Source organism: Micromonospora sp. NPDC000668 (genome assembly GCF_042897975.1).
Lineage (GTDB): Bacteria > Actinomycetota > Actinomycetes > Mycobacteriales > Micromonosporaceae > Micromonospora.
The window spans coordinates 340,870-453,582 of sequence record NZ_JBIAYP010000003.1; the positions used below are offsets into that span (position 1 = coordinate 340,870).

105 protein-coding genes, 2 tRNA genes and 1 pseudogene (1 of these 108 only partly in view) are annotated in these 112,713 nt (G+C 72.1%); 47 read left to right on the plus strand and 61 right to left on the minus strand.

Annotated elements, in window-relative coordinates; translation table 11 throughout:
• Positions 1 to 4 precede the first annotated feature (4 nt).
• On the minus strand, positions 5 to 943 hold the full coding sequence (locus ACFY29_RS17780; RefSeq protein ID WP_328420072.1) for a ribose-phosphate pyrophosphokinase: 939 nt from the start codon (positions 941 to 943) through the stop codon (positions 5 to 7).
• Between the two features lie 103 nt (positions 944 to 1,046).
• Here ACFY29_RS17780 and glpK point away from each other — a divergent pair, with 103 nt between their 5' ends.
• The gene (gene glpK / locus ACFY29_RS17785) at positions 1,047 to 2,531 is read left to right on the plus strand and encodes a glycerol kinase GlpK (RefSeq protein ID WP_386987394.1); all 1,485 of its coding nucleotides are present in this window, start codon (positions 1,047 to 1,049) and stop codon (positions 2,529 to 2,531) included.
• A gap of 16 nt (positions 2,532 to 2,547) precedes the next feature.
• On the opposite strand, the gene ACFY29_RS17790 is transcribed toward glpK, so the two are convergent.
• Positions 2,548 to 3,381, minus strand: coding sequence for a phosphoribosylaminoimidazolesuccinocarboxamide synthase (locus ACFY29_RS17790; RefSeq protein ID WP_328420076.1), 834 nt, complete (start codon positions 3,379 to 3,381; stop codon positions 2,548 to 2,550).
• A gap of 148 nt (positions 3,382 to 3,529) precedes the next feature.
• Here ACFY29_RS17790 and ACFY29_RS17795 point away from each other — a divergent pair, with 148 nt between their 5' ends.
• Positions 3,530 to 4,861, plus strand: a complete 1,332-nt coding sequence (locus ACFY29_RS17795; RefSeq protein ID WP_386987397.1) for an ABC transporter substrate-binding protein — start codon at positions 3,530 to 3,532, stop codon at positions 4,859 to 4,861.
• A gap of 70 nt (positions 4,862 to 4,931) precedes the next feature.
• Here the strand turns inward: ACFY29_RS17795 and ACFY29_RS17800 are convergent, their stop codons facing one another.
• The 7 genes from ACFY29_RS17800 to ACFY29_RS17830 all read right to left on the minus strand — a co-directional run bounded on the left by ACFY29_RS17800 (position 4,932) and on the right by ACFY29_RS17830 (position 11,478).
• Complete coding sequence (locus ACFY29_RS17800; protein ID WP_328420078.1) at positions 4,932 to 5,183, minus strand: hypothetical protein; 252 nt, start codon at positions 5,181 to 5,183, stop codon at positions 4,932 to 4,934.
• A 136-nt stretch (positions 5,184 to 5,319) separates the two neighbouring features.
• Positions 5,320 to 5,396 (minus strand) — tRNA-Met (locus tag ACFY29_RS17805).
• A 179-nt stretch (positions 5,397 to 5,575) separates the two neighbouring features.
• A tRNA-Met gene (locus ACFY29_RS17810) sits at positions 5,576 to 5,652 on the minus strand.
• Positions 5,653 to 5,740: 88 nt separating this feature from the next.
• Positions 5,741 to 6,679 (minus strand): hypothetical protein, encoded by a 939-nt coding sequence (locus tag ACFY29_RS17815; protein ID WP_386987401.1) that lies wholly within the window; start codon positions 6,677 to 6,679, stop codon positions 5,741 to 5,743.
• Entirely contained in the window at positions 6,669 to 7,178 is a 510-nt protein-coding gene (locus tag ACFY29_RS17820; RefSeq protein WP_386987404.1) for a SigE family RNA polymerase sigma factor, read from the minus strand. The genes ACFY29_RS17815 and ACFY29_RS17820 overlap by 11 nt, the downstream gene beginning before the upstream one ends.
• A gap of 186 nt (positions 7,179 to 7,364) precedes the next feature.
• Complete coding sequence (locus ACFY29_RS17825; protein WP_386987407.1) at positions 7,365 to 10,367, minus strand: UPF0182 family protein; 3,003 nt, start codon at positions 10,365 to 10,367, stop codon at positions 7,365 to 7,367.
• Between the two features lie 97 nt (positions 10,368 to 10,464).
• Positions 10,465 to 11,478 carry a PDZ domain-containing protein gene (locus tag ACFY29_RS17830; RefSeq protein WP_355613671.1) on the minus strand — a complete coding sequence of 338 codons (1,014 nt, stop codon included), beginning with the start codon at positions 11,476 to 11,478 and terminating at the stop codon, positions 10,465 to 10,467.
• A gap of 114 nt (positions 11,479 to 11,592) precedes the next feature.
• On the opposite strand from ACFY29_RS17830, the gene ACFY29_RS17835 reads away from it, so the two are divergent.
• The gene (locus tag ACFY29_RS17835; protein WP_386987410.1) at positions 11,593 to 12,888 is read left to right on the plus strand and encodes a zinc-dependent metalloprotease; all 1,296 of its coding nucleotides are present in this window, start codon (positions 11,593 to 11,595) and stop codon (positions 12,886 to 12,888) included.
• Positions 12,889 to 12,983: 95 nt separating this feature from the next.
• Here the strand turns inward: ACFY29_RS17835 and ACFY29_RS17840 are convergent, their stop codons facing one another.
• Both ACFY29_RS17840 and ACFY29_RS17845 read right to left on the minus strand, forming a co-directional pair.
• Positions 12,984 to 13,595, minus strand: coding sequence for a hypothetical protein (locus tag ACFY29_RS17840; RefSeq protein ID WP_386987413.1), 612 nt, complete (start codon positions 13,593 to 13,595; stop codon positions 12,984 to 12,986).
• 287 nt (positions 13,596 to 13,882) lie between these two features.
• On the minus strand, positions 13,883 to 14,413 hold the full coding sequence (locus ACFY29_RS17845) for a M48 family metallopeptidase (RefSeq protein ID WP_328420088.1): 531 nt from the start codon (positions 14,411 to 14,413) through the stop codon (positions 13,883 to 13,885).
• A gap of 513 nt (positions 14,414 to 14,926) precedes the next feature.
• Between ACFY29_RS17845 and ACFY29_RS17850 the strand changes: the two genes are divergently transcribed.
• The 3 genes from ACFY29_RS17850 (at position 14,927) to ACFY29_RS17860 (ending at position 17,790) form a co-directional block, all read left to right on the plus strand.
• Positions 14,927 to 15,097, plus strand: a complete 171-nt coding sequence (locus ACFY29_RS17850; protein WP_167457767.1) for a DUF5679 domain-containing protein — start codon at positions 14,927 to 14,929, stop codon at positions 15,095 to 15,097.
• Positions 15,098 to 15,335: 238 nt separating this feature from the next.
• Complete coding sequence (locus ACFY29_RS17855; protein ID WP_386987416.1) at positions 15,336 to 16,433, plus strand: TOMM precursor leader peptide-binding protein; 1,098 nt, start codon at positions 15,336 to 15,338, stop codon at positions 16,431 to 16,433.
• Positions 16,434 to 16,443: 10 nt separating this feature from the next.
• A complete protein-coding gene (locus ACFY29_RS17860; RefSeq protein ID WP_328420092.1) occupies positions 16,444 to 17,790 on the plus strand; it encodes an AarF/ABC1/UbiB kinase family protein in 1,347 nt (448 codons plus the stop codon).
• A 301-nt stretch (positions 17,791 to 18,091) separates the two neighbouring features.
• On the opposite strand, the gene ACFY29_RS17865 is transcribed toward ACFY29_RS17860, so the two are convergent.
• The 3 genes from ACFY29_RS17865 to ACFY29_RS17875 form a co-directional block, all read right to left on the minus strand.
• Positions 18,092 to 18,457: a WhiB family transcriptional regulator gene (locus ACFY29_RS17865; protein ID WP_328420094.1), complete on the minus strand. Its 366-nt coding sequence runs from the start codon at positions 18,455 to 18,457 to the stop codon at positions 18,092 to 18,094.
• Positions 18,458 to 18,587: 130 nt separating this feature from the next.
• Entirely contained in the window at positions 18,588 to 18,836 is a 249-nt protein-coding gene (locus tag ACFY29_RS17870; protein WP_328420095.1) for a hypothetical protein, read from the minus strand.
• A 124-nt stretch (positions 18,837 to 18,960) separates the two neighbouring features.
• A complete protein-coding gene (locus ACFY29_RS17875) occupies positions 18,961 to 21,126 on the minus strand; it encodes an ATP-dependent DNA helicase UvrD2 (RefSeq protein ID WP_386987421.1) in 2,166 nt (721 codons plus the stop codon).
• A gap of 93 nt (positions 21,127 to 21,219) precedes the next feature.
• On the opposite strand from ACFY29_RS17875, the gene ACFY29_RS17880 reads away from it, so the two are divergent.
• The gene (locus tag ACFY29_RS17880; RefSeq protein WP_328420097.1) at positions 21,220 to 21,462 is read left to right on the plus strand and encodes a mycoredoxin; all 243 of its coding nucleotides are present in this window, start codon (positions 21,220 to 21,222) and stop codon (positions 21,460 to 21,462) included.
• A 65-nt stretch (positions 21,463 to 21,527) separates the two neighbouring features.
• On the opposite strand, the gene ACFY29_RS17885 is transcribed toward ACFY29_RS17880, so the two are convergent.
• Positions 21,528 to 22,820, minus strand: a complete 1,293-nt coding sequence (locus ACFY29_RS17885; RefSeq protein ID WP_386987424.1) for an MFS transporter — start codon at positions 22,818 to 22,820, stop codon at positions 21,528 to 21,530.
• A 216-nt stretch (positions 22,821 to 23,036) separates the two neighbouring features.
• Between ACFY29_RS17885 and ACFY29_RS17890 the strand changes: the two genes are divergently transcribed.
• The 3 genes from ACFY29_RS17890 (at position 23,037) to ACFY29_RS17900 (ending at position 24,820) form a co-directional block, all read left to right on the plus strand.
• The gene (locus ACFY29_RS17890) at positions 23,037 to 24,017 is read left to right on the plus strand and encodes a helix-turn-helix domain-containing protein (RefSeq protein WP_386987427.1); all 981 of its coding nucleotides are present in this window, start codon (positions 23,037 to 23,039) and stop codon (positions 24,015 to 24,017) included.
• 74 nt (positions 24,018 to 24,091) lie between these two features.
• Positions 24,092 to 24,331: a DUF397 domain-containing protein gene (locus tag ACFY29_RS17895; RefSeq protein ID WP_328420100.1), complete on the plus strand. Its 240-nt coding sequence runs from the start codon at positions 24,092 to 24,094 to the stop codon at positions 24,329 to 24,331.
• A gap of 213 nt (positions 24,332 to 24,544) precedes the next feature.
• Positions 24,545 to 24,820 (plus strand): hypothetical protein, encoded by a 276-nt coding sequence (locus tag ACFY29_RS17900; protein WP_386987431.1) that lies wholly within the window; start codon positions 24,545 to 24,547, stop codon positions 24,818 to 24,820.
• 126 nt (positions 24,821 to 24,946) lie between these two features.
• Here the strand turns inward: ACFY29_RS17900 and nudC are convergent, their stop codons facing one another.
• The 4 genes from nudC to ACFY29_RS17920 are packed head-to-tail and all read right to left on the minus strand — an operon-like array spanning position 24,947 to position 29,776.
• Positions 24,947 to 25,906 carry an NAD(+) diphosphatase gene (nudC, locus tag ACFY29_RS17905; RefSeq protein WP_386987434.1) on the minus strand — a complete coding sequence of 320 codons (960 nt, stop codon included), beginning with the start codon at positions 25,904 to 25,906 and terminating at the stop codon, positions 24,947 to 24,949.
• A gap of 34 nt (positions 25,907 to 25,940) precedes the next feature.
• Positions 25,941 to 27,284 carry a M16 family metallopeptidase gene (locus tag ACFY29_RS17910; RefSeq protein ID WP_386987437.1) on the minus strand — a complete coding sequence of 448 codons (1,344 nt, stop codon included), beginning with the start codon at positions 27,282 to 27,284 and terminating at the stop codon, positions 25,941 to 25,943.
• Positions 27,285 to 27,339: 55 nt separating this feature from the next.
• Complete coding sequence (locus ACFY29_RS17915; RefSeq protein WP_386987439.1) at positions 27,340 to 28,650, minus strand: M16 family metallopeptidase; 1,311 nt, start codon at positions 28,648 to 28,650, stop codon at positions 27,340 to 27,342.
• A gap of 10 nt (positions 28,651 to 28,660) precedes the next feature.
• On the minus strand, positions 28,661 to 29,776 hold the full coding sequence (locus ACFY29_RS17920; protein WP_386987442.1) for an LLM class flavin-dependent oxidoreductase: 1,116 nt from the start codon (positions 29,774 to 29,776) through the stop codon (positions 28,661 to 28,663).
• Positions 29,777 to 29,950: 174 nt separating this feature from the next.
• Here ACFY29_RS17920 and ACFY29_RS17925 point away from each other — a divergent pair, with 174 nt between their 5' ends.
• The 4 genes from ACFY29_RS17925 to ACFY29_RS17940 are packed head-to-tail and all read left to right on the plus strand — an operon-like array spanning position 29,951 to position 33,146.
• Positions 29,951 to 31,015: an ABC transporter substrate-binding protein gene (locus ACFY29_RS17925; RefSeq protein ID WP_355614584.1), complete on the plus strand. Its 1,065-nt coding sequence runs from the start codon at positions 29,951 to 29,953 to the stop codon at positions 31,013 to 31,015.
• Entirely contained in the window at positions 31,012 to 31,791 is a 780-nt protein-coding gene (locus tag ACFY29_RS17930; protein ID WP_328420111.1) for an ABC transporter ATP-binding protein, read from the plus strand. Before ACFY29_RS17925 ends, ACFY29_RS17930 begins: the two co-directional genes overlap by 4 nt.
• Entirely contained in the window at positions 31,781 to 32,665 is an 885-nt protein-coding gene (locus ACFY29_RS17935) for an ABC transporter permease (protein ID WP_328420113.1), read from the plus strand. Before ACFY29_RS17930 ends, ACFY29_RS17935 begins: the two co-directional genes overlap by 11 nt.
• Position 32,666: 1 nt before the next feature.
• Complete coding sequence (locus ACFY29_RS17940; protein ID WP_355614590.1) at positions 32,667 to 33,146, plus strand: Rrf2 family transcriptional regulator; 480 nt, start codon at positions 32,667 to 32,669, stop codon at positions 33,144 to 33,146.
• A gap of 104 nt (positions 33,147 to 33,250) precedes the next feature.
• On the opposite strand, the gene ACFY29_RS17945 is transcribed toward ACFY29_RS17940, so the two are convergent.
• The 7 genes from ACFY29_RS17945 to ACFY29_RS17975 form a co-directional block, all read right to left on the minus strand.
• Positions 33,251 to 33,451, minus strand: a complete 201-nt coding sequence (locus ACFY29_RS17945; RefSeq protein ID WP_121652693.1) for a hypothetical protein — start codon at positions 33,449 to 33,451, stop codon at positions 33,251 to 33,253.
• A 234-nt stretch (positions 33,452 to 33,685) separates the two neighbouring features.
• On the minus strand, positions 33,686 to 35,011 hold the full coding sequence (locus tag ACFY29_RS17950) for a DEAD/DEAH box helicase (RefSeq protein WP_355614593.1): 1,326 nt from the start codon (positions 35,009 to 35,011) through the stop codon (positions 33,686 to 33,688).
• A 222-nt stretch (positions 35,012 to 35,233) separates the two neighbouring features.
• The gene (locus ACFY29_RS17955; protein ID WP_101369720.1) at positions 35,234 to 35,437 is read right to left on the minus strand and encodes a cold-shock protein; all 204 of its coding nucleotides are present in this window, start codon (positions 35,435 to 35,437) and stop codon (positions 35,234 to 35,236) included.
• Positions 35,438 to 35,663: 226 nt separating this feature from the next.
• On the minus strand, positions 35,664 to 39,032 hold the full coding sequence (locus ACFY29_RS17960) for an ATP-dependent helicase (RefSeq protein ID WP_386987448.1): 3,369 nt from the start codon (positions 39,030 to 39,032) through the stop codon (positions 35,664 to 35,666).
• Between the two features lie 93 nt (positions 39,033 to 39,125).
• A complete protein-coding gene (locus ACFY29_RS17965; protein ID WP_386987450.1) occupies positions 39,126 to 42,854 on the minus strand; it encodes an ATP-dependent helicase in 3,729 nt (1,242 codons plus the stop codon).
• A 296-nt stretch (positions 42,855 to 43,150) separates the two neighbouring features.
• Positions 43,151 to 43,696 (minus strand): TIGR00730 family Rossman fold protein, encoded by a 546-nt coding sequence (locus tag ACFY29_RS17970; protein WP_328420130.1) that lies wholly within the window; start codon positions 43,694 to 43,696, stop codon positions 43,151 to 43,153.
• A complete protein-coding gene (locus tag ACFY29_RS17975) occupies positions 43,696 to 44,559 on the minus strand; it encodes a TIGR00730 family Rossman fold protein (protein WP_328420131.1) in 864 nt (287 codons plus the stop codon). Before ACFY29_RS17975 ends, ACFY29_RS17970 begins: the two co-directional genes overlap by 1 nt.
• 165 nt (positions 44,560 to 44,724) lie before the next feature.
• On the opposite strand from ACFY29_RS17975, the gene ACFY29_RS17980 reads away from it, so the two are divergent.
• On the plus strand, positions 44,725 to 44,898 hold the full coding sequence (locus ACFY29_RS17980; protein WP_328420133.1) for a hypothetical protein: 174 nt from the start codon (positions 44,725 to 44,727) through the stop codon (positions 44,896 to 44,898).
• Between the two features lie 46 nt (positions 44,899 to 44,944).
• Here the strand turns inward: ACFY29_RS17980 and dapE are convergent, their stop codons facing one another.
• Positions 44,945 to 46,018, minus strand: a complete 1,074-nt coding sequence (dapE, locus tag ACFY29_RS17985; protein WP_386987456.1) for a succinyl-diaminopimelate desuccinylase — start codon at positions 46,016 to 46,018, stop codon at positions 44,945 to 44,947.
• Positions 46,019 to 46,141: 123 nt separating this feature from the next.
• Here dapE and dapD point away from each other — a divergent pair, with 123 nt between their 5' ends.
• Complete coding sequence (dapD, locus tag ACFY29_RS17990) at positions 46,142 to 47,101, plus strand: 2,3,4,5-tetrahydropyridine-2,6-dicarboxylate N-succinyltransferase (protein ID WP_328420137.1); 960 nt, start codon at positions 46,142 to 46,144, stop codon at positions 47,099 to 47,101.
• 51 nt (positions 47,102 to 47,152) lie between these two features.
• Here dapD and ACFY29_RS17995 read toward each other — a convergent pair whose 3' ends face one another.
• On the minus strand, positions 47,153 to 50,449 hold the full coding sequence (locus tag ACFY29_RS17995) for a S8 family serine peptidase (protein ID WP_386988485.1): 3,297 nt from the start codon (positions 50,447 to 50,449) through the stop codon (positions 47,153 to 47,155).
• Between the two features lie 159 nt (positions 50,450 to 50,608).
• On the opposite strand from ACFY29_RS17995, the gene ACFY29_RS18000 reads away from it, so the two are divergent.
• Positions 50,609 to 51,166, plus strand: a complete 558-nt coding sequence (locus ACFY29_RS18000; RefSeq protein WP_328420139.1) for a sugar O-acetyltransferase — start codon at positions 50,609 to 50,611, stop codon at positions 51,164 to 51,166.
• Positions 51,167 to 51,213: 47 nt separating this feature from the next.
• Here the strand turns inward: ACFY29_RS18000 and ACFY29_RS18005 are convergent, their stop codons facing one another.
• From ACFY29_RS18005 to fdxA, 5 genes are read right to left on the minus strand one after another with little or no spacing between them, the layout of a single operon-like run.
• Positions 51,214 to 51,861 carry a nucleoside/nucleotide kinase family protein gene (locus ACFY29_RS18005; RefSeq protein ID WP_386987460.1) on the minus strand — a complete coding sequence of 216 codons (648 nt, stop codon included), beginning with the start codon at positions 51,859 to 51,861 and terminating at the stop codon, positions 51,214 to 51,216.
• The gene (locus ACFY29_RS18010; RefSeq protein WP_386987463.1) at positions 51,861 to 52,505 is read right to left on the minus strand and encodes an SIMPL domain-containing protein; all 645 of its coding nucleotides are present in this window, start codon (positions 52,503 to 52,505) and stop codon (positions 51,861 to 51,863) included. The genes ACFY29_RS18005 and ACFY29_RS18010 overlap by 1 nt, the downstream gene beginning before the upstream one ends.
• A 10-nt stretch (positions 52,506 to 52,515) precedes the next feature.
• Positions 52,516 to 53,544, minus strand: coding sequence for a prephenate dehydrogenase (locus tag ACFY29_RS18015; RefSeq protein WP_386987466.1), 1,029 nt, complete (start codon positions 53,542 to 53,544; stop codon positions 52,516 to 52,518).
• Positions 53,545 to 53,561: 17 nt separating this feature from the next.
• Positions 53,562 to 54,668: a succinyldiaminopimelate transaminase gene (gene dapC, locus ACFY29_RS18020; protein WP_386988488.1), complete on the minus strand. Its 1,107-nt coding sequence runs from the start codon at positions 54,666 to 54,668 to the stop codon at positions 53,562 to 53,564.
• Positions 54,665 to 54,991, minus strand: a complete 327-nt coding sequence (gene fdxA, locus ACFY29_RS18025; protein WP_007464872.1) for a ferredoxin — start codon at positions 54,989 to 54,991, stop codon at positions 54,665 to 54,667. Before fdxA ends, dapC begins: the two co-directional genes overlap by 4 nt.
• A gap of 79 nt (positions 54,992 to 55,070) precedes the next feature.
• Here fdxA and ACFY29_RS18030 point away from each other — a divergent pair, with 79 nt between their 5' ends.
• Complete coding sequence (locus tag ACFY29_RS18030) at positions 55,071 to 56,105, plus strand: GNAT family N-acetyltransferase (RefSeq protein ID WP_386987468.1); 1,035 nt, start codon at positions 55,071 to 55,073, stop codon at positions 56,103 to 56,105.
• A 175-nt stretch (positions 56,106 to 56,280) separates the two neighbouring features.
• Here ACFY29_RS18030 and ACFY29_RS18035 read toward each other — a convergent pair whose 3' ends face one another.
• The 3 genes from ACFY29_RS18035 to mshB form a co-directional block, all read right to left on the minus strand.
• Positions 56,281 to 56,745, minus strand: coding sequence for a hypothetical protein (locus tag ACFY29_RS18035; RefSeq protein WP_328420148.1), 465 nt, complete (start codon positions 56,743 to 56,745; stop codon positions 56,281 to 56,283).
• Positions 56,746 to 56,826: 81 nt separating this feature from the next.
• A complete protein-coding gene (locus ACFY29_RS18040) occupies positions 56,827 to 57,261 on the minus strand; it encodes a hypothetical protein (protein WP_386987471.1) in 435 nt (144 codons plus the stop codon).
• Positions 57,262 to 57,278: 17 nt separating this feature from the next.
• Entirely contained in the window at positions 57,279 to 58,205 is a 927-nt protein-coding gene (gene mshB, locus ACFY29_RS18045) for an N-acetyl-1-D-myo-inositol-2-amino-2-deoxy-alpha-D-glucopyranoside deacetylase (protein WP_355607936.1), read from the minus strand.
• Positions 58,206 to 58,291: 86 nt separating this feature from the next.
• Between mshB and ACFY29_RS18050 the strand changes: the two genes are divergently transcribed.
• A complete protein-coding gene (locus tag ACFY29_RS18050; protein ID WP_386987475.1) occupies positions 58,292 to 60,436 on the plus strand; it encodes a prolyl oligopeptidase family serine peptidase in 2,145 nt (714 codons plus the stop codon).
• Between the two features lie 62 nt (positions 60,437 to 60,498).
• On the opposite strand, the gene ACFY29_RS18055 is transcribed toward ACFY29_RS18050, so the two are convergent.
• From ACFY29_RS18055 to ACFY29_RS18075, 5 genes are all read right to left on the minus strand, one after another.
• Positions 60,499 to 62,241, minus strand: a complete 1,743-nt coding sequence (locus tag ACFY29_RS18055) for an ABC transporter substrate-binding protein (RefSeq protein ID WP_328420156.1) — start codon at positions 62,239 to 62,241, stop codon at positions 60,499 to 60,501.
• 155 nt (positions 62,242 to 62,396) lie between these two features.
• Positions 62,397 to 63,383 (minus strand): ABC transporter permease, encoded by a 987-nt coding sequence (locus tag ACFY29_RS18060; RefSeq protein WP_328420158.1) that lies wholly within the window; start codon positions 63,381 to 63,383, stop codon positions 62,397 to 62,399.
• A 9-nt stretch (positions 63,384 to 63,392) separates the two neighbouring features.
• Positions 63,393 to 64,400, minus strand: coding sequence for an ABC transporter permease (locus tag ACFY29_RS18065; RefSeq protein WP_386987480.1), 1,008 nt, complete (start codon positions 64,398 to 64,400; stop codon positions 63,393 to 63,395).
• The gene (locus tag ACFY29_RS18070) at positions 64,397 to 65,479 is read right to left on the minus strand and encodes an ABC transporter ATP-binding protein (RefSeq protein WP_386987483.1); all 1,083 of its coding nucleotides are present in this window, start codon (positions 65,477 to 65,479) and stop codon (positions 64,397 to 64,399) included. Before ACFY29_RS18070 ends, ACFY29_RS18065 begins: the two co-directional genes overlap by 4 nt.
• Positions 65,476 to 66,531 carry an ABC transporter ATP-binding protein gene (locus ACFY29_RS18075; RefSeq protein WP_386988491.1) on the minus strand — a complete coding sequence of 352 codons (1,056 nt, stop codon included), beginning with the start codon at positions 66,529 to 66,531 and terminating at the stop codon, positions 65,476 to 65,478. Before ACFY29_RS18075 ends, ACFY29_RS18070 begins: the two co-directional genes overlap by 4 nt.
• A 340-nt stretch (positions 66,532 to 66,871) precedes the next feature.
• On the opposite strand from ACFY29_RS18075, the gene ACFY29_RS18080 reads away from it, so the two are divergent.
• The 5 genes from ACFY29_RS18080 to ACFY29_RS18100 all read left to right on the plus strand — a co-directional run bounded on the left by ACFY29_RS18080 (position 66,872) and on the right by ACFY29_RS18100 (position 73,853).
• On the plus strand, positions 66,872 to 68,308 hold the full coding sequence (locus ACFY29_RS18080) for a TldD/PmbA family protein (RefSeq protein WP_386987486.1): 1,437 nt from the start codon (positions 66,872 to 66,874) through the stop codon (positions 68,306 to 68,308).
• 58 nt (positions 68,309 to 68,366) lie between these two features.
• The gene (locus ACFY29_RS18085; protein WP_386987489.1) at positions 68,367 to 69,779 is read left to right on the plus strand and encodes a TldD/PmbA family protein; all 1,413 of its coding nucleotides are present in this window, start codon (positions 68,367 to 68,369) and stop codon (positions 69,777 to 69,779) included.
• 266 nt (positions 69,780 to 70,045) lie between these two features.
• The gene (locus ACFY29_RS18090; protein WP_386987491.1) at positions 70,046 to 70,852 is read left to right on the plus strand and encodes a hypothetical protein; all 807 of its coding nucleotides are present in this window, start codon (positions 70,046 to 70,048) and stop codon (positions 70,850 to 70,852) included.
• A gap of 11 nt (positions 70,853 to 70,863) precedes the next feature.
• Positions 70,864 to 72,792, plus strand: a complete 1,929-nt coding sequence (locus tag ACFY29_RS18095) for a fumarate reductase/succinate dehydrogenase flavoprotein subunit (protein WP_328420170.1) — start codon at positions 70,864 to 70,866, stop codon at positions 72,790 to 72,792.
• The gene (locus ACFY29_RS18100; RefSeq protein WP_328420171.1) at positions 72,789 to 73,853 is read left to right on the plus strand and encodes a succinate dehydrogenase/fumarate reductase iron-sulfur subunit; all 1,065 of its coding nucleotides are present in this window, start codon (positions 72,789 to 72,791) and stop codon (positions 73,851 to 73,853) included. The genes ACFY29_RS18095 and ACFY29_RS18100 overlap by 4 nt, the downstream gene beginning before the upstream one ends.
• Positions 73,854 to 73,965: 112 nt before the next feature.
• On the opposite strand, the gene ACFY29_RS18105 is transcribed toward ACFY29_RS18100, so the two are convergent.
• Positions 73,966 to 74,421 carry a (deoxy)nucleoside triphosphate pyrophosphohydrolase gene (locus ACFY29_RS18105; RefSeq protein ID WP_328420173.1) on the minus strand — a complete coding sequence of 152 codons (456 nt, stop codon included), beginning with the start codon at positions 74,419 to 74,421 and terminating at the stop codon, positions 73,966 to 73,968.
• A 183-nt stretch (positions 74,422 to 74,604) separates the two neighbouring features.
• Between ACFY29_RS18105 and ACFY29_RS18110 the strand changes: the two genes are divergently transcribed.
• Positions 74,605 to 74,913 carry a 4a-hydroxytetrahydrobiopterin dehydratase gene (locus ACFY29_RS18110; RefSeq protein WP_328420175.1) on the plus strand — a complete coding sequence of 103 codons (309 nt, stop codon included), beginning with the start codon at positions 74,605 to 74,607 and terminating at the stop codon, positions 74,911 to 74,913.
• 7 nt (positions 74,914 to 74,920) lie between these two features.
• On the opposite strand, the gene ACFY29_RS18115 is transcribed toward ACFY29_RS18110, so the two are convergent.
• Both ACFY29_RS18115 and ACFY29_RS18120 read right to left on the minus strand, forming a co-directional pair.
• Positions 74,921 to 75,307, minus strand: a complete 387-nt coding sequence (locus ACFY29_RS18115; protein ID WP_386987497.1) for a VOC family protein — start codon at positions 75,305 to 75,307, stop codon at positions 74,921 to 74,923.
• The gene (locus ACFY29_RS18120) at positions 75,304 to 75,657 is read right to left on the minus strand and encodes a DUF1801 domain-containing protein (protein ID WP_386987499.1); all 354 of its coding nucleotides are present in this window, start codon (positions 75,655 to 75,657) and stop codon (positions 75,304 to 75,306) included. The genes ACFY29_RS18115 and ACFY29_RS18120 overlap by 4 nt, the downstream gene beginning before the upstream one ends.
• 117 nt (positions 75,658 to 75,774) lie before the next feature.
• On the opposite strand from ACFY29_RS18120, the gene ACFY29_RS18125 reads away from it, so the two are divergent.
• The 5 genes from ACFY29_RS18125 (at position 75,775) to ACFY29_RS18145 (ending at position 80,176) form a co-directional block, all read left to right on the plus strand.
• Positions 75,775 to 76,659 (plus strand): LysR family transcriptional regulator, encoded by an 885-nt coding sequence (locus ACFY29_RS18125; RefSeq protein WP_386987502.1) that lies wholly within the window; start codon positions 75,775 to 75,777, stop codon positions 76,657 to 76,659.
• The gene (locus ACFY29_RS18130; protein WP_386987504.1) at positions 76,656 to 77,411 is read left to right on the plus strand and encodes a class I SAM-dependent methyltransferase; all 756 of its coding nucleotides are present in this window, start codon (positions 76,656 to 76,658) and stop codon (positions 77,409 to 77,411) included. The genes ACFY29_RS18125 and ACFY29_RS18130 overlap by 4 nt, the downstream gene beginning before the upstream one ends.
• 10 nt (positions 77,412 to 77,421) lie before the next feature.
• Positions 77,422 to 77,784: a PH domain-containing protein gene (locus tag ACFY29_RS18135; RefSeq protein ID WP_007464929.1), complete on the plus strand. Its 363-nt coding sequence runs from the start codon at positions 77,422 to 77,424 to the stop codon at positions 77,782 to 77,784.
• Between the two features lie 231 nt (positions 77,785 to 78,015).
• Positions 78,016 to 78,747 carry a class I SAM-dependent methyltransferase gene (locus ACFY29_RS18140; protein WP_386987507.1) on the plus strand — a complete coding sequence of 244 codons (732 nt, stop codon included), beginning with the start codon at positions 78,016 to 78,018 and terminating at the stop codon, positions 78,745 to 78,747.
• 148 nt (positions 78,748 to 78,895) lie between these two features.
• Entirely contained in the window at positions 78,896 to 80,176 is a 1,281-nt protein-coding gene (locus tag ACFY29_RS18145; protein ID WP_386987510.1) for an MFS transporter, read from the plus strand.
• On the opposite strand, the gene ACFY29_RS18150 is transcribed toward ACFY29_RS18145, so the two are convergent.
• Genes ACFY29_RS18150 through ACFY29_RS18160 form a run of 3 tightly spaced genes read right to left on the minus strand, consistent with a single transcriptional unit; the run spans position 80,160 to position 81,410 of the window.
• Positions 80,160 to 80,603: an SRPBCC domain-containing protein gene (locus ACFY29_RS18150; RefSeq protein WP_328420189.1), complete on the minus strand. Its 444-nt coding sequence runs from the start codon at positions 80,601 to 80,603 to the stop codon at positions 80,160 to 80,162. The genes ACFY29_RS18145 and ACFY29_RS18150 overlap by 17 nt on opposite strands.
• Position 80,604: 1 nt before the next feature.
• A complete protein-coding gene (locus tag ACFY29_RS18155) occupies positions 80,605 to 80,955 on the minus strand; it encodes a metalloregulator ArsR/SmtB family transcription factor (protein ID WP_328420190.1) in 351 nt (116 codons plus the stop codon).
• Complete coding sequence (locus tag ACFY29_RS18160) at positions 80,952 to 81,410, minus strand: SRPBCC domain-containing protein (RefSeq protein WP_386987515.1); 459 nt, start codon at positions 81,408 to 81,410, stop codon at positions 80,952 to 80,954. The genes ACFY29_RS18155 and ACFY29_RS18160 overlap by 4 nt, the downstream gene beginning before the upstream one ends.
• A gap of 114 nt (positions 81,411 to 81,524) precedes the next feature.
• Here ACFY29_RS18160 and ACFY29_RS18165 point away from each other — a divergent pair, with 114 nt between their 5' ends.
• Positions 81,525 to 81,899 carry a VOC family protein gene (locus ACFY29_RS18165; protein ID WP_328420194.1) on the plus strand — a complete coding sequence of 125 codons (375 nt, stop codon included), beginning with the start codon at positions 81,525 to 81,527 and terminating at the stop codon, positions 81,897 to 81,899.
• A 409-nt stretch (positions 81,900 to 82,308) separates the two neighbouring features.
• Here ACFY29_RS18165 and ACFY29_RS18170 read toward each other — a convergent pair whose 3' ends face one another.
• Positions 82,309 to 83,316, minus strand: coding sequence for a hypothetical protein (locus ACFY29_RS18170; protein WP_386987518.1), 1,008 nt, complete (start codon positions 83,314 to 83,316; stop codon positions 82,309 to 82,311).
• Between the two features lie 72 nt (positions 83,317 to 83,388).
• On the opposite strand from ACFY29_RS18170, the gene ACFY29_RS18175 reads away from it, so the two are divergent.
• Positions 83,389 to 83,724, plus strand: a complete 336-nt coding sequence (locus ACFY29_RS18175) for a YnfA family protein (protein ID WP_386987521.1) — start codon at positions 83,389 to 83,391, stop codon at positions 83,722 to 83,724.
• A gap of 85 nt (positions 83,725 to 83,809) precedes the next feature.
• On the opposite strand, the gene ACFY29_RS18180 is transcribed toward ACFY29_RS18175, so the two are convergent.
• A complete protein-coding gene (locus ACFY29_RS18180) occupies positions 83,810 to 85,459 on the minus strand; it encodes an FAD-binding dehydrogenase (RefSeq protein ID WP_386987524.1) in 1,650 nt (549 codons plus the stop codon).
• Positions 85,460 to 85,648: 189 nt separating this feature from the next.
• On the opposite strand from ACFY29_RS18180, the gene ACFY29_RS18185 reads away from it, so the two are divergent.
• A complete protein-coding gene (locus tag ACFY29_RS18185) occupies positions 85,649 to 86,581 on the plus strand; it encodes an MBL fold metallo-hydrolase (RefSeq protein ID WP_386987526.1) in 933 nt (310 codons plus the stop codon).
• 34 nt (positions 86,582 to 86,615) lie between these two features.
• Here the strand turns inward: ACFY29_RS18185 and ACFY29_RS18190 are convergent, their stop codons facing one another.
• Together ACFY29_RS18190 and ACFY29_RS18195 are read right to left on the minus strand one after the other, a co-directional pair.
• Positions 86,616 to 86,828, minus strand: a complete 213-nt coding sequence (locus ACFY29_RS18190) for a hypothetical protein (protein WP_386987529.1) — start codon at positions 86,826 to 86,828, stop codon at positions 86,616 to 86,618.
• A gap of 20 nt (positions 86,829 to 86,848) precedes the next feature.
• Entirely contained in the window at positions 86,849 to 87,316 is a 468-nt protein-coding gene (locus tag ACFY29_RS18195) for a hypothetical protein (RefSeq protein ID WP_386987532.1), read from the minus strand.
• Between the two features lie 459 nt (positions 87,317 to 87,775).
• On the opposite strand from ACFY29_RS18195, the gene ACFY29_RS18200 reads away from it, so the two are divergent.
• Positions 87,776 to 88,309, plus strand: coding sequence for an AAA family ATPase (locus tag ACFY29_RS18200; RefSeq protein ID WP_386987534.1), 534 nt, complete (start codon positions 87,776 to 87,778; stop codon positions 88,307 to 88,309).
• Positions 88,310 to 88,621: 312 nt separating this feature from the next.
• Here the strand turns inward: ACFY29_RS18200 and ACFY29_RS18205 are convergent, their stop codons facing one another.
• Positions 88,622 to 89,008: a hypothetical protein gene (locus ACFY29_RS18205; protein WP_386987537.1), complete on the minus strand. Its 387-nt coding sequence runs from the start codon at positions 89,006 to 89,008 to the stop codon at positions 88,622 to 88,624.
• A gap of 95 nt (positions 89,009 to 89,103) precedes the next feature.
• Positions 89,104 to 89,451: a DoxX family protein gene (locus ACFY29_RS18210; protein WP_386987540.1), complete on the minus strand. Its 348-nt coding sequence runs from the start codon at positions 89,449 to 89,451 to the stop codon at positions 89,104 to 89,106.
• Between the two features lie 536 nt (positions 89,452 to 89,987).
• Here ACFY29_RS18210 and ACFY29_RS18215 point away from each other — a divergent pair.
• The 4 genes from ACFY29_RS18215 to ACFY29_RS18230 all read left to right on the plus strand — a co-directional run bounded on the left by ACFY29_RS18215 (position 89,988) and on the right by ACFY29_RS18230 (position 92,680).
• Positions 89,988 to 90,944, plus strand: a complete 957-nt coding sequence (locus ACFY29_RS18215; protein ID WP_386987543.1) for a LysR family transcriptional regulator — start codon at positions 89,988 to 89,990, stop codon at positions 90,942 to 90,944.
• Positions 90,945 to 91,032: 88 nt separating this feature from the next.
• Positions 91,033 to 91,230, plus strand: a complete 198-nt coding sequence (locus ACFY29_RS18220; RefSeq protein WP_386987546.1) for a hypothetical protein — start codon at positions 91,033 to 91,035, stop codon at positions 91,228 to 91,230.
• A 745-nt stretch (positions 91,231 to 91,975) separates the two neighbouring features.
• Complete coding sequence (locus tag ACFY29_RS18225) at positions 91,976 to 92,272, plus strand: GYD domain-containing protein (protein ID WP_204941453.1); 297 nt, start codon at positions 91,976 to 91,978, stop codon at positions 92,270 to 92,272.
• Positions 92,273 to 92,482: 210 nt separating this feature from the next.
• Positions 92,483 to 92,680 carry an HD domain-containing protein gene (locus ACFY29_RS18230; protein WP_386988493.1) on the plus strand — a complete coding sequence of 66 codons (198 nt, stop codon included), beginning with the start codon at positions 92,483 to 92,485 and terminating at the stop codon, positions 92,678 to 92,680.
• A 112-nt stretch (positions 92,681 to 92,792) separates the two neighbouring features.
• On the opposite strand, the gene ychF is transcribed toward ACFY29_RS18230, so the two are convergent.
• The 3 genes and pseudogenes from ychF to ACFY29_RS18245 all read right to left on the minus strand — a co-directional run.
• On the minus strand, positions 92,793 to 93,878 hold the full coding sequence (gene ychF / locus ACFY29_RS18235; RefSeq protein ID WP_328420207.1) for a redox-regulated ATPase YchF: 1,086 nt from the start codon (positions 93,876 to 93,878) through the stop codon (positions 92,793 to 92,795).
• A 93-nt stretch (positions 93,879 to 93,971) separates the two neighbouring features.
• Positions 93,972 to 94,706, minus strand: coding sequence for a peptidase E (locus ACFY29_RS18240; RefSeq protein WP_328420209.1), 735 nt, complete (start codon positions 94,704 to 94,706; stop codon positions 93,972 to 93,974).
• A gap of 282 nt (positions 94,707 to 94,988) precedes the next feature.
• Positions 94,989 to 95,420: pseudogene (locus ACFY29_RS18245) on the minus strand (hypothetical protein); the annotation flags it as partial.
• A gap of 138 nt (positions 95,421 to 95,558) precedes the next feature.
• Here ACFY29_RS18245 and ACFY29_RS18250 point away from each other — a divergent pair.
• The 8 genes from ACFY29_RS18250 to valS all read left to right on the plus strand — a co-directional run bounded on the left by ACFY29_RS18250 (position 95,559) and on the right by valS (position 106,897).
• Positions 95,559 to 96,068, plus strand: a complete 510-nt coding sequence (locus ACFY29_RS18250; protein WP_386987550.1) for a SigE family RNA polymerase sigma factor — start codon at positions 95,559 to 95,561, stop codon at positions 96,066 to 96,068.
• Positions 96,065 to 96,562: a hypothetical protein gene (locus ACFY29_RS18255; RefSeq protein ID WP_386987553.1), complete on the plus strand. Its 498-nt coding sequence runs from the start codon at positions 96,065 to 96,067 to the stop codon at positions 96,560 to 96,562. Before ACFY29_RS18250 ends, ACFY29_RS18255 begins: the two co-directional genes overlap by 4 nt.
• Before the next feature lie 263 nt (positions 96,563 to 96,825).
• Positions 96,826 to 98,232 (plus strand): FAD-binding oxidoreductase, encoded by a 1,407-nt coding sequence (locus tag ACFY29_RS18260; RefSeq protein ID WP_386987555.1) that lies wholly within the window; start codon positions 96,826 to 96,828, stop codon positions 98,230 to 98,232.
• Between the two features lie 115 nt (positions 98,233 to 98,347).
• A complete protein-coding gene (locus tag ACFY29_RS18265; RefSeq protein ID WP_386987558.1) occupies positions 98,348 to 99,859 on the plus strand; it encodes a DNA-3-methyladenine glycosylase 2 family protein in 1,512 nt (503 codons plus the stop codon).
• On the plus strand, positions 99,856 to 100,365 hold the full coding sequence (locus tag ACFY29_RS18270; RefSeq protein WP_386987561.1) for a methylated-DNA--[protein]-cysteine S-methyltransferase: 510 nt from the start codon (positions 99,856 to 99,858) through the stop codon (positions 100,363 to 100,365). The genes ACFY29_RS18265 and ACFY29_RS18270 overlap by 4 nt, the downstream gene beginning before the upstream one ends.
• A 37-nt stretch (positions 100,366 to 100,402) precedes the next feature.
• A complete protein-coding gene (locus ACFY29_RS18275; RefSeq protein ID WP_386987564.1) occupies positions 100,403 to 102,259 on the plus strand; it encodes an ABC transporter ATP-binding protein in 1,857 nt (618 codons plus the stop codon).
• Complete coding sequence (locus ACFY29_RS18280) at positions 102,256 to 104,136, plus strand: ABC transporter ATP-binding protein (RefSeq protein WP_386987567.1); 1,881 nt, start codon at positions 102,256 to 102,258, stop codon at positions 104,134 to 104,136. Before ACFY29_RS18275 ends, ACFY29_RS18280 begins: the two co-directional genes overlap by 4 nt.
• Positions 104,137 to 104,281: 145 nt before the next feature.
• Positions 104,282 to 106,897 (plus strand): valine--tRNA ligase, encoded by a 2,616-nt coding sequence (valS, locus tag ACFY29_RS18285; protein WP_386987570.1) that lies wholly within the window; start codon positions 104,282 to 104,284, stop codon positions 106,895 to 106,897.
• A 15-nt stretch (positions 106,898 to 106,912) separates the two neighbouring features.
• Here the strand turns inward: valS and ACFY29_RS18290 are convergent, their stop codons facing one another.
• From ACFY29_RS18290 to ACFY29_RS18310, 5 genes are all read right to left on the minus strand, one after another.
• A complete protein-coding gene (locus ACFY29_RS18290; protein ID WP_328420226.1) occupies positions 106,913 to 107,557 on the minus strand; it encodes a hypothetical protein in 645 nt (214 codons plus the stop codon).
• Positions 107,558 to 107,650: 93 nt separating this feature from the next.
• On the minus strand, positions 107,651 to 108,361 hold the full coding sequence (locus ACFY29_RS18295) for an ABC transporter permease subunit (RefSeq protein WP_328420228.1): 711 nt from the start codon (positions 108,359 to 108,361) through the stop codon (positions 107,651 to 107,653).
• 4 nt (positions 108,362 to 108,365) lie between these two features.
• Positions 108,366 to 109,277 carry an ABC transporter ATP-binding protein gene (locus tag ACFY29_RS18300; RefSeq protein ID WP_386987574.1) on the minus strand — a complete coding sequence of 304 codons (912 nt, stop codon included), beginning with the start codon at positions 109,275 to 109,277 and terminating at the stop codon, positions 108,366 to 108,368.
• Complete coding sequence (locus ACFY29_RS18305; protein ID WP_328420232.1) at positions 109,277 to 110,182, minus strand: ABC transporter permease subunit; 906 nt, start codon at positions 110,180 to 110,182, stop codon at positions 109,277 to 109,279. The genes ACFY29_RS18300 and ACFY29_RS18305 overlap by 1 nt, the downstream gene beginning before the upstream one ends.
• Positions 110,175 to 111,089 (minus strand): ABC transporter ATP-binding protein, encoded by a 915-nt coding sequence (locus tag ACFY29_RS18310; RefSeq protein WP_328420234.1) that lies wholly within the window; start codon positions 111,087 to 111,089, stop codon positions 110,175 to 110,177. The genes ACFY29_RS18305 and ACFY29_RS18310 overlap by 8 nt, the downstream gene beginning before the upstream one ends.
• 232 nt (positions 111,090 to 111,321) lie before the next feature.
• On the opposite strand from ACFY29_RS18310, the gene ACFY29_RS18315 reads away from it, so the two are divergent.
• A protein-coding gene (locus ACFY29_RS18315; RefSeq protein ID WP_328426095.1) for a glycosyltransferase crosses the window boundary here: on the plus strand, positions 111,322 to 112,713 show its 5' portion. It continues 123 nt past the right edge of the window; 1,392 of the gene's 1,515 nt are visible here — the first part of the coding sequence; the start codon lies at positions 111,322 to 111,324; its stop codon lies beyond the right edge, outside the window.

Consider the following 112,713-nt stretch of genomic DNA (forward strand, 5'->3'; position numbering starts at 1 on the left):
CGGGTCAGGCGAAGAGGGCGGAGACGGACTCCCCGTTGTGGATCCGCCGCATGGCTTCGGCCAGGGCCGGTGCCACCGAGAGGACCTGTAGTTTGGGGACCCGCTTGGCGGTCGGGATGGGGACCGTGTTGGTACAGACGATCTCCAGTACGCCCTCCTGGTCGCCGAGCCGCTGCAGCGCGTCGCCGGAGAAGAGGCCGTGCGTGCAGGCCAGCCGGATCGAGCGGACCTTCAGGCCACGCAGGTGCTCCATCAGCTCGACGACCGTGCTGCCCTTGGCGATCTCGTCGTCCAGCACGATGACGTCCTTGTCGGTCACCTCACCGATCACGGCGCTGATCTTGACCAGGTCGTCGTTGAACCGCTGCTTCGCCCCGGCCGCGACCGGCGTGCCGAGCAGCCGCGCGAACGCGGCCGCCTCCTTGGCGTTGCCCAGGTCGGGCGAGACCACCACGGTGTTGCTGAGGTCGTATTGCCGGAAGTGGGTGGCCAGCTCGCGCAACGCGTGCAGGTGGTCCACGGGGACGCTGAAGAAGCCGTGCACCTGCGGCGAGTGCAGGGTCAGCGCGAGCACCCGGTCCGCCCCGGCCGAGGTGAGCAGGTCGGCGACCAGCCGGGCGCCGATCGAGATCCGCGGCGCGTCCTTCTTGTCCGAGCGGGCGTACGCGTAGTGCGGCAGCACCACCGTGATCCGGCCGGCGGACGCGCCCCGGGCCGCGTCGATCATCAGCAGCAGCTCGACCAGGTGCTCCTGCACCGGCGGCACCAACGGCTGGATCAGGAAGACGTCCCGCTCCCGACAGTTGGCCTGCAACTGGACTTCCAGGCAGTCGTTGGCGAACCGGGAGACCCGCACCGGATGCAGCGGCACCCCCAGGTGGGCGCAGATCTCGGCGGCGAGGTCGGGATGGGCGGTTCCACTGAAAACGGCGATGTCGCGCACGTTCGCACATCGTAGGCGAAGCGTTTGGTGGCGGACGGCGGCGGGCGGCAACCCGGCCGTGACACCGGTCGACCGGCGCCGCAGGTCCGGGTACGGTGCTGCGGTGACCCCCCAGTACGTCGCCGCCATCGACCAGGGCACCACCTCCTCGCGGTGCATCGTCTTCGACCGGGCCGGGGAGATCGTCGCCGCGGCCCAGCGCGAGCATCGGCAGATCTTCCCCCAACCCGGTTGGGTGGAGCACGACGCCGAGGAGATCTGGGACAACGTCCAGCAGGTCGTCCGGGAGGCGCTGGAGGCCGCTGGCACCGACGCGGCGGGGCTGGCCGCGGTCGGCATCACCAACCAGCGGGAGACCACCGTGGTCTGGGACCGGGCCACCGGCCGCCCGGTGGCCAACGCCGTGGTCTGGCAGGACACCCGGACGGGACCGCTGCTGCGCGAGCTGGCGGCGGCGTACGGCGAGGAACGGTTCCGGGCCCGCACCGGCCTGCCGCTGGCCACCTACTTCGCCGGGCCGAAGCTGCGCTGGCTGCTGGACGAGGTGGACGGCCTCCGCGAGCGCGCCGAGCGCGGCGAGGTGCTCTTCGGCACCATCGACAGTTGGCTGATCTGGAAGCTGACCGGCGAGCACGTCACCGACGTGACCAACGCCAGCCGGACCATGCTGATGGACCTCGCCACCCTGGACTGGGACCCGGAACTGCTGGACGCCATGGGCGTACCGGCGGCGATGCTGCCCGAGATCCGCTGCTCCGCCGAGGTCTACGGCACGGCCACCGGAGTGCTGGCCGGGGTGCCGGTGGCCAGCGCGCTCGGCGACCAGCAGGCCGCCCTGTTCGGGCAGACCTGCTTCCAGCCGGGCGAGGCGAAGTGCACCTACGGCACCGGCAGCTTCCTGCTGCTCAACACCGGCGCCAGCCCGGTCCCCTCGACGCACGGCCTGCTCACCACGGTCGCCTACCGGATCCACGGCCAACCGGCGGCGTACGCCCTGGAGGGCGCGATCGCGGTCACCGGGTCGCTGGTGCAGTGGCTGCGCGACAACCTCGGGTTGATCTCCACGGCCGCGGAGGTGGAAGAGCTGGCCGGCACCGTGGACGACAACGGCGGCTGCTACGTGGTGCCGGCGTTCTCCGGGCTCTTCGCCCCGCACTGGCGCAGCGACGCGCGCGGCGTGATCGCCGGCCTGACGGGCTACATCACCAAGGGGCACCTGGCCCGGGCGGTGCTGGAGGCGTCGGCCTGGCAGACCCGCGAGGTCGTCGACGCGATGAACGCCGACTCCGACGTGGCGCTGCGCCGACTCCGGGTGGACGGCGGCATGACCGCCAACGGGCTGCTCATGCAGTTTCTCGCCGACGTGCTCGACGTGCCGGTGGTCCGTTCCCGGATCACCGAGACCACCTGCCTGGGCGCCGCGTACGCGGCCGGCCTGGCGGTCGGCTTCTGGCCGGACCTGGCCACGCTGCGCGCGCAGTGGCGCTCCGACGCGCAGTGGGAGCCGGCCATGGCCCCGGAGCTGCGCGACCGGGAGCTGCGCAACTGGCGCAAGGCCGTACAGCGCACCCTCGACTGGGTGGAGTGACCGCCGGTCCCGGCGATCACTCCCAACGGTTGCCGGTGAGCTTCTCGTAGACGTCGATGTAGCGGGCCCGGGTCGCCTCGACCACCTCGGCCGGCATGTCCGGCGCCGGGCCCTGCTTGTCCCAGCCGCTGCCGGTGGCCCAGTCCCGCACGTACTGCTTGTCGTAGGAGAACTGCACCCGCCCCGGCTGGTACGACTCGGCCGGCCAGAACCGCGACGAGTCGGAGGTGAGCAGCTCGTCGGCGAGGACCAGGGTGCCGTCCGGCGCCCAGCCCAGCTCGATCTTGGTGTCGGCGACCAGGATGCCCCGGTCGGCGGCCAGCTCGGCGCCGCGCCGGTAGATGTCGATGGTGATCTGCCGCAGCCGCTCGGCGGTGGCCTGGCCCACCTTGTCCACCACGTCGGCGAACGTGATCGGCTCGTCGTGCTCGCCCACCGGCGCCTTGCTGGACGGCGTGAAGATCGGCTCGGGCAGGATCGACGCCTCACCGAGCCCTCGGGGCAGCGGTACGCCGGAGACGGCGCCGGTGCGCTCGTACTCCCGCAGGCCGCCGCCGGTGAGGTAACCCCGGGCGACGCACTCGACCGGGACCATGTCCAGCCGCTGGCAGCGGATCGCCCGCCCGGCGAACTCCGCCGGCACGTCGGTGGCCGAGATGACGTGGTTCGGCACCAGGTCGGCGAGCTGCTCGAACCACCACAGCGAGAGCGCGGTGAGCAGGCGGCCCTTGTCCGGGATCGGCGTCGGCAGCGCCACGTCGTAGATCGAGATGCGGTCCGAGGCGACCAGGATCAGGTCGTCACCGTCGGCGTAGACGTCCCGGACCTTGCCCGAGTGCAGAAGTTCCACGCGCCCTAGTACACCACGTGGCACCGGGGGCCCCGTTCCGGCCACCCGAGCCGGGGCCGATCGCAGGGGTGACCGGACGGACGTTGACACCTCCCCGCGCCTCCTGCGTGAATGGTCCGACCGCCGCCCGCAGGTGCCAGGAGACCCCGTGCCCTTTGTTCGACCCCCGATCGACCGCTTCGGCGCCGACCCGGGCCGGCGCCGAGTGCTCACTGCGCTGCTCGGTGCCCCCCTGCTGGCCTCCGGCGGCCTCGCCGGATGCAGCGACGGCACCGCGACCTCGACCGAGGAGGGGCCGGTCGAGCTGTCGGTCTTCTGGTGGGGAGGGACGAAGCGGGCCGAGCTCACCGAGAAGGTGCTGCGGCTCTACTCGGAACGCAACCCCCGGGTCACCTTCCGGGTCACCTGGCAGGGCGCCGACGGCTACTACGACCGGCTGGCCACCCAGGCCGCCGGCGGCAACGTGCCGGACCTGATCCAGCTCGACGACGCCATGCTGACCGAGTACGCCCAACGCCAGATCGTCCTCGACCTGAGTGAGCGGGTGGCCGACCACCGGTTGGACCTGCGGGGCCTGCCGGAGGGCCTGATCCGCTACGGCGCCGTGGAGGGGCGGACGATGGCCGTCGCCGGTGGGCAGACCCTCGCGGCGGTGGTGTTCAACCGGGACCTGCTCCGGGAGCTCCGGGTGCCGGAGCCGCGCGCCGGGATGTCCTGGGCTGACTACATCTCCTGGGCGGAGCAGGTCACCGACGCCAGCGACGGCCGGGTGGCCGGCACCGCGGACCCGTCCGGCGACTACCGGGCACTCTGGCTCTGGCTGCGCTCTCAGGGTGGCGAGTTCTACCGGGGGCGCCAGCTCGGCTTCGGCGCGGACGAGCTGATCGCCTGGTTCGAGCTGTGGCAGCGAGCTCGCGCCGGGCGGGCCACGCCGGGCGCGGCGCTGGTCGAGCAGGCCGACAGCGGGGAGCCGGCCCGGCAACTGGTGGTCACCGGGTTGACCGCCGCGTCCTTCGCCTGGTCCCACCAGCTACCGGAGCTGCAGCGGCTCACCGAAGCCGAGCTTGGGGTGATCGGCGTCCCGGGGCCGCCTGGTGCACAGTGGGCGCGGGCCTCGATGTACTGGGCCGGGTTCCGCGGCACCCGTCACCCGGACACCGTCATCGACGTGATCGACTTCCTGACCACGAACGGCGAGGCCGGCACCGTCCTCGGCCACGAACGTGGCCTCAACGCCAGTCTCGCCGTCCGCCGGTACACCGAGGGCAGCATCACCGACCCGGCCCAGCAGCGCGCCGCCGCGTTCGGTGCCAGCATCGCCGACCAACTCGGGCCGGCGCCGGCGCCACCGCCGAAGGGGCACGCCACGGTGCGTACCCTGCTGGTCGCCGCCGCGGAGAGCATTCGCGCCGGACGGGCCGGCACCCGCGCGGCCACCTCCCGTCTCGTCGCCCAGGCCAACGCCGCCCTGGCGGCGTGACCGCTGGCCGGTGGCCCGCCGCCGATAGCCGGTAACCCCCCGACGGTCGGGCACGGCGCGAACGACCGGGTCAGCGCGGCGGCCCACCCCGACGGCTGCGCGTCAGCCGCAGCAGCAGGAACACGACGATCGCCACCACCACCAGGCAGCAGAGCAGGCCGAGGAAACCGAAGCCGCCGCCGCGGGACCGCCGCCGGGCGGCCTCGACCACCAGCTCGCCGGTACCCGTGGACGCCCAGGCCGCGACGGGCACGAAGACCGCCAGCACGACCGCACCGAGGACCGCGCTGAGCCGGCCCCACCACTTGCTGAATGAAGACATGCGCCCATCCTCGCCGAAGGACGCAACCTCGGCATGTTGGTCCACGCCGAATCGCGGGACGGAGACCGCGCGGACCGGACTGGGCCGAACATGCGGAACGGCCCCCGAGGACTTGATCCTCGAGGGCCGTTCGTCGTGGTAGCGGGGACAGGATTTGAACCTGCGACCTCTGGGTTATGAGCCCAGCGAGCTACCGAGCTGCTCCACCCCGCGTCGACTGGTTAACCTTAACCCATCCGTTCTGGCGATGATCAGCGGGGCCGGCATCCGCCCCGGAGGCCGGCGGAGCGGCCACACCAGGCGGGTCGACGGCCGGTTGGCGACGGCCGGTCGAGCCGGCTGGGAGATGCGAAACGGCCCCCGAGGATCAGATCCTCGAGGGCCGTTCGTCGTGGTAGCGGGGACAGGATTTGAACCTGCGACCTCTGGGTTATGAGCCCAGCGAGCTACCGAGCTGCTCCACCCCGCGTCGGTTCGATAACCGTAGCGCACCGACCCGGGGCACCGCAAAGCGACCCCGATACCGCCGCCGCCCACCGCGTTGACCTGGGCTTCCGTCAGTCGAGCCAGTTCTCGATCGCCGCCACCGCCCGCCTGCTGTCGGCATCGACCTGGGCACGCTCGGCCGCCGTGTCCTCCCAGCCCTGTTCCCAGAGCACCGTCACCACGTTGTCGATCCGGACCGCCCGAACCAACCGGACCTCGTCCTCGCCCGGGTCGCCTCTGCCCTCCGGGTACGGCGCCCGCATCTCGAACAGCACCGACTCGTCCCCGTACCTCCCCGCGTCCAGCAGCCGCTGCCGCCAGGTCCTGGTGTCGTCGGGCAACCTCTGCTCGGGGCATTCGCGGACGGCCTGCCGCAGCTCCCGCAGCGCATCGTCGGCGCGGCCCGCCCGGTAGATGGTGATGGTGTGCCGGTAACTGCCCGCTGGCACGTACCCCGGCGGGGTTTCCGGCCGCTTGTAGGCCAGGTACCGACCGCGGCGCTGCACCACGGCGGAGTCGCTGGGATAGCGGGCCGTGCAGAGCACCGGCAGCGCTGGCCCGTCCACCTGCGACTCCAGGCCCGTCTGGTTCGCTGCCGCCAGGACGAAGAAGGCACGGTCCGGGATCGAGGTGGGCTGCGGGGGCGTCGCCGTACCGGTTGTCGGGGCCGACGGCGTGGCGCTCGGCGTGCTGCGAGGCGGCGTCGGGGACGGCGGCATCGGGGACCGGGACGGCGGCGCGGACGGGGACGGGCGGGGAGCCGGGCCGCTCGGCAGCGGGCCGGGGGTGTCGGCGGGCGGCGGCAGCGGCGCGGGGCCGTCCGCCGGAAATGCCACCCGTCCCCCGGCGGCCACCCCGCCGAGCAGCAGAGCCACCGCGAGCGCGGTGCCGGCCATCCGGACCCGGGCCCGCCGGTCGGCGCGCCGCCGGACCAGCTCCGGGTGGATCAGCTCCTGGCCGTCGGCCACAGCGGTGAGCGACCGGTACAGGTCGGAGAGTTCAGCTGACATCGTTCGCCTCCAGCTCCACTGCGGAGAGGTCGGGCAGCAGCGCGGCCAGCCGGCACCGGCCCCGGGACAGCCAGGACTTCACGGTGCCGACCGGGGCCTCGGTCTCCCGGGCAATCTCCTCCACGGACATGTCGAAGAGGTAGTGCAAGGCCAGCGCCTGCCGCTGGGCGGCCGGCAGTTGGCGGAGCGCGTGGACCAGCAGCACCCCGTCCTCACTCGGTGGCGGGGCTGCCGGCGGGGGGCCGGTACGGCTCAGCACCGCCCGCCAGCGGTGCAGGTGGCGCCAGCGATCGGTCGCCAGCCGGGCCACCACCAGCCGCAGCCACGCCTCGGGCGCCGGATGCGCCACCAGCCGCCCCCAGTGCCGCCAGGCCCGGGCGAACGCCTCCTGCACGAGATCCTGTGCCTCGGTGTGGTCGCCGGTGACCGCGTAGCCGTACCGCAACATCCGCCGGGCGGTGCTGCGGTAGAAGTCGTCGAAGCTCTGCGCGTCCCTCACGACTGCCCCCTCGTCCGCACCCCGTTGCAGTGAGGACGGCGAACCGGTGCCGCAGGTTGCGGGCCGGTCGGACCCTGTCGGAGAGGCGACAACGGGACCGGCTGCGGGTACGGCGGAGCCCCCGGCGTCAGGACCGGATGGGTCCGACGCCGAGGGCTCCGAAAAGGGTGCTCCGGGTAGTGCGGGTCAGCCGGTCGGGCTGACGCTCGGCGCCGGACCACCGGTGGGCGTACCGGCCGGGTTGGCCGCCTGCTGCGCCTGCTGGAAGGCGGTGAGCGCCTCGTCCAGCGCCTTCAGCGCGCGACCGTACCGCTCGAAGTCACCGGAGGTCTGCGCGGCGCGGACCTCGGTGATGGCGGCCTGCACCCGATCCGCGGCGGTGGCCAGCTCGCCGGTCGGCGGCGGAGTGCCGGTGCCGGCGCTCGGCGTCGGTGCCGGCGTCTGCGTCGGTGCCGGCGTCGGTGTCGTCGGGTTGCCACCGGTGGTCGGGGGTGGCGGCGCGCCCTGTCCGGCCCGCTTGCCCTGGTCGACCAGTTGCTTGATGCCGTCGTTGATGTTGTCGGCGAGCGCCACGAACGAGCCGCCGTCGCCGTACGAGAGCAGCACCTTCTGCAACAGCGGGTACGCGTCCTGCTGGTTGCTCTTCACGTAGACCGGCTCGACGTAGAGCATGCCGTCGGCGAACGGCAGCGAGAGCAGGTTGCCGTACTGCACCTGCGCCTGGTTGCTGGAGAGCAGGTTGAGCTGCTGGCGGATGTTGGCGTTGTTCGTCATCTGCTGGTGCACCTGCACCGGGCCGGAGATCCGGGTCTGGTCCGGTAGCTCCAGCACCTCCAGCCGGGGCTTCCCGTCGACGTACGACCCGGAGATCAGCGCGGCGAGGTTCTGCCGGCCGTTCGGGGTGACCGCGGAGGTGAGCTGGAACCGCGGGCCCTCCTGCTGCCCTGGGAACTGCGTGAACAGGTAGTACGGGGGCTGCTTCTGGCCGCTGTCCGGCGCGTCCGGCACGTTCGGCACCTGCCAGAAGTCCTGCGCGGAGTAGAAGTCGCCCGGGTTGGTCACGTGGAACTTGGTGAGCAGGTTGCGCTGCACCTTGAACATGTCCGCCGGGTAGCGCAGGTGCTCGGTCAGCTCGACCGGGATCTCTTCCTTCGGCAGCACCAGGTCACCGCCGAACGCCTTGTTCCACGCCTTGAGCACCGGATCGGTGTCGTCGTACTCGTAGAGCTTCACGGTGCCGTCGTACGCGTCGACCGTGGCCTTCACCGAGTTGCGCATGTAGTTGACGTTCTCCCGGGCCAGCTGGAAGGTGCCCCGGTTGGTCAACTCGTCGGTGGTCTCGGTCTGCAGGTTGACCCGCTCGGCGTACGGGTAGGTCGCCGCCGTCGTGTAGCCGTCGACGATCCACTGCACGCGGCCGTCGACCACCGCCGGGTACGGGTCGCCGTCCAGGGTGAGGAACGGCGCGACCTTCTCCACCCGGTCCCGCGGGTTGCGCACGTAGAGCAGCTTGGAGTCCTTGTTGACCGCCTCGGAGAGCAGGAAGTTCGACTCCTGCTCCTTGATGGCGTACAGCAGTCGCCGCGGGAAGGAACCGATCTCCACGCCGCCCTCACCGGTGTAGGTGTAGGACTCGCCGCCACCCTCACCGACCGGCCGGTCGAACTCGGCCTTCTTGTTCGGGTCGGCCTGGCCGACGATCGCGTAGTCGTCGGCGGCCATCCGCTCGCCGTAGTAGATGCGCGGCTGCTTCGCCGGGATCTGCTCGGTCTGCGAGGAGCACGCCTCCTGGGCCTTCTCGCCGAGGAAGCCGGAGACGAAGAACGGCTGCCCGCCGCAGACCACCTGGTTGGCCGGGGCGGCCACCAGCCCGTACCCGTGGGTGTAGACGGTGTGCCGGTTGATCCAGGTGTTCTGCTGGTCGGTCAGCTCGCCGTAGTTGATCTCCCGGACGCCGACCACGTAGTCGGAGGTCTTGCCGTTCACCCCGTACCGGTCGATGTCCAGCTTGGGGCCGAAGTCGTAGAAGCCACGCACCTGCTGGAGCTGGGTGTACGTCTCGCTGACCAGCTGCGGGTCGAGCAGCCGCACGTTCGACACCACCGAGGTGTCGGTGGCCAGGTTGGCCGGCGGGGTGAGGTTGCTCGCCGCGTACGGGGTGGTCTCGGTGGCCGCCAGCCCGAACGCCGCCCGGGTCGCGTCGATGCTGCGCTGGATGTACGGCGCTTCCTTGTCCTTGGCGCTCGGCTTGACCTCGAAGGTCTGCACCGCCCAGGGGTAGATGCCGCCGATGGCCACCGCGGAGACGCCGAGCAGGGCCAGCGAGATGCCCGGCCAGACCAGGTTCCGCATCCAGGCGTTGGAGAACACGATGATCGCGATCGCCACGACGATGGAGATGTAGGCCAGGATCTCCTTCGCCGGCAGCAACGCGTTGACATCGGCGTAGCCCGCGCCGTACAGCTTGGCGCCCTCGTTGTACTCCAGCAGCATCGCGCGCCGGTCCAGCACGTACGCAATGGCCTTGAGCAGCACGAAGACCGCGACCAGGCTGCTCAGGTGGGCCCGGGCCGCGTTGCTCATCCGGTCCCCGACGCCCTGGAGGCGGACGCCGCCGAAGAGGTAGTGCACCGCCAGCGCGCCGATCACGGCCAGCACCACGGCGGTGAAGGCGACCCCGAGCAGGTACCGCCAGAACGGCAACTGGAAGACGTAGAAGCCGATGTCCACGCCGAACTCCGGGTCCTTGATCCCGAAGTCGCCGCCGTTGCGGAAGAGCAGCCACTGGTTCCACCGGCTCTGCGCGGAGAGACCGGCGAAGAGCCCCACCACGGCGGCGGTCAGCGCGATCCAGGTGCCGAGGCGCGGGCTGAGCGCCATCCGGTAGCGCTCCAGGGTCGCCTGCTCGACCGAGTGCGGACGCAGCCGCGGGCGCAGCCGGTGGGCCAGCCACAGGTTGCCGCCGACGATCAGCGCCATGCCGAGGCCGACGGCGAGGAAGAGCAGCAGCCGGGTGACCAGCACACCGGTGAAGACCTCGGTGTAGCGGACCTCGTCGAACCAGAGCCAGTCCGTCCACGCCTGAACACCCCACCCGAGCAGGGTGAAGAGCACGAACACCCCGACCAGCACGGCGATGGTGACGCGTCCGCGCCGGCTCATCCTCGGAAGGGGGCTGCTGCTACGCATTACCACTGTTGGCTCCGCACGCTCGAATATGATCGGCTCCGACCAGGCACCCAGAGTACGGGGTGTTCCTGAACGTGGCGGGGCACGGTCACACGAGTCAGCAGCGGGTCGGCTGGCCCCCCGCGCGCAGCGTCTCCAGCGCGGTCAATGCTTCGTCCAATGAGCCCACCCGCAGCAGCGGCAGATCGGGCTGCGGATTGCGGACCGCCTCGGCACAGTTGTCGGCCGGTACCAGGAATGCCTTGGCCCCGGCGCGCTTCGCGCCGACCAGTTTCTGGGCGATCCCGCCGATCGGGCCGACCGCGCCCTCGTCGTCTATGGTGCCCGTGCCGGCGATGACCTTGCCGCCGGTGAGGTCGGCCGGGGTCAGCTTGTCGATGATGCCCAGGGCGAACATCAGGCCGGCGCTCGGCCCGCCGATGTCCTCCAGGTCGATGTCGAGCGTGAACGGGTGCGGCTGCTGCTGGTCGATCTCGACGCCGATCCGCGGCCGGCCGTCCTGCTCGCGGCTGGTCACCGTCGCGGTGGCCGGCACACCGTCACGGGTGTAGCCGATGGCCAGGGCCGTGCCGGCCGGCTTGGCCCGGATCAGCTCGGTGAGCTTCGTGGCCACCGGCACCGGCTGGCCGTCGACCGAGGTGACCACGTCGCCGACCTTGAGCTCCCCGGCGGACGGGCCGTCCGCGGCCACCGTCTTGACCACTACCTGCACCGGGAAGCCCAGTTCGCGCAGTGCGGCGGTCTCAGCGCTGGTCTCCGACGCCTGGAAGTCCTCCGCGTTGCGCTGCTCGACCTGCTCCGTCGACTCCCCCGGCGGGTAGACCAGCTCCCGCGGCACCACCGCCTCGTCGTCGGAGAACCAGCCGGCGATCGCGGCCCGGAGCCGCACCGTGGGCTGCACCCCCACCGTGGTCAGCCGGAGCTGGCCGGCGGAGGTCGACGTCTCCCGCCCGGAGATCTGGATGATTTCCTTGCCGTCGGCCGTGCCGAGGGTGTTGACCGTCGGGCCCGGGCCGAGCACCACGTACGGGATCGGCACCCGGAGCACCCCGATGCTCAGCAGGGCGGTGAACAGGGCACCGAGCAGGACCGTCAGGCCACGACGTCTCATGCGGCAGAGAGTACCGACCGCCCAGAGCGCGGCTGCCGGATGCGCGCACGACTTCGCCCTCAGCGCAACGCCAGCGGCGGCGACCTGGGGCGCGGCGCGCGTACCGTAGACGTCGTGCCTGATATTCCGTTCGGTTTCGCGCTCCCGGGTGGGCAACCACCAGACCCCAACGATCCCGCGCAGATGCAGCAGTTCATGTCGCAGTTGCAGCACCTGCTCTCCGCGCCGGGCAGCGGGCCGGTCAACTGGGACCTGGCCCGGCAGGTGGCGGCCAGCCAACTGGCGGCTGCCGGCGACCCGGCGGTGTCGCCGTACGAGCGCAACGCGGTCGAGGAGGCCCTGCGCCTCGCTGACCTGTGGCTCGAACCCGCCTCGGCGTGGCCCTCCGGCATCCAGTCCCCGGTGGCGTGGAACCGGAACGAGTGGATCTTCAAGACGCTCGACGTCTGGCGCAAGCTCTGTGACCCGGTGGCCAGCCGGATGGTCGGCGCGATGGGCGACCTGGTGCCGCCGGAGGCGCGCGCCCAGCTCGGCCCGATGCAGTCGATGGTGGCCACCCTCGGTGGCGCGCTCTTCGGCGGCCAGTTGGGCCAGGCGCTCGGCTCGCTCGCCGCGGAGGTGCTCTCCGCCGGCGACATCGGGCTACCGCTCGGCCCGGCCGGCACGGCCGCGCTGATCCCGGCCAACATCCGGGCGTACGGCGAGGGCCTGGAGCTTCCCGAGGACGAGGTACGCCTCTACGTGGCGCTGCGCGAGGCCGCCCACCAGCGGCTGTTCCAGCACGTCCCGTGGTTGCGCGGGCACGTGCTCAGCGCGGTCGAGATGTACGCCGCGGGCATCCGGGTCAACCGGGAGGCGATCGAGGAGGCGATGGGCCGGGTCGACCCGACCGACCCGGAGTCGATGCAGGCGATCGCCCTGGAGGGCATCTTCACGCCGGAGGACAGCCCGGCCCAGAAGGCCTCGCTGGCCCGGCTGGAGACCGCGCTGGCCCTGGTCGAGGGCTGGGTGTGCCACGTGGTGGACAGCGCCGCCAGCGACCGACTGCCCAACGTCGTCCGACTGGGTGAGGCGTTCCGCCGTCGCCGGGCCGCCGGCGGTCCCGCCGAGCAGACCTTCGCCGCGCTGGTCGGCCTGGAGCTGCGCCCGCGCCGGCTGCGCGAGGCGGCGGCGCTCTGGGCCGCGCTCACCGAGCACCGCGGCATCGCCGGTCGGGACGCCGTCTGGGGCCACCCGGACCTGCTCCCGTCGGACGACGACTTCGCCGACCCGGTCGCGTTCGCAATGAACGACATGGACCTGAGCGAGTTGGACAACTTCGACTTCACCGCGCCCGGCGGGGTGGAGGAGAAGGCCCCGGGCCAGCCCGACGACACCGACGGCGAGACCGACGGCGACGCCAAGCCCTGACGACGGCGATGGGTGCCCGCAGATCACCGCGGGCACCCGGCACCAGGCTTCTGGCGGCCGGTCAGGCTGGTTGACTCGGCAGGCTGGTTGACCGGTCAGGCAGGGCGGCCCGAGCCCGAGAGCAGAGCGCGGGTGGCCTCCCAGCCCTCGAAGGCCGGGTCCAGGGTGGCCAGGTCGGCCGGGCCGCGCAGCCGGCGCCAGCCGGCGGTGACCGCCACGTCCTGCGGTCGAGGGGCACCGGCCCGCGCGTCGGCCGGGCTCGCGGTCTCCAGATCCAGCGGAGGCAGCCAACCCGGCACGGGCAGCCGTACGGCCACCCCGAGCAGGCCCGGTCCGCCGCCCTCCACCGGAGCGACCGCCACCGGCCGGGTGGTGAGCGGGCGCAGCAGCTTGCCGACGGTCAGCGCGGGCAGGTCGGGTACGTCGCTGGCGAGCACCGCCGCCTGGTCGTAGCAGCCCTCCAGCGCGGCGAACACCGCGTTCGGCGTTGGCTCGGGCACCTCGTACACGGCGGTGCCGGGCCAGACCAGCGCGTCCGCCAGAGCACGGTCGGCCGGGGTCACCGCGACCGCGACCTCCACCTCGTTGAGCGTGGCGAACAGGTCGACGACGTCCTCGGCGAGCGCCGCGCGCCAGTCCTCCCGGTCAACGCCGGGCGGCGACCAGTGCACCGGCCCCAGCAACGCCACCACCACCCGCCGCGCCATCCCCCGACCCTAGCGCCCCCGACGCGGCCCAGCCCGGCCCGGCCCGGCGTCGCCCGGGCAGGGCCTCGCCTGGCGCGGCCCGGCGCGGCCCGGCGCGGCCCGGCGCGGCCCGGCGCGGCCCGGCGCGGCCCGGCGCGGCCCGGCGCGGCGCTCCCCCCATGATCGACTCCATATCGGCGATGGTGGGGTGTCCTGGAGCGCGGACAGCGCGATATCGCGGACATGGAGTCGATCTAGGGCGCCGGAGGCCAGCCAGCCCATCAGGGCGGGGCGATCAGGGCGGGGGATCAGGTGGGGAGCGGGGCGCAGGAGGCGGCGGCGACGCCTTCGAGGTAGCCACGGGCTCGTTCCGCCTTGGGGTAGCGGCCGACCAGCGCCCAGAACCGGGCGTTGTGGCTGGGCACGATGAGATGGGCAAGCTCGTGCAGCAGCACGTAGTCGATGACCCACTCGGGCATGTCCTGCACCCGATGGGAGATCCGGATGCTGCGGTCGGCGGGGGTGCAGGAGCCCCACCGGCCGTTCTGGTTGGTGACCCACCGGACGCTCGCCGGCACCGCCTTCGCGCCGTACCCGACGAGGTAGAGATCGATCAGCCGGGTGGCCCGGGCCAACAGCTCGTCGTCGGAGCGGGCCAGCCGACCCTCCCTGGCCGCGAGCCGGGCCAGCATCCGGTCGACCCACTCGCTCTCCTCGGCCCGGGAGAACTGGTCCGGGATGAGGACGACGACCCGCTCACCGTCACGGTACGCAGACACCGTACGTCGTCGGCGCTGGCTGCGCCGCACCTCGACGACCGGCTTGCGCGTCCCCGCCATCACTGGCCCGCGCAGCCTCGGCTACGTGTCACGAAGGAAAGCTAATGCGTACTGACCAGGGGTCCGCAAGAGTCAACCGCACGACACGCGCCCAGAAAATGGCGATTGGTCGCCCGGCGTCCCGAAAATTTCTTGGTCGGGTTGCCGCCAGGCCATCTCGTCACCCTTCGTGAACACCGATGGCGGCGCTGCGCGGCTCCCCTCCACCGTAGGTGATCACCCCCGCTCGCGCCTCCGCGGGGCCACCCGCACGGGTGGCTGAGAGGGTTTGGCCGGCGTGTCCCCGCCAAACTGACTTATCAGACCTAATTCGCCATGCACACTCTCGACGTCGACTAGCTCACAGTGTCGATGCACAGCTGACATGGAACCGCCCAGACCTGGGTAGGGTCCGCGGACCAGCGGTCACGATGGTGGCTGCGGAGTGAGACCCAGCGCCGGCGCCCCCTGTGGCCCGCCGCCGGGCACCCCGCCGGGACGGTATTGACCGGCGGACGAGACGAGGAGGGCACCGTGGCCGACCAGGCCCAGACGACCTACAACGGTTACTGCGTGAAGTGCAAGGAGAAGCGGGACTTCGAGGGGCACGTCGAGGTCTCGAAGACCGGGATGAACATGGCCAAGGGCAAGTGTCCGGTTTGCGGCACAACAGTGAACCGCATCCTCGGCAAGGCCAAGGTCTGACCCGTACGGGTGGACGGGGGCGGGGTGGCCAGCGACGGCCACCCCGCCCCCGTTGCCGTATCGGACGGTGATCACCGCAGTGCGGCCACCCGGTCATCGACGGTCTGTCGGGTGACCGACACCGTTACCGGCAGGTTGTGGATAACCGGGCAAATCCTGTGGACAGCGCTGGACAGCGGCCCGGCCACCTGTGGACAACGATCGACCGAGCGCACGGACGCGGTCACGATTCGTCATCATGAGCCGTACCGCGCTGCCCCGCCCCACGCTGCTGCCCGGCCTCAGCCGGCTCTGGCGGGACCGGCACACCCTCCAGCTCGGCATCGGCCCGGGGCCCGCCGTCCTGCTGGAGCTGGCGAACCCGCGCGCTGCCCGTCTACTCGACCTGCTGGACGGCACCCGCAGCGAACGCGCCGTGCTGGCGCACCCAGTCGCCACCCAGGTCTCCACCGACGAGGCGTACAGCCTGCTCGACGCCCTGCGCGCGGCGGGCCTGCTGGTGCCCGCACACAATCTGCTCCCCCGCGACCTGGCCGGCCCGGTCCGGGCCCGGCTCGCCGCGGAGGCCGCCGCGCTGGCCCTGGCCGCGGCCCGGCTGCCCGGCACCCCCGCGCAGGTCCTCCGCCAGCGGCTGGCCGCCCGGGTGCTGCTCACCGGCGCCGGGGCGCTCGGCGGGTCGCTGGCGGTGGCGCTGGCGCAGTCCGGCATCGGGCAGGTGATCCCGCACCTCACCGGCCCGGTACGCCCCGTCGACCTGGTCGGCACCGGCATCCCCGCCAGCGAGCTGGGCCAGCCGTTGGCGCCGGCGGTACGGGCCGCGGTCAACCGAATCGCGCCGGGGACCGGCACCCACCCGGGCCGGCCGACCCGCTTCGACCTGGTGATCCAGCTCGGCACGGACCGTCCGCCCGCGCTGCTCGCCGCCGGTCTCGCCCAGCGCCGCCAGCCGCACCTGCTGGTCACCGTGCGCGAGGGCGTACCGGTCATCGGGCCGCTGGTCCGCCCGCCCGCCGGGCCCTGCCTGCACTGCGTCGAGCTGCACCGGGCCGACCGCGACCCGGCCTGGCCACGGCTCGCCGCCCAACTCGCTGCCGCCGAGCCGATGGCGGCCGGCGCGGCCGGCACGCTCCTCGCGGCCACCGGGTACGCGCTGGCCGAAGCGCTGGCGCAGCTCGACGGCGGCAGTCCGGAGACGCTGGGCGGTGCCATGGAGATCATCGGCGCCGGCCGCCTCCGCCGCCGGGGCTGGCCGCCACATCCCGCGTGCGGGTGCTCGCGGAGCGGGCGTGGGCACCAGCCCAGCCGCAGAGCAGCAACGGAGCCCTCCGGTCGGTAACAATGACCGTGTGACCGACATCCCGCGCCGGGCCGTGTCCCGGACCGCCAAGCTCGCCGCTCTGCCGCTCGGCTTCGCCGGTCGGACCGTCCTCGGCATGGGTAAGCGCGTCACCGGGCTCGCCTCCGACGTGATCTCCGCGGAGATCCAGCAGCGCACCGCCGAGCAGCTGTTCAGCGTGTTGGGCCAGCTCAAGGGCGGCGCGATGAAGTTCGGCCAGGCGCTGTCGGTCTTCGAGGCGGCCCTGCCGGAGGAGATCGCCGCCCCCTACCGCCAGGCCCTGACCAAGCTCCAGGAGGCCGCACCGCCACTCCCCGTCGCCAGCGTGCACAAGGTGCTGACCGAGCAGCTCGGCCCGGACTGGCGGGACCGGTTCGTCGAGTTCAACGACACCCCGGCCGCAGCGGCCAGCATCGGGCAGGTGCACCGGGCGCGGTGGCGCGAGCCGGGGTACGGCCCGGCGGGCGAACCGAACAGCCGCGACGTGGCAGTCAAGATCCAGTACCCGGGCGCCGGTGACGCGCTGCTCGCCGACCTCAAGCAGCTCTCCCGGCTGGGCGGGATGTTCCGGGCCATCCAGCCCGGCCTGGACGTCAAGCCGCTCCTGGCTGAGCTGCGCGAGCGGATCACCGAGGAACTGGACTACGAGCTGGAGGCCGAGTCGCAGCGCACCTTCGCCGCCGCGTACGCCGACGACCCGGAGATCTACATCCCGGCGGTGGTCTCCACGTCGCCCCGGGTGCTGGTCACCGAGTGGGTGACGGGCACGCCGCTGGCCGACATCATCCGGGAGGGCACCGAGGAGCGGCGGGACGAGGCTGGCCGGCTGATGGCCACCCTGCACCTCTCCGCGCCGCAGCGGGCCGGCCTTCTGCACGCCGACCCGCACCCGGGCAACTTCCGGCTGCTGCCCGACGGCCGGCTCGGGGTGATCGACTTCGGTGCGGTGGCTCGGATGCCTGAGGGCACACCGGAGCCGATCGGTCGCATCGCCGCGCTGGCCCTGCGCAGCGACGCCGACGGGGTCGTGGCCGGGCTGCGGTCAGAGGGGTTCATCAGCCCCACGGCGGAGATCGACGCCGAGGGGGTGCTCGACTTCCTTCGGCCGATGCTGGAGCCCATCGCCGCCGACGGGTTCCGCTTCACCCGGGCGTGGCTGCGGGCCGAGGCGGCCCGACTGGCAAGCCCCCGCTCCCCCACCTACCAGCTGAGCCGGCAGCTCAACCTGCCGCCGTCGTACCTGCTCATCCACCGGGTGACGCTCGGGTCGATCGGGGTGCTCTGCCAGTTGGAGGCGAAGGCCCCGTACCGGAGCATCCTGGAGCGCTGGCTGCCGGGCTTCGCCCCCGTCGCCTGAACACACCGTTGACGCCAGGAAGGGCGGGTGCCGGTGGCACCCGCCCTTCTGCGTGGGGTGGTACTAGAGAACGCCCAGGTCGCGCGCCGACTGGTTACGGCTGTTCATGGCGACGGTACGGGCGGATCGGGTTGCCTCAGTGCTCGTGGTGGTACGACCGGCCTGAGGCCGCCGCATTCGAGCCCTGGACAACGCTTCGTGGAGTAGTTGCATCTCAAAGGCTCCAGTCGGTACGTGCAACATCGTTTTCTCACTCGCTGCCGGTGTGACACCGGCGTAGTTGGGACGGATCGGGAACATGTCAGGCTGCCAGCCGGACCGCGCCACGCACCTCGGACAGCCCACTGGCCGCCAGGCGCGCCTCGGCCTCGACCCGGAGCTCGGCGTCACGGGCGACGTCCTCCTTGCGCGGACGGCCACGGGGCCGCTTGCGCGGGACGACCGCGCCACGCTCGAAGATCTCGCCGCCCCAGACGCCCCACGGCTCCGCTCGCTCCACCGCTCCGGCCAGGCACTCGACGCGCAGCGGGCAGTCCCCGCAGAGCGACTTGGCCAGCTCGAGCTCGGCAGGCGAGTCGGAGAACCACAGGTCGGGGTCGAACTTCCGGCAGGGCAGGTTCGCCTCCATCTCGACGCTCACGTCGAGGGGGGCCAACGCCAGACTCATCGCCCGGTCACCTCTCTCTCACTTCGATCTCGTGGATCGCATTCCGACGTACTTCGGCAGGGCAAAAAACTGAGGCCGCGGATCCCGGTATGCGGGTTCCGCGGCCTCGAAGTGAGCCGGTGTCTGATGGTCAGACCGGTCTACCTCGAGGTGGAACGCCGCGGACATCCATGCGCTTCTTGGCGCCCTGAATGCCCATGCCCGTGAAGCCACTGGTCCCCTCGACTCCGGTGGGTGCAACGGTCAGGTTCAGCTCGGCCTGAACCTGGTGCACCTGCGGAACCGACGGTCGTGCAGCCACAAGGGCCACCCGGACAGCCGACAGCGGAGCGTGGACAGCTGGCATCGCCGCCAGACGCTCATAGGTGAAGATCTTCACGGGTGCCACCTCCCTCAACGTTCCTCGGATCGACTGGACCAACCCCCCGTGAGCAGCCGGAATGGCGCCGCTCGCGTGGTGTGTTCTGAGGCTATTCCTCGCGCCGGGGCGAGGGCAAACGAATTTACGACGAGATTTCGAAAGTTTTCTCCGGGCAGACATCGTCCACCCCCGCGCCCCCCACCAGCGCCAGCACCGACTCCCCATAGAGGCCCAACTTGCGGGGGCCGATACCAGCGATGGCGATCAACTCCTCCGGCCGGCCGGGCCTCCGCTCGGCCAGCGCGGTCAGCGTGGCGTCCGTGAAGATCACGTACGCCGGCACCTTCTGCGCCCCGGCCACCCGCTGACGCCACTCGCGCAGCCGTTCGTGCAGCTCATCGTCGATATCGGACGGGCAGGTGGGGCAGCGCCCCAGCTTCCGATCCGGGCCGGCGAGCAGGGTGGCGCCGCAGATCCGGCAGGAGACGATCTGGGTGCGACGCCGCTCGGTGCGGCGGGCCGGACCGGTGCTGGCGACGGCCCGCTCGGTCCCACCGGAGCGGTCCAGTTGGGGGAGGAACCGCGACGGCCGCCGGGCCCGTCCGCCCGGCGAGCGTGCGGCGGCGTACGACAACCAGAGCCACTGCCGGGCGCGGGTGATCCCGACGTAGAGCAGCCGACGCTCCTCCTCGACCTGCTCGACGGTCTTGGCGTACGTGGTGGGCAGGGTGCCCTCAGCGAGGCCGACCAGGAAGACCGCGTCCCACTCCAGCCCCTTGGCCGAGTGCAGCGAAGCCAGCGTCACCCCGTCCACCGTCGGCACGTGCTGCTGGGTGGCCCGGCGGGCCAGCTCCTCGGTGAAGTCGGTCAGGGTGACCGCGCGCTCCACCGAGGCCGCATCGCCGATCGGCAGCACCTCGGGGGTGGCCGCGTACTCCTCGGCCAGCTGGACCAGCGCGGCCAGCGCCTCCCACCGCTCGCGGGCGGCGCCGCCGGCCGGGGGTGCGTCCGGGGCCCAGCCGACCGCGGTGAGCGCCTCGACGACGGCGGTCGGGAGCGGCGTCTCCCCCGGGATCGACCGGGTGGCGGCGCGCAACGCGACCATCGCCTGGCGTACCTCGGTCCGTTCGAAGAACCGCTCCGCGCCCTGCACCACGTACGGCACCTCGGCCTCGGTGAGCGCCTTCTCGTACGCCTCGGACTGCGCGTTGGTCCGGAACAGCACGGCGATCTCCTTCGCCGGCGTGCCCGAGTCGATCAACGTCCGGCAGCGGGTGGCCACCGCGGTCGCCTCGGCCGGCTCGTCGGTGAAGATCCGCAGGTCCGGCTCGGGACCGGCCGGGCGCTGCCCGCTCAGCTCCAGGCGCAGCCGTGCCTCGGTGCCCCGGGCTTGGGAGATCACCGCGTTGGCCAGGCCGACCACCTGCGGGGTGGAGCGGTAGTCGCGGACCAGCCGGACCACGGTGGCTCCCCGATGCCGGCGCGGGAAGTCGACCAGGTATCCGGAGGTCGCCCCGGTGAAGGAGTAGATCGTCTGGCTGGCGTCGCCGACCACGGTCAGGTCGTCCCGGCCGCCCAGCCAGGCGTCCAGCAACCGCTGCTGGAGCGGGTTGACGTCCTGGTACTCGTCGACCACGAAGTGCCGGTACTGGCTGCGGACCTGCTCGCCGACGTCCCGGTGCTCCTCGATGCCCCACACGGCGGCGCGCAGCATGTCCTCGAAGTCGATCACCCCGTTGGAGCGCTTGAGCTGCTCGTACGCGGTGAACACGTCGGCCACCTTCGTCGGCTCATGCGGGGTGTCGCGCAGCGCCCGGGCCGCCGCCACCACGTATTCCCCCGGCTCGACCAGCGACGACTTGGCCCACTCGATCTCGCCGGCCAGGTCCCGTGCGGCGGCCCGGTCGGTCCGCAGGCCGACCCGGGCGGCGGCGAGGGTGACCAGGCGCACCTTGCTGTCCAGCAGCTCAGGCATGGCCCGGCCGGCCAACAGCCGGGGGGCGAAGTAGCGCACCTGGCGCAGTGCGGCGGCGTGGAACGTGCGCGCCTGGACACCGCCCACCCCGAGCACCGTGAGACGACTCCGCAGCTCGGCGGCGGCCCGGGCGGTGAAGGTGACCGCGAGCACGTGCCGGGGGGAGATCTCGCCGGAGAGCGCCCGGTGGGCGATCCGGGAGGTGATCGCGCGGGTCTTACCGGTGCCGGCGCCGGCCAGGATGCAGACCGGCCCGGCGGGCGCGGTCACCGCGGAGCGTTGCTCAGGGTCCAGCCCGGCGAGCACGCGTTCCGACGCTGAGTGAACCACCACAACCAGGAATCATCTCAGCTACCCCGGACGTTGCAGCGAACAGCCTCGGCTTGATCCGCAAGCCGCCGGCCGAAGGAGTTGGAGGATCCGACCATGCTGACGATGTATTCCACCCCCTGGTGCGGCTACTGCCACCGGCTGAAGTCGCAGCTCGACCGGGAAGGCATCGGGTACGAGGTGGTCGACATCGAGCAGGACCCGAAGGCCGCGGACTTCGTGATGAGCGTCAACGGCGGCAACCAGACGGTGCCGACGCTGCGCTTCGCCGACGGCAGCGCCCTGACCAACCCCTCGATCAACCAGGTCAAGCAGCACCTGGCGGCCCTCACCGCCTGACCGGTCGGCTCACCCTCGACGAGCGGCCGCCCTCTGGGGCGGCCGCTCGTCGTGTCCGGTATCCGTCACCGCCCCGGCGGTCGGTGGGTGCCGGCCACCTGCCGCTCGGCGTCCTCGGCCGCGCGCCGGGGTGCCGGAAGCGTCGGACGGCTCGGCGGCGTGGGCGGGCGGGCACCGAGCGGCGCGCTCAGGTGCCGGCCCTGCCAGAGGTAGCCGCCAGCGGCCATGGTGGCGACCCCGATCAGCGCGAACAGCGCCCGGTAGTCCAGGAACCCGACCAGCAGGGCGCCCGCGCCGATGGAGAACGCCTGCGGCCCGCTGATCACCGCGTCGGTGGCCGCGGCCACCCGGCCGACCAGCCCCGGCGGGGTACGTCGCTGGATCAGCGTGTGCAGGCCCACCATGGTCAGCGGGAGCGAGACGCCGGCCAGCAGCACCGCCGCGAACCCGAGCCGGAGATCGGGGTACGCGAGCGCGAGCGCGGCCGGCCCGAACAGGGCAACGCCGGTGGCCAACGTGCCGACCTCGCCGAACCGGCGAATCAGCGCCGGCGAGCACAGCCCACCGAGCAGCCCACCCACGCCCTGCACGGTGACCAGCACGCCCACGAACGCGGCGTCCCGGTTCAGCCCTTGGTCGACGTAGGCGAAGATGAGCGACTCGCTGAAGCCCATCACGAGCGACCCGAGTCCGTAGCCGAGCAGTGCCCGGCGCAGGGCCGGCTCACCGGCCAGGTGTCGCAGCCCGGCACCCAGCTCGGCCGGCCAGCGCAGCCGCACGGTCGGCGGCGCCGGGTGCGGGGTGGGCAGCGCGGTCACCACCGCCGCCGCGGTCAGGAAGCCGACCATGCCGATTCCGGCCAGCGCCCACCCGCCGATCGCCGCGTAGAGCGCCGCGCCGGCCAGCGGGCCGATCAGCCGCAGCCCCTGTCGTACGGTCTGCAGCACGCCGTTCGCCTCGGCCAGCAACTCCACCGGCACCAACTGCCGGATCAGCCCGCTGAGTGCCGCGCTGAGCGTGATGTGGGACAGGCCGTACAGGGCCGCCACCAGGTAGACGAGCCAGACGTCGCCCGCGTCCCGGACCATGAACAACGGGGTGAGCAGCGCCGCGGTGACCAGGTTCGCGGCCACGAAGAAGGGCCGGCGCGGGTAGCGGTCGACGAACCAGCCGACCAGCGGCGCCAGCGTCATCGGTGCGATGACGGCGAAGATCGTTGCGCCGGCGAGCCCGTCGGAGCCGGTCAGGTCCTTGACCCAGATGGCCAGTGCGAGCAGCAGGATCGACTCGGCGGTCATGCTAGCCAGCAGGCCGCCAAAGAGCAGGCGGAAGTCGGGTCGGCGCAGGACGGTGCGCATGGGTCCCTCCGGCGGGATGGCGTGCTCGGGTAGGCGTGGTCGACGGGCCGCGACCACGGGTCCGCCGTGATTCGGCGTACCCGTGGTCGTCTTTTTCTGCAAGACACGCCCCCGCCGGAACCTCCGACGCCGGCCGCGCCCTCCATACTGACCGTGGGGGGCGAATCTCATACAGTTACCGTTGCGTCTGCAGCGGTCGACGGGAAAGAGGACACTGTGCCTCCTGCCGCACCCAGCCCGATCCTGCGTCGTCGCCGGTTGGGCGTAGAGCTGCGCCGCCTGCGCGAGGCCGCGGGCCTCACCGGCGATCAGGTCATCGAGCGGATCGGCTGGGCCTCCGCGTCCAAACTGTCCCGTCTGGAAAACGGCCGCAGCCGACCGGACCCACAGGATGTCGGCGACCTGCTCGACCTCTACGGCGCCGACGAGGCACTGCACGAGGAGCTGCTCGGGATCACCGGCGAGGCCGGTGACATGCGGGGCTGGTTGAAGAACTTCCCGGTGATGACGCAGCAGCAGCGCAGCTGGGCCGAGTTGGAGGCGGGCTGCGCCGAGATCTCCGAGTACAACCCGGTGCTGGTGCCGGGTCTACTGCAGACCCCCGGTTACGCCCAGGTCCGGATCGTCTCGGCCCGTCAGGTGGGTGAGGGCGCCGGCGAGCCGACGCCTGGCGAGGAGCCGGAGACCGAGGTGCAGGCGCGGCTGGCCCGCCAGTCGCTGCTGACCCGGGAGCCCGACGCGCCGCGCTACACGGCGGTGTTGGAGGAGGCGGCCCTCGGCCGGCGGGCCGGGCCGCCCGAGGTGCTGCACGAGCAACTGCTTCAACTCTGCGAGCTGGCCCTGCTACCCAACGTGACGCTGCACGTGTTGCTTCGTGACACTCAAATCGGTAATTGGTACCTTCCGCCAACCGCGTTCTCCCTCTACCGGTTCGCCGATCCGCTCGATCCGGAGACGCTGGCCATCGAAGGGGGGTTCACCGACGTCATGTCGACCGAGGCAATCGCACTAAATCGCTATAAAGTAGTGTTCGAGTGGCTATGCACGGCGGCACTGAACGCCTCGGACACCCTCTCCTGGCTGATCGAGGCGACGGGAAGGCTGGCCGAGGCGGCGCCCCCATCCACAGTGGCGTTCGGGCCGGCAACGGCGCCGACCCAACGCCGCCGGGCTTCGGGGCGGCTGACGGAACGGTGATCCACGGGGGACCCTCCGTCGGGGCGTGCGGCACCACTCGTCCCATCGGAGCGGTTCACATCAGGAGTGGAACCATGAACGACATCCGCAACACACCGTCCGTTCCCGCCTTCGACCTGGCGGATGCCCCGTGGCGTACCAGCACCCGTAGCCAGACCTCCAACTGTGTGGAGGTCGCCCCGCTGGGCACCGGCCCGTCGGCTGTCGCGCTGCGCGACAGCAAGGACCGGGGCGGCCCGGTGCTGCTGTTCAACCGGGCAGGATGGCTCGGCTTCATCTCCGGAGCGAAGAAGGGCCAGTTCGATCTGAACTGATCCGGTGATCGGACGGGGCCGTCGGCGCACTGCCGGCGGCCCTGTCGCTTTTTCCGGCTGCCGACCCCGCTGACCAGCCATCCGCCGATCAGCCGAGGCTCGAGACCAATAGGTGCGTTTCAGTTGCCGAGACGAACACGCGGCGTAACATGGCCGACGAGTACGTGGAACTTCCATTCTGGCTCATCCGTCGCGGTTCATCCGGAGACCCTTATGCGGTTCCTGATAGTTCGCACCGACATCCGCGCCGTCGCTGACGGGGACATCGCCGCCGCCTGGGCCGACGGCCACCGACTCCGCGACGAGACGACCACCCCAGAGCCGCGCCGGCAGACCGTACACGCCGACGATCTGGACGCGGCGCTGCTGCTGGCTCGAGCCCTGGCCACGGTCGGCGCGGTCCGCGCAGGCAAGCAACGGGTCAAGGTCGTGCCCCTCGGCGAGCCCCGGCCCACCTTCCGACACCGACCGGGTCGCACCGGCACCTGACCAACCAGACGTCCGTCGTGGTCGGATCGGCTCCCCCGCCGCGTTTCTCGCCCTAGCCGACCACGACGGCCCGTGTTCCCGGCCCGTGACCGCCGCGGCAACGACGGCCACGGGCCGGGACCGTGCTCACTGGTCGACGTCCACCCAGCCGTCCAGCCAACGGTGGATGAGGAACAACGCGATCGACGACGGCGGCGGCAGGATCAGCCGGGCCCCGTCACCCACGTCCACGGTCCGCCCGGCCAGCGCCGCCCCGATGTCCCGACGGGAGAACCACCGGGCGTACGCGATCTCGGACGGGTCGACCCGCACCGGGTCGGCCGGGTCGGCGGTGGCCAGGAAGCCCAGCATCAGCGAGCCGGGGAACGGCCAGGCCTGGCTACCCACGTACCGAATGCGCTCGACCCCGATGCTCACCTCCTCGCGGACTTCGCGCAGCACGGCTGCCTCCGCCGACTCCCCCGGCTCGACGTAGCCGGCCAGGCAGGAGTAGCGCCGACCGCCCGGGGTGCCCGGCCAGCCGGCGTTGTTGCCCAGCAGGCAGCGCCCGTCCGGGCCGTCGACACCGTCGTGCACCAGCACGATCATCGCCGGGTCGGTACGCGGCCAGACCCGCCCGCCGTTGCGGTCCACCCGGGACCAACCGGCCTCGTCCATCGCGGTCGGCGCTCCGGTGGCCGCCGAGTAGCCGTGCCGGGTGTGCCAGTTGACCAGCGCCAGCGCGGTGGTGAAGATGCCGGCCTCCCGGTCGGCGAGCAGATGACCCACCTCGCGCAGGTTGACTGCCCGGGTGCCCGGCAACGCCGGCAGCGGCGTGTCGACCGCGAAGACCGGCACCCCGTCCGGCTCGACACCGAGGAACATCGCCACCGACTCGGACCCGACCGGCACGTCGGCCGCCCCGAACAGCACCAGCGACGGAGGCGACCCGTTGGTACGGGCCAGCGTCCGCCCCTCGTTGGTCGAGTCGAGCAGCAGCACCCGGGCCCGTAGCCACGCCTCGGTCAGCCACAGCGAGTCGCCCCGCCGATGGGCGGCCCGGTCCAGCGTGGACCGGGCCAGCGGTGGCTCCGTCTCCCCACTCACGGCGCGCCCTCCCCCGCCGGCGCGGCCGCCCGGCTCACTGCTGCACCGGCTCGGTCCGGACCGTGGTCAGCGCGGCCAGCCCCGGGGTGACCCGCTCGGCGTCGCCGAGCACCACGACCGCAGCCCGGGCCGGCGCGAGATAGTCGGCCGCCGCCCGGGCGACGTCGTCGATGGTCACCTTCGCCAGCCGGGCCGCGTACTCGGCGAGAAAGTCCAGGCGCAGCCCGTTGCCGGCGTACGCGCTGGTCAGCGCGGCCAGCCCGGCCTGGGTGGACATGCCGAGCTGGAGGGTGCCGAGGGCGTACTGGCGCGCCTGCTCCAGCTCCTCGGGTTTCGGCGGCAGCGACGCCAGCCGGCCCAGCTCGTACGTCGTCTCCAGCAACGCCGGGCCGGTGACCTCGGTGGCCACCTCGGCGGCGGCGACCAGCACCGACCCGGCCACCGAGTGCTCGATCATCGAGTGCGGCCCGTACGTGTAGCCCTTGTCCTCACGGATGTTCTCCACCCAGCGGGAGGAGAAGTAGCCACCGAAGACCAGGTTGGCCAGTTGCAGCGGGGCGTGGTCGGGATGGGTGCGCGACACGGCCGGCAGCGCGATCCGCAGCGAGGACTGCACCGAGCCGGGCCGGTCCACCAGCAGCAGCGGCCCCGGCTCCAGCGGCGGGGTGGGCGGCAGTTCGGCGGTGCGCCCGGCGCCGGCCCAGCCGCCGAGCGCCCGCTCGGCCGCGTCCAGGGCCTTCTCCGGCTGCACGTCGCCGACCACCACCAGTTGCGCGCCGGCCGGGTGGACCCGCTCGGAGTGCAGGCTGCGCAGCGCAGCCGGCCGGACGGCGCGGATCTGACCGGGCTCCGGGGTCTGCGTGGCGTACGGGTGCCGGCCGTAGATCCGCTTCAGCAGCGCCTCCCGGGCCAGGAACGCCGGTTGGCTCTGCGCCACCTGAATCCGGTCGACCAGACGGTCCCGCTCGGTGGCCACCTCTTCGCTCGGGTAGCTGGCACCGGTCAGCACCTCGGCCAACAGCTCCAGCATCCGGTCCAGGCCGGTGACCAGGCCGGCGCCGGACAGCATCAGCCGGTCCGGATCGACGCCTGCGGAGAGCCCACCGCCCACCTTCTGCAGCTCGGCGGCGATCTGCACGCTGGTCATCGACTCGGTGCCGGAGAGCATGGTCTGCGAGAGCATCGCGCCGCGGGCCAGGTGGGCCCGACCGAACGGCACCCACAGCCGCAGCTCGACCAGGGGCACGGCGGGCCGGCGTACCGCGATCACGGTGAGGCCGTTGCTCAGCGTGCGTTCGGCCTGCTTGGGCACCTTGAGCTTGCGGGTGGGGCCGAGCGGCGGCAGCGTACGCGGCCCGGCGGGAGCGGTGGTGGTCACTGAGTCACCTTCGATCGCGACTGCGGGGCTCGCAAAACCGGCTCACTCATCGCGCTCACCGAGCACCTCCGGCGATGACCTCGACGGCTGCGCGGCGCTCCGGGCGCAGGGTGGCCGCAGCGGTCCGGACCTGCTCCTCGGTGACCTCGCCGACCAGTCGGGGCAGGTCGTTGAGCAGACCCGGTTCGCCGCGTTGCTGTTCCAGGACGGCCATCCGCAGCGCTCGGCCGAGCACCGCGTCGGTGTCCCGCAGCAGGTGGGTCGCCATCCGGGCCTGGGTCCGGGCCAGCTCGCCCTCGGTCAGCCCGTCGGTGGCCAGCCGCTCCAGCTCCTCGTCCATGGTGCGCAGCACCTTGTCCACGTCGCCGCCCGGCGGCAGGTGCGCCTGGAGCAGCAGCGCCGTCGGGTCGCGCACGTCGAACGGGTCGCCCATGAAGCCGAGGTAGCCACCGAGGCTGGTCACCGTGCGGTCGCGCTGGACCAACCGCTCGACCAGCCGCGACGCGTCGCCGTCGGTGAGCACCTCGGCCAGCACCACGTACGGCAGGTAGCCGGCGAAGTCGCTGATCGGGTCGGGCACCCGCCAGGCACCGGCCACCGCCGGCAGCGGCGCCAGCTTGTCGGTGTACGAGGTGCGCCGCTCGGTGGTCAGGTCGGGCTCGGTGAAGTCGGACCGCTGCGGAGCCGCACGGGCCGGCACGTCGCCGAAGTGCCGGGTGACCAGCTCGGTCGCCTCGGCCACGTCGATGTCGCCGCTGACCGCGAGCACCGCGTTGCCGCTGGCGTAGTAGCGGCGGAAGAAGTCCGCGGCGTCGGCGACGGTCGCCGACTCCAGGTCGACGAAGGACCCGTAGCCGTCGTGCGCGTTGGGGAAGGTGTCGAACATGACCGGAGGCAGGGTCAGCCAGGGGAAGCCACCGTACGGCCGGTTGAGCACGTTGACCCGGATCTCCTCCTTGACCACGTCGACCTGGTTGCGCAGGTTCTCCTCGGTCAGTCGGGGGCCGCGCATCCGGTCCGCCTCCAGGAACAGCGCGCGCTCCAGCGCGTTGCTCGGCAGCGTCTCGAAGTAGTCGGTGTAGTCCAGGTGGGTGGAGCCGTTGAAGGTGCCACCGGCACCCTGCACGTGCCGGAAGTGGGCCAGCTTCTCCAGGTTCTCCGAACCCTGGAACATCAGGTGCTCGAAGAGGTGGGCGAAGCCGGTGCGCCCCTCCGGTTCGGAACGGATGCCGACGTCGTAGACCACCGCCACCCCGATCACCGGGGCACTGCGATCGGGGGTCAGCACCACCCGCAGGCCGTTGTCGAGGGTGAACCGCTCGACCGGATACTTCGTCGCTGGAATTCTGGATCTCCGCGCCGCCACGGGATCGACCCTAGCGCGTCAGCACCTCCGCTACCGGCGACCTCCGCGGAGCAGCCGCCACCGGGTGGGCCACCAGGGGCAGCACCTCGGCGCCGACCCGCTCGGCCTCCTCCCGGTGCGGCCAGCCGGAGAGGACGAACTCGTCGACGCCGAGCGCGGCGTACTCATCGATCCGGGCCGCGACCTCGGCGTAGCTGCCGACCAGCGCGGTGCCGGCGCCCTCGCGGACCAGGCCGACCCCGGCCCAGAGGTTCGGTGCGACGGTGAGCCCGTCGGTGCGGCCGGCGTTCAGCGCGGCCATCCGGGCCTGACCGACGGAGTCCATCCGACGGAACCGGGCCTGGGCGGCGGCGATCCTCTCGCGGCTCATCCCGGCCAGCAGCCGATCGGCCTCCGCCCACGCTTCGGCGCTGGTCGGCCGAGCGATGACGTGCAGCCGGAGCCCGGTGCGCAGGACGCGGTCACGCTCGGCTGCCAGCGCCCGGATCCGCGTCGCCCGGGCCTCGATCGCCGCCGGTGGCTCACCCCACATCAGGTACACGTCGGCCTGGCGGGCCGCCACCGCCTCGGCGGCCGGGGACGCACCACCGAAGTAGACCGGCGGCGGGTCGGCCAGCGGGCTGGCCAGGCCGCCGCCGTCGACCCGGTAGTGCGCGCCGTCGTAGTCGAAGGGCCGGCCGGCCCAGGCGCGGCGGAGCACCTCGATGAACTCGCCGGTGCGCGCGTACCGGTCGTCGTGCCCGAGGAAGTCGCCGTACGCGCGCTGTTCGGCGGGGTCGCCGCCGGTGACGATATTGAGCGACAGCCGGCCACCCGAGACGGCCTGGAACGCCTCGGCCTGCTGGGCGATCAGCGTCGGCAGCGCGAAGCCGGCCCGGACCGCGACCAGCATGCCGAGCCGCTCGGTGTGCTGGGCGACCGCCGCGCAGACGATCCACGGGTCGGGGCAGCCGGCGCCGACCGGGGTGAGCACGGCGGTGAAGCCGTGCGCCTCGGCTGCCCGGCCGACCTCGGCCAGGTACGCCACGGTGGCGGCCCGGTCGTGCTGGGCGGCACCGGCTGTGACGGTGGCGGCGCCGACCTGATGGCCGTCGCCGGAGGTGGGCAGGAACCAGTGGAAGGTCATCGCGGAGTCGCCTCTCTACCGGTCGCCGAGGTGGCACTTACCCTAGCAAGCCAGTAGGAAATGCCGACATATCTGAGACCCGACATCCCGGCATGTGGATGGGTCTTGACGCTGACCTCGGCCTGGCCCACTCTTCCTACCAACTAAGTAGGAATACTGCGGATTGGATGGACGATGAGACGGCTCCCCCTGCGCCGGTTGGTCACCCTGGCCACCCTCGCCGTGGTCGGCGCGGCGACCCTGGGCACCACCGCCGCGTGCGGCGACGACAGCGAGGGCGCGGGCGGCAGCTCGGGCCCGGTGACGCTGCGACTCGGCTACTTCCCCAACATCACCCACGCGCCGGCCGTCGTCGGCGTCGAGAAGGGCATCTTCGCCGAGAAGCTCGGCGCCAACGTGAAGCTGGATCCGAAGACCTTCAACGCCGGCCCGGCCGCCATCGAGGCCGTCTTCTCCGGGGCGCTGGACGCCACCTACATCGGCCCGAACCCGACGGTGAACGCGTTCTCCAAGTCCAAGGGCGAGGCGGTGCGGGTCGTCTCCGGCGCCGCCTCCGGTGGCGTGGCGCTGGTGGTCAAGCCCGGCATCAACGGTCCCCAGGACCTGAAGGGCAAGAAGGTCGCCACCCCGCAGCTGGGCAACACCCAGGACGTGGCGATCCGCTACTGGCTCAAGGAGCACGGGCTCACCACCACCAAGGAGGGCGGCGGCGACGTCAAGATCGTGCCGCAGGAGAACGCCCAGACGGTGGAGACGTTCAACAGCGGCGCGATCGACGGTGCCTGGGTGCCCGAACCCTTCGTCTCCCGGCTGATCAACGCCGGCGGCAAGGTGCTGGTCGACGAGCGCGACCTGTGGCCGGACCGGAAGTTCGTCATCACCAACCTGCTGGTCAGCACCAAGTTCCTCAAGGCGCACCCGGACGTGGTGCAGAAGCTGGTCGACGGTCAGGTGGCCGCGAACGAGTTCGTCAACAGCAAGCCGGACGAGGCCCAGCAGGCCATCTCCGACGCGATCGGGAAGATCACCGGCAAGCCGCTGGACCTGAAGCTGATCAAGCAGGCGTGGCCGACGTTGGAGTTCACCAACGACCCGATCTCCTCCTCCCTGAAGACCGGGCTCGACCACGCCGTCGAGGTCAAGCTGACCGACCCGGTGGACCTCAAGGGCCTGTACGACCTCACGTACCTCAACAACGCGCTCAAGGCGCAGGGCAAGCCCGAGGTCGTCCAGCCATGACGTCGACCACGACGACGCCCGGGAGCGCGACCACCGCGGTCGCGCTCTCGGGCGTGACCAAGGTGTACGGACGTGGGGCGAACGCCGTACTGGCCCTGGACGGCGTGTCGCTGGACGTGGCGCCGGGTGAGTTCGTCTGCCTGGTCGGCGCCTCCGGCTGCGGCAAGAGCACCCTGCTCAACCTGGTCGCCGGGCTGGACCGGCCCAGCGGCGGGCAGATCGGGCTGGCCGGTGACGCCAACCCGGGGCTGATGTTCCAGGAGCCGGCGCTCTTCCCCTGGCTGACCGTCGAGGCCAACGTGGAGGTGCCGCTCAAGCTGCGTGGGCTGCCCCGGGCCGAGCGCCGTGAGCGGGTGGCCGAACTGCTGCGGACGGTGCACCTGTCCGACTTCGGTCGCAAGCGCCCGCACGAGCTGTCCGGTGGGATGCGGCAGCGGGTCGCACTGGCCCGCACGCTGGCCCTGGACACTCCGGTGCTGCTGATGGACGAGCCGTTCGGCGCGCTGGACGCGATGACCCGGGACATCCTGCACGACGAACTCGAACGGATCTGGTCCGAGCGCAAGCTCTCGGTGCTCTTCGTGACGCACAACGTCCGGGAGGCCGCCCGGCTGGCCGACCGGATCATCCTGCTCTCCAGCCGCCCCGGCCGGATCATCTACTCCACCGAAGTGGACATTCCGCGTCCACGTCGGATCGACTCCCCCGACGTCGCCGCCATCGCCGCCGAGGTCACCGAGCGGCTCCGTACGGAGGTGGGCCGCCATGGCCAGTGACACCCTCACCAACACGGCGCGCACCGACGCGCAGATATCCGGCCTCGACGCGTTGGAGATCGCCGGCCGGGACAAGGAGACGTCCCGGGCCACCCGGCTCTGGGCGGCCACCTGGCCCAAGCTGGCCGCGCTGGCCATCGTCATCGCGGCCTGGCAGTTGGTGGTCTGGTCGGGCTGGAAGCCGCCGTACTCGCTGCCGGGGCCGCTGGTCGTCGGCCGCGAGTTGCTGGCCCAGGCCCAGGGCCCACAGCTCTGGGAGGGCCTGCTCACCACGCTGCGCCGGGCCGCCGTCGGGTACCTCTTCTCGGTCGCGGTCGGTCTGCTGCTGGGCCTGGCGGTGGCCCGGTCCACGGTGCTCCGGGCCGCCATCGGCTCGATGATCACCGCGTTGCAGACCATGCCGTCGATCGCCTGGTTCCCGCTGGCCATCCTGCTGTTCGAGCTGAGTGAGAAGGCGATCTTCTTCGTGGTGGTGCTCGGTGCGGCACCGTCCATCGCCAACGGGGTGATCTCCGGTGTGGACTACGTACCGCCGCTGCTGCTGCGCGCGGGCCGCAACCTGGGCGCGCGCGGGCTCAACCTCTACCGGTACGTGATCGCACCGGCCGCGCTGCCGGCGATCGTCGCCGGGCTCAAGCAGGGCTGGGCGTTCTCCTGGCGCAGCCTGATGGCCGGCGAGCTGATCGTGGTCGGCATCTCGCAGACCTCGCTCGGCGCCCAGCTCACCTACTCCCGCGAGCTGTCCGACGCGCCCTGGCTGCTCTCCACCATGATCGTCATCCTGGTGCTCGGCCTGGTCGTGGACGCCGCGTTCGGTGCTGCGGACCGGGCGATCCGACGCCGCTGGGGCGTGCTGGACCAGGCTGGTCAGTGACGTGTACGTCTCCGCGCGCAGCGACTACGCGCTCCGGGCGATGCTCGCCGTCGCTGCCGCCAGTGTCGGCGGCGACGGAGAGGGCGGTGGCGGAGAGGGTGACGGTGGCGGTGGCGGCGAGTTGGTGAAGGCGGCCAGTCTGGCCGAGGTGCAGGGAATACCGCTCAGCTTCCTCCAGGGCATCCTGCTCGACCTGCGCCGAGCCGGCCTGCTGCTCAGCCATCGCGGCAGCGACGGTGGGTACGCGCTGACCCGCCCGGCCGATGAGATCACCGTCGGCGACGTGCTCCGAGCGGTCGGCGGCTCGCTGACCACGGTCCGCGGGCTGCCCGCCGAGCGGGCCGGATATCACGGGGTGGCCGCCGGCCTGACCGACGTCTGGCTGGCGGTGCACGGGGCGATCGCCACCGTGGTCGACAGCACCACCCTCGCCGACCTGCTCACCCATCACTCGACGGACCGCGCCCCCACAGCCTCCTGATCAGGGCGGTGTGGTCGGGCCGGTGCCCCGCCGACCCGACCACACCTCGTACCGATCCGGACCGGGCCTGCCCCTCCGCCGGCACCGGTCGGGCCGGCCGCTGCTCAGCCCACGTGTGCGACCGTCGGGCCGGAGCCCGGGTCACCGGGGCTGTGCAGCTCCACCAGACCGGCGGGAGCGTTACCCGCCGGGGTGGCATGCCAGGGTGCGAAGGCCGCAACCATGGCGAGCAACAGCCCGGCGAGCGCGACCGCGACCACCAGGATCAGTTCGCGCAGCGCCCCCGAGCCGGCTTCGCCCGCCATGGTCACCCCTCCCGCGCCGGGCCCCCCGCCCGACTTTCCCCCGCCGGTCAGCTTCGACCACCGACGCCCCCGACGCAGTCAGCCAGCCGACCCAACTGAGGCTGATTACCGACTCAGCCGAGCGGAACGGGCGGCACGGCGGACGGGCCGAAGGTGCGGCCACCCCGCCACCACGGCGCCACAAACGGACCGACCCGCCCAGCCGAAGCGGGGCGGGTCGGTCGGGCGTACGGATCAGACGGTGCGGGGGCGACGCGGGCGGCGGGACCGACCCGACGCACGGTGCGCCGAGCGGCCGGCACCGTCGGCGACCGAGCCGCCGGACCCACCGGCGGTACGTCCCCGACCAGCGGCAGCCTGCGGGGCGGCGACAATGGTCACCGGCACGCCGGAAGGCTCGCGGGCACCGGTCACCCGGGCCAGCGCCTCGTCACCCGGGCGCACCTGGACCGACTCGGGCCGGATGCCGGCGACTGCCATCAGGCGGGACACGTCCCGGCGCTGCTCCGGCAGGACCAGGGTGACCACGCTGCCGGACTCTCCGGCCCGGGCGGTCCGACCGCCCCGGTGCAGGTAGTCCTTCGCCTCGGTCGGCGGGTCCACGTTGACGACCATGTCCAGGCCGTCGACGTGGATGCCCCGGGCCGCCACGTCCGTGGCGACCAGGGCGGTCACCTGGCCGTTGCGGAACTGCTCCAGGATGCGGGTGCGCTGCGGTTGGGACTTGCCGCCGTGCAGCGCGGCCGCGCGTACCCCCTTGGAGAGCAACTGGCGGGCGAGCCGGTCGGCGCGGTGCTTCGTACCCATGAACAGGATGGTGCGGCCCTCACGGGCGGCGATCCGGGTCAGCGCGTCGGGCTTGTCCACCGCGTCGACGTGCAGCACGTGGTGGGTCATCGCGGTGACCGTGGCGGTGCCCGGGTCGACCGAGTGGGTCACCGGGCTGCTCAGGAAGCGGCGGACCAACCGGTCCACGCCGCCATCCAGGGTGGCCGAGAAGAGCATCCGCTGGCCCTGCGGCGCGACCTGCTCCAGCAGCTTGGTGACCTGCGGCAGGAAGCCCATGTCGGCCATCTGGTCGGCCTCGTCCAGCACGGTGATCTCGACCTGGTCGAGCCGGGCGTCGCCGCGATTGATCAGGTCGTGCAGCCGGCCGGGGGTCGCCACGACCACCTCGGCGCCGGCGCGCAGGGCGTCCGCCTGACGCTGCAACGACAGCCCGCCGACGACGGTGACGCAGCGCAGCCCGACGGCGCGGGCGTACGGGGCCAGCGCGGTGGTGACCTGCTGGGCCAACTCCCGGGTCGGCACCAGCACCAGGGCCAGCGGGCGGCCCGGGCGGGCCCGGTGGCCGGCGGTGCGGGAGAGCAGCGGAAGCCCGAAGGCGAGGGTCTTGCCGGAGCCGGTACGACCCCGGCCGAGCACATCCCGACCGGCGAGCGAGTCGGGCAGCGTGGCCGACTGGATCGGGAACGGCTCCGTGATGCCCTGCGCGGTCAACGCGCTGAGCAGCGCGGGTGCCAGACCGGTATGGGCGAACGAAGGAATAACAGTGGTCACGCAAAAGCCTTCCTCGACGCGGCACGTGTCGAGGGAGGGCGCCGAAGACGGCGCTGTCGCCAGCGGAAAAAGCCGCCAGGACTCACAAGCACGAACCGAAGGGGGTACGGGCCGGCCCGCCGCCGGGCCGCCGCCTGCTTACGCAGGTCGACGGCGGAGCGGGCCGGTCCCGTCACCGCCGCGCCCGGAGGGCGCGACAGGTAATGCCGACCGATCCGAAGATCAGATCGGGCGGATGTTCTCCGCCTGCGGGCCCTTCTGGCCCTGGGTCACCTCGAACTCGACCCGCTGGTTCTCGTCCAGGCTCCGGTAGCCGGAGGACTGGATCGCCGAGAAGTGGGCGAAGACGTCAGCGCCGCCGCCGTCCGGGGTGATGAAGCCGAAGCCCTTGTCAGCGTTGAACCACTTCACGGTGCCAATAGCCATGTGTTTCGTCTCCTTGACGGAACGTCGGACTCGCACTTGTTGCGAGCCCGAAGAGGAGCGCTCCGCGCGGGAATGCGCGAATCGCCTGTCGCTTCTGGTCGCCCCGCCCGGAGAACTCCGGACACAACAAAGAGCGCCTGGGGCCACAATCCCGCCAGGCGCACACAGAGTCTCTGGTAACCAAAACTGCAACCCGTTCAACCTACCACGGATTTTCCCGCCATGGTCAATGTCGGGCGGAATCTTCGGGCAACTTGGCAATCAGGGCCGTGAGCCCGGTCACGTCCAGCAGGTCGGCGGGGCGCACCGTCGCCCCGTCCCGGACGTAGTGGAACGCCGCACCCACCCGGTCGACCGGCACACCGGCCAGCTCCGCCCAGGCCAGCCGGTAGACGGCCAACTGCACCGCGGCCACCTCCGCCGCCGGACCGGAGGGCTGCGCACCGGTCTTCCAGTCGACCACGTCGAACCGGCCGCCCGGCCGAGCGAAGACAGCATCCATCCGCCCCCGGACCACCACCCCGGCGATCACCGTGGCGAACGGCACCTCCACCTCCACCGGTGCCCGGTCGGCCCACTCGCTGGCCAGGAAGCGCTCCTGAAGCTCGACGAGCGCCTCGTCCGGCGCGGCATCCGCGTCGGCCGCGCCGGGCAGCTCGTCCAGGTCGAGCAGCCGGTCGGCGCCGAAGCGCTGCTCCAGCCAGGCGTGGAAGGCCGTGCCGCGGCGGGCGTACGGGTTGGGCTCGGTGGGCACCGGGCGGCGCAGCGTCCGGGCCAGCGCCGCCGGGTCGCGGCGCAACGCGACCAGCTGGGTGACGCTCAGCTGGCCGGGCAGGGCCACCTCGACCGCGCCGGAGAGCCGGGTCAACTCGGCCCGCTCGGCCAGCAGCAGGTCCGCCTCGCGCTGCCAGCGCACCACCTCGGGATCCACCTCCGACCCGCCGGCGACCACCAACTCCGCCGGGCCATCGCTCATCAGACGGCGGACCAGACCCGCAGCCTCGGCCAGCGCCGGCCGACGGCCACCCAGCGGGTCGGCCGGCCACTCCGCGCGGAGCACCACCTCGGCGGTCGGGTTCGTCGCATCCGGGGTCGGTTCCGGCGCCCACGCGTCGACCAGGTGCCCCGGGCCGCCGTCCAGGCAGGCGTCGTACACCTCGCGCAGGAAGACCGACGGGCCACGCGGCCGCTTGGTCCCCTCCCCCCACCAGTAAGCCGAGCAGAGCAGCAGCCGGCGCGGCCGGGTCACCGCCACGTACGTCAGCCGGCGCTCCTCCCGCTCGTCGTGAGCCCGCCAGGCGTCGGTGAAGTCGGTCACCGCCCGGGCCACCGCCCGCTGGTCCGCCGCCTCGTCGAGCGCCAGCTCGGGCAACCCGTCAACGTCACCGCGCAGCGGGAACGGCAGCACGCCCAGCCCGCCCAGCCAGTGGTCGGAGTTGCGCACCGGCCCGGGCCACAGCCCACGGCTCAGCCCCGCCACCGCCACCACGTCCCACTCCAGCCCCTTGGCGGCGTGGGCGGTGACCACCTGCACCGCGCCCTCCACCACCTCGACCTCGCCGGGGGCGAGGCCGCGCTCCTCGTCCTCGGCGGCGGCCAGGTAGGACAGGAAGCCGGCGAGGGTCGCGCCGGGGGTCTCCCCGCTGAACCGGGCCGCCACGTCGCCGAGGGCGTCCAGGTGCCCCCGGGCCAGGCCGGCGTCGCCAGCGCCGTCCCGGCCGGCCCGCACCGCGACCTCCACGTCCAGGCCGATGGTCCGCTCGATGTCCGCGATCAGGTCCGGCAGTGCCTGGTCCAGGCGGTAGCGCAGCAGCGCCAGCTCCCGGCCGTACGCGCGCAACCGCGCGAAACCCTCCGCCGAGTACGCCTGCGCCGGGCCGAGGTCGGCCAGCGCCTCCACCAGGGTCGCCTCGTCCAGCAGGTCGGGACTGATCTCGGAGGTGTCGTCGGCGGCCAACCGTCGCCGGGCGTTGGCGATGGCCCGGGCCCGCCGGTGCAGGGCCACCAGGTCGCGCGGCCCGATCCGCCAGCGGGCACCGGTGAGCAGCCGCAGCAGGGCGGCACCGTCGGTCGGGTCGGCCAGCACCCGCAGCGTGCACACCACGTCGCGGACCTCGGGGGTGTCCAGCAGGCCACCCAGCCCGACCACCTCGACCGGAAGACCGCGCTCGCGCAGCGCCGACTCGATCGCCGGGATCTGACTGCGGACCCGGACCAGGACGGCGGTGGTCGGGCGCTGCGCCACCGGGATGTGCTCGGGCGCCGCGCCCGGCATCCGGGCCGCGCCACGCCACGCCGCGAGCACGCTGTCGGCGATCCAGTCCGCCTCATCGGCGTACGTGGGCAGCAATGCGCAGTGCACCGTGCCACCCGCGGCCCCTCCGGGGCTGCGGTGCGGGATCGGATCCCGGACCGTCAGCGCGGAGCGCAGCTCCGGCACCCGGGCACCGGCCGCGCGCAGCGGTGTGGACAGCGCGTTCGCCACCCGGAGGATCTCCGGGCGGTTGCGCCAACTGGTGGTGAGCCCGAGCGCTGCGGCCGGCTGACCGTCGGCCCGGGCGAACTCGGTCGGGAACCGGTCCAACGTTCCGGCGCTGGCCCCCCGCCAGCCGTAGATCGACTGGCACGGGTCCCCCACCGCCGTCACCGGGTGCCCGCCGCCGAACAAAGCGTTGAGCAGCACCACCTGGGCGTGGCTCGTGTCCTGGTACTCGTCGAGCAGCACCACCCGGAAGCGGTCCCGCTCGATCTCGCCGACCCCCGGGTGGTCCCGGGCCACCCGGGCCGCCCGGGCGAGCTGGTCGGCGAAGTCCATCGCCTCGAAGTCCGCCTTGCGCCGGGCGTACGCCCGCACCAGCGGCAGCAGGCGCAGCCGGGTCTGCTGGAGGGCGAGCGCCTTGCGCACGTCGGCGTAGACCCGACCCGGCCGGGACTGCACCTCGGCGAAGAACCGCCCGGTCCAGGCCGCCAACTGGTCCGGGGCGACCAGGTGCTCGTCCAGCTCCCCGGCGAGCGCCAGCACCGCGTCGGTGATGGTGCTCGGCATCCGGTCCACCTCGGACATGTCGCCGTCGTAGTTGCGCACCAGCAGGTCGACCAGCTGCCAGCGGGACGCCTCGGTGAGCAGTCGGGTGGACGGCTCGTAGCCGGCCCGCAGCCCGTGCTCGGTGACGATCCGCCCGGCGTACGAGTGGTACGTGGAGACGGTGGGCTCGCCGGCCAGCGGATCGTCCAGCGGGTCCCGGCCCTGCCGGCCGACCCGGCGGATCAGCTGATCGAGCCGGGTCCGTACCCGGTGGGCCAGCTCACCAGCCGCCTTACGGGTGAAGGTCAACCCGAGGATCTGCTCCGGGCGCACGTACGAGTTGGCCACCAGCCAGACCACCCGCGCGGCCATCGTCTCGGTCTTGCCGGACCCGGCACCGGCGACCACCAGCAGCGGCTCCACCGGGGCGGCGATGATCGCGGCCTGCTCCCGGGTGGGCGCCGGCAGCCGCAGCAGCTTGGCCAGCTCCACCGGGGTGTACCGCGGGCCGGAATCGGCGAGTCGGGGCGCCGGAGCGGGGCCGGCGCCGAACAGGGTGGGCTGGGTCACCGGCCCGCCTCAGCTCGCGACTGTGGGGCTCGCAGGACCGGCTCGCTCCTCGCGCTCACGGCGACATCGTTCGTGACTGCGGGAATCGCACGCTCACTCCTCGCCTTCACGGATGCTCCGGGTGGTCGGCGGTTCGACGACCTGGCGCCCCTGCCCCGAGACCGGGCAGCTGGTGCGCACCGGGCAGACCCGGCACTTCGAGTTGGCCACCGCGGCGAACGTGGCGGCTGCCATCGTATCGGCGGTCCGCCGGACCAGCGCGGTCGCCCAGCCGGCCGCCGGCCCCTCGCCGACCGCCGGCTGGTTCTGCTCCCTGGCGTCCTTGGCGGAGGTGCCGAGCTGCACCAGCGCAGCACCCCCGGACTCGTCGCCGAACTCGGCGAACGCCCCCGCCTCCACCGCCGCCTGGTATGCGCCCAGCTGCGGGTGCTCGGCCAGGTCGGTGCCGGTGACCGCGGTGGACTTACCGGTCTTCAGGTCGATCACCACCAGCCGACCGTCCTCGTCGACCTCCAGCCGATCGACCCGACCGGTCAGGTCGACCGGCCGCTGCGGGTCGTCCAGGCGGACCGCGAACTCGTGCTCGATGGCGAGCAGCCGGCGCGGGTTGGTCGCCAGCCAGCGCAGCAGCTTGTCGACCATCGCCTCGGCCCGCTCCCGCTCCGGGCCGGCCATCCACCGGGCGGCCAACTCGATCGCGTCGAACCGGGCGGCCACGTAGTCAAGCAGGGCACCCCGGTCGGCGCTGGCGTCCTCGGCGAGCATCGCGGCGGCGTGCACCAGATTGCCCACCCCCTGCGCGGTGCTGGTCGGGCCGCTGCCGCCGTGCCGTTCCAGCAGCCAGCGCAGGCTGCACCGCAGTGCGCTCTCCATCGCCGACGGAGTGACCCGTACCGGCTCGCCGTCATCCACCAACGGCCGGTCGTCGGAGAGCGCCCGGAGCCCCCACCAGTCGTCGGGGTGCGCGCCAGGCACGCCAGCGGCGGCGAGCCGTGCCAGCTCGGTCGCCGCGGCGCGCCGCCGGGCCGCCGGTGCGGCCGGGTCGGTGATCGCGGTACGCAGCTCGGCCACCAGCGCCGGCAGGGTGAGCGCCCGAGGCGGTCGGGTGACCGGCAGTGCCCCGGGCCGGTCCGGCTCGCCGTCGCCGTCAGTCGCACCGCCGCCCTCGACCGCACCGCCGCCGGTAGGCGCGGTGCTCGGAGCGCCGCCGTCGGTGAGTGGAATGCTCGGAGCGCCGCCGCTGGCGCGTGGGGTACTCGGGGCGCCGCCGTCGGTGAGCGCGGTGCTCGGGCTACCGCCGCCGGTGAGCGCGGTGCTCGGGCTACCGCCGCCGGTAGGCGCGGCGCTCGGGCTGCCGCCGCCGGCGGGATCGTTGGTCGGCGGGCCGGTGCGGGGACCGGGCGGTGTGGACGGGTCGACCGGCCCGGTGCCCCCCGGTGGGGTGGGCGGCGCGATGGGGCCCAGCTCGTAGAGGAAGCGGCTCGGCTGCTCCTCGTGGTCGTCGCCGCCGACTGCGGCCGAGGCCACGGCGCTGACCAGCAGCCGGTGTCGGGCGCGGCTGACGGCCACGTGGAAGAGGCGGCGTTCCTCGTCGAGCAACGCCGAGGTCTGACCCACCACGTTCGCCGCGGTGGCGCCGCCGACGGACCGACCCGCCAGCACGTCGACCAGCCGCTCCGAGCCGAGCAGGCTGCCGCGCAGCCGCAGGTCCGGCCAGATGCCCTCCTGCACTCCGACCACCGCGACCAGGTCCCACTCCAGGCCCTTCGCGGCGTGCGCGGTGAGCAGTCGGACCGCCGCGCCCCGGTCGGCGGTCGGGGCGATGGTGTCCGCCGGCAGGTCCTGGCCGAGCACGTGGTCGAGGAAGACCTCGGTGCGGGCACCGGGGAGCCGGTCGGTGAACCGGGCCGCCGCGTCGAAGAGCACCAGCACCGCGTCCAGGTCGCGGTCGGCCGCCTCGGCCCGTCGCCGTCGGGCCAGATCCCCCTCACCAGCCTCCGGCCGCCCCTGGCCGATCGCGCCGGCCCAGCGTTCGGCCAGACCGCTGGCCTGCCAGACGGCCCAGAGCACGTCCTCGGCGGTCGCGCCCGGCCGGGCGGCAATGTCCCGGGCGGTGGCCAGCAACCCGGCCACCGCCTGCGCCGGCTCCGCCCACCGCCGGTCGATGCCGGCCAGCTCGGCCGGGTCACGCAACGCCTCGACGATCAGCTCCCCGGACGGGCGGCGGTCCCCGCCGGCCAACGCCAGCGCACGCAGGCCCTGCCGCAGTCGCCGCTCGGCCAGCGGGTCGGCCCCGCCCAGCGGCGAGTGCAGCAGCGCGACCGCCGCCTCCTCGTCCAGGCGGTCCGGCTCCAGCGCGCAGCGCAGCAGGAGCAGCAGTGGAGCCACCGCCGGTTGCAGGTGCAGCGGCAGATCCTCGCCGTGCACCGTGGTCGGTACGCCGGCCGCGTGCAGCGCCCGTTGCAGGGTGGGTAGCTGCAACGCGGTCGACCGAACCAGCACCGCCATCCGTGACCAGGGCACGCCGTCGAGCAGGTGGGCGGAGCGCAGCGCATGGGCCAGCCAGGCGGCCTCGCTGGTCGCCGAGCGGAACGTGTGCACCTCGACCACGCCGGCCGGGGCGTCCGGCAGCGGGTGCAGACGGCGGTGCGCCGCCGGACCCCGCAGCCGGCGGCCCAGTCGTGCGATCGCGGCGAGCAGGCCCGGCCCGGCCCGGTAGGAGGTGGTCAGCAGCACCTGCGCTGCCGGCGCGCCGGAGGCGGTCCGGAACCGGTGCGGGAAGGTGGTCACCCCGGCCGGGTCGGCGCCCCGGAAGGCGTACGTGGAGGAGTCCGGGTCGGCGAAGGCGACCAGCGGCTTACCCCCGCCAGCGATCACCGAGAGCAGCTCGAGCTGGGCGGGATCGGTGTCGGCCAGCTCGTCGACGTACACATGGGCGAGCCGGCGGCGCTCGGCGGTCAGCAGTTCCTCGTCGTCGCGCAGCAGCCCGGTGGCCGCCCGGACCAGCTCGGCGGGGTCGTACGCGATCGAGCCTCGGTTGCTGACGTCGCGCAGCGCGAGCACCGCCACGTACTCCCGCAGGAACCGGGCGGCCGCCGGCCAGTCGGCGCGGCCGAGCTTCTCGCCCAGCCGGGCCAGGTCGACCGGGCCCACGCCGCGCTCGGCGGCGCGCATGAGCAGGTCGCGGAGTTGGCCGGCGAAGGCTCGGGTCCGCAGGGCGGGGCGCAGATCGGTCGGCCAGCCGACCGGGTCGTCCTCGGGCTCCTCGCCCACCACGTCCAGCAGCTCGCGGATGATCAGATCCTGCTCGGGGCCGGTGAGCAGGCGGGGCGACGGCTCGCCACGCTCGGCGGCGGCCCGGCGGAGCAGCCCGAAGGCGTACGCCGGGAAGGTGCGCACCAACGGCTCGCGCAGCACCCGGTGGCCGTCCTCGGCCACCCGGGCCTCGATCCGCTGGCGCAGGGCGGTGGCCGCTCGGCGGCCGAAGGTCAGCACCAGGATCCGCTCGGGGTCGACCCCCTCGGCCACCCGGGCGGCGACCGCCTCCACCAGGGTGCCGGTCTTTCCGGTGCCCGGCCCGCCGAGCACCAGCATCGGTCCGTCGGTGTGCGCGACCACCTCTGCCTGCACCGGGTCGACCCGCCGGCCCGGCGAACCATCCACCGACTCGGCCCCGTCGCCCCGGTCTGCTACCCCGCTGCCGACGACGCCACCACCCGCCGGGGTGTTGTCGTCAGAAAGCACGGAGCTGTCGTCGGAGAGCGCGGTGTTGTCGTCGGAGAGCACGGTGCCACCGGCGGCCACGGTGCTGCCGCCAGGCACGCTCCCGTCCCCCCGCGCCGGCCCCCCAGACCGCCGCACCAACCGGTACGCCTGCATCAGCTCATCCCATCACGCCCATACGACACCAACCCCACCCCCCACCTCCCGGCCCCCGGCTCTCCCCACCCCCCGGCCCCACCCCACCCCCCGGCCCCACCCCACCCCATCTAGCTCCGTCGATCATGAAGTTAGCGGCGCGACACGCCGACAGCGGCGCCGCTAACTTCATGATCGACGGGAGGAACCGGCCGGAGGCCGGGGGGACGGGGGGACGGGGAGAGGGGGACGGGTGGGGGTCAGGTTAGGTGGGATTCCAGGGCGTCCAGGGCGGTGGGGATGGTGTCGGCCACGGTGAGGAGGTCGAGGCCGGCGGGTTTGAGGAAGTGCTGCTCGCCGAGCGTGCCGAGCCAGTCCAGCAGCGGGCGATAGAAGCCATCGGTGTCGATCAGCACCATCGGCTTGGTGTGCAGGGCGAGAGTGGCGGTGGTCCAGACCTCGAACAGCTCGTCCAGGGTGCCCAGTCCGCCGGGCAGGGCGAGGAAGGCGTCCGACTTGTCGATCATCACGGTCTTGCGGCTGGCCATCGAGTCGGTCACCAGCAGCTCGTCCGAGCGCACGTCGGCGACCTCCAGGTCGACCAGCGCCTGTGGGATCACGCCCAGGGTTCGCCCGCCGGCGGCCCGGGCGCCGTCCGCCAGCGCGCCCATCATGCCGACACAGCCGCCGCCGCTGACCAGAGTGTGCCCGCGCCGGGCCAACTCCGCGCCGGTCTCGGTGGCCAGGTCCAGCCAGCGCTGGTCGAGGGTACGGGAGGAGGCGCAGAAGACGCAGATCGCCGCCATCAGCCCTCCCGCGGCTGGTCGGCTGCCTGCTCGGCGGCGGATTGCTGGTCGGCGGCGGCGCGGGCGACGGCCTCGTCACGGACCGCCTCCTGCTCAGCGGAGAGCGCCGCCTCGGCCTCGACGATGTGCCGGACCGCCGCGTTGACGTCGTCGGTGAGGCAGATCAGCTCCAGGTCGACCGGGCCGATCTTGCCGTCGGCTGCCATCGTGCCGCGCAACCAGTCGAGCAGGCCCTGCCAGTAGGCGACACCCATCAGCACCACCGGGAACCGGGTGACCTTGCCGGTCTGCACCAGGGTGAGCGCCTCGAAGAGCTCGTCCATGGTGCCGAACCCACCGGGCAGTACGACGAACGCCTGCGCGTACTTGACGAACATGGTCTTGCGGGCGAAGAAGTAGCGGAAGTCGATGGCCAGGTCGACCCATTCGTTGATGCCCTGCTCGAACGGAAGCTCGATGCCGAGCCCGACGGAGAGCCCGCCGGCCTCACTGGCGCCCCGGTTGGCGGCCTCCATCACCCCCGGCCCACCTCCGGTGATCACCGCGTAGCCGGCCCGGGCCAGTGCACCGCCCAGCTGCTCGGCCAACCGGCACTCGGGAGTGTCTGGGCCGCTGCGCGCTGAGCCGAAGACACTGACCGCCGGAGGCAGGTCGGCAAGGGTGTCGAAACCCTCGACGAACTCGGAGAGGATGCGCAGCGCACGCCAGGCGTCCCTGGTCTTCCAGTCGCCCCGCCCACGCGAGTCCAGCAGCCGCTGATCGGCGGTGCTGCTCGGGATCGCCCCCCGGCGCAGCGTGACCGCGCCCCGATGCCGCTCCTGTCCCGGACCGCGGCCGGCCTCCCGCCCGTTGCTCTGGCTCATGGAGCAACCGTAGTGGAGCGGCACCTGTCGGGTGGGCGGGGTGCGGACGCGGAGAAGACGCCGAGAAATAGTTCGAGATCTTGGGCAACTATTCGGCTCGCCCGTACGTCTTACTATTCACATACCGGGTATGCCCCGGCGCGCGCCTTCGGGGGAGGAGACAGCGTGATCAGCAACAGCGAGATGATCCGGATCCGTCGCCAGATGCAGCGACGGATCCGAGACGTGGTGGCCGAACGCCGCCGCACCCGCCAACTGGACCCACCCCTAGCCCCCACTGCCGCCGCACCCTCCGGAGCTGATCAAGAGGTTTGCGTCGCCGACAACGGGCCCGGCTGACGCAAACCTCTTGATCACCGGAGTCAAGGGGTCGGGGTCGGCGGGGTCAGGCTGGGGCTAGCCAGCGGTGCAGGGTTGCCGCGCCGTCACGGATCTTGCTGATCTCGACGTGCTCGTCCTTGTGGTGGGCCAGGTTGGGGTCCCCGGGGCCGAAGTTCAGCGCCGGGATGCCCATCGCCGCGAACCGGGCCACGTCCGTCCAGCCCAGCTTGCCGATCGGCGCCGCGCCGACCGCCGCCAGGAACTCCTTCGCCGGGGCCGCCTCCAACCCGGGGGTCGCGCCGGCCGCCGCGTCGGTCACGGCCAGCTCGAAGCCCGCGAAGACCTCCCGCAGGTGCGCCTCCGCCGCCGCCGGGTCGCGATCCGGTGCGTACCGGTAGTTGACCTCGATCTCGCAGTGGTCGGGGATCACGTTTCCGGCGACGCCGCCGGTGATCCGGACCGCGTTCAGACCCTCGCGGAAGTCGCACCCCTCGATGGTGACCCGGCGTGCCTCGTACGCCTGGAGCCGCCGAAGCACCTCACCGGCGGCGTGGATGGCGTTCACCCCGTGCCAGGAGCGCGCCGCGTGGGCCCGCTCACCCGAGGTGGTCACGATGGCCCGCATGGTGCCCTGGCAGCCCGCCTCGACGATGCCGTACGTGGGCTCCAGCAACACCGCGAAGTCCGCCTCCAGCCACTCCGGGTACGCCTGGCCGACCAGGGTCAGCCCGTTGTACCGAGACTCGATCTCCTCGGCCTCGTAGAAGAAGTACGTCACGTCGTAGCGCGGCTCGGGCAGGCTCACCGCGAGGTGCAGCGCGTACGCCACGCCGGACTTCATGTCGGAGGTGCCGCAGCCGTACATGAGGTCGCCGCGCATGGTCGACGGGAAGTTGTTGTTCAGCGGCACCGTGTCCAGGTGCCCGGCCAGCACGACGCGCTGCGACCGACCCAGATCGGTGCGCGCCATCACCGTGTTGCCGTGCCGGTGAGTGGTCAGGTGCGGTACGCCCCGCAGCACCTCTTCGACGCAGTCGGCGATCGCCTTCTCGTTGAGGGACACGGACTCTATGTCGACAAGAGCGCGGGTCAACGCCACCGGATCGGCGAGGACCTCGGGGGTCAGCGGGTTCTCCATGGTTCGCACGGTACCTTCAGGTCTGTCGGCGCGAGGAGCGAGCTTGCGGGCCCCTGGGGCGAGCGTGAGGAGCCCCGCAGTCGTGAGCAGAGGCCAGCCCGGCCGCGACCGAAAGGTGAAACAGTGACGTCCGCAGATTCCGCCTGGGGCATCGGCCTGGCCACCGTCACCGCAGACGAGCAGGTGCTCGACACCTGGTACCCGACCGGCAAGCTGGGCCTCGGTGAGCTGCCGCTGGTCGCCGGTGAGGACAAGGCGGACGTGCTCGACCTGCCGCCGACCGCGCTCGGCGACCGGTCGCTACCCGGTCTGCGTACCGTGCAGGTGGTCACCGTGATCGGCTCCCTGGACGACCCGATCAAGGACGCCCCCGACGCGTACCTCCGGTTGCACCTGCTCTCGCACCGTCTGGTCCGGCCCAACCAGCTCAACCTGGACGGCATCTTCGGCAAGTTGGCCAACGTGGCCTGGACCTCCGCCGGGCCGTGCCCGCCCGAGCGGGTGGACGAGCTGCGGGTTATCGAGCGGGCCGCCGGCCGTCACCTGTCGGTGTACGGAGTGGACAAGTTCCCCCGGATGACCGACTACGTGGTGCCCGCCGGTGTACGCATCGCCGACGCGGACCGGGTCCGGCTCGGCGCCCACCTGGCCGCCGGCACCACCGTCATGCACGAGGGCTTCGTCAACTTCAACGCCGGCACCGTGGGCACCTCGATGGTGGAGGGCCGGATCGTGCAGGGCGTGCTGGTGGGCGACGGCTCCGACGTCGGTGGTGGCGCCTCGATCATGGGCACGCTCTCCGGTGGCGGCACCGAGAAGGTGAGCATCGGCGACCGGAGCCTGATCGGCGCGAACGCCGGCGTCGGCATCTCACTCGGCGACGACTGCGTGGTCGAGGCGGGCTGCTACATCACCGCCGCCTCCAAGATCACCCTGCCGGACGGCCGGGTGGTCAAGGCCCGCGAGCTCTCCGGCGTCGACGGCCTGCTGTTCTGGCGCAACTCGGTGACCGGCGCGCTGGAGGCCCGCCCGCGTACCGGCCGGGGCATCGAGCTGAACGCCGCCCTGCACGCCAACGACTGACGATCCCGCCGGGTCCGCGGCGCTCGGCCACGGACCCGGACGGGGTACGCCTCAGCGCAGCCGGTACGCCTGGATGATCCGTTGGGTCACCGTGTTACCGGCGGCGTCCCGAGCGGTGGCCCGCAGGGACGCGTAGCCGGCACCGGCGGGATGCCGCACAGTGGCGGTCCAGCCGTGCCCGCCGTGCCGGACGCGGGCGGGTTGCCAGCTCTGGCCGCCGTCGTAGGAGACGTCGACGGTCAGCCCGGTCACCCGCGACCCGGCGGCACCGGGCTGCCGCCGCACCTGCACCGGGATGACCAGACTCCGGCCGGCCGGGGCGGCGTTGGCCGCGTCCAGCGGTGGCGTGAACCGGATGGCCGACACCGGCAGCGGCCGATAGTCCTCGCCGGGAACGTGCCGGGACCGGAACGTCCACGCCGTGCTGACCTCGGTGCTGAGATCGGTGAAGCTCCGCTTGGACGACGTCTCCAGCCGGTAGCCCGCGTCGCCGGGCGGCACCGTGAACCGCCCGTAGCCCGGCGTCGGCTGCTCGCCGACCAGCACGCCGTCGCGGTAGAGAGCCGTCCGGGCGGTGTCGGCGACCGAGCGGCCAGCGTGCCCCTCGGCGTCGCTGTACAGCGGTAGGTCCGCCTGGATCTCGTCAGCGAGCCGGGTGACGCCCTGCCCGGGCCAGCGCGACACCGGGAAGGATGGCCCGTACGGGGCGCTGCCCCAGCTCTCCCGGGTGTGCCGGCCGGCCCGGTACGCCCGTGGTTCGGCGCTCAGCGTCGCCTTCAGGTCGGTCCAACCGTCGTCGGTGGGCACCCCGAACATCAGCTCCGAGGACCAGCGCACCGATCGGGTGTTGTAGTGCTCGACCCGCTGCCCGGGCACCGTGGTGGGCAGGCCGACCGCCCAGCCGCCCAGGTCCGGGTCGAGGTGCGGGAAGACCACCCGCTCCGCGACCAGGCCCGGAGAACCGCCCCGGAACTGGTGCGTGACGCTGGCCAACTCCCGGCTGCGGTAGGTCTTGTCGAAGCCGGTCGGCATCCGGCCGGGGAACTTCTCGGCGAGCGCGTACAGGTACGGGCTGTTGGCGACCTCCGGCTGCGCCCACTGGCTGTTCACCGTGGCGAAGAACCGCTCACCGGAGACCGGCCGGCCGATCTGTCCGGTGGCCAGCCCGGTGAAGTCGAGCGCGAGCAGGCCGAACCCGTAGGAGCCGCCGTCGTCGGTGACCCAGTTGGCCCCGATGTCCACCAGCGCCGGCACGGCCGAGGGCTCCGGGACGGCGGTACGCACCGGCCGGGCCTTCCGGCCGTCGACGGTGACCGTGGTGTCGCCGTCCACGACCAGCTCCGGCTGGGCCAGTTGGGCGAGCCCGTCCTCGGCGAAGAGGAGGCTGACGAGTCCGTAGCGGCCCTTGGGCAACCGGGTGTCGACGGTGCCGTCCGGGTCGTACAGGTCGTAGGTGGCCAACGTGTCCAGGTCGACCAGAGCGGTGACGTGGTCGGTGGCGGCCGCACCGGTGGCGTCCAGGTGCCGCACGGTGAGCTGGTAGCTCTCCACCTCCCGGTTGACCGCGACCGGGGTGACCGCCACGGCCGTCCCGGAGCGGGCCACGATCCGCCCGGTCCAGTAGCCGTCCGTTCCGAGCCGGGTGTTCGCCGTGACGGTGGTGCCGGCGGTGCCGCCCGGGGGCACGGTGAGCTGGGTCGTTCCGAGGGCGAACATGCCGGCCGGCGCCGGCTGGCCGTCCGAGCCGGTCACCTCGAGGGACAGGTCCAGGGTGAGCGGGTCCGGGCCGTCGTTGCGCCAGCCGACCTCCCGGGTGACCGGGGTGTCGTCGTCGTGCGGCCAGGCGGGCTGGCCGAAGGAGACGCTGACCGGGTCGCTGACCACCCGCTGGGTGATCGCCCTGGCCACGTCGACCCGGCCGGCGCCCTGCTGGAAGGCGGTCTGCGCCGGGTGCGGCTTCGCCGAGGCCATCAGGGTGGCCTTGAGCTGGCCCGCCGCCCAGCCGGTGTGCTGCTGGGCGAGCAGCGCCACCGCGCCGGTGACGTGCGGCGCGGCCATCGAGGTACCGGAGAGCGAGACGTACTTCTCCCCCACCGGATCGCCGAGCAGCGTGCCGTCGCCGCGAGCGGCGACGATCTCCACCCCGGGGGCGGTGAGATCCGGCTTCAGCCCGCCGTCGCCCACCCGAGGCCCTCGGCTGGAGAAGTCGGCCAGCGCGTCGTCACGGTCCACCGCGCCCACCGCGAGGGCGGCCTCCGCCGTGCTCGGCGAGCCGACCGAGCCGTCGCTGCCGACGTTGCCCGCGGAGATCACGAAGAGCGCGCCAGTCTGCGCGGTCAGCGACTCGACCGCCGACTCCAGCGGGTCGACGTCCGGCGTGTCGGGACCGCCCAGGCTCATGTTGATCACGTCGGCGTGCTGGTCGACGGCGGCCCACTGCATGCCGGCCAGGATCGCCGACTCCGAGCAGCCCTGGTCCTCGCAGACCTTTCCGTTGAGCAGGGTTGCGTCCGGCGCGACGCCCCGGTATTTACCGCCGGAGGCGGCACCGCTGCCGGCGATGATCGAGGCGACGTGGGTGCCGTGGCCGACGGTGTCACCGGCCTCGGCGGCTTCGGTGAAGTTGTGCGACTCGGCGACCCGGCCGGTCAGGTCGGGGTGGTTGGCGTCGATGCCGGTGTCCAGCACCGCGACGCGTACGCCCTGGCCGGTGAAGCCCGCCTGGTGCGCGGCCGGCGCGCCGATCTGCGGCACGCTGTGGTCCAGGCTGACCTGCCGCCGGCCGTCGAGCCAGATCCGGTCGGCACCCCCCGCCGTGCCGACCCGGGCGCCGGCGCCGGTGAGCGCCGCCCAGACCGCTGCGGCCCGCTGCTTGTCGGCCGTCGCGGCGACCCCGCCGATGGCCGGCAGTTGCACGGTGACCGTCAGCCCGGCCGGTACGGCGGTGCGCTGCCGGGCGCCCGCGTTGCCGGTGACCAGCACCGGCAGGTGGTCCCGGCGGCTGTCGTCGTAGCCGGCGGCGATCAGCCCGGTCACGTCGAACAGCCGCCGGTCGACCCGACCGGCCCGGACCAGCGGCAGGGCGTCCTGTGGCAGCACGGTGAGGTGGCCGCGGTCGCGGGTGGTGAGGAAGCGGAGATGGGTACGTCCGGGGCCGGGACTGACCGCGGCGGACCCGGAAGCGGTGACGGTGACGCGGTCACCGGTGAGCAGGGTGACGGTGGTCGGGGATGCGGTGCCGATCGCGGTGCGCGGGGCGGCGTCCGGGGCGGTGGTGGTGGTGGGCGGGCTGCCGACGGCAGTCGCCGGAGTGCCCAGCACGAGGGCGACTACGGCGACGGCGGCCATTCTGCTACGTCGATGCAACGGAACCTCCTCGGTGGAGCGTCGGTACTACTGGAGACGCATTGACCACCGTCAGTGTTACATACCGGGTATGCATAATGTGGGCCGAAAAATGACGGACCAACCAACATGTACCGGGGCTGAACCGGCATCATCGACGGGGTGACCTCCATGAAGGACCGGATGCTCGCCGGCGAGCCCTACCTCGCCGACGATCCCGAGATCATCGCCGACCTGGACCGGGCAGCCCGGCTGATGGAACGCTTCAACACCAGCTCCGCAGCGGACGAGGCGGCTCGTCTCGCCGCCCTGCGCGACCTGCTCGGCGAGCTGGGCGAGGGCACCTGGATCCGGCCACCGTTCTACTGCGACTACGGCTGGCAGATCCGGATCGGGCCCCGCAGCTTCGTCAACTACCACGCGGTCTTCCTCGACGTCGCCCCGATCACCCTCGGCGCGGACGTCCAGGTCGGACCGAACGTGCAGCTGCTCACCCCGACCCACCCGGTGGAGCCCGGGCCGCGCCGCGACAAGTGGGAGGCGGCGAAACCGATCACCATCGGCGACAACGTCTGGCTCGGCGGCGGCGCGATCGTGCTGGCCGGGGTGACGATCGGCGCGAACACCGTCGTCGGTGCCGGCGCGGTGGTGACCCGCGACCTGCCGGCCAACGTGGTCGCGGTCGGCAACCCGGCCCGGCCGGTCCGTCAACTGGACTGATCGGCACGACACCGACGCCGGCACGGCTGCCTGCCCGGAACTTCCGGTCAGGCCGCTGGTGGCTCGGTCAGTCGGACGACCAGATCGGCGGCGCTGGCGGTGCCGGTCACCAGGGCGGCATTGACCTCGTCGCTGCCCAGCGCCCACGCTCGCGCCTGCTCCGGCGACCGCCCGAACGCCTCGTGCCGGGCGGTCAGCCGACGCAGCCGCACCTCGGCGTCCAGGTCGAGGAACCAGGCCTCGTGCAGCAGCGACCGGATCTCCTGCCACGGGAAGTCCGGCAGCAGCAGGTAGTTGCCCTCGGTCACCACCAGGCGGACCGATGGCGGGACCTCGATGGCCCCGGCGATCGGCTCCTCCAGCTCCCGGCGGAACTCCGGCGCGTAGACCGAGGTGGGCTCCAGCCGGCGCACCCGGCGCAGCAGCGAGACGTACCCGTTGGCGTCGAAGGTGTCCACCGCGCCCTTGCGATCGGCGCGGCCCAGCCGGACAAGCTGCGCCTGCGCCAGGTGGAAGCCGTCCATCGGCACCAGCCGGGCGGTCGGACCGATCTCGGCCACGATCTGCTCGGCCAACGTGGACTTCCCGGCGCCCGGTGCGCCGGTGATGCCGAGCAGTTGTCGCGGACCGGCCTCGGCCAGTGCCCGCGCCCGGGCCACCAGCTCGTCGACCGACAGCACCCGGGGCGGCGGCATCAGCCCAGGACCGGGTCGCTGATGGTGAACCTCGCCTGCACGGCCGCCTGGACGGTCTGCGGCTGCGGGTCCAACTCCAGCTCCGGCGGGCCTCCGCCGGAGCCCACGTCGAACGCCGCGCGGGCGAACATCGGCCGGTCGGCAGCGCCGGCGTCGGCCAGCTCGATCAGCGAGGTGACCTGGGCGCCGAGCGCCTCCGCGTACTCGCGGGCGCGCTGCAGCGCGTCGGTGATCGCGGCGTGCCGCGCCTCCCGGTGCGCGGGGCTGTCCGGCCGCAGCTCCCACCAGGGACCGGCCACCTCGACCTGATCCTGGTCCGCCAGCCGGAGCATCAGCTCGCCGAGGGCGGTGAAGTCGGTGACGGTGACCGTGGTGGTGACGCTGCCGTGCCAGGCCACCACCCGCTCGCCCGAGCGCCGCGTCTCCGGCCGGACCCGCAGGTCGCCGGTCTCCCGCCGGGCCACCACCGGCCCGGCGCCGTCCAACAGCACCCGGATCGCGGCGGCGCGCTCGGCGAGCCGGGTCAGGGTGGCCTCCCGGTCGCGGTCCCGGGCCGTCGCGGTGACCGCGAATCGGGCCAGTTCCGGCGGCACCTCCCGGTACGCCTCGCCGCGTACCTGCACCACCGGACCGTCCACCGCCATGCCCATCACCCTAGTCAGTCACCGGAAGCCATGCCGTGTAGGAGACGACGTCCGTGCCGACCCGGCAGCCGGTCAGGTGCCCGCCGTCGTCGCCCAGCCCGCGCAGCCAGGTCACCTCGGCGGAATGATCGCCGTCGGCGGGGAACTCCCGGTCCCGCTCGGCGAAACGCCGGTCGAGCAGCGCCGACCGGGCCGCGCGGGCCTCCGCGTACCGGGCGGTGAGCACCGCGGCGTCGCCGTCGGTCAGGGCGGTGGCCAGCTCGTCCAGGAACACGCGGACCTCGGCCAGCTCGTGCAGCACCCGGTCCCGGTTGCCGAGCAGCATGTTCGCCGTCCGCTCCGCCGGGGTGCCGGCGACCCGGGTGCCGTCCCGGAAGCTGCCCGCGGCCAGCGCGAGCACCGCGTCGCGCAGCCGCGCCCGCTGCGTCGCTCCGGCCAGCGCGCCGGCCAGCAGGTGCGGCACGTGTGAGGCGAGCGCGGCCGCCGAGTCGTGCGCTGGAGCGGACATCGGCACCACCCGGGCACCGAACAGCTCCACCAGCAGCCCGGCCAGCCAGCGGAAGGCGTCGGTCGCTGCGCCCGGAGCTGGGCAGAGCACCCAGGCGGCACCGGCCAGCAGGGTCGTGGTGGCGGCGGTCAGGCCGGCGGACTCCGCGCCAGCCATCGGGTGCCCGGGCACGAACCGGTCGGTCAGCCCGAGCCGGGCGGCCGCCTCAGCCACCTCGATCTTGGTGCTGCCGACGTCGGTCAGTACACAGCCCGGCGCGGTCGCGGCGGCCACCTGGGCCAGCGTCCCGGGCAGGGTGGGCAGTGGGCCGCAGAGGAAGACCACGTCCCGGCCGGCCACCGCCTGCTCGATCGTGGCCGGGGCGGCCACCCCCCGGGCGCGGGCCCGCTCGCGGGTCGCCGGGTCGGGATCCCAACCGGTCACGTCCAGGCCCGCGTCGGCCAGGCGCAGCAGCACCGAACCGCCGATCAGGCCGGTGCCGACCACAGCAGCCCGCACCCCGGCGTACCGCCCGGTCACACCGTCGGTCATCGCCGGGCCGCCCGGGGTCAGGCCCGCAGCCGGCCGGCGACCGCCGCGACGTGCTCGTCGGACTCGGTCAGCGCCACCCGGACGTACTGCCCGGCGGAGGGGCCGTAGAAGACGCCCGCGGCGACCAGGATGCCGCGTCGGGCCAGCCAGTCGACCGTCTGCCAGCAGTCCTCACCACGGGTGAGCCAGAGGTACAGGCCGGCCTCCGAGTGCTCGACCGTGAAGCCCACGCCGGTGAACGCGGCGGTCAGCACCTCACGCCGGGCGCGGTAGCGCTCCCGCTGCTCGTCGGCGTGCCGCTCGTCCTGCAGTGCGGCCACCATGGCCGCCTGCACCGGTGCGGGCACGATCATGCCGGCGTGCTTGCGGACCTTCAGCAGCTCGGCCACGAGCGCCGGGTCGCCGGCCACGAAGCCGGCCCGGTAGCCGGCGAGGTTGGACCGCTTGGAGAGCGAGTGCACGGCGAGCACGCCGTCGTAGCTGCCGCCGCAGACCTCCGGGGACAGCACCGAGACCGGCTCGGCCGACCAGCCGAGCGACAGGTAGCACTCGTCGCTGGCGACCACCGCGCCACGTTCCCGGGCCCAGTCGACCACCTTGCGCAGGTGCGCCGCGGGCAGCACCCGACCGGTCGGGTTGCCGGGCGAGTTGACCCAGACCAGCCGTACCCGGGAGGTCGGCCCGACCGCGGTGAGCGAGTCGGCGCGGACCACGGTCGCGCCGGCCAGCCGGGCCCCGTCCTCGTACGTGGGGTACGCGATCGACGGCACCACCACCACGTCACCCGGGCCGATGCCGAGCAGGGTGGGCAGCCAGGCGACCAGCTCCTTGGAGCCGATCGTCGGCAACACGCCGAGACCGTCGACCCCGGCGCCACAGGCCCGGGCGACCCACGCGGTGATCGCGTCCCGCAGCGCCGGCGTGCCGGCGGTCAGCGGGTAGCCAGGAGCGTCGGACGCGTCAGCGAGCGCCTGCCGGATCACCTCGGGAACCGGGTCGACCGGCGTGCCCATGGAGAGGTTGATCAGGCCCTCCGGATGCGCCGCGGCCACAACGGCCGCGGCGTCCAGGGTGTCCCAGGTGAACTCGGGCAGCCGTGACGAGACCGGCGCGGGCCGGTTCAGTGGCCCTCGCCGCGCGGCGGCTGCGCGGCGACGAAGGTGGCGTCCTTCTCCACCTTGCCGATCTTCGAGGCGCCCCCGGGCGAGCCCAGGTCCTCGAAGAACTCGTAGTTGGCGCCGGTGTAGTCCTTCCACTGCTCCGGCACGTCATCCTCGTAGAAGATCGCCTCCACGGGGCAGACGGGCTCACAGGCACCACAGTCGACGCACTCGTCGGGGTGGATGTAGAGCATCCGATTGCCCTCGTAAATGCAGTCGACCGGGCACTCCTCGATACATGCCTTGTCGAGCACATCCACGCACGGCTCGGCGATGATGTAGGTCACCGGTCTTCTCCTCCGCAAGACTCGCCGCGATCTCCCGCGACGGTAAGAGCCTAGTATCTCGCCGGGGAGGGGGTCGATCGTGCTCCGACAGCAGGACTTGGGACACCGGATCGTGGTCCGCCGGATTGTGGGGATTCGCGAAGGCCGCCCGCTCTTCTCCGATGCTCTCGGGGAGCTGGTGGAGCTGAGCGAGACTCATCTCACGCTGGCGACCGCGCAGGGTCCGCTGCGGGTCCCGGTGGCGCAGGTGCACCGGGCCAAGCGGGTGCCGCCGACCCGCCGGCCGACCGCCGCCGCCGTGGTGGCGCTGGAGCGCGCCGCCGACGAGGCCTGGCCGGCACCAACACGGGGCGGGCTCGGCGACTGGCTGCTCCGGGCGGCCGACGGCTGGACCGGTCGGGCCAACTCGGCACTGCCGATCGGCGACCCGGACCGGCCGCTGCCGGCGGCAGTGGACGCGGTCGAGCGCTGGTACGGCCAGCAGGGCCAACCTGCGATGATCAACACACCGCTGCCGCTCGCCGCGCCGGTCGGCGCCGAGCTGGACGGCCGGGGCTGGGGCAGCCGCCCGCCGACGCTGGTACAGACCGCGCGCCTGCCCCTGTCACTGTCGGGCGCCGGCCGGACGCCCCGGGCCGGATCAGCGACCGCCGCCGGCAGCCCCGACGAACGGCCCGGCGCTGCGGACGAGGCGGCACTCGACCACGCCAGCGTGATGATCGAACTGGCCGGCGCGCCGAGCGAGGAGTGGCTGGCCGTCGCCGCTGGCCGCAAGGGTGGCCTGCCGGACGCCGCCCGGCACGTGCTCACCGCCGTGGACCAGGTCCGCTTCGCCCACGGGTACGCCAACGGCACACTGGTGGCGATCGGCCGGGGCACGGTGACCGGGCAGGGCCGCTGGCTCGGGCTCAGCCTGATCGAGGTGCTGCCGGCAGCACGCCGACAGGGGCTGGCCCGCCGCGTGATCGACACGCTGGCCACCTGGGGTGCGTCCGCCGGGGCGACGCACGCCTTCCTCCAGGTGGAGCAGCGCAACACGGCGGCGGTCGCGCTCTACCAGCGGCTCGGCTTCACCACCCACCACACCTACCTGACCCGGGTCGCCCCGCACTGACCCGGGTCGCCCCGCACAGACGCGACCCGCCCCGCACTGACCCGACCGCCCCGCGCAGCGCTTGATCAGCTCGACATCGCCGATGTCGGGGTATCCGGACGCCGGGATACCGCCGGATCGGCGAAGGCGAGTCGATCAAGCGCCGCGGACCAACGCGGGTCGGGCCAGCCGCGGGTCAGCGGCGGACGACCCGACGCGGCTTGGCGGCCTTGACCTCGGCGTACCGCTTGAGCTGCTGGGATCGGTAGTCGCGCCCGAGCGCGGTGAGCACCAGGTACCCGATCAGCGTGCCGGCACCGCTGGCGAGCAGATAGAGCCAGATCTGGGCGAAGAACGTGCCCGCCCCGCCACCGAACGGGTTGTGGCCGACGAGCAGCGGCCCGACCAGCACGGTCAGCGCCATCGCCACCAGCACCACGACGACCATGTCGGTCGACCACTCGGAAAGCGGCCGGCGGCGACCCCAGCGGAAGGCGACCACGGCCAGGGTCAGCCCGATCACCACGAACATCGCCAGCGACACCCGATCGGCGACGGTGTCGTCACCGTCAAAGCCAAGCCGGATGATCAGCCGGGCGACCACGTTGACCGCGAACAGCGCTCCCGCGAGCACCCCGACGTCACGCCACCGTCTGTCCATCGCACGACCTCCTGCCGTACGCCCCGTTGCGGGGCGGCATCCTTGGCAGGAATATCTACCACTCGTACCTGTGTGGCGTCATCATCCACCGAGTGCGGGCGGCGGGGCGAGGATCTGCCGGAAGCCCATCACCGCGAAGGTCATCGCACCGGCCACGATCATGGCAAGGCCGACCCAGTTGTCGCCGGCCAGCAGCAGATCGCCCTCGGTGGTCCGGACGGCGGCCACCGCCATCAGCGCGAACCATGGCACTGCGGGCAGCGCCACCGCCCACCGACGGCCGACCACCTCGTGCGCGAACCAGGCCAGCGCGATGTTGGCGCCGACCGCGAGCAGCACCGACACGCCGACCAGTTGCCCGCCGACGCGGACCGTGGCGAACAGCAGCTCCAGCACCCCGGTCAGCACCCCGGCCACCACCACGACGAGCCCTCCGGCCAGCCGCAGACCCAGGTCCAGCAGTCGCGGCGGTGGCCCCGCCGAGGGCGGGGTGTCCTGGTCCGGCATGACCGACATCGGCGCGGCGGGCAGGGTCACCGGAGACCGGCCGCCGCGGCCGGGGACCGGTCCGGGGCGGTCTCCTCGGGCAGCCCGGCGAAGAGGTCGTCCTCCCAGCCGTACGGGCCGGCGCCCGGGCCCTTCTCGCCGACCGCGAGGGTGAAGTACTCCACGCCCATGAACTCGCCACCGAAGTTGCCGGCGATCGAGTAGAGCCAGGAGTTGGCCGGGATCTGGGTGCCGTGCGCCCGCATCGCGGCCTCCTTGGCCACGTGCTGGTCGGTGGCGTTGATCCGGGCGGCGATCTGGTCGTCCGGGGTGCCGAAGGGCAGGTCGGCGAGGTCCTCGATGCCGCCGAACGGGTTGTCCGAGGACTCGGCGAAGTGCGTCATGCCGGCTTCCATCACGCTGATCGGCATGGCCGTCCAGTAGACCTTGAGCGGGGCGCAGCCCTCGGCGGCGGCCAGTTCGACGGCGCGCATCGCCACCCGGTGCGCCTGGATGTGGTCGGGGTGGCCGTAGAAGCCGTTCGGGTCGTACGTGATCAGCACCTGCGGGCGTACCTCCCGCATGATCTCCACCAGATGCCCGGCGGCCTCGTCGAGGTCGGCCTGCCAGAAGGCGCGGGGGTGCTCGTTGGTCGCGAGCCCCATCATCCCCGAGTCGCGGTAGCGGCCGGCGCCGCCGAGGAAGCGGTGGTCGCTGACGCCCAGCGCGGCGCAGGCGGCGGCCAACTCGGCGACCCGGTACCCACCGAGCTGGTCGGCCTCGGCTGCGGCGAGCTGCGCCAGCGCCGGGACGTGGATCTCGCCCTCCTCGCCGAGGGTGCAGGTCACCAGCGTGACGTGCGCGCCGGCGGCGGCGTAGTGGGCCATCGTCGAGCCGGTGCCGATCGACTCGTCGTCGGGGTGCGCGTGGACCAGCAGCAGGCGGCGGTCGGGCAGCGTCGTCACGACGGTCACTCTAACCGGCGGTTCCGGCCGGGAGTCGTCGACGCGTCCACCCAGGTCGGCCACATCACGCCCGGCACGGCTCTACGATTTGGCCTGTGGACTTTCCGGAGCTGGCCGCCCGCACACGCCGGTTCAGCCACGGCGCGCCGCGTGCTGTCTCCGTGGCCGAGGACGGCTCCCGGGTGATCTTCCTGCGCTCCGCCGGCCCGGAGGATTCGGCGGACGCGCTCTGGCTGCTGGACGTGGCCACCGCCGAGGAGCGGTTGGTCGCCGACCCGGCCACCCTGCTCAGCGACACCGGCGACGCCGCTGTGCTCTCCCCCGGCGAGCGTGCGCTGCGCGAGCGGCTGCGGCTCAGCGCCGCCGGCATCGGTTCGTACGCGCTGGACGGCGCCGGCCGGGTGGCGGTGTTCGCGCTGGCCGGCCGGCTGTTCCGGGCCGACCTGGTGCACGGCGACGTGGTGGAGGTGGCCGCCCACGGCCCGGTGCTGGACCCACGGCCGGACCCGACCGGGCAGCGGCTGGCGTACGTGACCGACGCCGCCGAGGGTGTCCGCCGGGGCGAGCTGCGGGTGATCGACCCCGACGGCACCGACACTCTCCTGGCGGGCGAGGACGCCGGGGTGAGCTGGGGCTTGGCCGAGCACATCGCGGCCGAGGAGTTCGGCCGGTTCCGGGGCTACTGGTGGGCGCCGGACGGCCGCTCGGTGCTCGCCGCGCGGGTCGACGAGACCCGGTTGCCCCGCTGGCACCTGCACGACCCGGCCGAGCCGGCGAGCCCGCCGACCGCCGTCGCGTACCCCCGCGCGGGCGGACCGAACGCGGAGGTCAGCCTGCACCTGCTGGACCTGGACGACGGCTGGGTCGACGTGCACTGGGACCGGGAGACCTACCCGTACCTGACGGCCGTCAGCTGGACCGAGGGCAGCCCGCTGATCACCGTGCTGCGGCGCTCGCAGCAACACGGGCTGGTACTGGCCGTCGACCCACGGACCGGTGAGACGCAGGTGCACGCCGAGCTGGCCGACCCGCGCTGGGTCGAGCCGATCGCCGGCACACCGGCGCACCTGCCGGACGGCCGCGTGCTGGTCGGCGGCGAGCTGGCCCACGACGGGTACGACGCGCGGTGCCTGTTCGCCGATGGCACCCTGCTCACCCCGCCGTCGCTGTACGTGCGGCGGGTGGTGGGTCGGCTGCCGAACGGCAGCGGCCCGGCGGACCTGCTGGTCGAGGCGAGCGACGGCGAGCCGAGCGAGCGGCACCTGTTCCGGGTCCGGACCACCATCGGCGGCGGGGTGGACGCCCGCCGGCTCACCACCGACTCCGGCTGGCACACCGCCGCCGTGGGTGGGGACGTGCTGGCGGTCGGCGTCGCCTCGCTGGACCACGCCGGGGTGCGGTGGACGGTACGCCGCGGCGACCGGGAGGTGGCCGAGCTGCGCTCGCTGGCCGCCACCCCGCCGTATTCTCCGCTGCCGCTGCTGGAACGGGTGACCGACCGGCGGCTGCCGGCGGCGGTGCTCTACCCGGACAACCATGTGACGGGCCGGCGGCTGCCGGTGCTGCTGGACATCTACGGCGGCCCGGGGCACCAGGAGGTGGTGGCCGCCCGGGCGGCCTGGCTGGAGCGGCAGTGGTGGGCCGAAGCCGGGTTCGCGGTGGTCACCATCGACAACCGGGGTACGCCGGGAGTGGCCCCGTCGTTCGAGAAGGCGATCCACCGGCGGATGGCCGACGTGATCCTGACCGACCAGGTGGACGCGCTGACCGCGCTCGCCGGCAAGCACCCCGACCTGGACCTGGGCCGGGTGGGGGTGCGTGGCTGGTCGTTCGGAGGGTGGCTGGCCGGGTTGGCGGTGCTGCGCCACCCGGAACTGTTCCGGTGCGGGATCGCGGGTGCCCCGGTGACCGACTGGACGCTGTACGACACCGCGTACACCGAGCGTTATCTCGGGCTGCCGGAGGACGGGATGGACGTCTACGCGCACCACTCGCTGGTGGAGATGGCGGCCGAGCCGGTCACCGGGCCGGACCAGGCCCGGCCGTTGCTGCTGGTGCACGGTCTGGCCGACGACAACGTGGTGGCCGCGCACACGCTGCGGCTCTCGGCGGCCCTGCTGGCCACTGGCCGTCCGCACGCCGTGCTGCCGTTGACCGGTGCCACCCACATGGCCGCGAACGGCACCGCCGAGCGCCTGCTTCCGCTGGAGCTCGACTTCCTCCGTACCCACCTGTTCTGACCCCGCGCAAAGGGCGGCCCCCGGTCGACGGCGTTGTCGACCGGGGGCCCGTCCTTGCGGTGTTACGGCTTGACGAAGGCGTTCACGAACGCCGGGTAGCCGAAGACGCTGGAGATGAAGACCCCACCCGCCTTGGACCCGTGCACGTTGTAGGCCACGTCGACGAAGAGCGGCACCACGGGGGCGTGCTCCTTCATGATCCGCTCGTCGAGCTTGCCCCACTCCGGACCCTGGTCGGCCGGGGGCAGCGCCAGGATGCGGTCCATCTCGGCGTTGATCGTCGGGTCGTTGAAGAACGCGCTGTTGCTGTTGCCCTCGGCCTTGATGGTGCGGCCGTCGTAGAGCACCGGCAGGATCGAGGCACCGCTCGGCCAGTCCGCCGCCCAGTTACCGATGTAAAGGTCCCACGGGTTGTCCTTCTTCTTGACCTCGTCGAGCTTCGCGTCGTCCGGGATGTTCCGCAGGGTGATCTTGAAGCCGGCCCGCTCCAGGTTGGCCTTGAGCTGGGCACCCTCCTGCTGCTCGGTCGTGTTGTCGGCGACACCGAGGACCAGCTCCGGCGTCTGGCCGCCGAGCAGCTCCTTGACCTTGTCGACGTTGCCGTTGGCACCCGCCGGGTACGCCTCGTACGCCTTGTAGCCGATGGTGGCCGGCGGCATCAGCGTGGTCAGCGGCGCGGCGACGGTCTGCCCGCCGAGCGCCTTGATCAGGCCCTCGCGGTCGATGGCGTAGTTGAGCGCCTGGCGGATCTTCAGGTCCTTGACGCGCTGGTTGTTGATGACCAACTGGTTGGCGCTCGGGGTCGGCGAGAGGATGCTGCGCGACTTCAGCGAGGCGTCCCCGGCCACCCTGGCGACCAGCGAGGCGGGCACGGCGTTGAAGGCGATCGCGCTCTGGTCGGCACCGTTGTCCGCGATCACCCGGTTGTTGGCGGCGTCCGCCGTCGCGCCGAAGCTCCACACGAACTGGTCCGGGTACTGGTGCCGGACCGGGTCGGTGTTCGGGTCCCAGTTGGGGTTGCGGTCCAGGGTGATCTGCACGCCGACCTGGTTCTTGGCGACCTTGTACGGGCCGGACGAGAACGGCTGCTTGTCCAGGTTGACGCCGGTGTCCTTGTCCGGCGGCAGCGGCGCCGTGGTCGGCAGCGAGACCGCGAACGGGAGGTCGCAGCGGGGCTTGGCGAACTCGAAGCGCAGCGTCTTGGCGTCCGGCGTGGTCAGGCCCGGCGGCAGCGACGTCTTGTTCTTCTTGAAGTCCCACTTGGTGTCGAACTCCGGGCTGTCGGCCAGCCACTCCTGGATGTAGGTCGGGCCGCCGGAGAGGTCCGGGTCGAAGGAGCGGGCGATGCCGTACGCGATCTCCTTGGAGGTGATCGGACGGCCGTCCTCGAACTTCACCCCGTCCTTGACCTTGAACTCCCAGACCTTGCAGTCCTTGTTGACGTTGGTGCCCGGCGTCTCGGCCAGGTCTCCGACGAGAACCAGGCCGCCCTTGCCGTCGTCCTTCCAGGTGGTCAGATAGCGAGCGAAGAGCGGGTTCGTCATCAGACCGGCGAACGAGTACGTCCGCTGCGGGTCCAGGTGGGAGATCGGCGTCTCCCGGATGATGGTGAAGGTGCCGCCCTTCGCGGCCCCGCTCACCTCGGCAGCCGGGCCCTGGGACTCCTTGGGGTCGGTCGCGATGACCCCGGTCTGCTGCCGCTCGGTGTCCACCGTGGTGCCCTCGCCCGTGTTCTCCGAGCACGCACCCAATGCCACAACCAGAGCGATTGCGCCGCCTGCGGCGGCCGCCACGCGTAGTCGCATGAAGTACCTCCTTCACCCATGTGCCGTGCGGTTCGCCGGGGCGAGAACCGCCGACGTCTCGAGGATCGTAAAGAAGAAAACCTACGGATTGTGTAACAGTTGTCGATAAATTTCGCCGCCAGCCGGGTGGTGGACACGCCGGCCGACCGCCCGGCTCAGCGCAGCCGGACCCGGGGGTCGATGGCCGCGTAGAGCAGGTCGACCAGCACATTCGCCAGCACCACGAAGACGGCCGCGATCAGCACGGTGGCCATGATCGTGGGTAGGTCACCGGAGCGCACCGCGTCCACCGCCGTGCGACCCAGACCCTGGATGCCGAAGGTCGTCTCAGTGATCACCGTGCCGCCGAGCGCACCGCCGACGTCCAGGCCCGCGATGGTCACCACCGGCGTGATCGCCGCGCGCAGCGCGTGCCGCCCGTACACCTTGGGTTTGGCCAGGCCCTTGGCCCGCGCGGTGCGGACGAAGTCCTCCGACAGGGTCTCCAGCATCTGCGCCCGCGACAGCCGGGCGTAGATGGCCGAGAAGAGGAAGGCCAACGCCACCCAGGCCAGCACCAGCCCACTGGCCCACTTCGCCGGATTGTCGAAGATGGAGGTGTAGCTCGGCACCGGCAGAAGCCGCAGGTTGTAGACGAACACCAGCAGCAGCACCGCGCCCACGAAGTAGAGCTGCAACGAGGCACCGGTCAGCGAGAAGCCGATGGCGGCCCGGTCCAGCCAGGTGCCCCGGCGTAGCGCGGAGACCATGCCCAGCCCGACCCCGAGCAGCAGCCAGAGAATGGCCGCCGGGATCACGATGCTCAGCGTCACTGGCAGCACCCGGGCGATGGTGTCCGAGACCGCCTCGTTGGTGACGTACGACCAGCCCAGGCAGGGCGCGTCACACCGGCCGCCCTGGGCGCTGCCCAGGTCCCGCCCCATGACGATGCCCTTCATGTAGCCGGCGTACTGGCTGATCAGCGGGTCGTTCAGGCCCAACTCGGTGCGCACCCGCTCCAACCGCTCCGGGTTGCAGTTCTTCGGGCACATGCCAGTGACCGGGTCACGCGGCAGGGCGAAGAACATCAGGAAGGTCAGCACGCTCACCGCGAACAGGGTCAGCGTGGCGGAGAAGAGCCGCTTGATCAGAAATCGCGCCATGGAAAACCCCTACCGGGACGACTTCGGGTCGAGCGCGTCACGCAACGCGTCGCCGAAGAGGTTGAAGGCGAACACCAGCGCGAAGATCATGATGCCCGGGAAGAACACGTACGCCGGGTCGGTCTGGAGGAAGTCCAGACTGCGATAGATCATCCGACCGAAGCTGGGCGTCTCGTCGCTGAGGCCGACGCCGATGAACGACAGCGCGGCCTCGCTGGTGATGAACTGCGGCACCGCCAGGGAGAACGAGACCAGGATCGGGGCCCAGATGTTCGGCAGCAACTGCCGGAAGAGCATGTGCCCCAGCCCCGCACCGCTGGCCTTGGCCGCCTCCACGAACTCCCGCTCGCGCAGCGCGATCACCTGCCCGCGCACCAGCCGGGCCGTGCTGGTCCAGCCGAACACGGCGAAGACGGCGATCAGCACGCCCACCCCGAAGGCCGACGACACCTGCCCGCGCTCGCCGTAGAAACGCAGCGTCAGGGTGGGGGTGAGCGCCAGCGCGATGATCAGGAACGGCATGGCCAGAGTCAGGTCGGTGATCCAGTTGATCACCGCGTCGAGCCAGCCACCGAGGTAACCGGCGAGAGCGCCGAGCACGACGCCGATCGTCGCGGTGATCAGGGCCGCGGCGAACGCGATGAAGAGCGAGGTCCGCAGCCCGTAGATCAGCCGGATGAAGATGTCCCGGCCCAGTCCCGGCTCCAGGCCGAACCAGTGCTCCCCGGTGACGCCGCCGGCGTAGCCCAGCGGCATGCCGAAGCCGTCCAGCAGGTTCTGGAACTGCTCACGCGGGCCGATCCCGTAGACCATCTCGATCAGCGGGGCGGACAGTCCCAGCAGCATGAAGAAGACGAGCAGCACGCCACTGACCACGGCCGTCCGGTCGCGGCGCAGCCGCAGCCAGGCGAGCTGACCGGGTGAACGGCCGACGACGCCCTTCGCCGCGGGCTCGCCCCCGCCCGCGCTGGACTCGATCTCGGCCAGCGCCACACCCTCCACCGGAGACAGGCTCACGACGACACCTCCTCGACGACCGCGTCGGTCGACCCCGCGCTGGTGCTGGCTGCGTCCCCTTCGGGGCTCGTGCTGGCCGCTTCCCCTTCGGGGCTCGTGCTTGCTGATTCCCCTTCGGGGAAGTGACACGCGGCGGCCTGGTGGCCGCCGTCGCGCGGGACCAGCGCCGGCTCCTCGGTCGCGCAGATGTCCTGCGCCTTCCAGCACCGGGTGCGGAACCGGCAGCCCGACGGCGGGTCGAGCGGGGTGGGCACGTCGCCGGTCAGCCGGATCCGGCCCGCCGGGCCGAGCCGGGTGACGTCCGGGATCGCCGAGAGCAACGCCTTGGTGTACGGGTGCTGCGGGCGCTCGTAGATGTCCGCCCGGTCACCGATCTCCACGATCCGGCCCAGGTACATCACCGCGACCCGCTGGCAGAAGTGCCGCACCACGGCCAAGTCGTGGGCGATGAACACGAACGCCAGACCGAGGTCCCGTTGCAGGTCCCGCAGCAGGTTGACCACCTGCGCCTGGATCGAGACGTCCAGCGCGGAGACCGGCTCGTCGGCGACGATCAGCTTGGGCCGCAGGGCCAGCGCGCGGGCGATGCCGATGCGCTGGCGCTGGCCACCGGAGAACTCGTGCGGGTACCGGTTGTAGTGCTCCGGGTTCAACCCGACTAGCTCCAGCAGCTCCTGCACGCGGGCCTTGATCCCGCCCGGCGGCTTGATGCCGTTGACCTGCAACGGCATCGCCACGATCCGGCCGACGGTGTGCCGGGGGTTCAGGGAGGCGTACGGGTCCTGGAAGATGATCTGGAGGTCCTGGCGCAGCGGGCGCAACTCCCGCCGACCGGCGTGGGTGATGTCCCGCCCGGCGAACTCGATGGTGCCGGCGGTCGGCTCCAACAGCCGCACCAGCATCCGGCCGGTGGTGGTCTTGCCGCAGCCCGACTCCCCCACCAGGCCGAGTGTCTCGCCCGGTCGCACGTCGAAGTCCAGCCCGTCCACCGCCCGCACCAGGCCGGTGGAGCGCAGCCCCTGGCGTACCGGGAAGTGCTTGGTCAGGCCGCGGACCCGCAGCAACGGCTCGTCGGTCATCGGGCCACCCCCACGGATGCGATGTCCTCGGCGTAGCGCTCGGCGCGCTCCTCGGCGGTCAGGTGACAGGCGACCAGGTGGCCGTCCGCGCCCGCCGGACGCAGCTCGGGCACCTCGGTGCGGGACCGGTCGCCGTTGCGGTCCGCGTACCGGCAGCGCGGGTGGAAGGCGCAGCCGGGCGGCAGGTTGATCAGGCTGGGCGGATTGCCCCGGATCGGCAGCAGGTCCGCGTCCGCGTCGCCGTGCAGCGACGGCACGCTGGAGAGCAACCCCCAGGTGTACGGATGCTGCGGCGTGCGGAGCACCTGCTCGACGCTGCCCTGCTCGACGGCTCGCCCGCCGTACATCACCAGCACCTCGTCGGCGGCCTGACCGACCACGCCGAGGTCGTGGGTGATCAGGATGATGGCGGAGTGGTACTCGGCCTGGAGGTCGGCGAGCAGGTCCAGGATCTGCGCCTGCACGGTGACGTCCAGCGCGGTGGTCGGCTCGTCGGCGATCAGCAGGGCCGGATCGTTGACCAGCGACATGGCGATCATCGCCCGCTGGCGCATGCCGCCGGAGAACTCGTGCGGGTACTGGTCGAAGCGGCGCGAAGGCTGCGGGATACCCACCCGGTCCAGCATGTCCACCGCCCTCTGGCGGGCCTCCCGCCGGCGGGCCTTCGGGTGGTGCACCCGGTACGCCTCGGCGATCTGCCGCCCCACGGTGTAGTAGGGGTGCAGGGCCGAGAGCGGGTCCTGGAAGATCATCGCCATGTCGCGACCGCGCAGCCGGCGTATCTCCTCGTCGGGGAGGCCCACCACCTGCCGGCCGCCGACGGAGATCTCCCCGGTGATGGTGGTCCGCTTGGCGTCGTGCAGGCCGAGGATGGCCAGCGAGGTGACGCTCTTGCCGGAGCCGGACTCGCCCACGATGCCGAGGGTGCGGCCCCGCTCGACGGAGAACGACACGCCGTCGACCGCGCGGACCACGCCGTCCTCGGTGTCGAACCGGACTCGCAGGTCGGTCACCCGTAGGTAGGCGCCCGAGGTGCTGCGCTGCTCCGGCACGGTGGGATGGTCGTCCGGTTCCCCGGACGGCGCCGGATCCGAGCTGTCCACGGCTGCCTCCCTCAGTGACGAAGAGAACTTACAGGAAAGTCCCGAGGGTGAAAATAAGCTACAAAGTCGGCACCTGTCAGCGGGCCCGAGCGTAACGAGTCGGCATCGGCCTGAACACCCCTCACCTCGCCATCCATGGCCATTCATGCCCTGATCGCACGGCGGGTGCGACCACCTTGGCGGCAGCACCGGGAGGATTCCCGCCGGCATGAGGTGGAGTGAAGGCGGTCATCCGGCCGGAGGATCTGCTCGCCTGACGGGCGCCGGTCGGCTCGCTAGGGTCGGTCGCATGACCGAGTTCGACGCGGCCACCGCCGCCGTCCAGGCCGCCCTCGACGCGGGCGCCCGGTACGCCGACGCCCGGGTGATGCACCGTCGCTACGAGTCGATGACCGCGCGCAACGGAGACGTGGAGGAGTTGACCCAGGACGAGAGCATCGGGCTCGGCGTCCGGGCGCTGGTCGGGTCGAGTTGGGGCTTTCACGCCGTACCCGATCTCTCTGACGCCGCCGCCCGCGACGCCGGTCGGCGCGCGGCGCGGACCGCCATGGCGAGCGCGCGGGTGCCCGGCCCACCGGTCGACCTGGTGCCAGTCGAGGCCATCACCGCGAGCTGGGCCTCCGGCTGCCAGATCGACCCGCTCGGGGTGCCGCTGTCGGACAAGGGCGACCTGTTGGTCGGCGCGACCCGCACGATGGCCGAGCACGGCGCCGACCTGGCCGAGGGGCTGTACCAGATCTGGGACACCGCCAAGTGGTTCGTCTCCAGCGAGGGCCACCGGATCGACCAGCGGATCCGCGAGTGCGGCGGTGGCATCTCGGCCACGTCGATCGGTGACGGCGAGACCCAGCGTCGCTCCTGGCCCAGCTACCGGGGGCAGTACGGCACCACCGGGTGGGAGCTGGTCGAGTCGCTCGACCTCGCCGCGCACGCCGCGCAGATCGCCGAGGAGTCCCGGGCGCTGCTCACCGCACCGCCCTGCCCGGCCGGCGAGACGGATCTGATCCTCGGCGGCGAGCAGTTGGCCCTGCAGATCCACGAGTCGGTCGGGCACGCCATCGAGCTGGACCGGATCCTCGGCTGGGAGGCCGCGTTCGCCGGCACGTCCTGGCTGGACCTGGCCCAGCTCGGCTCGCTGCGCTACGGCTCCGAGCTGATGAACATCACCATCGACCCGACCATCCCGGGCGCGCTGGGCAGCTTCGGCTTCGACGACGAGGGCTCGCCCGCGGTCAAGCGGGACGCGGTCCGTGACGGGCGGTGGGTGGGTGTGCTCGCCGGCCGGGACTCGGCCGCCATGGCCAGCCTCGACTACGGCGGCAGCGTACGGGCCGACGGGTGGGCCCGGCTGCCGATGGTGCGGATGACCAACGTCGGCCTGGAGCCCGGCCCGCACACCCTGGAGGAGATCATCGCGGCCACCGACGACGGGGTGCTGATGGACCTCAACCGTTCCTGGTCGATCGACGACAAGCGCCTCAACTTCCAGTTCGGCTGCGAGGTCGGCTGGGAGATCAAGAAGGGGCGGCGGGGGCGGATGCTGCGCAACCCCACCTACACCGGGATCGGCCCGCTCTTCTGGCGCTCGATGGACATGCTCTCCGGCGAGACGGTGCCCTGGGGGACGCCCAACTGCGGCAAGGGCCAGCCGGGCCAGACCGGGCACACCGGCCATCCGTCCGCGCCGGCCCGCTTCCGCAACGTCCGGGTGGGGGTCTCGGCGTGAGCGCGAGGAGTGAGCCGGGTTTGCGAGCCCCGCAGTCGCGAACGAAAGAGGTGTCGGCATGAGCACCGGTGGGTCGACGGAGGTGGAGCTGGCCGGGCAGGTCATCGAGCTGGTCCGGCGGCTCGGTGGCCCGGCCGCGCAGGCCGAGGCGGTGGTGACCCGGGCCGACCTGGCGCTGACCCGGTTCGCCAACTCGGCCATCCACCAGAACGTCGCCGAGTCGACCGTCGGGGTCCGGCTGCGGCTGCACCTGGACGGGCGGACCGCCGCCGGCAGCGGCAGCGTGGTCACCCCCGACGGGCTGCGCGCGCTGGTCGAGCGCACCCTGGCCGCGGCGCGGCTCTGCCCGCCCGACCCGGGCTGGCCAGGGCTGGCCCCACCCACGCCCGCGCCGGCCGCCCCACCCGTCGACGAGGCCACCGCGCACGCCGAGCCGGATCAGCGGGCCGATCTGGTCCGCGCGTTCGTGGCCGCCGCCGGGGGCCTCAGCACGGCCGGCTACTGCCGCACCGCGCACCGCTCGTCGGCGTTCGCCAACTCTGCCGGACACACCGCGCACGGCCGCTCGGTCGAGGCGGCGATGGACGGCATCGCCCGCCGCGACGGCGCGGACGGGGTGGCCCGGCGCTGCGCCGACCGGCTGTCCGACCTCGACGGCGCCGAGTTGGGCGCGCACGCCGCGGCGAAGGCGCAGGCGGCGGCCGACCCGATCGAGCTGCCCCCGGGGCGCTACGAGGTGGTGTTCGAGCCGGCCGCCGTGGCGGACCTGTTGCAGAACCTCTCCTGGTACGGCTTCAACGGCAAGCGGTACGCCGAGCGGCAGTCGTTCGCCGAGCCGGGGGCGGCCCAGTTCGACCCGACGGTGACCCTGGTGGACGATCCGCTGGGCGCGTCGGGGCTGCCGTTCGACGCCGAGGGCACCGGCCGGCGGGCGCTGACCCTGATCGAGGCGGGCACGACCCGGGCGGTGGCGCACGATCGGCGGACCGCCGCCGACGCGGGCGCGGAGTCCACTGGGCACGCGGTCGCGGGTGGTGCCACCTGGGGCCCGATGGCCCGCAACCTGCGCCTGTCCGGGGCGGCGGCCGGGCCGGCCAGCGCGGTGGGCCGGAGCACCACCGGCACAACGGCCGGTGCCGTGGTCGACGCGGACACCGCCGCGCTGGTCGCCGGGGTACGCCGAGGGCTGCTGGTCACCGACCTCTGGTACACCCGGGTGCTCGACCCGAAGAGCCTGGTCGTCACCGGGCTGACCCGCAACGGCGTCTGGCTGGTCGAGGACGGCACGGTCGTGCGGGCGGTCCGCGACCTGCGGTTCACCGAGTCGTACCCACGGGCGCTCGGGCCGGGGGCGGTGCTCGGGCTGGGCGGCCGGCCGGTGCGCCAACCCGACCGGGTGGACGGTGCATGGTGGGCGGCGCCGCCGGTGCGGCTGGCGTCCTGGCACTTCACCGGGGGCGCCTCCGGGTGATCGGGCCCGGTGCCGGCAGTGAGGTTTCTAACAACGCGTCATCGATCAGCGTGACGGGGCTTTCCCGCAGGCCAGACACACGGGACACTCCCTTGCGCGGACGGCCCGCAAAGATCGGCGTAACGTGTGTCACTTAGCTGCGTCGGTCGATCCGGCGTGGTCGTTGGTGTGCGCATGACGTGGCAGCGGGTGCGGGTTCGCCGGTCCGCGTGCCGACCGGAGAAAGATCAGCCCGCCCGTACGGGCCCGTCGAGGAGACGACTCGAATGACTTCAACGGCAACGAGGCCGCGGGGAGCGCGGGCGCGCGCCGCCATCGCGGCGAAAACGTTGCGTACCGACCGCTGGTGGTTGGCCCCACTGATCACCGTGATCGGGCTCAGCGCCTGGGTCGCGTACGCGACGGTCCGGGTCTTCCAGCATGACAACTACTGGGTGGACGCGTACCACTACCTGACCCCGTTCTACTCCCCGTGCGTGACCGATCGGTGTGTCGAGGCAGCCTCGCACTTCGGCCGGTTCCTGCCCGGCTGGTGGGTCATCCCGGATGCCGCACTGACCCTGCCGTTCCTGCTGCTGTTCCGGCTCACCTGCTACTACTACCGCAAGGCGTACTACCGGTCGTTCTGGCTGTCCCCGCCGGCCTGCGCCGTGCCGGACGGTCACGCCTCGTACGGCGGTGAGACCCGCTTCCCGCTGCTCGGGCAGAACCTGCACCGCTACTTCTTCTACGCCGCCGCGATCATCTCGCTGATCAACACCTGGGACGCGATCCTCGCCTTCCACTCCCCCAAGGGCTTCGGCTTCGGGCTGGGCAACATCATCCTGCTGGTCAACGTGGTGATGCTCTGGGCGTACACCATCTCCTGCCACTCCTGCCGGCACATCATCGGCGGCCGGCTCAAGCACTTCTCCAAGCACCCGGTGCGCTACAAGGCCTGGACCTTCGTCTCGGCGTTGAACGTCCGGCACATGCAGCTCGCCTGGATCACCCTCGGCACCCTGGCGCTGGCCGACTTCTACATCATGGCGCTCGCGGCCGAGTGGTTCTCCGACCTGCGGTTCATCAACTAAAGGGCCCCGACATGACCACTACCACGCGAATCGAACGACACCACTACGACGTCGTCGTGATCGGGGCCGGCGGCGCCGGCCTGCGGGCGGCGATCGAGGCCCGGCTCGCCGGCAAGAAGACCGCGATCATCTCCAAGTCGCTCTTCGGCAAGGCGCACACGGTGATGGCCGAGGGCGGCGCCGCCGCCGCGATGGGGAACGTGAACAGCCGGGACAACTGGCAGGTGCACTTCCGGGACACCATGCGCGGCGGAAAGTTCCTCAACAACTTCCGGATGGCCGAGCTGCACGCGAAGGAGTCGCCGCAGCGGATCTGGGAGCTGGAGACGTACGGCGCGCTCTTCGACCGCACCAAGGACGGCAAGATCTCCCAGCGCAACTTCGGCGGCCACGAGTATCCCCGGCTGGCGCACGTGGGCGACCGGACCGGCCTGGAGCTGATCCGCACCCTCCAGCAGAAGATCGTCTCGCTTCAGCAGGAGGACAAGCGCGAGTTCGGCTCGTACGACGCCCGGATCAAGGTGTTCTCCGAGACCACCATCACCGAGCTGCTGCTGGACGGCGACCGGGTTGCCGGCGCGTTCGGCTACTACCGGGAGTCCGGGGAGTTCATCCTCTTCGAGGCGCCGGCCGTGGTGCTGGCCACCGGCGGCGTCGGGCGGTCCTACAAGGTCACCTCGAACTCCTGGGAGTACACCGGGGACGGTCACGCGCTGGCGCTGCGCGCCGGGGCGACTCTGATCAACATGGAGTTCCTCCAGTTCCACCCGACCGGCATGGTCTGGCCGCCCTCGGTGAAGGGCATCCTGGTCACCGAATCGGTACGCGGCGACGGCGGCGTGCTGAAGAACTCCGACGGCAAGCGGTTCATGTTCGACTACGTCCCCGACGTCTTCCGCAAGCAGTACGCGGAGACCGAGGAGGAGGCGGACCGCTGGTACACCGACCCGGACAACAACCGCCGCCCGCCGGAGCTGCTGCCCCGCGACGAGGTGGCCCGCGCGATCAACAGCGAGGTCAAGGCCGGCCGGGGATCCCCCGCCGGCGGCGTCTTCCTGGACATCGCCAGCCGGCGCTCGGCCGACGAGATCCGCCGGCGGCTGCCGTCGATGTACCACCAGTTCAAAGAGCTGGCCGACGTCGACATCACGGCCGAGCCGATGGAGGTCGGACCGACCTGTCACTACGTGATGGGCGGCGTCGAGGTGGACCCGGACTCCGGTGCCGCCTTCGGCCACGTGCGCGGGCTGTTCGCCGCCGGTGAGGTCTCCGGCGGCATGCACGGCTCCAACCGGCTGGGCGGCAACTCCCTGTCCGACCTGTTGGTCTTCGGCAAGCGGGCGGGCGGGCACGCGGCCAGCTACGCCGACGGGCTGGCCGCCCGGCCGAAGGTGGCCGTGGACGCCGTCGAGGCGGCGGTGGAGACCGCGTTGGCGCCGCTGCAGCGCGACACCGGCGAGAGCCCGTACACCCTGCAGCAGGACCTGCAGGCGGTCATGGGCGATCTGGTCGGCATCATCCGCAGAGAGGGCGAGCTGGCCGACGCGCTGGGCAGGCTGGCCGAGCTGCGGGAGCGGGTCGCCAAGGTGAGCGCGGCCGGCGGCCGGCGCTACAACCCGGGCTGGCACCTGGCACTGGACCTGCGCAACATGCTGGTGGTCTCGGAGTGCACCGCGAAGGCGGCGCTGGAGCGGCAGGAGTCGCGCGGCGGGCACACCCGGGAGGACTACCCGGCGATGGAGCCGAAGTGGCGGCAGGTGAACCTGGTCTGCGCGCTGGACGGCGACGCCGTGCGGCTGACCCGTAAGCCGCTGCCGAAGATGCGGCCGGAGCTGATCGGCCTCTTCGACCGGGCGGAGCTGGCCAAGTACCTCACCGACGAGGAGCTCGCCGACTTCGACGCCCTCGTCGTCGACGCTGGAGAGGCGGACAACCGATGAGCGCGAAGCGTCAGTTCCGGATCTGGCGGGGCGACGAGACCGGCGGGGACCTGCAGGACTACATGGTCGAGGTGAACGAGGGCGAGGTGGTCCTCGACGTCATCCACCGGTTGCAGGCCACCGACGCGCCCGACCTGGCCTGCCGGTGGAACTGCAAGGCCGGCAAGTGTGGCTCCTGTTCCATGGAGATCAACGGCAAGCCGCGGCTGGGCTGCATGACCCGGATGTCGACCTTCGGTGACGAGGAGACCGTCACGGTCACCCCGCTGCGCACCTTCCCGGTGATCCGGGACCTGGTCACCGACGTCTCGTTCAACTACGAGAAGGCCCGGGAGACGCCCGCGTTCGCCCCTCCGGCGGACGTGGCCCCCGGCGACTACCGGATGCAGCAGGTCGACGTCGAGCGCTCGCAGGAGTTCCGCAAGTGCATCGAGTGCTTCCTGTGCCAGACCGTCTGCCACGTGATCCGCGACCACGACGAGAACAAGCAGGCGTTCTCCGGGCCGCGGTACTTCATCAGGGCGGCCGAGCTGGACATGCACCCGCTGGACGCCCGGACCGACCGCAAGGAGTACGCACAGGCCGAACAGGGCCTCGGCTTCTGCAACATCACCAAGTGCTGCACCGAGGTCTGCCCCGAGCACATCAAGATCACTGACAACGGGATCATCCCCATGAAGGAGCGGGTCGTAGACCGCAGGTACGATCCCCTTGTGTGGCTTGGTAGCAAGATCTTCCGTCGGGGCGAGACGCCCCAGACCAGCGTGACCACCGCCCGTCAGGGCTCGGCGACGTCGCCGGGCGCGGCCGGGGGCGGGGTGCACTCGCACGCGGGCCGTTCGCACGACCCGCAGGCCGAGGCGCAGGCGCAGAGCGGCGTCAACTGGCAACGGGAGGTGCCCCACCCGACCGCGCCAGCGGTCGACGACCGGGGCAAGCTGCCGCTGACCGAGCTCACCTTCGACCGGGCCGCCGCGCCGTCGCCGTTCGGCGACGACGTGACCTTCCCGCTGCCTCCGGAGCACCTCAACTTCGCCCACCCGGAGCAGGACAAGCACTGAGCACGACCACCAGGACGGGGGCCCACCGGCACTGCCGGGGGCCCCGTCCCCATTTCCGGCGTTGATCATGACGTTGGCGGACGTGCCTGGCTCGACGAGCCCGCCAACCCGATCAGCGCTTCGGTGGTCTGCCCTCGGCGAGGACGGGACGCAGCGCGGCAACGATGGGGGCATCGGCCGGGAGCCAGGTGACCGAGTCCAGCTCGGCGGCGGAGAGCCAGCGCATGGCCGAGTGCTCCAGCGCCTGCGGCTCGTCGCCGTCCAGCAGGCGGGCGGCGTACACCTTGAGCACCGAGCGGCCGTGGGCCATCCGCACGTCGCGGCCGACCCGGTCGCCGATCTCCACGCGTACGGCCAACTCCTCGGAACACTCCCGGATCAGCGCATCGATCTCGGCCTCCCCCGGCTCGACCTTCCCGCCGGGGAACTCCCACATCCCCGCCACCTCAGGCGGGGCGGAACGCGCACAGGCGAGCACCCGCCCGTCCCGGATGATCGCCGCACCCACGATCACCTTCAGGTCCCGTCGTTCGGCCTGCCCGCCACCATTAGCCCGTTCGGTCCGCACGGGCGTCCAGGGTGCCAGATCAATCGGCGGTTTGGGTACCGTAACCGGCCGCTAGGTCAATAGAACCCGGAAGTGTGGGCGTGGACACCCCTTCCGTGCGACGACAGACTAGAGGGCACCGACAAGACACGGGATGGCGACGATTTGGCCACAAGCCGGCAACGGCGCTTGGGGGGTGCGGTTATGCGCGTGCTGTTCAACAGCCGGGCCAAGCACGATTACCTTTCCGACGCGTTGACCTTGCTATCTGGTTGGACGCGGGAAGGCGAGCAGATCCGGCGGACTCTCGTGATCGACGATACCCAACACGCGGCGCTGACCGAACGGGTGAAGGTCGTCGCCGACGCGCTGCACCTGCGCCCCGAAATCAGCCGCCACGCTGACAGTACCCAGATCCGGGTCGGGCATGGCAACGGGGAGCCGCTGACCGAGGGCGAGGTCCTGCTGGCCGCCCGGATCGAGGACGTCTACCGGACGGTCACCGAGTCCTGAGGTCCCGCTACATCGGTGGGTACCAGCGCAGCTCCACCGAGTTGCCGTCCGGGTCCCGCACGTAGATCGAGGTCGCCGTCCCGCGGGCGCCGAACCGGCTGACCGGGCCGGTCAGCACCGTGAAGATGCCCGACTCGATCACCTGCGCCCAGTCCAGCGGTGCCACCACCAGGCAGAAGTGGTCGACATTCGTGCCCTGCCGGTCGCCGTGGACGAGGTCGATGATGCTTTCCGGGCTGATCCGCACCGACGGGAACGGCACGGCACCGGCTCGCCACTCGTCGACCCGTACCGGCTCCAGCCCGAGCCGGCCGCAGTAGAAGTCCAGTGCCCGCTCCACGTCGGCGACGGTCAGCACCAGATGGTCGAAACCGGTCACGCGTACCGTGCTCACGCCTCCTCCAGCGCGGCCGCCGCGCGGAGCCAGTCGGTGAACAGCGCCGGGTCGATGTCGGCGACGCCGCGCAACTTCACCGCCGCCATCGCCCGTGCGCCGGGCACCAGTCGCCCGGACGGGTCGGTGATCTCCTGCCCCCGCCACAGCCCGAAGGTGACATCCGACCGGTACGCCTTGAGCAGGCAGACCGGGCGCAGGCCCGGCCGGTCGCCCAGGCTCCAGACCGGGTGGCCGTGCCACATCGCGCCGGTCGCCCCGGGCAGCGCGGCGGCGATGACGGGCGTCAGCTTCTCCCCGATCTCGCGCAGCGGGCCGGGCAGGCCGGCCAGGTAGTCGTCGATGCTCATCGCAAAGCCCTTCGGTCGAGTGGTTTCCTTGCCGCGTTCACGATCCGCTGACGGGCGCCGCCGACCAAGAGCCGTTGCCGCTACGATCGTTGCGCACAGGTCAACGGTGGGAGCGGCGTGCTGGAGCGGTACGAGGTCGAGACGTTCCTGACCCTCGCCGAGGAGCTGCACTTCGGTCGGACCGCCGAGCGGCTGCGGGTCAGCACCGGCCGGGTCAGCCACGTGGTCAAGAAGCTGGAACGCCGGATCGGGGCGCCGCTGTTCGCCCGGACCAGTCGGGTCGTCCAGCTCACCCCGATCGGGCGGCAGCTCGCCGACGAGCTGGCCCCGCTGGTGGCCGGGATGGACGAGGCGGTCCGTCGCGCGGTCGACGCCGGGCGGGGCGTCACCGGGACACTGCGGGTGGCGTTCCTGGGCGAGTGGACCGCGCCGGTGCTGCTCCGGGCGGTCGCCCTGTTCACCGAGCGACACCCCGACTGCCGGGTGGAGGTGCACGAGGCGCAGCTGGCCACCACCCGCTCCGGCCTGCTCGACGGCTCCACCGACGTGCTGATCGCCTCGTATCCCTTCGACGGGATGGCCAACGGCCCGGCACTGCTCTCCGAGGACCGGGTGCTGGCGGTGGCCGCGGGCCACCCGCTCACCCGGGAGCGGTCCGTGTCGCTGGAGGTGCTCGCCGACCATCCGGTGGTGCAGTACCCGACGGTGACCTCGGCGGAGTTCAAGCGGGACCGGACCCCGGAGCGCACCCCGTCCGGCCGGCCGGTGCCGAAGGGCCCCACCGGGAACACGTTCTCCGAGATGCTGTCCCTGGTGGCGCTGGGCCGTGGCGTGCTGCCGGTGGGCGAACACACCCGGCGCTACTACCCGCGCCCCGACGTGGCGTACGTGCCGATCCACGACGCGCCGCCGATCGAGCGGGGGCCGATCTGGCTGGCCAGCAACAGCACCGCCCGGGTGCTGGAGTTCGTCAGCGCCGCGACCGAGGCGAACCCCCGATGAGGCACGGCGAGTTCCGCCACCGCCGGCTGGTCCAGGTCTACGACGCCGAATGCCCATGGGGGCCGGACGACGACTTCTTCCGGGCGGTGGTCAACGAGACCCCGGGCGCCCGGGTCCTCGACCTGGGTTGCGGCACCGGCCGGCTGACCGTCGCCCTCGCCGCCGGTGGCCACACCGTCACCGGCGTCGACCCCGCCGGCGCGTCCCTGGCCGCCGCCCGCGCCAAGCCGGGCGGCGAGCGGGTGACCTGGATCGAGGGCACCTCGGCTCTGCTGCCGGACCAGGCGTTCGAGGTGGCGGTGCTGACCAGCCACGTGGCGCAGTTCTTCGTCGACGACGCGGAGTGGGCACGTACCCTCGCGGACCTGCGACGGGCGCTGGTGCCCGGCGGCCGGCTGGTCTTCGACGCCCGGGACCCGGCGGACCGCCGGTGGGAGCATTGGAACCCGGTGGACTCGCAGCGGCGGATCACGCTGCCGGACGGCGGCGAGGTCCGCGCCTGGACCGAGGTCACCGGGGTACGTGACGGCGCGGTCAGCTTTACCCACCACTACCACTTCGCCGACGACGAGGAGCTGCTCAGCTCGGCGACGCTGCGCTTCCGCACCGAGGCGCAGCTACGCGACTCCCTGGGCGCGGCCGGTTTCACCGTGGATCGCATCCACGGCGGCTGGCACCGCGAGCCGGTCGGCCAGGGCGACGGCGAGTTCCTGGTCATCGCCCAGGCCAGCCGGCTGGCACCGGTTGCCTAGCCTGGTTCACATGGCGAACATCGCGTACGACCGCAAGGAGCAGGTCCAGCAGATCGAGAGTGGACTCCTCGACGGTGAGCAGATCATTGCCGTCTACGACGCCGTCGGCACCGGCACCGGGTTCATCGGGCTGACCGATCGGCGCGTGATCATCCAGGACCGTTCCTTCGTCGGGAAGCGGCATGCGATCACCAGCATCCCGTACTCGAAGATCACCAGCGTGAGCGTGGTCAGCAACAAGTCCTGGGGCGGCACGTTCTTCTCCACCGGGGCGATCGCCATCCACGTCGGCACGCACACGTACGAGGTGGAGTTCCGTGGCGCGCAGAAGAGCCACCACGTGCACAACGTGATCCTGCACCACATCTCCTGACCCGGTCCGGCCTGCTGCGGGCCCGGCGGGGGTAAATGCCTTGCCGGGCCCCGGCGACCTCTGGTGTCCTCAGCCGACAGCCGCGCGAAAGGAGCAGCCGCCATGCCCCACTCAACGGAGTCCCCCCGACCGAACGTCATCCGACCTGAGGAATCGAGACTTCGTGAGCAGATCTGCTTCCCTGGCCACGGCGCGGCTGCGCGCCACTGACACCAACCCCGGAGGCCGCTGATGTCGGTCTTCGACGATCCCGGCCTCTTCGGCCGACTGTGGGCCGTCGGCTACGACGACGGACCCAACCCCGACCCGACGCCGGCCGTCGACTTCCTGGCCGACCTGGCCGACGACGGGCCGGTTCTCGAACTGGCGATCGGCACCGGCCGGATCGCCCTGCCGCTGGCCGAGCGCGGCCTCACCGTGCACGGCGTCGAGGCGTCCGAGGAGATGCTGGCGAAACTGCGGGCCAAGCCCGGCGGCGAGCACATCCCGGTGGTGGTCGGCGACATGGCGGACGTGGGCGTACCGGGCCCGTTCCGCCTGGCGTACCTGGTCTACAACACGCTGTTCAACCTGGTCGACGCCGAGCGGCAGGCGGACTGCTTCCGCAACGTCGCCCGGGTGCTGTCGCCCGGCGGCGCGTTCGTCGTCGAGGCGTTCGTGCCCGACCCGCGCAGCTTCGACTCCGACGAGCAGGTGCAGGTCCGCGCCGTGACCGAGGACTCCGCGACGATCCGGCTGCACCGGTACGACCGACCGGCGCAGCGCTTCATCCGGCAGACCATCACGTTCGACGGCGACGGTGTGCACCTGAAGCCCTTCGCCATGCGGTACGCCTGGCCGCACCAGATCGACGCGATGGCGCAGCAGGCCGGGCTCCGGCTCACCGAGCGGTACGCCGACTGGCGCCGGCGACCGTTCGACGCTGACAGCACGGCCCACATCTCCGTCTACCGCGCGGAGTAGCTGCGGTTGGTCGACTCCGGTTCCGGGTCCACACGCAACCGGAGTCGACCTCCGTCCGGGGGAACTGACGTGGGCTTCCGCCCATAGCTGATTCTGCTGGTAGCGACCTTTGTTGATCCGTAGGGTCCGCGCCGGGTCAGCTGGCAGCATGCCATCGGACACCGCCCGTTTCCCGCGCTCCTCGCCCTACTGGCCAGTGGTCAGTCACCCACTGCTCCGGCGGGTCCTGCCCGGGCTGGCGGTGTCCGCCCTGGGCGACGGCATGGCGGTGGTCGCCGTGACCTGGCTCGCCATCCAGCTCGCACCGCAGGACCAGCGCGGCACGTGGATCGCCATCGCGGTGGCGGCGTACGCCCTGCCCAGCGCGGCCGGGACGGTCATCTTCGGTCGGCTGTTGCGCGGGCGTAGCGGCGCCCAGCTCGCCGGCTGGGACGCGATCCTGCGGGCCACGGCACTCGCGGCGATCCCCCTCGCCTACCTCTCCGGCGTGCTCACCATCGGGCTGTACGTGGTCCTGCTGGCCGCGTCGGCGTTGCTGCACTCGTGGGGTTCCGCCGGGCGGTTCACCCTGATCGCCGAACTCCTGCCGCAGCGACACCATTTGCCGGCCAACGCGGTGCTCACCACCATCTCCGGGTTCGCCACCATCGTCGGCCCACCCCTGGCGGGCATCCTGATCGGCTGGGCCGGCGCGGTCTGGGTCATCGCCATCGACGCCGCCACCTTCGCCGTCCTGGCCCTCACGTACCGCCTCGCTCTTCCCGCCGCCGACAGCGCCCACCGATACGAGCGCGGCGCCTCACGGACCGCGGGCTTCGCCGTCATCCGTCACAACCCCGCCCTGCTCGGCCTTCTGGTCCTGAGCTTCGGGTTCTTCTTCCTCGTCGGACCGGTGTACGTGGCCATGCCGATCCACATCACCGATGACCTGCACGCCTCCGCGACGCTGCTCGGCATCTACTACACCGCGTTCGGCATCGGCGGCCTCGTCGGCGGTGTAGTCGCCGGCCATCTGCGCGGCTGGCCCTTGCGGACCACCACCATCGGCATCGTCGTCGGGTTCGGCGTCGCCATGCTGCCCCTCGGCCTGGGCGCACCCGTGGGTCTGTCGCTGCCCGCCTTCGCACTGGCGGGCCTGATCTGGGCGCCGTACATGTCCATGTCGATGGCGCTGTTCCAGCGCAGCACGTCCACCGCACAACTACCGGCGGTGCTGGCGGCGAACGGCGCCGTCCTCGTGCTGGCGGTGCCACTGGGCACCATGCTCGGCGGCCCGCTGGTGGGCGTCATCGGCGCCCGCCCGACGCTGCTGCTCTGTGCGGTGGCGATCGTGGCCCTCGGCCTGATCGCCGGGGGTTTCGCGATCTCGCGACGGAGCGCGCGATCCCCCGGCGATTCAGCCGTCACTGAGATCAGTGCCAGTCGCTGATCCTGACGTCGTCCGGCGCCGGCCTGCCGCGCCCCGTCTCCACCAGTTCCTTGAGACTCATCAGGAACGTCGCCCACTTGGTGCTGCAGTGGTGCATGAACTCGACCGGCTCGCGCCAGCCCTCGTGCGTGAACTGGACGATCGTGTACTCGCCGCGCTGGTCGAGACGCCAGCTGACCTCGGTGCCTATCCATTCCTCGGGACCGTCGACGACTCGCCACCGCACCCGGCCGGTGGGGTCCAGCTCAAGGACCTCCATGTCGAACCCACCGGCGTCGCCGAACCGGAAGGCCAACTGCCCGCCGACCTCGCTCTTGCCCACCGTGTCGGTCGTCCACCAGCCGGCGAGGCCCTCTGGAGTTGCCACCGCTCGGTAGACGTCGTCGAGCGGAGCCACGACGCCGACCCGGTGCAGGATGTCGACCATGTCATTCTCCTTCGTTGTTGGTGCGGTTGCGTTCGATCGCCTCGGCGATCCGCTTGATCCGCCGGAGTCGGGCGTCCCAGGTGGCGCCGACCGCTGACAACTGGGCGACGGCTCGGGCGAGTTGCGCCTCGTCCACCTGGTAGAGGCGCTCGCGGCCGGCCGGCGCCGCGTGAATCAGCCCGACCCGGTCCAGGACGGCCAGGTGCTTCGAGACGGCTTGGCGGGTGACGGGTAGCCGCTTGCTGAGCGACGTGGCTGTGCCTGGTCCGCCGGAAAGAAGAAGGTCGATCATCGTACGTCGGATGGGGTCGCCGATCGCCGACCACAGGTCATCGTCGACGGCCGTGCTCATGAGGTGGCAACCAGCCGCGCAACGTACGTGCCCAGCCTCCGGATGTAGTGGTCCCACCCGGTCTCGTGGTCGCGGTACTGCTCCTCCAGGACAGCGATCTCCCAGCCCATCTCGCGGAACCCGGTCTCGGTCATCCGGACCAGGGTCCCGGCACCGCTCGGCACCAGATCGAAGGTGACGAACAGTGACTGCCCGCTCCGATCCGCGTCCGTGAAGCACCACCGGAAGGAGAATCGCTTCGGGGGGTCGACCTCGACGACGGCGAGTGCGACGGTCGTCGTCTCGCCCGTCTCGCCGTTACGCCACACGAGCTCACCGGGTGCGCCCGCGACCGGCTCGAACCGTGCGTCGTCAGGCCACCATTCCCGCATGTGCTCGGGCTGACTGACGACCTCGAAGACCACCTCAGGTGAGGCGTCGACATGGATATCGCGCTCGATGGATCCCTGTTCCATGCTCACAACCTTTCGCAACCTTTGGTTGCATCAACGTACGACACCCGACTCTCGTTGCGCAACCTTTAGTTGCATGTCGCGTTCCCGTCGTACCCGGGGCGCACAATGCGGCGCATGTCTGAAAACTCTCCGCACCGGCACCACGCCATCGACTACGTGGAGCTGACGGTGACTGACCTCGCCCAGGCCAAGCGCTTCTACGCCGATGCGTTCGGCTGGCAGTTCAACGACTACGGACCGGAGTACGCCGGCATTCGCAGCCCGCTCGGCGACCCCGCACCCGAGGTGGGTGGTCTGCGCGTCGACCAGGAAGTCCGGGCAGGCGGCCCGCTCGTGCTGCTCTACTCGGCCGACCTCGACCGGTCCGTGCAGGCGGTGAAGGACGCCGGCGGCCAGGTGGTGAACGGGCCGTACGAGTTCCCCGGTGGCCGCCGATTCCACTTCACCGACCCCAGCGGCAACGAGCTGGGCGCCTGGGCCGAGCTGTAGCCGCGAGACTCGGCACGTGGGCAGTCGCAGTACCAGCCCAGTTCGTCGGACGGGATCCGGTCGCCGCCGCACGTGTGCGGAAGCGGAAGGATCGGGTCGGCGCAGCCGAGGCACTTCGACGGACGCGCGTGAGGGGCCGGCCCCGAGCTGGCAGCCGACCCCTCGTACGTCATGGCCGATCAGAAATCCTGACCGTCAACACCGGCCCGTGGGAGCTGATCTCCCAGGACGCCTGGACGTCCAAGGCGACGCTCGATTGATACAACGCCCCGTCGGGTAGCTCCCGCCTTCAGCCGTTGCTTGGCCCGACCGATCGGATCCGATTTATCTCTCGGCTGACCCACGGGCACCGCCACGGTGGCGTGGAGGTCCTACCGGGCGATGAGGTCGAACTGACGCGGCCCTAACCTCACTGCTGGTCGAGCAGGAACGGCACGTCCGGGCAGGTCAGGCAGGCGAAGATGCGCAGCGCGCCGTGCCGGCCGACGACCACCCCGGTCGGCTCGTACGAATCGTCGTCCGGCTCGCCGTCCGCCCGCGTCGGCTGCCACCGCTCGGTGCCCCGCTCGGAGGAGTCGATGACCAGGGTCAACGTCGTGGGACCGGCACAGCGGGGGCACGGCGTGGGGCCCAGGTCCGTGAGGCTCCAGTTGGCGTACCCGCCGACCTTCCACCCGGGCGCCATGAAGGTGTCGACGTACTCCTCGTCCTCGTCCTCGTCGACCAGCCGCCGCAGGTCCTCCGGCAGTTCCTCCGGGTACGGGTACTCGACGACCTGCTCCGGGTGCAGCCGGCACGGCCGGGGCACGTACCCGTCGGTGCCGACCTCGCCGCGCGGCGGCTCCGCGAGGAGGTCGGTCAGCTCCGCCTCCCGCCGCCAGCGCAGCTTCACCGTCGGCCCCCACGGGCCCTCGGAGTGTTCGAACGGGCACCACAACACCTGCAACAGGTCTGCCCCACCGGGGCGAGGTAGGTCGGGTACGTCCTCGGCGCGCAGTTGCGCCAGCGCGACCATCGGGTTGGACGCGGGGTGTTCTCGCGGCACGTACCGGTAGCCGACGACCGGGCCGCCGTCGCGCGAGCCCCAGCCGACGAAACCCGGGCCGACCAGGGCGGCCAACTCCTGGTGCAGATCGAGCTCGCCCTCGGCAAGGACGTGTGACTGCCTGCGCCCGCGCTCCGCCGTCCGCATCCGGGTCGCCAGCTCTGCCGGGATCGGCACCTCCTCGTGGACCATGTGCGGCACGTCGCAGGTGGGCCAGGGTTCGTCGGCCGGCCAGCGCAGCGGCCCGCCGACGTGGCTGTCGGCGGCCGTGACCGCCCCGGGACGCGGGTGCAGCCGGGTCGTCGTGCGGCCGAGCTTCTCCAGGCCGGGATAGCGGGCGAGCGCCTCGGGCGGCAGGGGCGGCGTGATCATGGCGAGATCGTAGGCGGCCGGCGGGCGGCCCGACCCGCAGGACCAGGTGGTGGTCCCGCTACCGTCCGAACCATGACGGTCGCCCGCTCGATCCTGTTGTTCCTGCTCGCCGCGCTGTTCGAGATCGGCGGGGCCTGGCTCGTGTGGCAGGGCTGGCGCGAGAACCGGGGCCTGCTGTGGGTGGCGGCCGGGGTCATCGCCCTCGGGTTCTACGGCTTCGTCGCCACCTTCCAACCCGACCCGAACTTCGGCCGCATCCTGGCCGCGTACGGCGGTGTCTTCGTCGCCGGTTCCCTGGCCTGGGCCATGATCGTCGACAAGTTCCGCCCCGACCGCTACGACGTCGTCGGCGCGGCCATCTGCCTGGTCGGGGTCGCCATCATCATGTACGCCCCGCGCAACGGCTGAACCCGCCCCTCGGCCGATCCCGGCCTGGTCGGAACCGCGCCGGGACGCCGACCAGCCCTCGCCCGCCCGGCCCGCCGCGCCACCGTCACGCGGTTGCCTGCGCGATCGCGCGGCCGGCCTGGCGGCCGGAGAAGATGCAGCCGCCGAGGAAGGTGCCCTCCAGGGAGCGGTAGCCGTGCACGCCGCCCCCGCCGAATCCGCTCGCCTCACCGGCGGCATACAGGCCGGGGATCGGGGTCGCGTCGGAGTTGAGCACCCGTCCCGACAGGTCGGTCTGCAGGCCGCCGAGGGTCTTGCGGGTGATCACGTGCAGCCGGACCGCGATGAGTGGGCCGGCCTTCGGGTCGAGGATCTTGTGCGGGGTGGCCGTACGGACCAGCTTGTCGCCGCGGTACCGGCGGGCGTTGTGGATGGCGGAGATCTGGCCGTCCTTGGTGAAGGCGTTGTCCAGTTCCCGGTCGCGGGCGACGACCTCACGTCGGATGTCCTCGACGTCGAGCAGGGGCGTGCCGGTCAGCGCGTTCATACCGGCGACGAGTTCGTCGAGGGTGTGGGCGACGACGAAGTCCTCGCCGTGCTGCTTGAACGCCTCGACGGGTGCGGGTGCGCCGGGGCGGATGCGGCCGAGGGTCTGCCGGACCGACTTGTTGGTGAGGTCGGGGTTCTGTTCGGAGCCGGAGAGCGCGAACTCCTTCTCGATGATCTTCTGGGTGAGTACGAACCAGCTGTGGTCGTGCCCGGTGGTCCGCAGGTGCGCCAGCGTGCCAAGGGTGTCGAAGCCGGGGTAGAGCGGTCCGGGCAGCCGCTTGCCGGTGGCGTCGAACCACATCGAGGAGGGCCCGGGCAGGATTCGAATGCCGTGGCCGGCCCAGATCGGGTTCCAGTTCTGCACGCCCTCGACGTAGTGCCACATCCGGTCGGGGTTGATGACGGTGCCGCCAGCGTCCTGGGTGATCCGCAGCATCCGCCCGTCCACGTGGGCGGGGACACCGGTGATCATGCGCTCGGGTGCGGTACCGAGCCGGGCCGGCCAGTTCCTCCGGACCAGGTCGTGGTCGGCACCGATACCGCCGGAGGCCACCAGGACGGCCTGGGCGGTCAGCTCGAAGTCACCGACCACCGTGCGGCTGCTGGCCACCCCGCGAGCGGAGTCGCTCGGCTCCAGGACAGCACCCCGTACGCCGGTCACGACACCGTCGGTCACGACAAGCTCGTCGACCCGGTGCCGGAACGCGAGGGTGACCAGTCCCTTCGCGGCGGCGTCACGGACCCGGCTGGCGAACGGCGCGACGACAGCGGGTCCGGTGCCCCAGGTGACGTGGAAACGCGGGACCGAGTTGCCGTGCCCGATGGCCCCGTACCCGCCGCGCTCGGCCCAGCCGACCACCGGGAAGAACCGTACGCCCCGGGCGTGCAGCCAGGACCGTTTCTCCCCGGCGGCGAAGTCCACGTACGCCTCGGCCCACCTGCGCGGCCACTCGTCCTCGGGCCGGTCGAACCCGGCCGTGCCGAGCCAGTCCTGCAGGGCGAGCTCGTGCGAGTCCCGGATCCCCATCCGGCGCTGCTCCGGCGAGTCGACCAGGAACAGGCCGCCGAAGGACCAGAACGCCTGCCCACCCAGATTCGTCTCGGGCTCCTGGTCGAGCAGGATCACCCGGCGGCCCGCCTCCGCGAGTTCGGCGGCGGCGACCAGACCGGCCAACCCGGCCCCGACAACGATGACGTCTGCGTCCATGACAGGCACTCTCCCCACCGGCGTATCCGCTGACGATCAAACCGCAGCGGTTGAGGGTCCACCTTGTCACTGCGTGATAAAACAGCGGCGTCCGGCACTCCTTGCTCGACATCGCCCGGAGCCTGGGCCAGGTCGGCGACCGCGACCGTACGCCGACCGGCCGACCACCCGTCAGAAGGTAGCCACCCCATGCGCATGAAGCTCGGCCGGCCCGACATGGGCGCGTACGCCGACCGGTTCGACGTCCCACCCGCTGCGGAGGGCTTCAACGTCACGTTTCTCGGCGTCTCCAGCCTGCTCTTCGACGACGGCGACACGGCGGTGCTGACCGACGGGTTCTTCTCCCGGCCGTCCCTGCTCAGGGTCGCCCTCGGCAGGCTCACACCCGACGACGCGCACATCAGCTCGGCGCTCACCCGGCTGGGACTGGGCCACAGGGGCCGCCGGCTGGCCGCCGTGATCCCCGTACACACCCACTTCGATCACGGCATGGACTCCGCGACCGTCGCCCTGCGTACCGGCGCGGTGCTCGCCGGCGGCCACTCCGCGGCCAACGTCGGCCGAGGGGCCGGCCTCACCGACGACCGCATCCACGTCGTCACGCCCCACGAGCCGATGTCCCTGGGAGCCTTCACCCTCACGTTCGTCGAGTCCGAACACTGCCCACCGGACCGCTTCCCCGGCACCATCACCGAACCCGTGGTGCCCCCGGCCAGGGCGTCCGCCTACCGGTGCGGTGAAGCCTGGTCGGTGCTCGTCGCGCACGAGAGCGGCCGGACCGCCCTGATCCAGGGCAGCGCGGGCCACCGGCCGGGAGCGCTCGACGGGCGTCGGGCCGACGTCGTCTACCTGGGCATCGGCCAGCTCGGCGTGCAGGACGAGGACTACATTCGCGCGTACTGGGCGCAGACCGTACGGGCCGTCGGAGCCCGTCGCGTGGTCCTCGTCCACTGGGACGACTTCTTCCGCCCGCTCGACCGGCCGCTGCGCGCCCTGCCGTACGCGGGCGACGACCTCGACGTCACCATGGGGGTCCTCACCCGACTGGCTCACGACGAGCAGGTCGCTCTGCACCTGCCGACCCTGTGGCGTCGGGAGGATCCCTGGGCGGGGCTGCGGTGACCCGTCCTGCAAGATTCAGACGTTGAAGCGGAACTTAGATCGGCTGTCCCGCCACCAGCGGGAACGCGGCCTGACGCCGTTCTGGGATTCGTGCCACGGGAACGATCACCCGCTCAGGGTCAGCCGGCGCTCGTCCGAGCACCCGCACGTCAGCCTGCTCAGCGGCTGTTTCGTCGGCCAGGATAGAGAAGAGGAGTTCGCCGTCGGTCCTGCTGTCGCGCCGGTTGATCGTTGTGTTGATCGTCAACGTCGAGGCCTCTTCGTTCCTCAAATGCCCGGGGCCGCTTGACGCAGGGCCACGGCCTGGCTGACCGCAAACGCTGCGACCTCGACGGCCACCGCGGCGAGCAGCACCGTAAACGCGCCATCCCACGGCCGAACCGCCGCGAACACCGCGATCAGCGTGGCCGCGACGACGTTGGCGATGAGTACCCCCACCAGCCACGGTCGGAGCCGGGGACGCCCGGCGACGCGGTGCAGCGCGAACGCCCAACCGCCGATACCGACCGCGACCGCGATGGTCAACGCGGGCGGCACGGCCAACCGCTCCGACACCGAATCCACCAACAGGGCCAGCGACACCGCCGCCACCGCGCAGTAGATCGCGTCGAGCTGCAACGAAAGCCATCCTGGGTGCCGTGTACGCATGACAGCGACAGTAACCGCGAATCCGCCACTCTGGACCACCATGTCGAGCAGGAACACAGGCAGCACCGCCGCGATGCCCGCCCGCAATTACGCCATGGTGATCGTGCAAGCAGGCCTCGGGCTTCGCCTCGGCGAGCTGCTCGCACTGCGCGTTGACCTGCGTAAACAGGACAGATTCAGACGTTGAAGCGGAACATAGAGCCGCTGTCCCGCCACCAGCGTGAACGGCCGGCGACACCTGCTCGCACGGCGTCTCGGGCTGCCATCGTTGGTGGCTGATTGACGACGTTTGACAGCGTCTTGTGCCCCCTGTGTGCCCCACACTGCCCGGAGCGAGCGGGCCGCCGTTCCGACCTACTCATTACGAGTCGGTGGCCGGCGCTGGTCCACCGCTTGGTCCTCGTGCCCGACACGGTGCCCCGGTTCGCGATCGTCCGCTCATGCTCGCCGGTTTGGCTGCTCGTTTGGCTGCCCGGCGGGACCCTGACGCCTCGCTTACAAGTCCTGGGCCGGTCGTCCGGTTGCTCACGCGCGTTAATGTGTCCCGTGATCGTATGGCTCAACGGCACCCACGGCGCGGGCAAGACGACGACCAGCTCGCTCGTGCAGCAACTGATCCCCGATTCACAGGTATTCGACGCCGAGAAGGTCGGCGAGACGCTCATGAACATCACGCCGGGACTGCCCGAGACTGACAACTTCCAGCACTGGCCGCCGTGGCGGCAACTCGTCGTCGAGACCGCCCGCCGCGTGCTCGACTACACCGGCGGCACTCTGGTGATACCCATGACTGTCCTGGTCGAGCAGTACTGGCGCGAAATCAGTACGGGCCTCGCTCAACATGCCATCCCGGTAAGGCACTTCGTCCTTCACGCTGACGAAGACACCCTCCGCGGGCGTATCGAGGGAGAACACCCCGTTCCGTCGCCGTTCCGTCTCAAGTACCTCGAGCCCTACGCCGAGGCGGCCCGCACGTGGCTGCATGCCGAGGCCGAGGTCGTCGACACCACGCACCTGACTCCCGCCCAAGCCGCCGTGCAGATCGTCCTCCGAGCTACCGACGGAAGCTCAGGCGCCTAACCTCAGCTTGGGAATCGAGTTGAGTCGCGGTCCCTGGTCCTGGTGCCAGCTGGTCATGGACGCCTGGGCGACCCGGCCCAGCGCTGCGGCGGACCTCCGCTGGCCGATGTTGACCGCTGTATCGGGCACGGATCGGGCACGGACTCAAGTGAGGCTGAGGCTTGAACCCCTAACCCACGCCTGCGCGCCGCACCCGAACAACGTGGTGCGCCACCCAGGCGTGCGGCGTAGAGGTTCGCTAGCCAGCGCCGGTCGTCGATACCGGCTGGGCGGCATGCTGCTCGCCGTCCGGAGGTCGGCGGCAACTCCTTCCTAGTTGGCTCCCGCGTAGGTGGCGACCAGCATCCAGACCGCGAGTACGCCGACCACGACCAAGGCGATCCGCGTCGACTTGATGCGGACCTCGAAAGAGGTGTTCTTCGAAATCTCCGGCCAACCGATGACGGTGACGCCCTTCAACAGCGTCAACCACCCGAAGATGGTGATGAGCACATGCCAGTTCAACACCCAGATGTTGTGCAGGATGACCGACGCGAGCCCGAGCAGTAGTGACAGCAGGCCGTAGATCAGAGCGAAGGCGCGCACTTCGACCATCAGCCTTTTCAGGTCGACCAGGACGTTGGGTCGTATGAACAGGATGGTGGCGAAGACTACGGTCAGCCAGCCCCAGAAAAGCGCGAAAAAGGTAGCGGCATCCATGGCGGAGCGTCCTTTCAGGATCTGTCGTGGTCAAACCTGGGTAGTGGCCAGGATGAGTTCGGCAAGGAGCGGAACGAATGAAATGCACGGCCGAGTCAGGCGGCGTATCCAACCGCCAAGGTGACCACGACCGGTGCCAGATACAGCAGGGGGAAGGCGACGGTCTTGTACGAGCGTGCCCGCAGCACAGTGATGACCGCGCCGACGAAGTACAACACCAGGCAGGTCCCGGCCAGCACGCCGATGGCCGGAACGGCCAGGCCGACCAGGAGCCCCACCGCACCGGCCGCCTTGGCCGCGCCCAGCCAGGTCCACCACGAGCGGGGGACACCGTATTCGGTCAACGGCTGCACCACGAACGGCGCCCGGCGCAGCAGCGAAAAGCCGGAAAAGCCAACCCAGGCGGCGGTCAGCAGGGTAACGATCATGTAGGCGGTGGACACCGCGCGCTCCTCGATTAGTGGCATGGGCTGAGTGATCGGCGTTGCAGCTCGTGGCGGAGATGGCCGAGCGATTCGGCGTATCTGAACGGCCCGAGCCGCCCTCATAGCCTGCGGTGACCTCGACCCGTTGATCAACGGCGACTCTTGTATCGGGCGATAACGCACCGGTTATCGCCAGGTGCCGGAACGGGCCGACGGATAGCACGGCCAGATGCGGCTGCCAGCAGCAGCCGGGCTTCCATGTGCCTGCGCCGGACTCGAACCGCAGGTCCGGCGCCGTTATGCCTGTCTGGCGTTGCCGAAGGCCCGGGGCCCGAGCACGGCCGCGGCGTCGACGAAGCCGCTCACCCGTGGAGGAGCCCCGTCCTTCCGCTAGATCAGCGCCCACTCGGTGACCGGTGCGTCGTGGATCGGAAGGAAAACCACGCCCGGGTGTGAGTAGTACCGCAGGACGTGCTCGTTAGCGGCGTCGTTCATAACCTGGATCGCTAAGATCCATAACTGTTCCGTTATATAGCAATCGAGGGGCGTCGTCCGTGGAGCTGCGCGACATCGAGATCTTCCTGACGCTCGCTGAAGAGTTACATTTCGGGCGGACTGCGGGGCGGCTGCATGTGTCGCAGGCACGGGTCAGCCAGGCGATCAAAGCTCAGGAGCGCCGCATCGGCGGAGCGTTGTTCGAGCGCACCAGCCGCGCGGTGGCGCTGACGCCCCTGGGCGAGCAGCTTCGTGACGACCTGCGCAGCGGGTATGACGCGATTCAACGGGGTCTGGTGAAGGCGGCCGAGTCGGTTCGCGGTGTGACGGGAACGGTGCGGCTCGGCGTCCTGGGTGCGGTCGGCCACGAGTTGCGCGATCTGATCGATGCCTTCCGGGCCCGTCATCCGGGATGCGTTGTCACCTTCCGTGAGATCCACCTCGGTGATCCGTTCGCCGAGCTGCGGACGGGGGAGCTGGATCTCGCAATGGTGTGGCGGCCGGTCCGCGAGCCGGACCTGACCGAGGGGCCGGTGCTGCTCACCGAAGGGCGCTTGCTGGCCGTCTGGACCGGGCATGAGCTCGCCGACCGTCAGTCCGTGTCGCTGGAGGACCTTGGTGGGCGGGTTTTCGTCAACCCCGGACCGCGCGTCCCTGGGTACTGGGTCGAATCCATGCTGCCCGCAGCGACGTCCAGCGGCCAGCCCATCAGGAGGGGCCCTGCCGTCACGACGTTCCACGAGGTGCTCCAGGCGGTGTCCACCGGCCAGGCGTTGTCGCCGTTGAGTGAGCACTACATGCGGTACTACTCGCACCCCGGCATCGCTCTGCTCCCCATAGTGGATGCTCCCGCCACCGAATGGGCTCTCGTATGGCGAACCGACAACCTGCACCCGCGAGCCCGGGCGTTCGTCGAGACCGCCGCAGCGCTGGGACCGCGTTCGTTCGGCGACAAGAAACAGGGCGGGCAGGGTGATCGTCACTCGTCACCGGCGACGTTGCCGTTCTCAGCATGAACCGTCCGCTGGATCCAGCGTCTTCGGTCTGGCTACCAGATGCCGGTCCGCCGTTCCAGAGAAGAACCACCGGTCGTGTGACAAGCCGATGATCACCGCCGCGACGGTGCTGATCAACGGCGGGCCAGGCGATCCCGTGGAGCCCGAAGAATCGGAACTGGCACTGACCCTCATGACGGACGTGCTCGATGAGGTCTTTCAAATGCCCGCCCGCGTACAGAAGGCTCGTGCGGCTAGGCAGGCGAAGCAGCGAAAGGGCGGGGAGCCACCAAGCACGCAGGCGTGATCGCCTGCAACGGTGTCGGAACTTCCCGCAACTCGGGCCCACTGCCATCCCGTGTGCCGTCGACCCGCCCGTCCGGGGAGCGGGCCGCCGCCCGGCCCGCCACGTCAAGCGGACCTTGACAGCTCGTACGGACGCTGGCGGGCTGGGCGGTGGTCTGCTCGGCTCGCCCGGGTCGACGGCAGGCGGGATGGCCTACCGCAACCACCCACGGACCTGGCGGCTGCCGACGGTCCTCCGCCATCCTGGAGCCGGAGCGCCCCCGCCGGAGGCGCAGTAGCCGCAACTCCGCGACCGCCGCCAGCTCGCCGACGCGGCCGGCGTGCGCTCCCCTACGCCGCGCGGGTGCTGGCCGCGCGGCCCGGCCGGCTGCCGGCTCACCACACCACCGGTCAACGCTTTGTCGTTCCTGCGGCGGCCCCTCCGGGCTTTCCGCTGTCCGCGCCAGCCGCCGGGCGTCCGGCGTGACGGCCGCAGAGCGACAGCGGCAGCGGCCGGCGCGCGCCCAGGCGGCGGCGCGTGCGGCCCGTCAAGGGCCGCCTTGAAGACGTACAGAAACTTTGAACAACTTCGCCGGCAGCCGGCCGGGTGGCTGGGTGGCTGGGGCTGACACGGCCACGGCCGCGGCCCCTGGAACGAGGGTAGTTGACGCTTGCATCATCCGTTCTGGTGCGCACTTGATGCAGATTCCGGCCATTATGCCCGAAATTACCCTTACGATGAGGTCTCTTCATGGAGGTGAAGGACCATGCCGACCTATATCGCGTTGCTGAACTGGACCGATCAGGGGATCCGTGGCTACAAGGACACCGCGAAGCGCGCCGAGGCCTTCGCCGCAGCGACCCAGAATGTCGGGGCGAATCTCCTGAACATCTACTGGACCGTCGGTCCGTACGACCTCGTGGCCGTCGTCGAGGCGCCCGACGACGAAACCGCCAGCGCGGCACTCCTGCAGCTCGGCGGGGCGGGCAACGTCCGTACCACGACCCTGCGGGCCTTCGGTCGCGAGGAGATGGATCGCATCATCGCCAAAACGGCTGGCTAATGCCTTCCACACTGCCAGGATGGCGCGCCCGGCGCGCCCGGCCCAGCCATCACTTCTAGGGCGGAGCTGGCATAACGAGTCAGCAGCCACGCGTCGTTGGTGCGATCGCGCGCTGACGATCGCTTGAGGCCGGCCTCTTGGGCGAGTGCAGTCCGTTCGATGTCTCCGTACCCTGACGGCATGGCCCAGCTCGTCGACACCGCCCAGCAGATGGCTCGCACCAAGCTTGAGGTCGCGTTGCCGCGTCGGTGGAGCCACGTCCAGGCGGTGGCTGCCAAGGCTCGGCGCATCGCCGCGGCCGTTCCTCAGGAGGACCGAGACATCCTAGTAGCTGCCGCTTGGCTGCACGATGTGAGCGGTTGGGGCACGAAAACGCGACCCTGGTCCTGTCGACGTATGGGCACCTGATGCCGGACTCGGAGGAGCGGACCCGTCGGGCCGTCGATGATGCGTGGGGTTGTGCCCCCGATGGGCCCCCAGGCGACGGCGCAACCGTCTGACCTGCTAGAACGGGCCGAATTCAGACGTTGAAGCGGAACTCCACCACGTCGCCGTCCTGCATGACGTACTCCTTGCCCTCGATGCGGACCTTGCCCGCCGCCTTGGCCGCCGCCATCGAACCAAACTCGACCAGGTCGTGGTACGAGACCACCTCGGCCTTGATGAAGCCGCGCTGGAAGTCGGAGTGGATGACGCCCGCGGCCTCCGGCGCGGTGGCGCCGACCGGGACGGTCCAGGCGCGCGCCTCCTTCGGCCCGGCGGTCAGGTACGTCTGGAGCCCGAGGGTGCGGAAGCCGACCCGGACGAGCTGGTTGAGGCCCGGCTCGTTCTGCCCGATCGACTCCAGCAGCTCGCGGGCCTCCTCCTCGGGCAGGTCCACCAGCTCGGATTCGATCTTGGCGTCCATGAAGACGGCCTCGGCCGGGGCGACCAGGGCGCGCAGCTCGTCGAGGAACGCCTCGTTGGCCAGCTCGGCCTCGTCGACGTTGAAGACGTACAGGAAGGGCTTGGTGGTGAGCAGGTGCAGCTCGCGCAGGTGCTCCAGCTCGATCTTGGCGGCGGCGGCCCCGGAGTACAGGGTGGTGCCGCCGTCGAGCACCTCGATGGCCTGCTTCGCGGCGGCGACGGCGGCGGCCCGGTCCTTGCGGAGCTTGGCCTCCTTCTCCAACCGGGGCAGCGCCTTGTCCAGGGTCTGCAGGTCGGCGAGGATCAGCTCGGTGTTGATCGTCTCGATGTCGTCGGCCGGGGAGATCTTGCCGTCGACGTGCACCACGTTCGGGTCGGAGAAGGCCCGCACCACCTGGCAGATCGCCGAGGCGTCCCGGATGTTGGCCAGGAAGGCGTTGCCCCGGCCCTGCCCCTTCGACGCGCCACGGACCAGGCCGGCGATGTCGACGAACGACACCGGGGCCGGCAGCACCTTCTGCGAGGAGAAGATCTCGGCCAGCTTGCCCAGCCGCTCGTCAGGCAGCCCGACCACGCCGACGTTGGGCTCGATGGTGGCGAACGGGTAGTTCGCCGCCAGCACGTCGTTCTTGGTCAACGCGTTGAAAAGCGTGCTCTTGCCGACGTTGGGCAGGCCGACGATGCCGATGGAGAGACTCACGACGGGCCAGCTTACGCCGGTGGCATCCAGACCGGTCCACGCGGCTCGGTTTCCGGCCGCGCCGCCCCCGTCGGAGGCGGCGCCGACCGGCCGTCAGCCGAGCAGGCGCGGGGCGATGATCGCCTCGCGGACGCTGCCGTCCGCGCCGCGGCTGACCTCGTACGCCGAAACGCCCTCGCGGTCGGCGACCGCCTCGACCAGCCGGGTCCCCCGGTAGACCAGCCCGACCCCGTCGTCGGTGCAGTGGCTGGTGGGCAGCGTCCCGTCACCGACCAGCTCGTGCATCAACGGTCGCCGCTGGCCTTCGCTGTCGTAGTGCACGCCGTTGCCGTACGGCAGCCAGCCCAGACCCTCGGTGAAGCCGCGCAGTCGGGGGCCGTAGCTGTCCGTGGCGCCGCCCACGTGCCAGCAGATCGAGCCGGCGGAGACGCCGCCCAGCACCACGCCGGCCTGCCAGCACTCGTGCAGGATCTCGCCGAGCCCGTGCACCCGCCAGACCGCGACCAGGTTGGCCACGCTGCCGCCGCCGACCCAGATCACGTCCTGGGCGAGCAGGTGGGCGCGGATGTCCTCGACGTTCGGCATCGGGAACAGGGCGAGGTGCGACAGCCGAAACCGGGTGTCGGCGAACGCGCCGTAGATAGAGGCCAGCGAGGTGGGCTGGTCCCCGACGGCCTGACCGAGGTAGCAGATGCGCGGCTGCGGGCCAGCCTCGGCCAGCTCGGCCGCCAGCTCGAAGACCGGGCCGGGGCGCAGATCCAAGGGACCCCGGTCGCCCCGGAAGAAACCCATGCTGGTGGCGAGGATGGTCGGTTCGCTGGCGGGCATGTGGGTCCTTCCGTCGGTGCACGGCCGCGTTCATCCTGCCGCAGCCGACCGCCGGCCGGTCACCCACCCGCGCTAGACCCGGCTCGGGGCCAGGCCAGCGCGACAATGACCGACTCAGCCAGCGCGCCGCTGGCGGGGAATCAGGGAAAGCGGCCCGGCGGACTGGCCCTCGGCCGGCTCGGCGGTGGGCTGGCCCTCGGCCGGCTCACTGGCTGGCCGGTCCCGGATCACCACCTCGCCCTCGGGCCAGTGACCCGGGGGCAGCTCGCCGAACGGCCGCTGCCCCGGGGGCAGTTGCGCGGCGGCGGCGCGGGGCAGGGTGAACCGCTCGGCGGCGGCCGGGCCGGCCGCGACCGACTCGCGCAGCATCCAGCGCACCTCGTCGGCCGTCCAGCCCAGCGCTGGCCGGGCGGCGATCTCCCGGACCAGCCGCCGGCCGGCCCGGGTGTCGTCGTCGTAGAAGCGCATGCACCAGTGGTGCGTCCACATGCCGAGCGCCCGCAGGCCCGCATCGTCCAGGGAGCGGGCCAGCCGGCCGCAGGCGGTGTCGGCGAAGGCCGGCTCTGCGTCGGCCGCCCGGTCCCGCTCGATCGCGCCGACCGCGGCCGGCGCCACGGCCCGCATCCGGCGGTAGAAGGACTGCACCACCGCACGGGGCAGCGGCGGGAACATGTCCCGTGTCGATGCCGCCGCCCGACCCGCCACGCTCGCCATCGCCGCACCCCTTCTTGAGTTGGTGGCCGGACGTTACCCGCCGCGACCGACACTTCCGGGCGGAAAATTCGCCCTCGAACGTGGATAGCGATGATGACCTGGGGCGTCTGTATCGGTGACAACAAAAAGGGGTGGTGGGTGGACGAGGACGAGCGAGCCCGGTTGGCCGAGTTCGTCGCCAGCCGGACTCCGGCGCTGATGCGGGTCGCGTACCTGCTGACCGGGAACCGCAGCGCCGCCGAGGACCTGTTCCAGTCGGCGTTGGCGCGGACCATCCCCAAGTGGGGAAGCATCCGGCACGCCGACCCGGAGGGGTATCTGCGTGTGGTGATGTACCGCGAGCAGGTCAGTTGGTGGCGGCGACTGCGCCGGTGGCAGGAGACGCCGCTCAACCCGGCGGACGAACCGGTCGGCGCCGACCCGAGCGGCGGGTCGGACGTGCGGTTGGCGATGCGCGCCGCGCTGCGCCACCTGCCACCGGCGCAGCGCGCGGTGGTGGTCCTTCGCTACTACGAGGACCTGCCCGAGGCCCGGGTGGCCGAGCTGCTGGGCTGCTCGGTGGGCACGGTCCGCAGCCGTACCCACCGGGCGGTCAGCCGGCTGCGCGAACTCCTGCCGGAGGTCGAATTGCTGGAGGTACGGCGATGACCGACCGCTTCGAGATCCTCATCCGCTCCACCCTCACCGACCTGGCCGAGGAGGCACCGATCGTGCATGACCAGTTGAGCCGAGCGGAACGGCGGGTGCGCAACCGGCGCCGGGCCACGGTGACGATGGGCGCGGTGGGCACGCTCGCGGCCATCCTGATCGCCACCCCGATCGCCCTCGCGGCGACCGGCTCCGACCAACCCCGTCCGGCCGCGCCCAGCCCCTCGGGCCCGCCCGGCGCACCCAGCCCGTCCGGGCCGATCGTCGTACCCAGCCCGTCCGCGCCGCCCGGCGCACCCAGCCCGACCGGGCCGATCGTCGTACCCAGCCCGTCCGGCCCGCCCGGCGTGCCGGGTAAGCCGAGCCCGGCACGGCCGTCGGCCACGCCGACCCCGCTCGGCCCGCCCGGCGTGCCGGGTAAGCCAGGCCCGGCACGGCCGTCGGCCACGCCGACCCCGCTCGGCCCGCCCGGGGTGCCCAGCCCGGCCAGTTGATCAGATCCGGTCGGACCGGGCGGTTCTCCCGCCCGGTCCGACCGGCCGGCCCGTCCTTGGTAAGCCCGTCACTCCAGCTCCTTGAGCTGCCGGACGAGGAGCCGGTCGGAGATCCCGGTCACCATCGCCCGGCACTCCCCGCACCGGCATGCGCTGCTCATCCCGTCGAACAGGGTGCCGTTTGCCAAGGTCGGTACGGCCAACCACTCTTGGGGCATGACCGATCACGGACACCCGACGGCGCGTGAGCTGCGAAGGCAGCGATGAGTCACGCCCTGGCCCGGGTGCCCGGTCCGCTCACCGGACAGCTCGTCACCCCCGGCGATCGCCGGTACGCGCAGCTGCGCTCGACGTACACCACGCCGGCCTCGCCGGCCGGTGTCCTGCTGCCGAAGAACGTCGCGCAGGTGGTCGCCGCGATCCGCTACGCGCGGGAGCAGCGGCTGCCGATCGCCGTCCGCAGCGGCGGGCACGGTCTCGCCGGCACCTCCTCCAACAACGGTGGCCTGGTCATCGACCTGTCCATGCTCAACCGGGTGCAGGTGCTCGACGAGCGGTCCGGGCTGGTCCGGGTCGAGGCCGGCGCCCGCTGGGCGAATGTCGCGACGGCGCTGGCCCGGTACGGCCTGGTGATCAGCTCAGGTGACCACGGCAACGTCGGCGTGGGCGGCCTGGCCACCGGGGGTGGCGTCGGCTGGCTGGTCCGCTCGTACGGCCTCACCATCGACCGCGTCCGCGCGGTGGAGGTGGTGCTCGCGGACGGGACGCTGGTGCGCGCGGACGCGGAGCACGAGCCGGAGCTGTTCTGGCTTGTCCGGGGTGCCGGCGCGGGAGCGGGGATCGTGGTGGCGTTCGAGATCGAGGCCACCGAGCAGCGCAACGTCGGGGTGGCGCAACTGGTCGTCGAGGCGCACCCCGACGGCCGCACCGTTCGGGAGTGGGCGGGCTACCTGGCGCAGGCCCCACGGGAGTTGTCGGCAGCCGCCGTGCTGTTCGCGGAGGGACGGTCGGCCCTCATGTCGATCACCGCCGTGGTCGCCGCCGAGAGCCTGCGCCGGGCCCGACCCGTGGTGGAGCCGCTGCTGGCCATCGGGAAGCTGCTCGAACACCGGACCGACCTCCTGCCCTACCCGTCCCTGGTGCCGACCGCACACCTGAATCCGAACGTCGGGCAGCAGCGGGGCACGACCACCAACGGCCTGTTCACCGAGCTGGACGACGCCGGTTCTCGGGCCCTGATGCGGGCGGTGACCGGTCCCGGTCGGGCGGTCATCCAGCTCCGCTCGGTGGGCGGGGCGGTCAACGACGTCGCCCCCGACGCGACCGCCTACCCGCACCGGCACCAGAACACCCTGGTCATCGCCTCGGTCTTCCCGCCGCAGGGCGGCGCGGCGTTGGACGCCGCCTGGCGGGGCGTCGCCGGTCGGGCCGACGGCGCGTACGTCAACTTCGAGAGCCGGCCGGACCCGGCCGCGTTCGCCCGGATCTACCCGGGTGAGACCGGGGCCCGGGTGCGGCGGCTCTGGCGACGGTACGACCCGGACGGCGTGTTCCGGTCGGCCCTGCTGACCGCCCGACCGGCCCGTTCCGGCCAGCCCGCGCGGTCCAGCCAGCCGGCACGGTCCGGTCAGCCCGCACGCTCCGGCCAACCCCACCGGCGCCGCCGCTGACGGGCACCCGGCGGCGGTTGCCGCGGACGGCCGTCAAGCCGCCGACTGCCGGGCCGCACGCCCAGGTCCGATTCCCGCCAGCCGCGAGCCCGGCGAGCGGGGCATCATCGGTGGCGTGGAGATGGATTTCGAGCGGTGCTACCGAGCTGTGGACAGCCGTGACCAGCGGTTCGACGGCTGGTTCTACACGGGCGTGACGTCCACCGGGATCTACTGCCGGCCGTCCTGCCCGGCGACCACGCCCAAGCGACAGAACGTCCGGTTCTTCCCGTCCGCAGCCGCGGCACAGGGCGCCGGGCTGCGCGCCTGCCGCCGCTGCCGGCCGGACGCCGCACCCGGCTCGCCGCAGTGGGACGTCCGCGCCGACGTGGTCGGGCGGGCGATGCGGCTGATCTCCGACGGGGTGGTCGACCGCGACGGCGTCCCGGGGCTGGCCGCCCGACTCGGCTACACCGAGCGGCACCTGCACCGGATGCTGCGCGCCGAGATGGGTGCCGGGCCGCTCGCGCTGGCCCGGGCCCAGCGGGCGCAGACCGCCCGGATCCTGATCGAGACGACCGGCCTGGGGATGGCCGAGATCGCGTTCGCCGCCGGCTTCGGCAGTGTGCGGCAGTTCAACGACACGGTCCGCGAGGTGTACGGGATCGCCCCGTCCGAGCTGCGCACGGCCCGTGGCCGGCACCAGGCACCTCCCGGGGCGGGGACCATCACGCTCCGGCTGGCGTACCGCCCCCCGCTGCACGCCCAGGCGCTGCTGGACTTCCTGGCGGTGCGGGCGCTGCCCGGCGTGGACGAGGTCCGCGACGGGACGTACCACCGGGGGTTGCGGTTGCCGCACGGCACCGGCCAGGTGGCGCTGACCCCGGCGGACGGGCACGTCGCGGCGACGCTGCGGCTGGCCGACCTGCGCGACCTGGCGCCGGCGGTGGCCCGCTGCCGCCGCCTGCTCGACCTGGACGCGGACCCGGCCGCCATCGACGCCACGCTCGCCGCCGACCCGGCGCTCGCCGCGGCGGTCGCCGCCGAACCGGGCATCCGGGTTCCCCGGGCGGTGGACGGCTTCGAGCTGGCGGTCCGCGCCATCATCGGCCAGCAGGTCTCAGTCACCTCAGCCCGCACCACTCTCATCCGCCTACTGGCCGCCCCCGGCTCCACCGAGGACCACGTCGATCATGAGGTTGACGGGCCGAACGGAGATCCAGTCGCCGGGCAACCTCATGATCAACACGCCGGGAACCAGCCTGGGCTGCTCCGGGGGTTTCCCAGCGCGGAGGACGTGCTCGGGAAGCCGGACACCGCGTTCGGGATGCCGGTCGGACGGCGGGAGACGATCCGCGGGCTGGCGCGGGCGGTCATCGACGGGCACCTGGACCTGGCACCGGGCGGCGACCGGGAGGAGACGGTCCGGCGGCTGCTGGCGCTGCCCGGCATCGGCCCGTGGACCGCCGGCTACCTGGCCATGCGCGCCTTCGGCGACCCGGACGTCCTGCTACCCACCGACCTGGCGGTCCGACGCGGCGCGGCCGCGCTCGGCCTGCCCGACGACCCGAAGACCCTCAGCACGTACGCCGACCGCTGGCGCCCCTGGCGGTCCTACGCCACGATCAGACTCTGGAGAGCGGCATGAGCATCGACAGCACCGTCCTGAGCACCCCGACCGGCCCGCTGAGCATCCTCGCCGGCACCGACGGCGAGGTCCTGGCGGCCGGCTTCACCCCGGACCCGGCGGCGCTGCTGCCCCTGGTCCACCCGACCCTACGGGCGCCGCTTCGGCAGCGGGCTGACCTCGGCCCCGTCAGCGCGGCCGTCCGGTCCTACCTGGACGGTGACCTCACCGCCATCGACACGGTGCCGGTGCGGCAGCGCACCGGCGGCGAGTTCATGGCGCACGCCTGGGAGGTGCTGCGCGAGGTCCCACCGGGGACCCCGGTCACCTACACCAGGTACGCGGCGCTGGCTGGCCGACCGCCAGCGGTACGGGCCGCCGCGGCCGCCTGCGCCCGTAACGCGGCGGCGCTGTTCGTGCCCTGCCACCGGGTGCTGCGTACCGACGGCACGCTCGGCGGCTACCGCTGGGGGCTGGACGTGAAGAAGTGGCTTCTCGGTCATGAGCGGCGGTTGACAACAAGCTGACACAAGCATCGACGTCTATTGACGCTACCGTCGGGTAGTGCCTGCGGACAGCGTCGGCAGCCCGGCCGCCCGGGTCGCCGCGGGCCCTCACCCCGTGCACAACCTCTGGCGGTTGCGCCGCTACCTGCGCCCGTACGCCACCGAGTTCGCCTGGCTGATGATCGCGGGGCTCGCCGGCACGGCGGCCGGGATCGCCGTACCGCTGGTGGTGCAGCGGGTGGTGGATGGGCCGGTGGCCCAGCGCGAGCCCGCCGGCCTGCTCCAGCTCGGTGGCCTCGCGCTGCTGCTCGGCGTGGTCGAGGCGGTGCTGATCTTCATCCGTCGGTGGGTGCAGTCCTCCTCTGCGGTCGGCATGGAGGCGGCGCTGCGCGCCGACGTCTACGCCCACCTCCAGCGGCTGCCGACCAGCTTCCACGACCGCTGGCAGTCCGGTCAGCTGCTCTCCCGGATCACCAGCGACCTGTCGGTGATCCGCCGGTTCCTCTCCTTCGGCGTGTTCTTCCTGGTGCTCAACCTGACCACCTACCTCGTGGTGGTGCTGCTGCTGATCCGCCTGCACGTGGCGCTCGGGCTGCTGGTGGCGGCCAGCACCGTGCCGCTACTGCTGATCACCCGGCGCTTCGCGCGGCACTACCACAGCGCGTCCCGACGGATGCAGGACCAGCAGGGCGACGTGGCCACCCTGGTCGAGGAGACCGCGCAGGGCCTGCGCACCATGAAGGCGTACGGCCGGGGGCCCGAGCTGGTCGCCCGCTTCGCCGGTGGGGCCCGGAGGCTGCACGACACCGGCGTACGCAAGGGCCGGTTGCTGGCCAACACCGCGGCGCTGCTCGACCTGGTGCCCAACCTGACCCTGGGCGTGGTGCTGGTCGCCGGGGCGGCCGCCGCCGCGAGGGGTGCGCTCACCATCGGTGAGGTGGTCGCGTTCGTCAGCCTCCAGTTGATGCTCATCTGGCCGGTGCAGACCCTCGGCTGGATCATCGCCAACGCTCAGGAGGCGGCCACCGCCGCCGACCGGATCCTGGAGGTGCTGGACACCCCACCGCAGATCGTCGACGCGCCGGGCGCGGTCGCGCTGCCCCGCGACGCGGTCCACGGCCGGCTCCGCTTCGAGCGGGTCGCGTTCCAGTACCCGGGCACCAGCGAGCGGGTGCTACGCGAGATAGACCTGACCATCGAGCCGGGCGAGACCGTGGCGCTGGTCGGGGCCACCGGCTGTGGCAAGAGCACACTGCTCTCCCTGGTGCCCCGACTGCACGAGGTGACTGACGGTCGGATCACCCTGGACGGGCACGACCTGCGGGAGCTGCGGCTGGACTCGCTGCGCCGACTGGTCGGGGTGGCGTTCGAGGAACCCACGCTCTTCTCCATGTCGGTCCGGGAGAACCTGACCCTGGGGCACCCGGACGCCGGTGACGACGAGGTCCGCGCGGCCCTCGCGCTCGCCCAGGCCGATTTCGCGTACGACCTGCCGTGGGGTCTGGCCACCCGGGTCGGCGAGCAGGGGTTGTCACTCTCCGGCGGGCAGCGGCAACGGCTGGCGCTGGCCCGGGCGGTGCTCGGCCGGCCGGCGTTGCTGGTGCTGGACGACCCGCTGTCCGCCCTCGACGTACACACGGAGGCGCTGATCGAGGCAGCGCTGCGGCGGGTGCTCCGGGACAGCACCGCGCTGCTGGTGGTGCACCGACCGTCGACCATCGCGCTGGCCGACCGGGTCGCCCTGCTCGACGGCGGGCGGATCGCCGCGATCGGCCGGCACTCCGAGCTGTTGGCCACCGTGCCGGCCTACCGGGCGCTGCTCGCCGCCGAGCCGCCAGCCGGGCGGCCACCATCTGCCGGGCCGGACACGTCCGCGTCGTCCACCTCGGACGGATGGGGGCTGGTCCGCTCATGACCGTGCGGGAGGCGGCCGACCCACCGCCCGGGGAAGAACCGGAGTTCGCCCGCTGGCGCGGGACGGCCACCGACCCGGAGGCCGACCGGAGCCGGGCCGAGGAGACCAGCCCCGAGGCGGTGGCCCGGCTGCGCCGGCTCAGCCGGGCGCTGCTGGCCGACCTGCTCCGGCCGCACCGGAGTCGGCTCGCCGGCGCGGTCGGCCTGCTGCTGGCCCAGAACGCCGCGGCGATGGCCGGCCCGTACCTGGTCATGATCGGCATCGACCGGACCATCGCGCCGTTGCGGGCCGGTGACGCCGGCCCGGTGGCCGCCGTCGCCGGGGCGTTCGCCGTCGCTGCGGCGACCGAGTACGCGGCCCGCCGAGGTTTCCTCGCGCTTTCCGCCCGGATCGGCCAGGCCGTCCTGCTGGACCTGCGGCAGCGGGTGTTCGGGCACTTCCTGCGACTGTCGGTGGGCTTCCACGAGCGGTACACCTCCGGCCGGATGGTCTCCCGGCTCACCAGTGACCTGGACTCGATCGCCGAGCTGGTCGACGGCGGGATCGACAGTCTGGTGCTGGCCGCGCTGTCGATCCTGTCGGTGGCCGCCATCCTGCTCTGGCTGGACCTGCCGCTGGCCTCCGTGACGCTGTTCGCGTTCCCGTTCCTGTTCTGGCTCTCCCGCTGGTTCGCCCGGGCGTCGGCCAGCGCGTACCGACGGACCCGGGAAGCGGTCGCGCTGGTCATCGTGCACTTCGTGGAGTCCATGCGGGGCATCCGGGCGGTGCAGGCGTTCCGTCGGGAGCCGCGCAACCAGCGGATCTTCGTGGCGCTCGGCGACGACTACCGGCAGGCCAGCCTGCACGCGTTCCGCCTGATCGCCACGTACTCCCCGGCGATCAAGCTGATCGGCAACGTCACGGTGGCGGTGGTGCTCTGCTACGGCGGCTGGCGGGTGCTCGGCGGGCATACCGAGGTCGGGGTGCTCGCCGCGTTCCTGCTCTACCTGCGCCGCTTCTTCGAGCCGATGCAGGAGCTGAGCCAGTTCTACAACTCGCTCCAGTCGGCCACCGCAGCGCTGGAGAAGCTGGCCGGCGTGCTGGACGAGCGACCGGCGGTCGCCGAGCCGGCCCGGCCGGTGCCGCTGCCGACCGGCGCCGGCCGAGGGGAGTTGGCCTTCCGGGCGGTCTCCTTCGGCTATCGCGCCGACACCCCGATCCTCGCCGGGCTGGAGCTGACCGTGCCCGCCGGGCAGACCGTCGCGTTGATCGGGCCGACCGGCGCGGGAAAGTCGACCATCGCCAAGCTGGTCGCCCGGTTTCACGACCCGGACAGCGGTGCGGTCCGGATGGACGGCATCGACCTGCGTGCGGTGAGCGACGCCGACCTGCGCCGCGCGGTGGTGCTGGTGACCCAGGAGAACCACCTGTTCAGCGGCACCGTGGCGGAGAACATCCGGTTCGGCCGGCCCGGCGCCGACGACGCCGCGGTGCAGGCCGCCGCCCGGGCGATCGGCGCGCACGAGTTCATCACCGCGCTACCAGAGGGGTACGCCACGCAGGTGCACCGGCGCGGCGGCCGGCTCTCCGCCGGGCAGCGGCAGCTCGTCGCGTTCGCCCGGGCGTTCCTGGCCGACCCGACCGTGCTGATCCTGGACGAGGCGACCTCCTCGCTGGACGTGCCGACCGAACGGCTGGTGCAGCGGGCGCTCGGCACCATCCTGCGGGACCGGACCGCCCTGGTGATCGCGCACCGGCTCTCCACCGTGGAGACCGCCGACCGGGTGCTCGTCCTCGACGGCGGGCGGATCGTCGAGGACGGCCCGCCCGCCGTGCTGGCCGAGGCCGACGGCCGGTACGCAGCCCTGCACCGTCAGTGGCGCGACTCAATGATCTAGGCGCGCACCGACCTGCGGTCGACGGCGCGCATCGACCCGCCGTCGACGGTGCGCACCGACCCGGCCGGCCTGTCGGCGCAGGCAGCCGTCGTGTCCCGGCCGCAACTACGTGGCCCGGCACCCGTGCGGTGCCTACGATCGCAGGATGACCGATACGGCGAGGACGGCGCACGCCGGTCTGCCCGAGCGTCCGAGTTTGGACGGGCTCGAGGAGACCTGGGCGCGCCAGTGGCAGGAGGAGGGCACGTACGCGTTCGACCGCTCCAGGTCGACTGTTCCGGGTCGCGACGCGGCGTCAGACGCGCCGAGCCGGAGTGGTCGCAGGGTGGACGTGTACTCGATCGACACCCCGCCGCCGACCGTATCGGGCGAGCTGCACATGGGACACGTCTTCTCGTACACGCACACCGACACCACGGCGCGGTACCAGCGGATGCGCGGCAAGGCCGTCTTCTACCCGATGGGCTGGGACGACAACGGCCTGCCCACCGAGCGCCGGGTGCAGAACGTGTACGGGGTGCGCTGCGACCCGGCGCTGCCCTACGACCCGGTGTGGCGGCCACCGGCGACGCCGGTCGACGAGGCGGCGCGCCGTGACCCCACCCCGATCTCGCGACGCAACTTCATCGAGCTGTGCGAGCGGTTGACGGTCGCCGACGAGCAGGTCTTCGAGGCGCTCTGGCGACGGCTCGGGCTCTCGGTGGACTGGTCCCTGACGTACACCACGATCGGCCGGGTCGCCCGGGCGACCAGCCAGCGGGCGTTCGTGCGCAACCTGCTCCGCGGCGAGGCGTACCAGTCGGAGGCGCCGACCCTGTGGGACGTCGGCTTCGCCACCGCGGTCGCCCAGGCCGAGCTGGAGGACCGGGAGCGCCCCGGCGCCTACCACCGGCTGCGGTTCACCGGGCCGACCGGGCGCGAGGTGCTCATCGACACCACCCGGCCCGAGCTGCTGCCGGCCTGTGTGGCACTGGTCTGCCACCCCGACGACGAGCGGTACGCCGACCTGGTGGGCGGCACGGTGCGCAGCCCGCTGTTCGACGTCGAGGTGCCGGTGCACGCCCACCCGCTCGCCGACCCCGCCAAGGGCACCGGCATCGCGATGGTCTGCACGTTCGGCGACCTGACCGACGTGACCTGGTGGCGTGAGTTGCGGCTGGCCACCCGGGTCGTGATCGGCCGGGACGGCCGGCTGCTTCCCGAGCCGCCGGCCGGGGTGCCGGCGCAGCCGTACGCGGCACTGGCCGGGCAGACCGTCAACAGCGCCCGCCGGACGATCGTCGGGATGCTGGCCGACGCGGGTGACCTGATCGGCGAGCCGCGCCCGATCACCCACCCAGTCAAGTTCTACGAACGCGGCGACCGGCCGCTGGAGATCGTCTCGACCCGGCAGTGGTACCTGCGCAACGGCGGCCGGGATGCCGAGCTGCGGGCGACGTTGCTGGCCCGGGGCGAGCAGCTGCACTGGGTGCCGGCGCACATGAAGCACCGCTACGACAACTGGGTGGCCGGCCTGACCGGTGACTGGCTGGTCAGTCGGCAGCGCTTCTTCGGGGTGCCGGTGCCGGTGTGGTACCGGCTCGACAACGCTGGCGAGCCGGACTGGTCCCACCCTCTCACGCCGGACGAGTCCGCGCTGCCGGTCGATCCATCCAGCGATCCGGCGCCGGGCTACGACGAGTCGCAACGCGGGCAGCCGGGCGGCTTCGTCGGCGACCCGGACGTGCTGGACACCTGGGCCACCTCATCGCTGACCCCGCAGATCGTCGGCGGTTGGGAGACCGACCCGGACCTGTTCGCCCAGATCTTCCCGATGGACCTCCGCCCACAGGGGCAGGAGATCATCCGGACCTGGCTCTTCGACAGCGTGGTCCGTTCGCACTTCGAGCACGGCGTGCTGCCCTGGCGGGACACCGTGCTCTCCGGCTGGATCCTCGACCCGGACCGCAAGAAGATGGCCAAGTCCAAGGGGAACGTGGTCACCCCACTGGCGCTGCTGGAGCAGCACGGCTCGGACGCGGTGCGCTATTGGGCGGCCAGTGGCAAGCCCGGCATGGACCTGGCCTTCGACCCGGCGCAGATCAAGGTCGGTCGGCGGCTGGCCACCAAGCTGCTCAACGCGTCGAAGTTCGCGCTCGGGCTGGGCGCGGCGGACGCGCTACGCACCCCGGCGACCGCCCCGCTGGACCGGGCCATGCTCGCCGAACTGGCCACCGTCGTCACCGCGGCGGGCGCCGCCTTCGACTCGTACGACCACACGGCGGCGTTGCAGGTCACCGAGGCGTTCTTCTGGCGGTTCTGCGACGACTACATCGAGCTGGTCAAGGAGCGCGCGTACGGCACCGGGGCGGCGGCCGACTCGGCGCGGGCGGCGCTGGCCTCGGCGCTGTCGGTGCAGTTGCGGCTGTTCGCCCCGGTGCTGCCGTACGTCACCGAGGAGGTCTGGTCCTGGTGGCGGTACGGCTCGGTGCACCGGGCGCCGTGGCCCACCACGCACGAGGTGGCCCGGACGACGGAGGGGACGGGCGACCCGGCGCTGCTACGGCTGGCCGGCGACGCGCTCAGCCAGGTGCGGCGGGCCAAGTCGGAGCGGAAGCTGTCGATGAAGGCAGAGGTGCCGCTGGCGGAGGCGCTCGGGCCGGCGGCGCTGCTGGAACAGCTCACCCTGGTCGCCGACGACCTGCGCGCGGCCGGCCGGATCGGCAAGCTGGACCTGCTCCCCGACCGCACCCCGGAACTCGTCATCGCCTGCGCCTTCTGACCGGCGCGGAAGCGGTCACCAGCCGCGCAGGAAACGCAGGCCGACCAGGATCGCGACCACCGCCGGCCCGACCAGCAGGGTGATCGCCTGGAGCCGGTACTGCATCCGGTGCCGGGTCAACTCGACCGCGTTGCCCAGCACGATCGCCCCGGCCAGCATCATGAACCCGCCCCACCAGCCGGTCTTCAGGTCGATCAGATCCACCCGGATCAGTTGCAGGGTCAGCCCGACCAGCGCGCCGGTGAGCGCGAGCAGGGCCACGGCCCGGTGCAGGCCGCGGGCCAGCGGGTGGGCTGCCCGCCACAGGTAGGTGCCGGCGACAGCCAGGCAGGGCAGCACCACCAGCGCCGGCCAGCCCCGGCCCATCACGCCGAACATCAGCAGCGCGCCCACCGCGAACACCAGCGTGCCGACGCAGGCGATGACGTACCCGGCGAAGGCCCGGCCGCCGCCCCGGGCCAGCAGCGGCCCGCCGCTGGCCGCGATCAGCGCGCCCGGGATCAGGATGAACCCGGCCCACCAGTGGAACCGTCCGCTGCCCTGGGCGGCCGTCGCGACCGTGGCGCAGACCAGCCCGGCGACCGCCAGGCTGGTCAGCCACGGCCGGCTGCTTCGGGAGTACGGCTCAGCCAACGACGTCCGCTCCGCTTCGACGTTCACGCCCACCAGCCTGGCCCGAGGCACCCCTGCCGGTACATCCGGCCAGCCCTACCGACCGGGGGTGGCTGGCCGGAACAGCGACTCGCACCGGCCTCAGCTCGTCTCGCCGGCCACGCTGAACGAGCGCAGGCGGTCGATGGCCAGCACGGTGAAGCCGACGCTGACCAACGCGGTCATCACCGCCGCCACCGGCACCGACACGCTGGTCTCCAGCAGCCCGGTGGGGGCGATCCGGTCGGCGAGGGCGATCACGTACTGCTGGATGGAGAGCACCTTGGTGCCGCTGACGAAGTTGCCCAGCAGCCCCTCCCAGATGAGCACGTAGACCAAGCCGAGCAGCACCGGCCGCCGGGTCACCAGGCTGAGCGCGAGGAACAGCGCCGTGTACGCCAGCGCGCCGAGCGTCGCCGCGGCGGCCAGCGCCAGACCGAGGCGTACCGAAGCGGCAAGCACGCCCGCGATGTAGAGCGGCACCGCGACGGTGGCCGCGGTGACCCCGGCGGCCACCGCGAGCTTGGGCAGCACGATCTGCCAGCGCGGCAACGGCTTGGTCAGGATGTGCACCACCGTGCCGTCGTCGATCTCGGCGCCCAGCACGCCGGTGCCGATGATCAGCGCCACCACCGGCAGCACGACGGCCAGCCCGAGGCCGACCAGCACCGGTGGCCCCCACTCGCCCGGGTCCACCCCCAGCGAGCGGCAGAGCACGGCCAGCCCGAGCAGCACCAACGGCAGCGGGAGCAGCAGCAGGAACCGGCGCCGACCGAACAGGCCGCGCGCGGTGATCCAGGTAACGGTCGACATGTTCTCAGGCCTCCACCAGGTAGGAGAAGACGCTCTCCAGGGACTCGTCGGACGGCACCAGCTGGCGCACCCGGATGCCCCGGTTCAGCGCGATCCGGGGCAGCGCCCGGGTGAAGGCGCCGTAGTCGCCGGCGCGCACGGTCAGGCCGGTGCGGTCCAGCTCGACCCCGCTCACCGACGGTTCGGCGATCAGCGCCACGGCCAGCGCCCGGTCGTCGGTGGAGCGCACCGCGAAGACGTGCGGCCGGTTGGTCATCAGCCGGCGGATGGTCCGGAAGTCGCCGGAGGCCGCCAGGCGGCCGGCCACCATCACCTGGACCGTCCCGGAGACCTGCTCGACCTCCTCCAGGATGTGCGAGCTGAACAGGATGGTCCGGCCGGCGTCGCCCAGGGTGTGCAGCAGCTGCATCATGTGCAGCCGCTGGCGCGGGTCCATCCCGTTGAACGGCTCGTCGAGCAGCAGCACCTGCGGGTCGTGCACCAGCGCGGCGGCCACCCGGGCCCGTTGCCGCATGCCCTTGGAGTAGGTGCCGATCCGCCGGTCCTGCGCCGACTCCAGCTCCACCAGGTCGATGGCCCGTCGGGCCGCCGCCGCCGGTTCGGCCAGCCGGTGCAGCTTCGCGCTGGCCAGCACGAACTCGTACGCGCTGAGGTAGCCCTGCACCGCCTCCCGCTCGCTGACCAGCCCCAGCCGCCGGTAGACGTCGGGGTTGCGCCAGGTCGGCTCGTCGTCGAGCGTCACCTTGCCCCGCGACGGGGAGAGGAACCCGGCCATCATGTGCAACAGCGTGGTCTTGCCAGCGCCGTTCGGGCCGAGCAGCCCGGTCACTCCCGGCCCGAGGGTCATGCTGATGTCGTTGACGGCGACCACATTGCCGTACCACCGGGACACCCCGGCCAGGCTCAGCGTGCTCATCAGGAGGCGACCTTCCGGTAGCGGGCCAGCAGGAGGGCGGTCGCGCCAGCGACCAGCAGCACCGCGGCCAAGGCGTAGACCGGGCCGAACCTGCCGATCGACGGGCCGCCCTGATCGCCCTCCACCAGCAGGTCGCCCAGTGACCAGATGCCGACGCCCTGCACCAGGGTGGAGGGCGAGGCCAGCCCGGCCAGCTCGTTGGCCGTCCGCGACGGCAGGATGCTCAGCGTGCCCACGATCGGGGTGGTCATCAGGAAGACCGCGACCACGCCGCCGGCGGCGAAGGCGCGCTTGCCGGTCAGCGACGCGACCAGCAGCCCGACCGACGCGAAGACCACCGCCCACAGCCCGGCGTAGAGCAGCCCGGGCAGCAGGTCGAGCAGCTCGTTCCAGACCCCTCGCATGCCCTCCTTGGTGGTGAACGCGGCACCCAGGAACATCACCAGCTGCGGCCCACCGAGCAGCAGCCAGAGCGCGGTGACCAGCGCCAGCAGCTTGGCCAGCGCGTAGTCGCCGCGCGGCAGCGGCCGGGAGAAGTAGAGCGGGAGCACGCCGCTGCGCAGGTCCCGGGAGACCAGCTCCGGTGCGGCCACCGCCACGAAGAACAGGACCAGCCAGCTCATCGAGTCGGCGAACTGGGCGTACGTGGCGACCGGCTCGCCGATCTGGCTGCGTACCGCGGCCAGCGCCACCGCGACCAGGGTGACGATGCCGACCACCAGCCAGGGGAAGATCTTGGCCTTGGCGCTACGCCCGAACCCGAACGCGGTGCGCAGCCCGTGCAGGTAGAGCGCGCCGAAGACGTGCCGGCGGCCCAGCCGTGAGCCGCGGTAGCGCTGGTAGCCAATGTCATGGATGACGCCGCCCGGCGCGGAGCGCACGGCGGCGGAAGACGGCTCAGGCATGGGTGAGCTCCCTCGTGGCGAAGAGTTCGGCCACCCGGTGCCGGCGCTGGTCCAGTCGATGCAGCGGCAGGTCCAGCTCGGCGACCGCGCCGAGGATCAGGTCGTAGGTGCTGTCGTCGGCCAGCGGTACGAGCAGCAGCCGGCCGTCGCGCGCCACCGGCAGTTTGAGCTCGGCAAGCCGGGCGGCCAACTCCTCGGTGCCCTCGCTGACCTCCACGGCGAGCACGTCGGTGGCCGAGGTCATCGCGGAGATGTGGTCGGCGCGCAGCAGCCGACCGCCGTCGATTGCGATCAGCGTGTCGCAGATCCGCTCCACCTCGCCCAGCAGGTGCGAGCAGACCAGCACGGAGATGCCGAACTCGGTGCCGATCCGGTGCACCAGCGCCAGCATGGCGTCCCGGCCGGCCGGGTCCAGGCCGTTGGTCGGCTCGTCGAGCAGCAGCAGGTCGGGGTCGTGCACCAGCGCCTGGGCCAGCTTGACCCGCTGCTTCATGCCGGTGGAGTAGCCGCCGACCGGGCGGTAACGCTCCTCGTAGAGCCCAACGTGCCGCAACGCCTCCGAAGCCCGCTCCCGGGCCGCGGTGCGCGGAAGGCCGCTCATCCGGCCGAGGTGGGTGACCAGCTCAGCGGCGGACAGGTCCGGCGGGAGGCAGTCGTGCTCGGGCATGTAGCCGACCCGGGCCCGGACCTCCGCCGGGTCGGTGGTCGGGTCGATGCCGAGCACCGACACCTGACCGGTGGTGGGAGCAATCAGGCCGAGCAGGATCTTGATCAGGGTGGATTTGCCGGCGCCGTTCGCGCCCACCAGGCCGATGATCCCGGGCTCGACGGCGACGGTGAGGTCAGCGAGCGCGGTGACCCGACCTCCGTACGTCTTGGTGAGCGACTGGGTCGCGATCAGTGTCACGCTGCCCAGCGTAGGGAGTCGGTGCCCACAGCGGGCACCGGCTCGCCCCGGGCGCTCCCCTGATCCTGGCAACAGTTGACCCCTAAGGTCCGCTGGCCGGCGACGTTTGCGCCGGTCCCGCGCTCCACCGGACCCCGCCGCTGGAATCGCGCATTGAAGATGACACCATTCACCCTCCGTTCACCTGGCGGTGTTCCGGGGGTATTCGGCCGCCGACACGGGAGGGATCGTGATGGTCGGAGTGGACGTCCCCAAGGTGAGTGTCGTGGTGCCGGCGTACAACTGCCGTCGTCACATCGAGAAGCTGATCGCCTCGCTGCTGCGCCAGTCGATGCCCGCCGACGAGTTCGAGGTGATCGTCGTCGACGACGGCTCGACCGACGGCACGGGCGAGCGGTTGGACGAGCTGGCCGCCGCGCACCCGCACATCCAGGTGCTGCACATCGAGAACTCGGGCTGGCCGTCGCGGCCGCGCAACCTGGGCATCGAGCGGGCCCGCGGCGAGTACGTCTTCTTCGCCGACGACGATGACTGGTTCGCCGACCAGGCGCTGGAGCGGCTCTACGAGTGCGCGAAGAAGTACGACGCGGACATCGTGGTCGGGAAGATGGCCGGGCACGGGCGGCCGGTGCCGCGGGAGCTGTTCCGGAAGAACAACTTCGACGCCACCCTGGAGAACTCGCCGCTGATCGACAGCCTGACCTGCCACAAGCTGTTCCGCCGGTCGTTCCTCAACGAGCACGGGGTGCGGTTCCCGGAGGGCGGCAAGCGTCGGCTGGAGGACCACCTGGTGGTGGTGCGGGCCTACTTCCTGTCCGGGCGCACCTGCGTGCTGTCCGACTACACGTGCTACCACCACGCCCAGCGGGGCGACGCGCGCAACGTCACCGCGGCCTTGCTGGACCCGTCGAGCTACTTCGCCAACCTGCGCGACGCGCTGGACATCGTGGATGCCAACACCGAGCCGGGCCCGCTGCGGGACCGGCTGCACCGGCGGTGGCTGCGCAACGAGATGCTCAACCGGTTGCGCGGCAAACGACTGCTGAGCGCCCCCGAGAGCTGGCTGGAGCAGGTCGCCCTGGAGACCCAGAAGGTCATCCAGGACCGGTTCGCTCCCGGCGTGGCCGCGGGCCTGCCGCCGCTGCAACGGGCCGTGGCGTTCCTGGCGGAGCGGGGCCGATTCGCCGACCTGCGCCGGCTGGCCTCCTGGGAGGCGGGCATCGCGGCGCACGGCACGATTGACGAACACAAGCGGGCCGACCGCGCCGTCACGGTGACCGTCGCCGCCGAACTGCGCTCCGCGGACCGGCCGATCGGCTTCCGCGCCGACGACGGGCGGGACGTGCTGGTGCTGCCGGTGGACGAGGTCGCCCCCGAGGTGCTCGACTCCACCACCCAGGTCCGCAAGGCCCGGCTGGACGTGGTCGCCCGCCGCAGGGAGACCGGCGACGAGATCTTCCTGCCGGTGCAGTTCCGAACCGAACGGGTCGCCAGCCCGACCGACGCGGACACCACCCACCTGGTGCACCGGGCCACCACCACGATCGACTTCGGCGCCCTCAACGGCGGCCGGACCCGGGGTAGCTGGCTCCTCAAGGCACGGATCACCAACGCCGGCTGGACC

Bases quoted from the DNA above. Each gene is read 5' to 3' on its own strand.
- ACFY29_RS17800 (WP_328420078.1), bottom strand. From the start codon at position 5,183: ATGTCTTCATTCAGCAAGTGGTGGGGCCGGCTCAGCGCGGTCCTCGGT.
- ACFY29_RS17815 (WP_386987401.1), bottom strand. From the start codon at position 6,679: ATGTCAGCTGAACTCTCCGACCTGTACCGGTCGCTCACCGCTGTGGCC.
- ACFY29_RS17825 (WP_386987407.1), bottom strand. From the start codon at position 10,367: ATGCGTAGCAGCAGCCCCCTTCCGAGGATGAGCCGGCGCGGACGCGTC.
- ACFY29_RS17830 (WP_355613671.1), bottom strand. From the start codon at position 11,478: ATGAGACGTCGTGGCCTGACGGTCCTGCTCGGTGCCCTGTTCACCGCC.
- ACFY29_RS17840 (WP_386987413.1), bottom strand. From the start codon at position 13,595: ATGGCGCGGCGGGTGGTGGTGGCGTTGCTGGGGCCGGTGCACTGGTCG.
- ACFY29_RS17845 (WP_328420088.1), bottom strand. From the start codon at position 14,413: ATGGCGGGGACGCGCAAGCCGGTCGTCGAGGTGCGGCGCAGCCAGCGC.
- ACFY29_RS17855 (WP_386987416.1), top strand. From the start codon at position 15,336: ATGAGCCGTACCGCGCTGCCCCGCCCCACGCTGCTGCCCGGCCTCAGC.
- ACFY29_RS17865 (WP_328420094.1), bottom strand. From the start codon at position 18,457: ATGAGTCTGGCGTTGGCCCCCCTCGACGTGAGCGTCGAGATGGAGGCG.
- ACFY29_RS17880 (WP_328420097.1), top strand. From the start codon at position 21,220: ATGCTGACGATGTATTCCACCCCCTGGTGCGGCTACTGCCACCGGCTG.
- ACFY29_RS17885 (WP_386987424.1), bottom strand. From the start codon at position 22,820: ATGCGCACCGTCCTGCGCCGACCCGACTTCCGCCTGCTCTTTGGCGGC.
- ACFY29_RS17895 (WP_328420100.1), top strand. From the start codon at position 24,092: ATGAACGACATCCGCAACACACCGTCCGTTCCCGCCTTCGACCTGGCG.
- ACFY29_RS17900 (WP_386987431.1), top strand. From the start codon at position 24,545: ATGCGGTTCCTGATAGTTCGCACCGACATCCGCGCCGTCGCTGACGGG.
- ACFY29_RS17920 (WP_386987442.1), bottom strand. From the start codon at position 29,776: ATGACCTTCCACTGGTTCCTGCCCACCTCCGGCGACGGCCATCAGGTC.
- ACFY29_RS17925 (WP_355614584.1), top strand. From the start codon at position 29,951: ATGAGACGGCTCCCCCTGCGCCGGTTGGTCACCCTGGCCACCCTCGCC.
- ACFY29_RS17930 (WP_328420111.1), top strand. From the start codon at position 31,012: ATGACGTCGACCACGACGACGCCCGGGAGCGCGACCACCGCGGTCGCG.
- ACFY29_RS17935 (WP_328420113.1), top strand. From the start codon at position 31,781: ATGGCCAGTGACACCCTCACCAACACGGCGCGCACCGACGCGCAGATA.
- ACFY29_RS17945 (WP_121652693.1), bottom strand. From the start codon at position 33,451: ATGGCGGGCGAAGCCGGCTCGGGGGCGCTGCGCGAACTGATCCTGGTG.
- ACFY29_RS17955 (WP_101369720.1), bottom strand. From the start codon at position 35,437: ATGGCTATTGGCACCGTGAAGTGGTTCAACGCTGACAAGGGCTTCGGC.
- ACFY29_RS17970 (WP_328420130.1), bottom strand. From the start codon at position 43,696: ATGGCGGCGATCTGCGTCTTCTGCGCCTCCTCCCGTACCCTCGACCAG.
- ACFY29_RS17975 (WP_328420131.1), bottom strand. From the start codon at position 44,559: ATGAGCCAGAGCAACGGGCGGGAGGCCGGCCGCGGTCCGGGACAGGAG.
- dapE (WP_386987456.1), bottom strand. From the start codon at position 46,018: ATGGAGAACCCGCTGACCCCCGAGGTCCTCGCCGATCCGGTGGCGTTG.
- ACFY29_RS17995 (WP_386988485.1), bottom strand. From the start codon at position 50,449: ATGGCCGCCGTCGCCGTAGTCGCCCTCGTGCTGGGCACTCCGGCGACT.
- ACFY29_RS18005 (WP_386987460.1), bottom strand. From the start codon at position 51,861: ATGCCGCCGCCCCGGGTGCTGTCGGTCGACGAGCTGGTGGCCCGGGCG.
- ACFY29_RS18010 (WP_386987463.1), bottom strand. From the start codon at position 52,505: ATGGCGGTGGACGGTCCGGTGGTGCAGGTACGCGGCGAGGCGTACCGG.
- ACFY29_RS18015 (WP_386987466.1), bottom strand. From the start codon at position 53,544: ATGACCGACGGTGTGACCGGGCGGTACGCCGGGGTGCGGGCTGCTGTG.
- ACFY29_RS18035 (WP_328420148.1), bottom strand. From the start codon at position 56,745: ATGGACAGACGGTGGCGTGACGTCGGGGTGCTCGCGGGAGCGCTGTTC.
- ACFY29_RS18040 (WP_386987471.1), bottom strand. From the start codon at position 57,261: ATGTCGGTCATGCCGGACCAGGACACCCCGCCCTCGGCGGGGCCACCG.
- ACFY29_RS18055 (WP_328420156.1), bottom strand. From the start codon at position 62,241: ATGCGACTACGCGTGGCGGCCGCCGCAGGCGGCGCAATCGCTCTGGTT.
- ACFY29_RS18060 (WP_328420158.1), bottom strand. From the start codon at position 63,383: ATGGCGCGATTTCTGATCAAGCGGCTCTTCTCCGCCACGCTGACCCTG.
- ACFY29_RS18070 (WP_386987483.1), bottom strand. From the start codon at position 65,479: ATGACCGACGAGCCGTTGCTGCGGGTCCGCGGCCTGACCAAGCACTTC.
- ACFY29_RS18080 (WP_386987486.1), top strand. From the start codon at position 66,872: ATGACCGAGTTCGACGCGGCCACCGCCGCCGTCCAGGCCGCCCTCGAC.
- ACFY29_RS18085 (WP_386987489.1), top strand. From the start codon at position 68,367: ATGAGCACCGGTGGGTCGACGGAGGTGGAGCTGGCCGGGCAGGTCATC.
- ACFY29_RS18090 (WP_386987491.1), top strand. From the start codon at position 70,046: ATGACTTCAACGGCAACGAGGCCGCGGGGAGCGCGGGCGCGCGCCGCC.
- ACFY29_RS18095 (WP_328420170.1), top strand. From the start codon at position 70,864: ATGACCACTACCACGCGAATCGAACGACACCACTACGACGTCGTCGTG.
- ACFY29_RS18100 (WP_328420171.1), top strand. From the start codon at position 72,789: ATGAGCGCGAAGCGTCAGTTCCGGATCTGGCGGGGCGACGAGACCGGC.
- ACFY29_RS18110 (WP_328420175.1), top strand. From the start codon at position 74,605: ATGCGCGTGCTGTTCAACAGCCGGGCCAAGCACGATTACCTTTCCGAC.
- ACFY29_RS18120 (WP_386987499.1), bottom strand. From the start codon at position 75,657: ATGAGCATCGACGACTACCTGGCCGGCCTGCCCGGCCCGCTGCGCGAG.
- ACFY29_RS18130 (WP_386987504.1), top strand. From the start codon at position 76,656: ATGAGGCACGGCGAGTTCCGCCACCGCCGGCTGGTCCAGGTCTACGAC.
- ACFY29_RS18135 (WP_007464929.1), top strand. From the start codon at position 77,422: ATGGCGAACATCGCGTACGACCGCAAGGAGCAGGTCCAGCAGATCGAG.
- ACFY29_RS18140 (WP_386987507.1), top strand. From the start codon at position 78,016: ATGTCGGTCTTCGACGATCCCGGCCTCTTCGGCCGACTGTGGGCCGTC.
- ACFY29_RS18145 (WP_386987510.1), top strand. From the start codon at position 78,896: ATGCCATCGGACACCGCCCGTTTCCCGCGCTCCTCGCCCTACTGGCCA.
- ACFY29_RS18150 (WP_328420189.1), bottom strand. From the start codon at position 80,603: ATGGTCGACATCCTGCACCGGGTCGGCGTCGTGGCTCCGCTCGACGAC.
- ACFY29_RS18155 (WP_328420190.1), bottom strand. From the start codon at position 80,955: ATGAGCACGGCCGTCGACGATGACCTGTGGTCGGCGATCGGCGACCCC.
- ACFY29_RS18160 (WP_386987515.1), bottom strand. From the start codon at position 81,410: ATGGAACAGGGATCCATCGAGCGCGATATCCATGTCGACGCCTCACCT.
- ACFY29_RS18165 (WP_328420194.1), top strand. From the start codon at position 81,525: ATGTCTGAAAACTCTCCGCACCGGCACCACGCCATCGACTACGTGGAG.
- ACFY29_RS18170 (WP_386987518.1), bottom strand. From the start codon at position 83,316: ATGATCACGCCGCCCCTGCCGCCCGAGGCGCTCGCCCGCTATCCCGGC.
- ACFY29_RS18175 (WP_386987521.1), top strand. From the start codon at position 83,389: ATGACGGTCGCCCGCTCGATCCTGTTGTTCCTGCTCGCCGCGCTGTTC.
- ACFY29_RS18180 (WP_386987524.1), bottom strand. From the start codon at position 85,459: ATGGACGCAGACGTCATCGTTGTCGGGGCCGGGTTGGCCGGTCTGGTC.
- ACFY29_RS18185 (WP_386987526.1), top strand. From the start codon at position 85,649: ATGCGCATGAAGCTCGGCCGGCCCGACATGGGCGCGTACGCCGACCGG.
- ACFY29_RS18205 (WP_386987537.1), bottom strand. From the start codon at position 89,008: ATGGATGCCGCTACCTTTTTCGCGCTTTTCTGGGGCTGGCTGACCGTA.
- ACFY29_RS18220 (WP_386987546.1), top strand. From the start codon at position 91,033: ATGATCACCGCCGCGACGGTGCTGATCAACGGCGGGCCAGGCGATCCC.
- ACFY29_RS18225 (WP_204941453.1), top strand. From the start codon at position 91,976: ATGCCGACCTATATCGCGTTGCTGAACTGGACCGATCAGGGGATCCGT.
- ACFY29_RS18230 (WP_386988493.1), top strand. From the start codon at position 92,483: ATGGCTCGCACCAAGCTTGAGGTCGCGTTGCCGCGTCGGTGGAGCCAC.
- ACFY29_RS18240 (WP_328420209.1), bottom strand. From the start codon at position 94,706: ATGCCCGCCAGCGAACCGACCATCCTCGCCACCAGCATGGGTTTCTTC.
- ACFY29_RS18255 (WP_386987553.1), top strand. From the start codon at position 96,065: ATGACCGACCGCTTCGAGATCCTCATCCGCTCCACCCTCACCGACCTG.
- ACFY29_RS18260 (WP_386987555.1), top strand. From the start codon at position 96,826: ATGAGTCACGCCCTGGCCCGGGTGCCCGGTCCGCTCACCGGACAGCTC.
- ACFY29_RS18270 (WP_386987561.1), top strand. From the start codon at position 99,856: ATGAGCATCGACAGCACCGTCCTGAGCACCCCGACCGGCCCGCTGAGC.
- ACFY29_RS18280 (WP_386987567.1), top strand. From the start codon at position 102,256: ATGACCGTGCGGGAGGCGGCCGACCCACCGCCCGGGGAAGAACCGGAG.
- valS (WP_386987570.1), top strand. From the start codon at position 104,282: ATGACCGATACGGCGAGGACGGCGCACGCCGGTCTGCCCGAGCGTCCG.
- ACFY29_RS18295 (WP_328420228.1), bottom strand. From the start codon at position 108,361: ATGTCGACCGTTACCTGGATCACCGCGCGCGGCCTGTTCGGTCGGCGC.
- ACFY29_RS18300 (WP_386987574.1), bottom strand. From the start codon at position 109,277: ATGAGCACGCTGAGCCTGGCCGGGGTGTCCCGGTGGTACGGCAATGTG.
- ACFY29_RS18305 (WP_328420232.1), bottom strand. From the start codon at position 110,182: ATGCCTGAGCCGTCTTCCGCCGCCGTGCGCTCCGCGCCGGGCGGCGTC.